This is a genomic window from Methylobacterium mesophilicum SR1.6/6 (genome assembly GCF_000364445.2).
GTDB lineage: Bacteria > Pseudomonadota > Alphaproteobacteria > Rhizobiales > Beijerinckiaceae > Methylobacterium > Methylobacterium mesophilicum_A.
This window is the reverse complement of sequence record NZ_CP043538.1, coordinates 4,204,742-4,316,845: the sequence shown is the minus strand read 5'-3', so window position 1 is coordinate 4,316,845 and position 112,104 is coordinate 4,204,742. Positions and strand designations below refer to the sequence as shown.

The following is a 112,104-nucleotide window of genomic DNA, read 5'->3' as shown; positions in this document are numbered from 1 at the left end:
GAGGGGGCGATCGACCGGGAGCTGGACCGGTGGCGGCAGGTCGGTGCGGTTCAGTTCAGCGCGACCGACGCGTAGAGCCCCTCACTGCTGCGACTGCTGGATCTGCTGCTGCATCGCCTTGTCCTCGGCGCGCCCGTAATTGATGAAGAACGCGCTGCCGTCGACGCCCTTGCCCTTCTGCAGGTTCGACAGCTGCACCGTGGTGATGTAGCCCTGCGGATCGGTGATCCGCCACTGCGACAGGGTCTTCACCTCGGGATCGAAGACGAGCTGGATCTTCGAGGTGCCGCCCAGCGTCGTCCGGTCCTCCAGGCTGATGCGCACGCCGCCGGGGTCGTTGGAGACGTCGGTGACGGTGAGGTCACGGGCGAGGTCGATCTTCTCGCGCAGCAGGAATTTCAGCGGCGTCTGGGCGATGAAGTAGAGATCCTGGGTGTTGAGCTTGCGGTCACGCACCGCCACCGAGGTGCCGTCGGCGACGACTTCCAGGGGCGAGGGCTGATCGTAGTCGAAGCGCAGGCGGCCGGGCTTGGCGAGCGTCAGCTTGCCGCCGATCCGCCGCCCGTCGGCGCCGATCTGCATGAAGCTGCCGGTCAGGGTGTTGATCCCGTTGAAATAGGCGTTGGCCTGGGCGAGCAGGGTGGCGGCATCCGCCGGCTCGGAGGGGGCGATCGCGACGGGCGCGCCCACCGCCGCCACCTTGGGCTCGGCGGCCTTGTGTTCGGCCTTGTCGGCTCCCTTGCCGCCCTTGAGGCTGCCGGTCTTCGGCGCGTCCTTCGCGGCCTCTCGGCTGGCGTCCTTGCCGGCCTCCTTGCTCGCCTCCTTGGCCTTCGGAGCCGGCTTCTTGGCCGGTGCAGGCGCGGGACGAGCGGCCTCCGGCTGCGGCGCGGGCTCCTCCTTGTGGCCGAAGAGGCTGTCGATGAAGGCGCCGACCTGCGCCTCGGCCGGGTTGCTGGCGGTCGCGAGCCACAGCCCGGCGGCGATCAAGGAGCCGGCTGTGCGGGTGCGGCGGCCGATCATCGGCAGAGTCTCCTGGGAGCCCGCAGGCGGGTTCCGGCGGCAAACGAAGGGCGGGACACGGGGCTTAGAACCCCGCCCTGTGGCGAAGATACGACGCCCGGGCCGCTCCGTGCGGAGCGGCCCGGAGCGGGGGCTCTTACTCGTCGTCGTACATCCCGTTCGCCATGCCGCTCGACATGTGCGGCGCACCGGCGACCAGGATCTCGCGCTTGCCGGCGTGATTGGCCGGGCCGACGATCCCCTCGATCTCCATCCGCTCCATGATCGAGGCGGCGCGGTTGTAGCCGATCTGCAGCCGGCGCTGGATGTAGCTGGTCGAGGCCTTCTGGTCGCGCAGCACCACCTCGATCGCCTGCTTGTAGAGGTCGTCGGACTCGCCGCCGGCCGCCGCCGCGAAGGCGCCGATGTCGAAGACGGGGGCCTCCTCCTCGGGCTCGTCGGACCGCTCGGCCTTGTCGGCCGCGGCGGCCTTGCCTCGTCCGGACCGTCCGCCCTCCTTGGGCTGCTCTTCAGGCGAGTCGTCGGCGGTGACGGCGTCGAGGTAGCTGGGCCGGCCCTGGCGCTTGAGGTGCGCCACGACGGTCTCGACCTCGCTGTCCGAGCAGAACGGCCCGTGCACCCGCGTCGTGCGCCCGCCCCCGGCCATGAACAGCATGTCGCCCTGGCCCAGAAGCTGCTCCGCGCCCATCTCGCCGAGAATGGTGCGCGAGTCGATCTTGCTGGTCACCTGGAAGCTGATCCGGGTCGGGAAGTTGGCCTTGATCGTGCCGGTGATCACGTCCACCGACGGGCGCTGGGTCGCCATGATCAGGTGGATGCCCGCCGCCCGCGCCATCTGCGCCAGACGCTGGATCGCCCCCTCGATGTCCTTGCCGGCCACCATCATCAGGTCGGCCATCTCGTCCACCACGATCACGATATACGGCAGCGGCGCGAGGTCCATCGCCTCGTCCTCGTACACCGCCTCGCCGGTATGGCGGTCGAAGCCGGTCTGGATCGTGCGCGTGATGGTCTCGCCCTTCTCGCGGGCCTCCTTCATGCGGGCGTTGTAGCCGTCGATATTCCGGACGGCGATCTTGGCCATCTTCTTGTAGCGCTCCTCCATCTCGCGCACGGCCCACTTGAGGGCGATGACCGCCTTCTTGGGATCGATGACGACGGGGGAGAGCAGGTGCGGGATGCCGTCGTAGACCGACAGCTCCAGCATCTTGGGGTCGACCATGATCAGGCGGCACTCCTCGGGCTTGAGCCGGTAGAGCAGGCTGAGGATCATGGTGTTGATCGCCACCGACTTGCCCGAGCCGGTGGTGCCGGCGACCAAGAGGTGCGGCATGCGCGCGAGGTCGGCGATGATCGGCTCGCCGCCGATGTTCTTGCCGAGGCACAGCGCAAGCTTGTGCTTGCTCTCGGCGAAGTCGGCCGACGCGAGCAATTCGCGCAGGTAGACCGTCTCGCGGGTGTCGTTCGGCAATTCGATGCCGATCACGTTCCGGCCGGGGACGACCGCGACGCGGGCCGAGACCGCCGACATGGAGCGGGCGATGTCGTCCGACAGCCCGATGACGCGGCTGGACTTGGTGCCCGGCGCGGGCTCGAGCTCGTAGAGGGTGACGACCGGCCCGGGCCGCACCGCCAGGATGTCGCCGCGCACGCCGAAATCCTGGACCGTCTGCTGCAGGTTGAGGGCGTTCTGCTCCAGCACGTCGGCGTCGACCTCCTCGCTGCCGCCGGGGGCCGGCAGGGCGAGCAGTTCGAGGGACGGCAGCTCGTAATCGGCGTTCTCGATCGGCGCGATCTCAAGGTGGCGGCCGGCCGGGATCAGATGCGCCCGGGGCGCGACCATCGGCACTGCGACCGCGGCAGGCGTCTCCGCGACGGCTTCCACCGCCTCGACACCCGCCTCCACATCCGCCGCAACACCGTCAGCCGAGATGGGCCCGGCCTCGATCTCGGCCGGGACCGGCTCGGGCTGCGGCGCAAGCTTGCCGCGGAGCAGGACCGGGCGCGGCGTCATCGGGATCACCACGCGCTCGGCCTCGGCGCGCTCGGCGACCGGAACCGGGAGGGCCTCGGGCTGGACCGGAGCTGCCGGTGGCACGACCCCCGGCTGACCGGCCGCGCGGATCGCCGCCCGGGCCGCCATAGCGCTGAGGGCCGGGGCGCGGCGCGGGGCTTCAGCCGCAGCCGCAGCCGGGGGCTCGGCCGCAGCGCTGCCGGGTCCGAAGACCAGCGACAGGCCGGACGCCGCCGGAGACGCGACGGGCGGCAGGAAGGCGCTCCGGATCGACGCGGCCGCGTCAGTCCGCAGACCGGCCTCCGTGCCGTTATCCTGCCCGTCGGCCGGGCGCGGCGGCTGGTCGAACCGCACCAGCCGGTCGAGCACGTAGACCGGCCGCGGCGGCAGCGAACGCAGGTGCGCGATGTCGCCGGTCATCGAGACGAAGCGCTCGTCGGAGGCGGCCTGCACGGCCGCCGGGATCGGAGCGGCCTCGGCGGGCTGCGCCTCCAGGGTGGACCAGGCCTCCACGGACGACCAGTCGCCACCGTCGAACCAGGGCTGGACCTCGGACCAGTCCGGGAGGTCGGACCAGTCGCGGGCCGGGACCTCGGCGGCGGCCTCGACAGACGCGGAGACGTCCGACACGGCCGCGACCGGGGTGATCGCCGCCGTGGACGCGGCCAGCTCGACGGCGGGCCGGACCGGCCGGCGGTCCGGCGTACGGAAGAAGCGGACGCCGGGCGGCGCGACGAAGGGCTGGCGCCACAGGGGCACAGGCTCCACGTCCGGCGCGGCGACTTCGGCCAGGGCCGGCGCGAAGGTGCGCTCTGCGTCCGCGGTGGCGATCCGCTCGCGCTCGACCCGCTCCCGCTCGGCCTCCTCGCGGGCAGCCCGCTCGGTCTCGAGGGCCAGGGCGGCGGCCTGCGCCTCGGCGCGGGCGCGCTCCAGGGCGACGCGCTCGGCCTCCAGGGCGCGCTGGCGGCGTTCCTGCAGCACCGAATCGGGGGTGCGGGTGTAACGAACCGAAGGTGCGGCCGGAGCCGGCGCGGCGACAGGCGTCTCGACCGGCCCTGCTTCGGGCGCATAGTCGGGGGCGATGGCGGCGGGGCGGCGCGGCTGGCGCACCAGCACGCCCGGCGAAGAGGCGCTGCGGTCGATCCGGCTCTCGAAGGCCGGCGCATCGAAGGCATCGAGGGCGTCGAGACTCGCCCGGTCGTCGAAGACCTGGGCCGGCCAGTGGGCCTCCGGCGCCACGGCGCGCGGGGCGCGCTCGAAGGCCTCGCGGCCGACCATCGCGCCGGGCGGCGTGAGCCAACTCGGCTCGGCCCGGCGTCCGGCGGTCCCGTAGGCCGGCCGTGCGGGCAGCCCGGCCGGGGAGCCGGACAGGCGGCGGGTGAGGCTCGCGCGGAGCGCCATCAGCCTGTGCGCCAGGGCTCCCAGAGAGAGCCCCGAACGGTCGCCGCCGCGGACCGGGCGGGCGGGATCACGATGGGAGTACGGAGGCCGTCCCGATGCGCGCATGGGTTCTCAGACGATACTCGAAACAGGGATCCGCCGACGCGCGGCGGCTGTTCCTGAGTTAGGCCAGACGTCGTTAATGGAGGCTTGCCGCGACCCGTGCTGTGGAAACCATGCGGGGTCGGAGCCGTGGCAGTGGCCGGAGCGAGGCCGACCCGGGGAGCGCCCGTTCCTCCCCTACGGTTCCCGATCGCTTCGCTCTGCGCTGTGCGGGCGTGATCGCCGATTCCTGGCCACATCCCATATGGTATCGGCAGCCACCCCTCATCCGGACAGGTGCCCGTGTCTCCAGCCACCTCCGAATCGCCGGCGCGCTTCCGCTCCCTCTACCGTCACGGCTTCGCCCGGGTCGCCGCCTGCACCGGCCGCAGCCACCCGGCCGAGCCGGGGCGCAACGCCGACGCGATCCTCGACCTCGCCCGGACCTGCCACGACACGGGGGCCGCGCTGGCGGTCTTCACCGAGCTCGGCCTGTCGGCTTACGCGATCGAGGACCTGCTGCTCCAGCAGACGCTCCTCGACGCCGTCGAGGAAGCTGCCGCCCGGGTGATCGCCGAATCGGCCAATCTCCGCCCGCTGCTACTCGTCGGCGCGCCGCTGCGCTGGCGCCACCGCGTCTACAATTGCGCGCTGGCCATCCAGGGCGGCCGCCTGCTCGGGGCGATCCCGAAGACCTTCCTGCCGAACTACCGGGAATTCTACGAGAAGCGCCACTTCGCCTCCGGCGCGGGGATCGTGGGCGAGACCATAAGGGTCGCGGGCCGCGAGGCGCCGTTCGGCACCGACCTGCTGTTCCCGGCCGAGGATCTGCCGGGCCTCGTGGTCGGCGTGGAGATCTGCGAGGATCTGTGGGTGCCCGAGCCCCCCGGCATGCGGGCGGCACTCGCGGGCGCCACCGTGCTGGCGAACCTCTCGGGCAGCCCGATCACCGTCGGCCGGGCCGAATCGCGGGCGCTCCTATCCCGAGCGTCCTCGATGCGGGGCGCCTGCGCGTATGTCTACGCCGCCGCCGGCCAGGGCGAATCGACCACCGACCTCTCCTGGGACGGCCAGACCAGCATCGACGAGCTCGGCGTGCGGCTGGCCGAGGGCGAGCGCTTCCCCGAGGGCCCAGTGGCGACGCTCGCCGATATCGACCTCGACCTGATCGCCCAGGAACGGCTCCAAGCCGGCAGCTTCGACGACGACGCGCGGCGCCACGCCCTCCCCTATCGCCGGATCCCGTTCCGGCTCAGCGCCCCGGAGGCCGATCTCGGACTGATCCGGCGGATCGAGCGCTTCCCGTTCGTGCCGGCCGACCCGTCGCGCCTCGCCCAGGATTGCTACGAGGCCTACAACATCCAGGTGGCCGGCCTCGCCCAGCGCCTCCAGGCGACGGGCACCCGAAAGGCCATCATCGGCGTCTCGGGCGGCCTCGATTCGACCCACGCGCTGATCGTGATCGCGAAGGCGTTCGACCGGCTGGGCTACCCGCGCTCGGACATCCTGGCCTACACGCTCCCGGGCTTCGCCACCTCGAACGCCACCAAGACCAACGCCCACGCGCTCATGAAGTCGCTCGGCTGCACGGCCGCCGAGATCGACATCCGCCCCGCCGCCAAGCAGATGCTCGCCGACATGGGCCACCCGTTCGCCAGGGGCGAGGCGGTCTACGACGTGACCTTCGAGAACGTGCAGGCGGGCCTGCGCACCGACTACCTGTTCCGGCTGGCCAACCACGCGGGCGGGATCGTGGTCGGAACCGGCGACCTGTCGGAGCTGGCGCTCGGCTGGTGCACCTACGGCGTCGGCGACCAGATGAGCCACTACGCGGTCAATGCCGGTGTGCCCAAGACCCTGATCCAGCACCTGATCCGCTGGGTGATCGGCAACGGCGAGGTCGGGCCGGACGAGGCGCGCACCCTGCAGGCTGTCCTCGACACCGAGATCTCCCCCGAGCTGGTGCCGGTGGATCAGGACGACAGCCCACAGAGCACGGAGGGCACGATCGGCCCCTACGCGCTGCAGGACTTCAACCTGTTCTACACGCTGCGCTACGGGTTCCGGCCCTCCAAGATCGCCTTCCTGGCACTCCACGCCTGGGGCGACCGGGAGCGCGGCAGCTGGGCACCGGACTTTCCCGAGACCAAGCGGGTCGCCTACGACCTGCCCGAGATCCGCCGCTGGCTCGGCGTGTTCCTGACCCGCTACTTCGGCTTCAGCCAGTTCAAGCGCTCCGCGCTCCCGAACGGACCGAAGGTCTCGGCCGGCGGCTCCCTCTCGCCGCGGGGCGACTGGCGCGCGCCCTCCGACGGGTCGGCGCGCATCTGGATCGAGGAGCTGAATCGAAACGTCCCCGAAACTTGACCGTCACAAACTCGACCGATTGTGCCATTATGAGCACGGTCAAGCCGATTCTTCGCAATGCGAGATCTCGTATTGGGAATATTCGGCTTCTGAGGGCGGCCAGGCGGAGGACTTCGGATGCGAAGCTACAACCTGTTCCAGCTCAAGGGCGAGGAAGGCCTCTGCTGCGCCGTACCGGAGGCCAGCACGGTCCCGCCCTTCATCGGCGCCGGGCGCTGGACCTTCGGCGGCAAGCTCTGCGACGGCAGCCGGCAGCCCCTCGATTTCGACGACCGCGCCGCCGACACGGCGGTGCGGTTCAACGGGTTCTACCTGTTCCAGACGGTGGACCGGCGGTTCATCGCCTGAGTCGGCGGCCTCTCCGCGGGTTGCCGTTTCGCGAGCGCGAGAGAGCCGTTCCGCCTCGCCCCCTCTTCCCTTTGCGAGGGCGGGAGGGACGGGATCCGGCGGATGCCGCACCGGCGTCCGGGTGGGAACGTGTCTCCGAGGTTATCTCTACCGCTATCCACCAGTGAGATAAGGCCGATGTCCGCTATCGCGACGAAGATTCCTTAAGAGCTGGCGTGCAGGAATTGCGGAGTTTTCAGGGTTCCGGAGCCGCCCGCATGTCGGAGCATCGCAGAGAGGCGCGCCAGAGGGTCTTCCTCAAGGGCCGCATCGTGTTCAACAACGGCGCATCGAGCTTCGACTGTCTGGTGCGCGACATGTCCGCCACCGGCGCGCGGCTGATGATGAGCGATGCCACCACCTTGCCGGATGCCTTCGACCTCTACATTCCGCAGAAGGACCGGACCTATCGCGCGACCCTGCGCTGGCGGCGGGAGGACGGCATCGGCGTCGTCTTCGAGCAGAAGCTCCGGACCGCCGCCGCGCCTCCCGATCCGGCGGCAACCGATGCGTCCGTGAGCGCGCTGCTGAAGCGCATCGGCGAGTTGGAGACCGAGAACGCTGCCCTGCGGCGGCTGCTCGCCACCATGGCGCAGAAGGACGAAGCCGCCAGCGCGGCCTGAGCGCCTCGAAAAACTGCCGGGTCGCGCTGCAACCGGTCGCGCTTCCAGTCCTCGCCTTGGAGCGCTTACCTGCGCCGGACAGGTCTGAGCGCCCGCGACGCTCGAGCGTCAGCCCTGCCCTTCGAGTGCCGCGCGGATCCGCGCGGCGAACTCGGCCAGAACGGTGTTGTCGGCCATGCCCCCCTCGTGGCGCTTCAGAGGCACGCCCTCGCGCCGCGGGATGATGTGGACGTGCAGGTGGAACACGGTCTGCCCGCCGGCCGGCTCGTTGAACTGAAACAGGGTCAGTCCGTCCGCCTGGAACGCCGCCTTCACGGCCCGCGCCACTTTCTGGACGCTCGCCGTCAAGGCCGCGAGTGAATCTGGCGCGGCATCGAGGAGCCCCCGGGCCGGCGCCTTGGGGATCACCAGGGTATGGCCTTCGCCCTGGGGCATCACGTCCATGAAGGCGAGCGTGTGCGCGTCCTCGTAGACCCGGTGACATGGGATCTCGCCCCGCAGGATCTTGGCGAAGATGTTGTCGGGGTCGTAGCGGGCGTCGGCCATGCGTCCTCCCAGGATGTCTGAGCCGGCGCAGGTTGCACGGGGCGACCGTCCGCGTCCACACGGGAACCGGGAGCCATCCGGAACGCTTGCACCGCCGCGGTTGGAACCCCGTCCGGTTCCCGGCCGCGCATCCACGCGCTCAGGCGCGTTCAAGGGGGGTCCGGATGGCGCACGAGAGCACGGGGGCGATCTACGCGGCGGCGGGCGCCAATCTCGCCATCGCGGCGGCGAAGTTTGTCGGCGGTGCGCTGACGGGCTCCACCGCGATGCTGGCCGAGGGCGTGCACTCGGTGGTCGACACCGCCAACCAAGTGCTGCTGCTCGTCGGCATGAAGCGGGCCGAGAAGCCGGCCGACGCACGACACCCATTCGGCTACGGGCGCGAGATCTACTTCTACGCCTTCGTGGTGGCGCTGATGATCTTCCTCGGCGGCGGCCTCTTCGCGATCTACGAGGGGATCGAGCGTGTCCGCCACCCCGAGCCGGACGTGGACGCCGAGCTCCTCGGTTACCGGGTGCCGGGAATCTGGGTGAACGTCGCGATCCTCGGCTTCGCCATCGCGGCCGAGGGCACGTCCTTCTTCGTGGCGATGCGCCAGTTCTGGGCCGAGAAGGGCAAGCACTCGGCCGTGCGGGCGATCCGGCGCAGCAAGGATCCGACCCTGTTCACCGTGCTCGCCGAGGATACCGCGGCGCTGATCGGCCTGCTGATCGCGCTGGCGGGCGTCGCGCTGTCCCACCTCCTGGAGATGCCGAGCCTCGACGGCTGGGCCTCGGTGGGAATCGGCCTGGTGCTGGTCGGGATGGCCGGCTTCCTGATGATCGAGACCCACGGGCTGCTGATCGGCGAGGCGGCCGATCCCGAGATCGTCGCGGCGATCTCGGAACTGGCCCGCGCCGAGCCGGGGGTTCTCCACGTCAACGAGGTGCTTACCCAGCACCTTGGCCCCTCCGATATCCTGGTCAACCTCAGCATCGACATGACCGATGATCTGAGTGCCGGCGAGGTCGAGAGCCTCGTGACCCGCCTCGACCGGGCACTGAAGCAGCGCAGCCCGGACGTGACCCGGGTGTTCATCGAGATCCAGCAGCAGGGTGAGCACAAGGTGCGGGCGGCGGCGTGAGGAGCGACGTTGGCCCGCAACCGGCCCTGTCGCGGACGCCAGAACGCTGCGGGAGATGATCCGAGATCGGGCACGCCGAGCGCCGCCACGGCAGCAGTGTCCGGTTGATCTGGACGCTTCGCGGTGTCGTACGCCGGCTCTCGGATCAGCTGCCGCTTCGCTTCATCTGCCCGGAACAGGGAGCGGCGGCAAAGACCCGCCCAAGCCCGGCAGCGCGCACGCACAAGCGATCGTTCTGCGCGCGAGAGGCGCGCTGGCGGTCCCCGTTTCAGCCAGCGCCCGGTCCGACACCACTCTCTGACCCGCTCCGGCCCACCTGCGCGAGGCTGAGTGCCCAGACGCGCTCCTGAACCGCCTCGTCGCGACTCTCGGCCGAGGACGTCTTCGGCCGGGCACGGGAGTAGTAGCGGCCGGTGACGCCGTCGAGTTCGGGGGCGGTCGCCACGTGGAGCGAGGTCTCCGCGCCCTTCTCCGGACTCGTGAGGAAGGGCCGCATCAGCGACCAAGCCGCGCCGAACAGGCCGCCGGTGTTCTTGGCGAAGCCGGTATTGATCACGCCCGGGTGCAGGGCGTTGACGGTGATGCCGCTGCCGCGCAGCCGCCGGGCCAGCGCGTAGGTGAACAGCACGTTGCCGAGTTTGGCCTGCGCGTAGGCCCGCATCGCGCCGTAGCGCCGCGTGCCCTCGATGTCGTCGAAGTCGATGTGCCCGCGGTAATGGGCCGCCGAGGCGACGTTGACGATGCGCGGCTTGGCCCCGGCCGCGGCCGAGGCCTTCAGGGTGTCGAGGAGTTCGAGGGTGAGCAGGACGTAGCCGAGGTGGTCCAGCGCCCAGGTGCGCTCGATCCCGTCCACCGTCACCGTGCGACGGTCGAAGATCGCGCCGGCATTGTTCACCAGCACGTCGAGCCGCGGATAGGCGTCCCGGAGCGCGCCGGCGAGGCGCCGGATCTCATCCTGCGCGGACAGGTCGGCGACGTGCGCATCCACGACGGCGCCGGGAACAGCGGCGCGCAGCGTCGCCGCGCAGGCCTGCGTCTTCCCGGGATCGCGCCCGACGATGGCGACCCGCGCGCCGCGGCGCGCGAGCCCCAGCGCGATCTCGTAGCCGATGCCGTTGGTCGCCCCGGTGACGAGGCAGACCTTGTCCCGCACGGCGTCGGCCTCAGAACACCGCCTGTCCGACCGCGAAGGCGATCACGACGATCACGATGGCGATGAGCAGGAACAGGCCGAACAGGATCCGCGCCAGCGAGCCGGCTCCCGAGGCGATGCCGGTGAAACCGAGGCCGCCCGCGATCAGCGAGATCACGAAACAGATGAGGGCCCACTTGAGAAGGGTCATGGCATCACTCCGGAGGGGCCCCGCGGCAGGGCCGACAATCGCTGCCTCAACCGCCGCCAAGCGAGACCGTTCCGCAGGGTTCGGGTGCGGGCCGCTTTTATTCTCAGGACCGGCCAGCCCCCCTCGTCAGCCGGTCTTGGCGACAGGCTGCGCCGGCACGTCGGCGCGCTCCAGCATGATCTCCGCCAGCGTGTGATAGAGCCCGCCCCGGCAGACGGCCTTCGAGGCGGCGTCGGCCAGCAGCGCCGCCACCATCAGGGGGATCACCATCGCGTGGTTCTGGGTCATCTCGGTGACGATGACGAAGCTCGTGATCGGCGCCTGGAGCACCCCGGTGAGGTAGGCCACCATGCCGATGAGCACGAGGGCGCCCACCGGCATGTCCGGCAGGAAGGTATGGATCGTGCCGCCGATCCCCGCTCCCACCGCGAGCGAGGGCGCGAACAGCCCTCCGGGAATGCCGCTGATCGAGCTGAGCACGGTGGCGGCGAACTTCAGCGGCGCGTAGGTCCAACTTGCCGCGGCGTCGCCGTGGAGGATCGTCCGGGCCTCTTCGTAGCCGGTGCCGTAGGCGGTACCCCCGGAGGCGAGGCCGCAGAGGGCGACGCAGAGGCCGCACACCGCCGCGAAGACCACCGGCCGGGCCTTGATCAGGCGGCCGGCCGGACCGGGCAGGCCTCGGGCGAACAGGATCACGAGGCGGCTGAACACGCCGCCCGCGAGGCCGCCCACGACGGCGATCAGCGGTACGATCCAGCTCGCCGCCAGCGGCAGGTCGGCCTGCGTCGTGCCGAAGTAGGTGTAGTTGCCGAGCAGCCAGAGCGAGGTCAGGCCCGCCGCCACGATCCCCGCCACGATGAGGCCGGACGAGCGCGCCTCGTAGGCCCGGCCCAGTTCCTCGATGCCGAACACGATGCCGGCCAGCGGCGTGTTGAAGGCCGCGGCGACGCCGGCCGCGCCGCCGGCGAGCAGCAGGTTCGGCAAGCGGTCCGGGGTCAGGCGTCCGAAGGCGGCCATGATCGCCGCACCGACCTGCACGGTCGGGCCCTCGCGGCCCGCCGAGGCGCCGCAGAGGAGCCCCAGGAACAGGACCAGCACCTTGCCGACGGCGACCCGGGCGGAGATCAGGGAGAAGCGGAAGCGCGTATCCCGGGCATGCCGTGCGGCGATCACCTGCGGGATGCCGGAGCCCTGCGAGTTCGGGAACACCGTGCGGGCCAGCAGCGCCGCGAGGGCGAAGCCCGCCGGAGTCAGCACCAGGGCGATCAGCGGCGAGGGCGCGGTGAGCCGCCGGAATCCGTCCTGGGCGAGATCGGCGCCCTTGGCCATGAGTACGGCCGCGAGGCCCACGCCGATGCCGCCGACTAGGAACAGGAGCCGGCTGCGCCAGAGCGGAAAGGCGCCGAGTGAGGCCGAGCGCAGGCGCAGGATCGAGCGGCGATAGCCGGAGCGCTTCGGACGCGGGGCGTCGATCGTCTCCGGCGCGTCATCCCGCATCTGAACCATGATAGAGCACTGTACCCCGGCCACCGAAGCAACCGCTATACCGCAACCATCGGCGGATGGCCCCTGGGACGCCGCGCGGCGGGGCCCTGACAAGGCCCCGCGCCGGAGATAACACGGCGGCGGGCGTCAGAGCCGCGGACGACGGGGCGGGCAATCGCTGTCCGCGTCGGCGTTGGAGTGCACGGCTCGTACGTCTATCCGGGGGGCCCCGTGCGTCGGACCGGCGACGCACACGAACCCTTCGCGGAGCAGTGAGCCCTATGTCGGATGAGGCGTGGTCAACAATCCTGGGACTCACCGCCGTCCTCGTCCTCGTCCTCGCCAACGGCTTCTTCGTAGCCGCGGAGTTCGCGCTGGTCTCGGTGCGTCGCAGCCGCGTGGCCGAATTGGTCGCCAACGGACGGATGAACGCGACGGCGCTCCGGCGGGCAACCGATCACCTCGACGCGTATCTCGCGGCCACCCAGCTCGGCATCACGCTGGCATCGCTGGCGCTGGGGTGGATCGGCGAGCCCGCCCTGGCGCACGTGATCGAACCGGCCGTGGCGTGGCTGCCGTCCCCCCTCGAGACGGCCGCCGCGCACAGCATCGCGGTCGTGATCGCCTTCGTGGTCATGACGGCCCTGCACATCGTCCTGGGTGAGTTAGCCCCCAAGAGCCTCGCCCTCCAGCGCAGCGAGCGCACCGCCCTGGCCGTCGTGCGGCCCCTCGGCCTGTTCCTGTTCGTGTTCCGGCCGGCCATCCTGCTTCTGAACGGGCTCGGCAACGGCGTCCTCCGCCTGCTCGGGCTGCAGCCGGGCCATGGCGAGGGGGCCCTGCACTCGACGGCGGAGCTGAAGCTGCTCGTCCAGGCCAGCCAGGAGGCCGGCCTGATCCGGGAGGCGCAACAGGAGGCGGTCGAGCGCATCTTCGCGATCGGCGAAGGTCGGGCACGGGACATCATGACCCCGCGCCACGATGTCGAATGGATCGACCTCACGGAAGACGCGGACGCCGTCCGCGCCGCCATCCGCCGGTGCGACCATGTCCGGATGATCGTGAGCCGGGGCATGATCGACGAAGTGGTCGGCGTCGTCGCCAAACAGGATCTGCTCAATCAGATCCTCGACGGCGAGCCCGTTGACGTGGCGGCCGCCATGCAGCCGCCCACCGTCGTGCCCGAAGGGCTCTCGATCCTCGACCTCCTGGAGATCTTCCGGCGTCAGTCCGTGCGCCTGGCGGTCGTCGTCGATGAGTACGGGACCCTGGAGGGCATCGTCACGCCGATGGACCTGCTCGAAGCCATCGCCGGGGAGATCCCGGAGGATGGCGAGGTGCCGTCCGTGATCGAGTTCCCGGACGGCTCCCTGTCGCTCGACGGCATGATGCCGGCGGCCGAAGGGCTCGACCGTCTGGGTGTCGCGCAGGGTAAGGAGAGCGACGAATTCTCGACCCTCGCGGGATTCGTCGTCTTCCAGCTAGGGCGGATTCCCGTGGCGGGCGACGGCTTCGAGGCCGGCGGCTGGCACTTCGAAGTGAGCGAAATGGCCGGCCACCGCGTTGCCCGTGTGCTGGCCAGCCGCGTCGGAGATCCCCGGTCGGCCCTGGACCAATACGGTCGCGACAGGACGCGCGCATGAGATTCGCCGAACCCCGCCTGTTCGCCCTCGGATTGTCGCTGCTCGCCATTGCCGCGGCCAGCGTCCTCGAATGCGTGATCGGCCTCGATATTTCCGAGACCGCGGTGTTCATCGCCTCGGCCGCAGCCTTTCTTGTCGTCTGGCTCGTCACTAGGGTCATCGACCGGTTCGCGAACCGCGACGTCAGGACCGACGTCTGAGCCGACTTGCGTTGGCAGGCCGTCGCCTCATCAGCGTAAGCCTCCGGTGTGGCACAGAATTCCGCCCCGATTCGATTGCGGCCTTCGTGGAATCCTCTCAGGGGCGGGCGCGATCCGTCCGCAATCCGAGACCGAAACCCGACGCTCCGCCGCCGTGAAGCCGGCGCCTCGACGCTGGCGAGCAACAGAGGCCGCACGCAAGCGGACCCGTTTTAATCCAACGCTTCCCACAAGTTAACTGGAGTATTTAAAATTTTGACTCGACACAAATGATCACCTTATACAGCCACGGAGCCGCCTTTGGCGATCTACGAACGGATGTAATTCTAATCTGTGTAAGGATTGCCCGTCATGATCGAATCAGAAACCGTCGAGAGACTGGAAATTTCCACCCTTCACCGGATTAATACGGAAACGGTGTATCACGTCCGACGGCTCGACACGCAAGGTAAGACCATCCACACCCATTCCATCGTCGCTCTGGATCATGGCGAAGCCCTTGAGCTGGCCTATACTGTGAGCGGACCCGGCCGTGCACAATTGTGGTGCGGCACCGAACTCCTGCACGAGATCGAACCGTTCACGTTCAAGCGGCACCCGGATCCCGATTGACCGGACGGGCTGGCGCTCGACAGGCTTCCACGCCGCGGCAGACCCTCGGAGGACCGGGTCTGACCTGTCGGATCGACTAGACGGAGGCGCGTTCCCGGCAGGGCTCAGGCGGCCGCGAGGCGTTCAGGCACGCACCCGTCCAAGAGCGCGCTTCGGGACCGCCTTCCCAATTCCAGCAGCATGAGATCCGCCAGCAGGGTGAGATCGTTCAAGGCTAGGCCAAGGACGACCTCGCGCAGTTCCATGGCTTTGATGACGGCATCTTCCAGGGCGCCGTCAGGCAGGCGGCGTTCGACGTCATCACTATCGTAAAGCATAGGGTAGCCCTCCATCACTACCTAGAATAGCATCACCTTGGGTTAGCGGATGGTTAAGACCTAACCTATGCGAAGAATTTCAATTCTGACCGGCGAGCGGAATGGTCGTCGGCGCGGCGCCGCGCCCCGGCGAGACCCCGGCGCTCGCCGCATGACCGAGCCGCCCCAAGGCCGTCGGCTTGACGGAAGAGCCGGCCGGCGCGTCACGAGAAGCCCCTGGCTTCGGGGGCGGGCCGAGCATCGCGCCACAGCCAGAGCGCGGACAGGATCAGCAGCAGCGTGGCGACCGCCCCGGTCCAGTCCAGCGCGTTCCAGCCGGCCCAGCGGCCGGACCCGATCGCGCGCACCGATAGCGGGCCGGCGATCTGACCGGCGGCGAAGGCGGCGGTCATCCGGGCGATCAGCGGCGTCGGATCGTCCGGCCGCACCTCGCGCGAAAGTTGCAAGCCCGCCATGGTGGCGACCATGAATGTCCCGCCCACGAGGACCGCCGACGCGGCGATGCCCGCGAGGCTCGGGGCGAACAGCGGCAACGCGGTGCCGAGCGCCATGACGCCCTGTGCCAGGGCCCAGATGCGCTGGCGTGACCCGTGCGGCAACCAGCGCCCCACGGCGGCGACCGACAGGGCGGCGGCCAAGCCGAACAGCGGCCATGTCAGGCCGAAGACCCGGGGATCGGGGGCCAGATCACGCGCCATGGCCGGCAGGAACGTGGCCGGAACGATGTAGCCGAACCCGAAGATGCCGTAGCAGAGCACCAGGGCGCGTTGCCGGTTCGAGCGGACCGGCGCGGCGGCGGCCGACACGCGTTCCGTGATCCCGGGCGCCGTCGTGGCCTGCCCGCGCGACAGGATCCAGACGAGCAGCGCGCCGACGCCCGCCGCCAGCCCCAGCTCAAGCCACAGCGTATCTGCCGCCTGAAGCCCCCCGAGCCAGGTCAACAGGCCGGCCAGCGCGATGCCGAGGCCGACGCCCGTATAGATCCACGTGCCGGCCGGGCCGGCTTGCCGCCGGGCCAGTTCAGTCAGGCACCAGCCGCTCGCGCAGACCAGAGCCCAGGCGCTGAACACGCCGGCGGCGGCGCGCAGCCCGGCGCCGACGACGCGGACGGAGCCGGCCTCGACCGTCGCCATCGCCAGGGTCGTCGCCGCCACGCCGAGCAGACTCACCATCAGGCCGCGGCGCGGGTTTCCGCCGAACCACGAGGCGGTCAGGGCGCCGACGAGGTAGCCGACGTAGTTGGCCGCCGCCCACTCCGCGCCGGCCGCCGGGTTCAAGGTGCCGTCCCGTACCATCAGCGGCAGGAGGGGCGTGAAGGCGAAGCGGCCGATCCCCATGGCGATGGCGAGGGCGACGAGGCCGCTCCCGACGATCGGCCGGATCGTGCGCCGGGGCGTGGCGGAGGCGGGCTGCAGAGTGCTCATCCCGTGCATTGAACATCCGCCGATCGTTGTTGGAAAATGAATTCTCGTGACGTATGGTTCTTGTCATGAGAACGATGGATCTCGACGACCTTCACATCTTCCGCTGCGTGGTGCGTGAAGGCGGCGTGACCCGCGCGGCGGCGCAACTGCACCGAGTGCCCTCCAACGTCACCACCCGGATCAAGCAGTTCGAGGAGCGGCTCGGGGTCGCGCTGTTCCGGCGCCAGGGGCGCAGCCTGACGCTGACGGAAGCCGGCCGCACGCTCCTCGGCCACGCCGAGAAGCTGCTGCAGATGGCCGACGCCGCCGAGCAGGACCTGCGCAGCGGGGTCGTCCGCGGCGCGTTGCGGCTCGGCTCCCTGGAGAGCGCGGCCGGCGCACGGCTGCCGCCCCTCCTCTCGGCCTTCCACGCGCAGTATCCGAACGTCACCCTCGAATTGCGGACCGGCACGACCCGCGCGCTGCTGCATCAGCTGGACCGGTTCGAGGTCGAGGCGGCCTTCGTCTCGGAGCCGTTCGAGCGCCGGAGCCTCTCGTCACGGCCCGCCTTCGACGAGGAACTGGTTCTGATCACCGGACGCGACACGGCGACAATCCGCCAAGCGGCCGAGTTGGGCGGCCGGACGCTGGTCGCGTTCCCGCACGGCTGCTCCTATCGCCAGCGCCTGATCGAGTGGCTGGCCGAGGGCAGCGTATCGCCGGAGCGGGTTCTCGAGATGAGTTCGTACCACGCCATCGTGGCCTGCGTGGCGGCCGGGACCGGGGCAGCCATCGTGCCGGTTGCAGTGCTCGACCACGCGGTGCTGAGCACGGCGGTGAAACGCCACCCTTTGCCGCCGCGCCTGCGCCTCAACCGTACCCATCTCGTCTGGTCCGGCGAAGCCAGCGGCCCGCTGCAGGCCTTCATAACACTGCTTCCCGCCCCGGCCGCCGACGATCGGGCGGCGTGAAGCGAGCGGGCGCCCGGGGCAGCCCTTGATCACGCGGCCGTGAGCAACAGCGCGGTTGCCGATCGCGGTGAACGGGTCCATAGGCCCGGCACGATGAAGACGATCTTCTCAACAGCTGAAGTTCAGTCGAAGGAGCGCTTCCGGAAATGGCGCGAGATCTGCGAAGATCGGCTCGTTCCGATGGCGCAGAACTGTCTGTCCGACGAGCCCTTCGATGCAACGATTGAGGGCGCGAGCGTCGGAAACCTCGCGTTCACGAAATTTTCCCTGCGCAATCTCAGAGCCGCAACGACACCACAAACGCTCCGACACGAGAACAACAAAACGGATTTCTTGTTCATGAGCATCGTGCTCCACGGCACGGTCAGAGCGAGTCAGTACGGTCAATCAACGACGGACAACGCGGGGGATTTCTCAGTCCGCGATACGAACACCCCCTGGACGATCGAGCACAACGGATACAGCGAAGTTCTGGCCATCCAGATCCCGCGGCAGCGGCTGGAGGGCATGTTGGGCTCGACCCGCCGGTTCGCCGGCCTGACCGTGGGCGGCAGCCTGCCGACCACGACGCTCACTTGGTCGTTCCTGCGGAACCTGCTGAGCGTCGGCGATCGGCTGGTGCCGGAGGCGGCGGAGCGCATGGCATCGACGGGAATCGACCTCGTCGCCGCGAGCCTCGCCGAGCGGATGGCGATGGAACCGCCGAAGGCTCTGCACGGGACGCTGATCGTCCAACGGGCCAGGGCTTATGTCGCGGCGCATTTCGGCGACCCCGCCCTCGGTCCGGCGGAAGTCGCGGCCGCGGTGGGCGTATCGCTGCGTCACCTCCAGGCGCTGTTTCGCGAGGACGGGCACAACATCGCCGCCTGGATCTGGCAGCTGCGGCTCGAGAAGGCCGCGCAGCGCCTGTCCGATCCGGCCTGCCTCCATCTCCAGCTCGGCGAAGTGGCGTACCGATGCGGCTTCGCCGATCAAGCGCACTTCTCCCGCCGCTTCCGCGACCGCTACGCCATGAGCCCCCGCGCCTACCGCCACACCGCCGCCCTCTCCCGGGCTGCCGGACTGCAGCCCTGACGCGACCAAGCGTCGGACAGGCCGGTGCCGGGCGGCGGGCCACAGACCGGGTTGGACCTATGGCGCGATCCTCACCCCTCCGCCGCGCAGAGCCTCTCCACCGCCTGCACGTACGACTTGGCGTCGAACTTTTTCAGCGAGTTCTCGCTCTGATAGCGCACCGTGCCGAAGACCGGGCGGTTCTGCCAGGGGCGGTCGTGCAGCCCGTACACCCAGGCGACGTTGGTGAAGGAATTCGGATCGCGCCCGTCGAGGAAGTAGCGGTTGTTGAGCCGGAGCGTGCGGGCGAAGCCCTCCTTGGGCGAGGGGGACCATTCGAGGATCTTCTTGCCCCAGTACATCCGCAGCTGGTTGTGCATGTAGCCGGTCTCGCGCATCTCGCGCATCGCCGCGTTCCAGTAGCGGTCGTGGGTCTCGCCGGCCGCCAGTTGCGCCTCCGAATAGGCGTGGGGACGCTTGTCCTTGGCGTGCTCGGCCAAGGTCTTGCGCGCCCAGTCCGGGACGGCCGTCTCGTAATCGTCGTAGCCCTCCGTGTAGAAGACGTGGTTCATGGCGAGTTCGCGCCGGACGATCAGCTCCTCCAGATAGGCGCTCCGGTCGTCGTCATCGCCGGCCTTGGCCGCCCGCACCGCGAGGGCAATCTCCACCGGCGAGATCTGCCCGAAATGCAGGTAGGGGCTCATGTGCGAGGCGGCGGCGGCCTCCGGCCTGTTCCGCCCGGCGCCGTAGCCGGAGAAGCCGTCCTTCAGGAACGCCTTCAGCCGCTTGCGGGCCTGCGTCTCGCCGCCGACGAAACGCTTCACCGGCCCTACCGCCCGGTCGAGCGTCATCCCGGCCAGGACCGCATCCGGATCGGAGACGTCGACCGCGCTCTTCAGCCCGAGACCGGAGGCGGCGCATTTCGGCTTGCGCGGCTTGAGCTCCGCGACGAACGGGTCCCAGAGCCGGTTCAGCTTCGGCCGCAGGGTCCGCGCGGCGAACTCGTGCTTCTTCGAGGCCATCTCCACCGGCACGACCACGTCGCCCTCGACCTGGACGATCCGGGTCTTCACCGCGCCGGCGATCTCCCGGTACCAGGCCTTCTGGATGGCGAGGTAGCCGCGGTCGAGCACGAGGAGCGCCGCGTCCTTGGCGAGGTCGATGGCGATCCGCGCGGGCGAGGCCTTGCGCATGACGAAGCCGACCCCACGCTTCTCCAGGCCGGCCTTCGCATCCGCGAGCCCCTGGAGCAGGAAGGCGTAATGCCGGGCATTGGCCTCGGGGAAGCCGTTGGCGCCGTCGAGCAGGCCGAAGCAGGCGACCACCGGCAGGTTCAGGCGGTTCGCTTCCTCGATGGCGAATTCGAGGGCCGGGTTGAACGTGGACCGGTTGGCCTGCTGGAGCAGATACAGGACATAGGCCCCGTCGCCGCAGGGCTCGACGTCGTTGAGAACCCGGATCCGCTCACCCTGGATCGCCATGCTCACCCTGATCCTTGCTTTGCGCGACGCGCCGGAAACTTGGCCGGAGAGCTAGAGCGGGCAGCGAATTCGTCTCTCCGCGCCGCCACCCCGCGACGACGCAGTCGAACCGCCGATACGCGGCCGGGATCAACCCAGCAAAGTCGCGTTTCATCAGGGACTTACGCGCAGATCGACAGATTCCCGTCACAGAAATTCAGATTTCAACCCCCGATCGCAGGCTGCGACATTTTCAACACATGCGCGTCTCGACTCGTGCGCGGACGCACAAAAGGACAGGCCTGCTGTCCTGATGCCCTTGTAATTTTTTCCCGAAAGCGCAGATTGTGCAGCGCGGGATGGCGATGGCGTCGTCCTCCCGCTGCCCTTCTTGGGCGTTTCCTCCCTAGACTTCGGGCCGCTCCTTCGGGAGTGGCCTTTTTTCTGTCCGGATGCCGCCGCTTGGCCTCTGTCACCGGAGCCTCGCCTCCCGGGCTGGATCCGCTCGGCCTTCGGCGCCATGCTGGCCGCGAGCGCTGGAACAGGCGCGGGAGGACACGCCATGAGGATCGCCACCGCGCTGTCGGCGCTCGCCTGCCTGCTCGCCCTCGCGGGCCCCGCGCCGGCGGCGGATCCGCCACGGTTCCGGGTCGATGCCGCCTGGCCGAAGCCATTGCCCAACGACTGGATCATGGGCCAGGCCGCGGGCGTCGCCGTGGACGCCCAGGACCATGTCTGGGTGATCCAGCGGCCCCGCACGCTTACCGACGACGAGAAGGCCGCGAGCCTCGATCCGCCCCGGACCAAGTGCTGCAAGCCGGCCCCGCCGGTCCTTGAGTTCGACCCGGACGGCACCCTGCTGCGGAGCTGGGGCGGCCCCGGCGAAGGCTACGACTGGCCGACCAACGAGCACGGCATCCAGATCGACGGCAAAGGTTTCGTCTGGATCGCCGGCAACGGCGATCAGGACGGGCAGCTCCTGAAGTTCACGCCGGACGGCAAGTTCGTCCTTCAGATCGGCAAGTCCGGCCCGCAGACGGACAGCCGCGACACCAGCCGCTTGGGCAAGCCGGCCAACGTCGATTTCGACATGGCCGCCAACGAAGTCTATGTCGCGGACGGCTACTACAATCACCGCATCGTCGTGTTCGACCGCGACACCGGGGCGTTCAAGCGGATGTGGGGCGCCTACGGGACGCCCCCCACCGACGACAAGCTCGGCCCCTACGATCCGGCGGCGGCGCCGGCCCGGCAATTCGCCAACCCGGTCCACTGCGTGCGCATCGCCAAGGACGGGCTGGTCTACGTCTGCGACCGCACCAACGACCGTATCCAGGTCTTCCACAAGGACGGGAGCTACGTGACCGAATTCTTCGTGGAGAAGAACACCCGGGCCAACGGCTCGGTCTGGGAGCTGGCCCTGTGGCCCGACGAGAACCAGACCTATCTGCTCAACGCGGACGGGGCGAACAACGAGATCCGTACCCTCTCGCGCGCCACCGGCGCGGTGGTCGGAGCGTTCGGCCGGAACGGGCGCATGGCGGGCCAGTTCCACTGGGTGCATAACCTCGCCGTCGACTCGAAGGGCAACGTGTTCACCACCGAGGTCGATACCGGCAAGCGGGCGCAGAAGTTCGTGCCGGTGGGCGACGTCGGGCTACCCAACCGATTGCCGTGACGGGCCGGGCGGAGCCGCTCAGGCGGGCTTCCGGATAGACCTGAAACCCGACGGGCCTCTGAACCCGCCGGGACCCCGCTCAGGATCGGCATCGTCCACGCGCTGGCCGTGCGCCGTTGCAAGTACGCCGGCATTCGTCGCACTGCCGTTCAGTCGTTCGATCGGATTGGGACGGGAGGCGCGCCGGAAGATCTTCCCGGCAGTCGAGATCTTGATCGCGATGACAGCGGAGCAGGCGCGGAAGGCCGCATTGGACCATCCAGGGAGCTTCCGGGGCGTGTGACCGGATCGCGGAATACGGAGATCGCAAGCCGTCCTTAACAAACTCACGTCAGGATTGCATCGACTGGATAGATACAGCCGATGATCCGAACGCGTCCTCCGAGCCCGAAGCCGACCGGCACGCCGACGGGATCCGCCGACAGTCTCACGTCCGTCCGCCAGCTTGTGGAGTTGAAGAAGCAGGTTCCCACGCTCTACGGCCTGCTGGTCGTCAATGCCTGCGCGCTCGCCGCGACCCATGCGGCCCTGGCGCCTTGGTTCCTGACCCTCGGAATACCCGGCGCGCTCATTGTCCTCTGCCTCGTGCGGGCGGCACGGTGGTGGAGCTTGCGCCCGGAGACGTTCAGCGAGGCGCAGGCCGGCCGTATGCTGGTGAGGACGACCATCCTGACCGGCCTGTTCTCGGCGGCCTTCGTCGGCTGGGCGACGACCCTCACCCTATACGGCGGCCCCTACGAGCAGGGTCACGTGGCGATCTTCGTGGCCATCACGGTGATCGCCTGCATCTTCTGCCTGACGCATCTGCCGATCGCGGCCCTGCTGGTGACCGGCATCGTCATGAGCGTCTTCCTGTTCTGCTGCGTCACCAGCCAGAACCGCGTGTTCCTGGCGATTGCCGTCAACACCGCCTTCGTGACCGCCGTGATGGTGCGCACCCTCAACAACAACTACCGCGCATTCGTTCAGTTGATCGCCTCGCAGGCCGAGGCGAGCCGCCTGTCGGAGGAGAACGCTCGCCTCGCCCACACGGACAGCCTCACCGGGCTACCCAACCGGCGCTACTTCTTCCAGAAGCTCGACGCGCTGATCCAGACCTCGGCGCAGGACGATGCCCGGTTCGCCCTGGCGATCTTCGACCTCGACCGCTTCAAGCCGATCAACGACACCTACGGGCACATCATCGGGGATCGCGTGCTGGCCGCGACCGGTCGACGCCTCGCCGCGTTCGCGAGCGACGACGTGATCGTCACACGGCTGGGCGGTGACGAATTCGGCGTGCTCGTCCGGTCTCCCGGGCCGCCCGAGGAGATCATCGCCTTCTGCGACGCCATCTGCGCGGCCATGCAGAAGCCGATCCGATTCGGCAACATCCAGGTCGTCACGGGGTGCTCCGGCGGTCTCGCGAAGTATCCGCGAGCCGGGCGCGAGGCCGATGCGCTGTTCGACCGGGCCGACTACGCGCTCTACCACTCGAAGGAACATCGTCGCGGCAAGACGACCCTGTTCTCACAGGAGCACGAGGACGCCATCCGGGCGGAGCGGGCCGTCGAGGCCGCCCTCCGCGCGGCCGACCTCGCCGCCGAGATGGAGATGCATTACCAGCCGATCCTCGATACGCGATCGGGCGAGATCGTTCTGGTGGAGGGTCTCGCGCGCTGGACCAGCCCGACGCTCGGCCGCGTCCCACCGGACCGGTTCGTGGCCGCTGCGGAGCGGTGCGGCATCATCCATAGGGTGACGCTCCTGCTCCTGGGCAAGGCGCTCGTCGACAGCGCGCGGCTGCCGCCCGGCATCGGCCTGTCCTTCAACCTCTCGGCCCACGATCTGGCCTCGCCCGAGACCGTGGTCGCGATCCTCGCCGCGGTGCGCAAGAGCGGCATCGATCCCAAGCGGCTGACGCTCGAACTCACCGAGACCGCGCTGATGCGGGACTTCGATCAGGCCAAGGCGGCGATCACCACCCTGCGCGCCCTTGGGATCCAGATCGCGCTCGACGATTTCGGCACGGGCTATTCGAGCCTGGGGTACGTCCACAGCCTGCCTCTGGACAAGATCAAGATCGACCGCAGCTTCATGGCCGACATCGAGACCGATATCGGCCGCAGCCTCGTCTCGACGATCTTGAACCTGTGCCAGAATCTCGGCCTCGACGGGATCGCCGAGGGCATCGAGACCGAGGAGCAGCTGGAGGCGGCGCGACGGCTGGGCTGCCGATACGTCCAGGGCTACCTTCTGAGCAGGCCGATGCCGATCGCCGACCTGCTCCCGAAGCTGCAGGTCGGGCGCGTTCCGGAGCGCCTGAGCGCCTGATACCTCGTCCGGCCGAACGGAACGGCGTGATGCCTGTGCGCCACCCTCAGCGCGTGGCGGTGGCTCCCGCCCGGCTCGCTGCCAGGGCCGCGGCCTTGCCGCCGGCGGTGTAGAGGTCGAGCCGCGCGTAGATCCCGAAGGCCGAGCCGTCGTCGAGGAAGCCGCCGCCGGGACCGAGGGTCTCGGTCAGGATGGCGTTCGCCTCGTCGAGCGTGAGCGCCGGAAACGCGGCGGTCAGCAGGTTGCCGGCCTCCGGCGCGAGCGCGCCGACATCCGGCCGGCCATCGACGGTCTTCGCGTGCACCACCGGCAGGCCGTACGTCTGGGTCGACGCGTAGAAGGCCGCGTTGGCGGCCGGGTCCTTGAACCGGCCCGTATCCTTGGCCGCACAGGACGCCACCGTGTCGCCGCAGCCGGCCGCGAGCGCCTCGCCCATCGCCGCGCGGGCGGCCCGCAGGAGGGCCCGGTAATCCGTCACGCCCACGCTCTTGTCGGCCTCGGCCGCGGCCTTGTCGAGCACCGCCGGGTTCGTGCGGATCTGGCCGACATAGGCCGGGTCGTTGGCCAGCAGATGCGCCAGGGCGTGCAGCGAGGTCGCCCGCCCGCCCAGCACGTCCATGGCGTAGTGCGCCCCGACGATGATCCGGTCGTTGCCGTACTCGGCGGCCCGGGCGACCATCTGCTGGTAGCGCTCGGGGACGAGGAGCGCGAGCAGCATCGACTCGGTGTAGCCGTAGGTGGTGTGCCCGCTCGGATAGGACGGGCTGTTCATGAGATCCTGCTTGGGCCCGCGCAGCCAGTCGAGGCTGTGCGAGGCGTCGCCGAAGAAGTCGGCACCGCGATAGGCCTGGAGGTGCGGCAGGGTCTGGAACGGCCGCGCGTCGCCGAAGGCGTCCGAGCCCGGGCTGCCCGCCAGCCGTCCGTAGGCTCGGCCGAACACATCGGTCACGGCCCCGTCGCCGAGGATGGCAGCGGCCTCAGGCGAGACCGGGTGCTTGCCGTTGGTGGTGGCGTTGGCGAAGAAGTACTTGCCGGAATTCGAATCCGACTTGGTGACGTTGTTGGTGTAGCCGATCAGGTCGGCGATCGCCGGCGCGACGCTGGTGAAGGTCTTGTAGTCGCTGTAGCTCGCCTTGGCCTGGTAGGCGGCGGCGAGCGCGGTCCCGAGGCCGTCCGCGAGCCCGCTGGCGTTGCCGTCGGTGATGAAGCAGTCCCGCAGCGCCAGCTGCTGCTGCTCGGGGAACGGCAGCAGGTTCGGCTGCTTCTGGGCGCCGGACTGGATGTCGCCGGTCACCCGCAGGTTGGCGTCGAGGGCCGCCCGCCCCTCGGGCGTACCCGGAAGGCGCGCCACCGGCGCCAGCCCGCGCAGGGCGGTGAGGTTGGCCGGCGATTGCGCGAGCGCCGGAAGGGGCAGCGCGGCCCCGAGCAGCGCCAGCCCGATTCTCAACATCCCGTCCATGCGGCCCTCCCCTCCCCGTCGCGCCAGGACCCAGGCCTGATGCGCGCGTGCAGCGAAGCGCTACCACTTCGGCGAAGCGCGCTCTATCCCCGCGCCCGGGCGCGGATCATGAAGTTGTCGTAGGTGTATTCCGCGACCTGGAACCAGAGGTATTCCTCGTTGCGGAAGGTGCGCATCGCCTCGTAGACGCGGCGGAAATCGGCGTTCTTGGCGGCGATCTCGCCGTAGACGTCGTTGGCGTTCTTGAGGGCGGCCTCCATCACCTCCTGGGGGAAGGGGCGAAGCTGCGCGCCGCCGGCGACCAGCCGGCGCAGGGCCTGGGGGTTGCGGGCGTCATACTTGGCCTGCACCTCCGCGCCGACCTGGGCGGCCGCGGCGCGCAGGATGGCCTGATAGGACTTCGGCAGGGCCTTCCACTTCTCGGCGTTGAACCAGAAATGCAGCATGGCACCGCCCTCCCAGAAGCCGGGATAATGGTAGACCGGCGCGACCTTCTGCAGCCCGAGCCGCTCGTCGTCGTAGGGGCCGATCCACTCGGCGGCGTCGATCTTCTTGGTCTCCAGCGCCTGATAGATCTCCGGGCCCGGCACGGTCTGCGGCTGGACGCCGAACTTGGCGAGCACCTGCCCGCCCATGCCGCCGATCCGGAACTTGAGGCCCTGCAGATCGGCGAGAGTCTTGATCTCGCGCCGGAACCAGCCGCCCATCTGCGCGCCCGTGTTGCCGCCCGGCAGGCAGACGAGGCCCGCCTTCGCGAAGACCTCGGCGAACAGCTCCGCGGCGCCCCCCGCCTGCCACCACGCCGCGGCGCCCCGCGCGTTGAGGCCGAACGGGATCGCGGTGGCGAGCGCGAAGGTCGGATCCTTGGCCATGCCGAGGGTGGCCGGGCCGTGGCCCATCTCGACCGTGCCGGCCGCCACCGCGGTGAGCAGATCCTCCGCCGGCACCGGCTCGCCGGGGCCCTGGACCTGGATCTGGAACCGCCCGTCGGTGGCCTCGGCCACCAGCCGGCTGAGGGCCTCGGGCGCGCCGAACAGGATGTCGAGGGTCTTGGCGTAGGCCGATGACAGGCGCCAGCGCAGCTCGGGGGCGTTCTCCGCACGCGCCGGGGCGGCGAGAGGCCCGGCGACGGCCGCGGCCGCGCCGAGGCCCGCGGTGAGCAGGGTCCGGCGTCGCGGCCCGGTCGTGGAGGGAGGCGTGATAGGGGTGTCGTCCAACGGCATCTCGTCCGAGCGTGTCCGGTCTGTCCGGCGCGGGATCGGGGCCGCAGGTAGCATGTCCGCGCCGGTTCTCGAAAGCCGCGGGCGGCGGAGCGGTTCCGTGCCGCCTCGAAACCGGCCCCGGCCCGTGCTAGGCGCCCGGCATGCACCCTGAACCCGCCGTCACCCTGCACACCGTCTGCGGCCTGGAGGAGCTGGCGGGCCACGGAGCGAGCGGCGTGAGTCACGTGCTGTCGCTGCTCGATCCCGGCACGCCGGAGCCGGAGGCGTTCGCCGCCTACGGCACCCACGCCCGCACCACGCTCCGCTTCCACGACTGTCTCGGACCAGGCGACGGCCTCGTGCCGCCCGAGCCGGAGCACGTGGCGGCGATCCTCGCCTTCGGCCGCGACCTCGACGGCGCTGGCCATCTCCTGGTCCATTGCCATTACGGCCTGTCGCGCTCGACGGCGGCGCTGCTGATGCTGTTCGCGCAGGCCGAGCCGGAGATGCCGGCCGACGGCCTCGTCGCGCGCCTCCACGCCCTGCGCGAACCGGCCTGGCCGAACGCCCGGATGATCGGCTTCGCGGACGCGATGCTCGGACGGCAGGGGCGGCTCAGCGAGGCGGTGCGGCAGCTCCACGCGCTGCAGCTGCGGGTCCGGCCGCACCTCGCCGATCTGCTGCGCGGGCTAGGGCGTGGGGCGGAGGTGGACGCCGCGGAGGCCTGACGGCGCCGCCGCCTGCGACACGGCACCAAGTCGATCCGTGATCCCGAGGGACCGGAACGCGGAGCCGACCCGACGTGCGTTTACGAAGTGCGGCACCGGCCGCACGGCCCCGGCGCGACCTCGCTGTCGCGGGTGCCCCGGGACGCAGTCCGTCGTGGTCCATGCGGCTCGGACAGCAGCGGGCGGTTCGCCCGGGCACGGACCCAGCGCGGGGCTGACCGCCCTCACTTCCCGGCGGGCGTGAAGCTCCCGTCCTTCCACACATACAGCACGTAGCCCTGTGCGGTGACGTCGCCCTTGGTGTCGAAGCCCACCGTGCCGAGCACGAGGTCGAACCGCTCGGTGTGGAGGGCCTGGGCGATCGGCCGGGGCTCGACCGAATGGGCGAAGTTGCCGGCGGCGACCAGCGCCTGCATGGCCGCGTAGCCGTAGATCGTCGAGCCGGTGGGATCGACGCCCTCGGCCTTGAAGGCCTTCACCACGGCCGCGGCGGCCGGCTGCCGGCTCGGGTCGAGGTAGAAGGTCATCAGCACGCCGTTGCTCGCCGGTCCGGCGATCTTGGCGAAGTCCGAGGTGGCGATGGCCGAGGTTCCGAACCATTGCGGCCGGAAACCCCGATCGGCGGCGATCCTGACGAGCCGGCCCATCTCGGTGGCGTCGCCGCCGTAATAGACCACCTCGATCCCCGCGCCCTTCAGGCGGTCGACCAGGGCGGTGTCGTCGGCATCGCTCGGGGAGAACGATAGCGACAGCGCCTCGTTCACGCCGATGCGGTTGAGGTTGTCCTTCGTGGCGGCGGCGAGCGCGCGGGCGGCCGGCGTCTGGTCCTGGAGCAGCGCGATCTTGCGGTCGCGGAACCGCTCGGCAAGGACCGCGGCCGACAGCCGGGCCTGATCGTCGTCGCGCCCGCAGACGCGGAAGACGGTCGGCAGTCCCCGGTCGGTGAGCCGCGCCGCCACCGACGCCGCCGTGATCATCACGACGCCGTTCTGGGCGTAGATGTCGGAGGCGGCAATCGAGGCGTTCGAGCAGACGTGGCCCACGACGAGGCGCACGTCGGATCGCACGAAGTGGTTGGCCACGGCCGTCGCGGTGTTGGAGTCGCAGGCATCGTCCTGGACGTCCAGCGTGACGGGCTGCCCGTCGAGCCCCCCCATGGCGTTGGCGTCCCGGGCGGCCGCCTCGACCCCGCGGAGCACCTGCTCGCCCACGGCGACGTAGGGCCCGGAGCGCGGCACCGCCACGCCGATCGTCACGTCGGCCGCTGCCGGGACAGCCCACAGGAGCGCGACGCACAGGCTCAGGGGGACCAGCGCGGGCCGGAACGGCCCGGCTGCGGGGACGACGCGTCCGATCTTCATCGGGCTCTTCTAGGCATCCTAACGCGCTGCGGCCACGGGGTGCGGCTCCGTAGCCGCAGGTCCGCACCGCACATAACGCCCATACGCGAGGATGCGGCGAAACGCGATTTTTTTCCGGCGCCGATCCGCGCGCCGTCCCGCCGTTATTTCGCGTAGGCGTAGGCGGTGGCCGCAGAGGCGACCGGGCCGGTGATGCCGCTGAAGGCGGCGAGCACCTTCGACACCTCGGTGAACGGCGCGTTCGACACGTAGACGAGGTCGCGGTTGCGCATCCGGAACGCCTGGCTGACGAACAGGCTGTTGGGGTCGCGCATGTCGATCCGGTAGACCACCGGCACCAGCGGCGTGCCCAGGAGCTTCGAGCCCGGGTTCAGCCGGCGCACCACGCTGGCCGGCTCGAACCGGAAGATGAACGTGCCCGCCGGGTCGGCGGCGAAGTCCGACAGCCCGCGCGCCTTGGCCAGCGCCTGCGCCAGGGTGATCCCGTCGGCCTGGAACGGCAGCTCGGTGCTGTTGCCCAGCGCGCCCACCGCGATGAAGGTCTGCGGGTCGCGCACCAGGGTCAGCACGTCGTTGGGCCGCAGGTAGATGTTCTCACGCGGGTTCGACACCACCGTGGTCAGCGGCACCGTGGCGGTGACCGGCCCGCGCGAGAGCCGCACGAAGGTCTCGTTGACCGGCGCGCGGTTGCCGCCCGCGGAGGCGATGACGTCGAGGATGCGGTCGCCGTGGCCCGACAGCGGCAGGCGGGCGCCGGCCGCGCCCTCGCCGGTGACGGTGACCGCCTGGCTGATCGGGCGGGTGACCGAGACCAGCACCTGCGGCTGGATGGCCTTGCCGGCGAGCTCGTTCTCGATGAGCGCCTGCACGTCCTGGGTGCGGCGGCCGGCGACCTTGATGCGGCCGGCATAGGGCACCGAGATGGCGCCGTCGCGCCCGACCGGCTGCTCGGGGATGAGCGCGGACTTCGAGCCGGCGGAGAAGCGGTCGGCGACCAGCGGTCCGGAGAACAGGCCGCCGGAGCCGGCTTCCCAGACGGAGACGGAGACCATGTCGCCGATGCCGATCACCGGCTCGGAGGACGGGCGGTGGTCGCCGAAGGAGGCGAGCAGGCTGTCCAGCGGCCGGCCGCGCAGGGCCTCGACGACGCTGGGGGTGACGTCGATGATCTCGTAGCGCGCCAGGAGCCCGCCATCCGCCGTCGCCACCTCGGCGCCGGCCTGGATCATGCTCGCCGTCGGTCCCGCCGCGGGCAGGTAATTGCATCCGCCGATCGATCCCGCCGCCAGAGCGGTCATCAAGGCAGTGCACGCCGACTTACGCAGCATTACTGAGACTTCTCCACGCCGACGCCGCGCCATCGCTGGCCCGACCCGGGACATCCACCTTGACCGCCAAACGCTGCGATCACTTTAACGGCCGCTTCGAAGCCGCGGCCCCGTCGCGGACAGCCACGCTATCGGCCGGTAATGCGTCACCAGCGTGGCACCGCCACGCTTATGCCGCCCAAGCTTAACCATATCATGTCCCGGCGGCGATGTCCGCAGGGTGGGCGGCCAGGGCGCCGCGCAGCGTCCGGCCGAGCGCGTCCGCTGCGATGTCGACCCGGCGCGGGGCCGTCGGAGGCCGGCCGAAGCGGAACAGCGCGTAGTCGGTGGTCCGGTCCCCGAAGCCCGGCTTGCAGGCCGGCAGCGAGGGCGCGTGGTCGCCGAACACGCAGAGGGTGATGGCCTCGCCGCGCTCCCGGGCCAGGGCGTCGAGCCCGGCCACGAGGTTCTCGACCATCCGGCCCGTATTGGCGACGTGATGGAGATACTGCGCCTGCGGGTCATCGAGGCCGGGCAGCCGTCCCGGCTTCCACGGGCCGTGGTTCTCCATCGTGACGCAGAACAGGAACAGCGGCCTGCGCCGGGCCCCAACCTCCGTCAGAAGGCGCTCGCCGAGGGCGACGTCGCCGACATAGGGGCCGACCCGCGGCACGCCCCCGAAAGCCTCACCCATGACGAGGTCGCTGAAGCCGAAGGCCTCCATCACCTGTGCCCGACGGAAGAAGTCCCGGTGGAACGGGTGGAGGAACAAGGTCTCGTAGCCGCGCCCGCGGGCGAGCCGGGCCAGGCTCGTCGGCTCGTCGCCGCTGCGCGACGTGTAGGGGTCGTACCGGCCGAAGCCGAGGGTGTCGGGGGGGCGGCCGGTGAGGACCGCGTGCTCGCTGCGCATCGTGTAGGCGCCGTGGGCCGGGACCCGCAAGCGTCCGTACTGCGCGGATCTGGTCCGGAACACCTCCATCGCCGGCAGCGGCGCTCCGCCCAGGCGCTCCGGATCGATGAACGATTCGAGCTGGATCACCACCACCACGTCGTCGCCCCTGCCCGGTGGCAGGGCTGGCGGCTCGGGCACCGGCTCGCTCCGCGCCAGCGCCCGGGCGGTGTAGCCCAGCAGACTCGCCGGCAGGCCGGCCCGGGCCACGTCGGCCTCCAGGTCGGGGGCCGGGAACCAGCGGGCGACCAGCCGGGCGAGCGGGGGACGCGGTGCTGCCCAGACGACCAGCCCGAGCCCGAGGGGCAGGCCTAGCAGGGCCGCGACCCGCGCGAGCGGGGCCGCCGGGAGGACGCTCGGCTCGGTGCGGTACCAGAGGATCGTCGCGCCGAGCGTCAGGAGCGTTGGGACCGAGATCCGCGGGTCCCAGAGCGGCGGGATGTAGTAGAGCTGCGGATGCCGCGGAACCTGCGGCAGCAGGGCGAAGTCGCTGAACAGCAGGGGCTCGCCGATCACCGAGCGCTTGGCGCGGCTGACGACGATCAGCGCCGCGACCGTGATCACGCAGGTCAGGCCGGCGAGCCAGGGCCGCCAGGAGAATTCGAACCAGAACAGCAGGATCAGCAGGTAGCCGAGGAGCCGCAGGGCGAGATCCCGCGGCGCGAGGCTCGCCCGGGTGATCGAGTCGCCCGCGAACACCTCAAGGGCAAGGCAGACGCTGAGCGCGAGGACGGTGGCGGTGAGGAACGTCGTCACGACTCGAGCACTCGACGTTGGGGGCGGCCCTGCTCGCCGCCGGGATACAGCCCGGCGGGAAACAGCGCGCGGGAGCAAGGGCTTGTCGGCCGTTCCTGATCCGGAATGGTCGGGCGCGGCCCGCTTGCTTTCTGCTGACGGCCGACTCTAGCAGCCCGCCCCATCCCTTTGGTGTCACATCAGGGTCGCGCACGCCGCGATTTTGCGGCGCGGCATCGGCTCTACCGGGGGCCGCCGGCGTCGCGGCCGACCCCGCGGCGGCTGCGCAGGGCCCGCACGAGGGGGGTCAGGAGCCCGTAGCGCGCGCGCATCACGAGGTGGGCGACCGGATTGATCGAGAGCGCGCTGCGCGGGGCCGCCTCCCGGGCCGCAGTGAGGCGGTCGAGGAGCTGCTCCGGGCTGCACGGCTTCATCGCCACCGGATCGAGGTAGCGCGCGTAGAGGATCATGGCGCCCGCCACCAGCTCGTCGAGGCTCAGCCGGCGGCCGCGATCGGCCCCCGGCGCGAGGTCCTCCGACAGGCCCCAGCCCGCGTAGAACGGACGGCCGTGCGTCGCCACGGTGAGCCCGCGGATCAGCGCCTCGAAGCCTGCGAGCGACGTCATGGTCTCGACGTGGTGCACCCGGTCCAGCAGGTCGACGATGCTGAGGCCGGCCACGATCCGGTCGGCGAGTCGCAGCGCCTCGTCCTCCGGAATGACGCCCGGACGGAATCCCGCCTCCACGTCGGGATGCGGCTTGTAGAGCAGGAAGGCGTCCGGGTTGCGCCGTCGCGCGGCCTCCAGCAGGGCCCGGTTCGAGCGGACCAGGGGGGAGCCGTAGCGCACCGAGGCGTCGTCCTCCACCTGTCCCGGCACCAGCACGATCCTGCGTCCCGCGGGCCAGTCCAGCGCCGTGGCGTCGAGGCCGACATTGTACTTGCTGAGACGGCGCGCCACGACCTCCTCGCGCAGGCGCCGCGCCCGGGCGACGAGGTCCGGGGTGAAATCCGCCTCGGCCAGCAGCCGCTGCAGGCGACTCTCCCGCCGCGGGTCGTAGTAGATGCCGAGATCGTCCACCACGATGGAGGCGCCGGGCTGGAGGCTCGCGCCGAGGCCCACGGAGCGCAGGAACCCGTCCTCCACCCGGGCGAGTGGCAGCCCGGCCGTCGCGCAGGCCTCTTCCAGCTGCCCCGGCGCCCGGGTCGCCCAGGCGAGGACGCGGCCGCGATGGCGCTGCCCCGCGGCGACCGCCGCCTCCGTGGTCATGGTGTGGACCGGCCGCCCGGCCGGGCCGGCCCCGAGCACGTCGAGGGCGGGCCGCTTCCAGCGCGACATCCCGACATAGACCACGCGCCGGTCGTTCTCGGCGAAGCGCGCGGCGAGCCACGCCACATGCTCGGCGCAGGCGGCGCGATCGACCGGCGCCCGCGTCCAGGGATCGAGGTAGTGGATGCCGCCCTCCCCGCCGACGGGCGCGCCGTCGAGGCTGATCCGCAGGGATGCGAAACCGGTGTCCGGATTGTCGTAGGGACTGAGGAGCGGCCCCGGCGCGACCGTGAGGCGGCGGCATCCGGCGAGGGTCAGCAGGCGCCCTGGCAGACGACTTCGTGCCCAGATCACCGCGATCGCCCCGGGCCGCGCCGACCCGAAGGCAAGGCCCGTCGCGGCCTCGATCTCCGCCCGCAGGCGGCGGATCGTGCGGCCGGTCGCGAACAGCGACGGGGTCGAGTCAGCGGACATGGTCTGCGGGTCCAGCTCCGGTCGGGCGGTGTTTGTGCGGCGGATGGCGCCGGGTCGGGCCCGCCTGTAGCGCATTTTTGCGCGCGTGGGATGGCTGGGCAACGCGGGGACAAGTCCACGCCTGCCGCCCTCGCCACGGACTGGAAAGGATTTGGACATATCGTCGCCGCGATTGCCGGCTCAATCCGTGGCGAAGCCGCACAGCGCGTGACCGTTGCACACGGGACACGCCGGCGCGGAAAAGCCTTGGCGACGCCTCGGCTCGATTGCGGGGCCGCCGGGCAGCATGGCACCTCATGGTGTCGTGGGCCCGGTTCGGCCGGCCACAGGTTAAGGACAGAAGCGCCGCGGAATGCAACAGCCCGCCCTCGACGTCCTCCGCGACCGCCCGGCGACCTTCCTGTTCCTGCAGGGCATCGCCACGCCATTCTTCTCCGATCTCGGGAAGGCGCTGCGCGCGCGGGGCCATCAGGTCCGGCGCATCAACCTGTGTCCCGGCGACTGGCTGTTCTGGAACGGCGAGGCGGACAATTACCGCGGCCGCCGCGAGGCCTGGGGCGCGTATCTCGAATCCTACCTCACCCGCGAGGGCGTCACCGACATCGTGCTGTTCGGCGATTGCCGGCCGTTCCACAAGGCCGCGCGCATGATCGCAGAGTACCGCGGCCTGCGGGTGCACGTGTTCGAGGAGGGCTATATCCGCCCGAACTGGATCACCTGCGAACTGGGCGGCGTGAACGGCTTCTCGGCCCTGCCGCGCACGGCCGACGCGGTGCGCGCCCTGGCCCGCCGCCTGCCGCAGCCCGGCCGGGCGATGCCCTCCACGGGCGACATGGCCCGCCGCAGCGTCTGGGATGTCGGCTACAACCTCGCCAACGTCCTGTTCCCCTACCTCTTCCCGCATTTCCGCAGCCACCGGCCGACCCACATCGCGGCCGAGTATGCCGGCTGGATCAAGAAGTTCGCCCGGCGCGCCCATACCCGCCGCGAGGCGGCGCGCTGCGACGAGATCTACCGGGCGGTCGGGTGCGACTACTTCCTGCTGCCGCTCCAGCTCGACAGCGACTACCAGATCCGGGTCCACTCGCCGTTCCTCGGTGTCGAGGGCTTCATGGACCGGGTGATCAAGTCCTTCGCGGACGCCTCCTCGGCGCCGACCCGCCTGCTGGTGAAGCTGCACCCGCTCGACAGCGGCCTGATCAACTGGCGCAAGTTCGCGCGCGCCTCGGCCCGGCGCCACGGCGTCAGCGACCGGCTCGACTTCATCGACGGCGGCGACCTGCCGGCCCTGATCAAGGGCGCCCGCGGCGTTGTCATCGTCAACTCGACGGTGGGGATGCTGTCGCTGGAGATGGGCCGCCCGACCCACGCGGTCGGCACCGCGATCTACAACATGGCGGGCCTGACCCATCAGGGCGACCTCGACGGCTTCTGGAAGAACCCGACGCCGCCCGACATGGACCTGATGGCGGATTTCCGCCGGGTCGTGCTGCACCGGACCCAGGTGAACGGCGGCTTCTTCTCCAAGGAGGCCATCGACCGCGCCGTGGCGGGCTCGGTGCCGCGCATGGAATCGGCCCTGCCCGATTCGATGCTGGCGGCGGCGCGGGCGATCCGCGAGGTGGCAGACAGGGACGGCGAACTGGCCCCCGTCTACTGACGCCACGCCCGCCGGGCCGTTCGGAAGCGTTTGAAACGGCTTTCGCCGTCGGCGACCGCTCCCGACCTTGATCTTTCCACGCCCGGCGGCGTAGCACCCGCCGCATGCCCCGCATTCTGATCACCGGCGCGTCGAGTGGCATCGGCGCCGCGTTGGCGCGCCACTACGCGCAGACCGGCACGAGCCTCATCCTCGTCGGCCGCAACCCCGACCGTCTGGAGACTGTCGCCCGCGACTGCCGCGCCAAGGGCGCCGCCGTCGAGACCGCCCGCCTCGACACGCGGGACCGGGACGCCACGGTGGCGCTGGTCCGGGCGTCGGATGCGGCCGCGCCCCTCGACCTCGTGATCGCCAACGCGGCGGTCAACGGCGGTAACCAGGACGGGCAGGTCGAGGCCGAGGACGTGGCCTTCGAGACCGCCGACATCAACTACACCGGCTCGCTCAACGTGATGCTGCCGGTCCTGACGCTGATGCTCCAGCGCGGGCACGGCCAGATCGTCCTGCTGTCGTCGCTCGCCGCCTATGCGCCCCTCCAGGATGCACCGGCCTATAGCGGCGCCAAGGCGGCGCTCGTCGCCCACGGCCTCGCCCTGCGCCAGAAGGTCGGGCCCCGGGGCGTGAAGGTCAACGTCGTGACGCCAGGCTACGTGAAGACGCCGATGGGCGGCGAGCTCAAGGGCTGGCGCCCTCTGGAGATCAGCGCCGAGGAAGCGGCCGTGCGCATCGCCAAGGGCATCGCGGCCAACCGCGACGTGATCGCGTTCCCCTACATCCTCACGGCGCTGGCCCGCACCGTGCTGCTGCTGCCGGAAAGCGTCCGCAAGGCCGGCCTCTACGCGTTCCGGTTCCAGAGGCGGAAGCGGCGCTGATGCCCCGCGCCCGGATCGCGCTGTTCGTCCTGGAGGCCCTGCCGAACGCCCGCGTGGTGCGCCGGTTCGTGGCCGACCACCGGGCCGACATCGCCCTGGTCGGGCTCTCGAACGCCGAGCGGCCGTCGAGCGGGGGCCTGACCGGGCAGGTCCGGCGGCACCTCGCGCGCTCCGGACCCGGGATCCTCCCCTATCTCGCGGTGAATTTCGGCCTGCCGGACCTGCTGCGCCCGCTCGCGCCGCTCACGCAGGCGGCGTCCGGCAGCACGGACGCGCCGGAGGCGACGCCCCTCAAGACCCTGTGCCGCCGCCTCGCCATCCCGACCCTGACGGTGGACGACGTCAACGGCCCCGAGGTCGCGCAGCGCCTGCGGGAGGCGGCGCCGGACCTGATCCTGACCTACCATTTCGACCAGATCCTCAAGGCCGAGACCATCGGTCTCGCTCGGCTCGGCGGCATCAACGGGCATCCCGGCCTGCTGCCGCGCCACCGCGGCCCGGTGCCGACGATCCACGCCCTGGCGGAGGGGCCGGGCAGCTTCGGCATGACCCTGCACCGGCTGGCTGCCACCATCGACACGGGCGCGATCCTCGCCCAGGAGGCGGTGCCGCTGCCGGCCGCCACCACCGCGACCCGGGCCTCCGTGGCCCTGCACGCCCACGGGCGCGGGATGCTCGACCACCTGCTCGACGCGGTCGCGGCGGCCGGTGCCCTGCCGGAGGGCCGGTCGGAGGCGGTGCTGCCCTACTGCCCCTTCCCCGACCGGGCCATGCTGGCGGCCCTGCGGCGCAGGGGCCTGCGGCTGACCGACGGTCGGGATCTCCGAGAGGCGGTGAGCCTTTCCGGCAAGGCGGCTTAACCGGCGGTTAAGGCTGTTTGGTAAGCTTGCGGTCAGGCTCCTCGATCGCCGACCGAATCCCCATGCCGGATACCAGCGCCCTCCATTCGGCCTCCGACGTGCTGGCCGCCGGCCGGCAGGTGCAGAGCGGGCGGATCCGCACGATCTCCGAGAACCTCGCCAACGCCGAGTCGGTCGCCACGACACCCGGCGGTTCACCCTATGCCCGCAAGATCGCGGTGTTCGCGCCCGTGGTGCCCGACGATCCCCGCGACCCGGTCGGCCGGATCGTGCGCGACACGAGCGACTTCCGCAGACGCTACGAACCCGCGAACGTCGCGGCCGACCTCAGGGGCTACGTCAGGCTGCCGAACGTGAACGCCACGACGGAATCGGCGGACCTGCAGCGGGTGGTCCGGAACTACGAGCTGAGCCTGAACGCCTCGAACGCGCTCAGCACCCTCACGCAGGCGACGATCAACCTGATCAGCTGAGCCGGGCGTGGCGCCGGCCGTAGCCGGCGTAGATGGCGAGACCGATCGCCAACCAGACGCCCAGGCGGATCCAGGTATCGGCCGGCAACGAGGCCATCAGCATCCCGCAGGAGAAAATCCCGAGACCGGCCGTGAGCGGCGCCGCCGGCACCCGGAACGGCCGCGTGCGGTCCGGATCCGTCCGCCGGAGAATCAGCACCGTGGCGCAGACGAGGCTGAAGGCGAGCAGCGTGCCGATGCTGACGATCTCGCCGAGGATGTCGATAGGCACGAGCCCGGCCACCACCGCGGTGAACACGCCGATCACCAGTTGGCTCGCCACCGGAGCGCGCGTCACCGGATGGACCCGGCAGAAGACGCGCGGAAGGAGCCCGTCACGCGCCATGGCGAAGAAGATGCGCCCCTGGCCGTAGAGGGCGGTCAGCGCCGAGGTCGTCAGGCCGATGAGGGCGCCGGCCTTGATCACCGTCGCGAAGCCCGGCAGCCCGATCGCGTCGACCGCCTTGGCGACAGGATCGGCGACGTCGAGGTCGCGGTAGGGGATGAGGCCGGTGAGCACCGCCGCCATCGCCACGTACAGCACCGTGGTGATCAGCAGCGAGCCGATGAGCCCCACCGGCGCGTCGCGCTGCGGCGCCCGGCACTCGCCCGCGGCCGTCGCGACGGTCTCGAAGCCTACGAAGGCGAAGAACACCACCGCGGCCCCGCGGACCACGCCGCTCCATCCGTAGGCACCGAAGGATCCGGCATTGTCCGGCACGAAAGGATGCCAGAGTTCCGGCCGGAGATGCGCCGCGCCGACACCCAGGAAGGCCACGATGATGGCCACCTTGCAGGCGACGAGCAGCCCGTTGATGAGCGCGGCTTCCTGGGTGGCGCGCGTCAGCAGGAGAGTCAGGGCCAGGACGATGCCCACCGCCGGCAGGTTCACGAGGCCGCCGTCGCCAGGCGCGCCGGCCAGCGCCGCCGGCAGCCGCAGGCCGAACTCCGCAACCAGTGACTGCGCGTAGCCGGACCAGCCGACCGCCACCGTCGCGGCCGCCATGGCGAATTCGAGGACGAGGTCCCAGCCGATGATCCAGGCTGGGAACCGGCCCAGGCTCGCGCGGGTGTAGGTGTAGGTGGAGCCCGCCTCCGGGATCATCGCCGCCAGCTCGGCGTAGCACAGGCCGACGAGGCCGCAGGCGATCCCGCCGATCACGAAGGAGAGGCTGAGGGCGGGGCCGGCATATTGGGCCGCCGCCGTCCCGGTGAGCACGAAGATGCCGGCGCCGATCGTGGCGCCGAGCCCGATGGCCACGAGGCCGGGGGCCGTGAGGCTGCGGGCGAGGTCCCGGCCGGGCCGCGCGGCCTCACCGGTCCCAGTGGTCACCGCCGACTCCGCCATCGTTCCCATCCCTCGCGCCTCAGGATCCCAGCACTGCGTCAGGGCACGTTCCATGCCCGGACGCGCGGACGGATCATCGCCGCAACCCGCTCTCGGATCCGCCACCCGGACCCGCGTCGCGGACGATCTCCGCCGATCGCGCGGAGGCCGATCCGTCGGAGGCGCCGCCATCGATCATCCGCGTGTCAGTCCTGAAGGCCCTGGCGACGAGGCCGGCGAATCGGATGAAGGCCCGGCCCTGCGGGGTGATGACGTAGCCGTCCTCCGCGGGCGCGATGTTGCCGGACGCGTGCTGCTCGGCGAGCCGCCGCTCGATCTGCCGGAACGTGCCGAGATAGACGGTCTCGAACACCGCCCGCGCCCGCGCGGCGTTGTAGCTGTCGTCGGGATGCGCCGCCATCTGGCCGAGCAGGAAGGTGCTGATGGAGCGATCGACCGTCACGGGCAGGATCACGAACGCGCTCAGGTTGAGCGACAGCGACAGGACGCAGGCCCCGAGGGCATCGCGGCGGCGCAGGCCCCAGGCGCGGCCGAGGCCTGCCAGCGCCGTGAGCGCCGCGAGGGTGATCAGGAAGGCGACCACCATGAGGATCAGGCCGCGGTAGAACAGGATCGTCACGCCGGACCAGAGTTCCGTCTGGAACAGCAGCACGAAGCAGCCGAGACCGAGGGCGAGCGCCCCCGCGTGCAGCAGCGTCTGCGCGCCGAGCCAGCGCAGGGCGGAACCCGCGCGCGAGGGGGCAGGCTCAGTCATGGATATCCTCCACGCGCAGGATCCGGACGAGCGGACCCGCATAACTCGGACGCGCCCGCCGGAGCCATGAATCCGGGTCGGCCCAAACCTCGTCCCGCGCCGTCACGACGAGCGCGCCGACACCGGAGGCGGCAGCCAAGCGGCGCACCTCGGCGGCGGTCAGGCCGGCGCCGAAGATCGGCCCGAGCGCCGCGACGCGCGCGGCGACCAGCTCCGGATCCGCGCCGAACAGCTGCGCCTTCCGGTCGGCCACCGCCACCGGCTGGTGCCCGTAGAGGCCGAACGCGAAGACCCGCGGCGGGCGCGGCGAGGCCTGCAGCACCATGTCCGCGGGCAGGTGCGTGCCGGCCCAGGCATAGGCCGCGCGCAGGTCCCGGTCGATGTCGGGGCGGCCGTTGAGGAAGGCGAAATCCGCCCGTCCGGCGGCGGGATAGGCCCGCATCTCGACGAAGCCGTAGAGCGTCGTCGCATATCCGAGGAGCAGCAACGCCGCGAACGCTCTCGGCATCGTCAGCCGCGGTCCGGCAGCGCTGCGGGCCAGGGCGGCCGCGGTCCAGACCACCGCCGAGACCTGAGCGAGGAGCACCACGCGCCAGCCGAGGTCGTTGTAGAGGATGGCCGAGCGCAGAAACCCGCCGAGCAGCAGGGATGCGGCGGCGCATATGGTCAGGAGCCGTCCCGCCTCGCGCGCATGCGCCGCGCCGCGTGGGGTGATCTGCCAGAACAGGAGCGTTCCGGCCGCGAGCGCGCCCAGCGCGAAGGCGTAATTGGCCGGCAGGAGGATCAGGCGGAGGATGCTCTGGACAGGCTCGTCGGCGATTCCCTCGATGGGACCGAAGGGCCTGATACCGAACAGGATCGGGGCGGCCGATCCGGCCCGGCTGCCCATGAGGCTGAGCAGGTAAGGCGTGGCCAGGACGGCGCTGAGCAGGCCGGCGGCACACAGCCGGGCCGCCGCGCGCCAGCGGCGCTCGAAGCCGAGCAGCGCCAGCCAGATCGCGGCCGCAGCCGCGGTGCCGAGGCAGACCCAGACCGACAGACCCGCGCAGGCCGCGAAGGCGGTCCCCGCCACGGCGACCGCGGCAGCCTCCGCGCGCCGTCCGGGCTGCGCCCGGTCGGCGACCTCGGCCAGGACCAGGAGGCCCAGCCAACCGGCCAGCGCGGCGGCGACGTGATGCGGGACCCAGACCAGGGAGGTCGGCCAGTTGACGACCTGCTCGTTCAGCCATTCCGGGATCGGGAGCCAGGAACCGGACTGGGCCCTGTCGGCGACGACCAGCAGGATGTCGAGGCCGCCGGCCGGCAGGACGATCCAGAGGGACCGGCGCACGAGCCGGGGCGCCGCGTCGCGGACGAGGCCCGTCGCCGCGAGCAGCCGGTCCAGCAGGCCGAAAAGGGCGAGGCCCGTCCAGAACGTCATCCCCGCGAAGGCGGTCCGTCCGTCGACGAACCGCCCGCCGGCCCAGTCGACCAGGGCGGTGAGCGTGTAGAAGAAGTAGTAATAGCCGGCCCGCTCCGGGCGGGCGACGAACGGGTCCACCGGCGGCAGCCCGCCGTCGGCGATCGCACGGGTCAGGGCGGCGTGCTTGACGAGGTCGATGACGGTGATCGGCTGGTAGAGGGCCGAGCCCGTGTCGATTTCGATCAGCGCGTAGGCGACGATCACGAGCCAGAGGCCGCCGAGCGCGACGGCCGGGCGGTCGATCGGGCCGCGCAGGTCGCCGAGTGCCGGGCGCAGGGCCGCGAGCCCGAGCGCGCCATTCGCCAGGAGGGCCAGCGGGACGCCGCCGGCCTGGACGATCAGGCTGTCGAGGGCCGGCAGCAGGCCGATGCCGAGGAGGGCCGCGCTCAAGGCCCGCGGCCCGGGCTCCAGCGCCCGGAAGCCGAGGATTCCGGTCAGGTTGCCCAGGGCGTAGCCCGGCAGGAGGACGAGGGGAACGCCGAGCAGCGTCGCGAGGACGACACCGCACGCATCCGAGAGGGTGCCGTTCATCGCCGGGCCGGGTTTCGCGCGCGGTGTCGGCCTATCACGGGGGCGTTAACCGATTTCCCGGGGCCGCCGCGGACGAGACGTTGGGGCAGTGCCGCCATGCGGCTCGTTCTTGTGCTGGGTCCCGGATCGCCTTCCACCGCGTTCCAGGCGTCCGGGAAAAGGCGCCGGTTCATCCTGCACCGGCCTCTTCCCGGACAGGTGGAGCGGAAGCGGAACCTGATCCGGGACCCCGCACAGGACGTGCCGCGAAGCCGCTCAACCGCCCCCACCCCGGGGCTGGCATATCCCCCGGTTTCGTGTATGGATCGCGCGGCCTCGACCCGGGTTTCCGGGCGGGGCTTGAGCCGCTTGGCGCTGTGACCGTGCTGGACGACATCCCGGCACCGGCCGAACGCCGAGCCCGCGCGCGCCCGTTTCGGGGCGCCGCATCCGACCAGCACAACCCGAAAGGCACGCGATGTCGATCACGGCAGAGCGCAAGACCGCGCTCATCAAGGAACACCGCAAGGACGCCAAGGACACCGGCTCCCCGGAAGTCCAAGTGGCGATCCTCACCGAGCGGATCACCAACCTGACCGGTCACTTCAAGACTCACGCCAAGGACAACCATTCCCGGCGCGGCCTCCTGAAGCTGGTCTCGCAGCGCCGCTCGCTGCTCGACTACGTCAAGCGCAAGGACGAGGCCCGCTACCGCGCCCTCATCGAGCGTCTCGGCATCCGCCGGTAAGGCGGGTTCGCGCGGTTCCGGGCCCGGCCCGGGGCCGCGTTTCACCATCACGGGCTGCCGGAATGGGTCCGGCCTCCCGACAAGCGGGCCGCTTCGAGGCGTCGGCATCGGGGCAGGATCGCGAGACACTTTCCGCAGCGAAGTGTCTCGCCGTCTTGCCCCCGGCGGCGCCGGGCTTGGGCCCGCCGCAGGCAAGGAAGAGATCAAGAATGTTCGACGTTCAACGCGAAGAGCTGATGTGGGGCGACCGCAAGCTCGTCCTTGAGACCGGCAAGGTCGCCCGTCAGGCCGACGGCGCCGTGGTCGCCACCTACGGTGAGACCTCGGTGCTCGCCACCGTGGTCGCCACGAAGGAGCCGAAGCCCGGCATCGACTTCATGCCGCTCACCGTGAACTACCAGGAGCGCGCCTACGCGGCCGGCCGCATCCCGGGCGGCTACTTCAAGCGCGAGGGCCGTCCCTCCGAGAAGGAGACCCTGGTCTCCCGCCTCATCGACCGCCCGATCCGCCCGCTCTTCGTCGAGGGCTGGCGCAACGACACCCAGGTCGTCGTCACCGTGCTGACCCACGACCTCGAGAACGATCCCGACATCGTCGCGATGGTCGCGGCCTCCGCGGCGCTGACCCTGTCGGGCGTGCCATTCATGGGCCCGATCGGCGGTGCCCGCGTCGGCTACATCAACGGCGGCTACCGGCTGAACCCGCTGGTCACCGAGACCAAGGAAGAGTCCAGCCTCGACCTCGTCGTCGCCGGCACGCAGGACGCGGTGCTGATGGTCGAGTCGGAGGCCAAGGAGCTCTCCGAGGACGTGATGCTCGGCGCCGTGATGTTCGGCCACAAGCACTTCCAGCCGGTGATCGAGGCGATCATCCGCCTGGCCGAGAAGGCCGCCAAGGAGCCGCGCGACTTCAAGGCCCCCGAGAACGCCGACGTCGAGAAGGCCGTCCTGGAGGTCTGCGAGGCGGAGCTCCGCGCCGCCTACACCAAGACCGTCAAGCAGGAGCGCTACGCCGCCGTCGACGCCGTGAAGGCGAAGGTGATGGCCGCCCTCTGCCCCGAGGGCGCGGAAAAATTCCCGGCCGAGAAGGTCAAGGCCGCCTTCAAGGAGGCCCAGTCGAAGGTGGTCCGCTGGAACATCCTCGACAGCGGCGCCCGCATCGACGGCCGCGACGTGAAGACGGTCCGCTCGATCCTCTCCGAGGTCGGCGTGCTGCCCCGCGCCCACGGCTCGGCCCTGTTCACCCGCGGCGAGACCCAGGCGCTGGTCGTGGCGACGCTCGGCACCGGCGAGGACGAGCAGTTCATCGACGCGCTGGAAGGCACCTACAAGGAGCGCTTCCTCCTCCACTACAACTTCCCTCCCTATAGCGTCGGCGAGACCGGCCGGATGGGCTCGCCGGGCCGCCGCGAGATCGGCCACGGCAAGCTCGCGTGGCGGGCGATCCGCCCGGTCCTGCCGCCGGCCCACGAGTTCCCCTACACGATCCGCGTCGTGTCGGAGATCACGGAGTCCAACGGCTCGTCCTCGATGGCCTCGGTCTGCGGCGGCTCCCTGTCGCTGATGGATGCCGGCGTGCCGCTGCGCCGTCCGGTGGCTGGCATCGCCATGGGCCTCATCCTCGAGGGTGAGCGCTTCGCGGTTCTGTCCGACATCCTGGGCGACGAGGATCACCTCGGCGACATGGACTTCAAGGTGGCCGGCACGGACGAGGGCGTGACCTCGCTCCAGATGGACATCAAGATCGCCGGCATCACCGAGGAGATCATGAAGATCGCCCTCGCCCAGGCGAAGGACGGCCGCGCCCACATCCTCGCCGAGATGGCGAAGGCCCTGACGGCCGCCCGCCCCGAACTCGGTGAGTACGCGCCGCGCATCGAGACGATGCAGATCCCGACGGACAAGATCCGCGACGTGATCGGCACCGGCGGCAAGGTGATCCGCGAGATCGTCGAGAAGACCGGCGCCAAGATCAACATCGAGGATACGGGCGTCGTGAAGATCGCCTCCTCGGACGGGAAGGCCATCAAGGCGGCCTACAACTGGATCCGCTCGATCGTGGCGGAGCCGGAGCCCGGCGTGATCTACGACGGCACGATCGTGAAGTGCATGGAGTTCGGCGCCTTCGTGAACTTCTTCGGCGCCAAGGACGGCCTCGTCCACATCTCGGAACTGGCCGCGAACCGGGTCGCCAAGGTGACGGACGTCGTCAAGGAAGGCGACAAGGTCAAGGTCAAGTTCCTCGGCCAGGACGACCGCGGCAAGATCCGCCTGTCCATGAAGGTCGTCGACCAGCAGACCGGCGAGGACATCACCGACAAGATCAAGGCGCAGCGCGACGCCGAGCGGGCGGAGCGCGGTGACGAGCCGCGTGAGCCCCGCGGCGAGGGCGGCCGCCACCGCGGCGAGCGCCGCCGCGAGGCGGGCGAGTAAGCAGGGAAACGCCCGCGCCGGCTGGGGCCGGCGCGGCTTTCCAGACGGGCGCGGTCCTCCGGGGCCGCGCCCTTTTTGTTTCGTCTCTGGATGGGCTCAGCGCTGGCCGCCGACCGGGAACGGGGCGCCCGATGCCGCGTTCCCCCGCGACTTCCCAACCGGAGACCCTCATGGCCAACGACATGATGCACGATATCTTCAGCGGGCAGCCGAACCTGTCGACGACGGAGCGCGCCTTCTCGGTGGCGCTGGGCCTCGGCATCGCCGCCGCGGCCGCGCAGCCCCGTCCCAACAAGCTCCTAAGCCTGCTGGCGCTCGTGGTCGGCGTCGGCCTCGCGGTGCGCGGCGCCACCGGCCATTGCGCCGTGAAGGCCGCCTCCGAGCATTTCTGAGCCTCAGGGCCGATCGTGGCCCAGAAAAAAAGGGGCGCCCCGCGGGGCGCCCCTCGTCGTTTCCGGACCTGCCGGAGGAAATCAGTAGGTGGTGGTGCGGCGGCCGGCGATCATGCCGTAGATGAACAGCACGACCACCGCGCCCACGATGGCGCCGATGAAGCCCGCGCCCTGGTTCGGCCCGTACCAGCCGATGGCCTGGCCCAGGAAGGTCGCCACGAAGGCGCCGACGATGCCGAGGATCGTGGTCAGGATGAAGCCGGCGGGCTCGTTCGGGCCCGGCATGATGAACTTGGCGATGACGCCGGCGAGGAACCCGATGATGATGGTCCAGAGGATACCCATGACAAACCCCAAGGCGTGACTGTCGATGGCGGCAGAACGCTTTACGACCCGCGACGGTTGCCCGCACCCTGGCACGCGACGACGATTTTCCTCGGGGTCCCCGGGTGGTTGCGCGCGCGCCCCTTTACCGCCAAGCCGGTGCGGCGGCAGATACGCCGGTTCTTGAGACGGTGGAGACGGGTATGGACATCAAGCGGATCGAGCCGGGCAAGCGGATGTCGCAGGCCGTCACCTTCGGCGACATGGTCTACCTCGCCGGGCAGGTCGCCTCCGACACGGTCGGCACCGGCGTGACGATCCAGACCCAGCAGATCCTCTCCGAGATCGACCGGCTTCTCGCCGCCTCCGGCAGCGACAAGGAGCGGATCCTCTCGGCCACCGTGTACCTCGCCGACATCGCGACCTTCGCGGAGATGAACGCCGCCTGGGATGCCTGGGTCTCGCCGGAGAACCCGCCGGCGCGCGCCACCGTCGAGGCCAAGCTCGCCGCGCCCGAATACCTGGTCGAGATCGTGGTCGTGGCGGCGAGGAGCCGGTGAACGGCCCGCGCCGCACCGTCCTGACAGCCGCGGCGATTGCCCTCGCGGGGGCTTGCCTGGCGGCCCTCCCCCTCGTGCGGCCGGCCCCGGCCGCCGAGGAGCGGATCCTCAACATCTACAACTGGTCGGACTACATCGATCCGAAGGTGCTCGAAGCCTTCACCCGCGAGACCGGGATCAAGGTCGTCTACGACACCTACGACAACAACGAGATCCTGGAGACCAAGCTGCTCGCGGGCCGGTCCGGCTACGATCTCGTCGTCCCGTCGGGTCCCTACCTGCAGCGGCTGATCCGGGCCGGCGCCTTCCTGCCCCTCGACAAGTCCAAGCTGAAGAACCTCGGAAACCTCTGGTCGGAGGTCACCAGCCGGCTGGCCGCCTACGATCCGGGGAACACCTACGCGGTCGATTACATGTGGGGCACCACCGGCATCGGCTACAACGTCGCCGCCGTCCGCGAGCGGCTGGGCGCCGGCGCGGCCCTGAACTCCTGGACCCTCGTCCTCAATCCCGCCTCGGCGAACAGGCTGAAGGAGTGCGGGATCATGATGCTCGACAGCCCCGAGGATCTGATCCCCAGCATGCTTCCCGCCTTCGGCGCCAAGGCGGATTCGAAGCGCTGGGACGACCTGACCCTGGTGACCGACGCCCTCTACAAGGTGCGCGGCAGCGTGCGGAAGTTCCACTCGTCGGAATACATCCAGGCTTTGGCCAACGGCGATATCTGCGTGGCGGTCGGCTATTCCGGCGACGTGATGCAGGCCAAGCGCCGGGCCGAGGAGGCCAAGAACGGCATCGACATCGCCTACGTGGTGCCGAAGGAAGGCGCGCTGATGTGGTTCGACACCTTCGCGATCCCGAAGGATGCCGCCCACCCGGCCGAGGCGCTCGCCTTCATCGACTACATGATGCGGCCCGAGGTGGCGGCGGCCAACACCAACTTCGTGGCCTATGCCAGCGGCAACCTCGCGGCCAAGAAGTTCGTGAAGCCCGAGATCCTGAGCAATCCCGGCATCTACCCGGACGAGGCGACGATGCAGCGCCTGTCCATCAACACGGCCTGGGACGACCGCACCCAGCGCTTCGTGACCCGCCTCTGGACGCGGGTGCGGACCGGGCGCTGAACGGGGATCCGGCGCCGCGCGCCGGATCCCGCAGCCGCAAGGACTAGTGCTTCAGGTCGTCCGGCACCTTGCCGCCGTTCTCGGCGAGCTTCTGCATCACCTGCTTGTGCAGCCAGATGTTCATGCTGGCCGAATCGTCCTTGTCGCCGGTGTAGTGCAGCTCGTCGGCGAGCTGCTTGCGCGAGGCGAGGCCGGAATCGAGGCCGAGCAGCTTCATCAGGTCCACGATCGAGTGGCGCCAGTCGAGCGTCTGCGGGTTCTTCTCGGCAAGGCTGGTGAGAACCGCCGCGACATCCACCGGCTCGCCGCCGCCGGAGCTGCCGGGCGCCGAGGGCGTCGAGGGGGTGCTCGACGTGGCCGGACCGCCCGAGCCGGCCGTGGGCGCGGGTGCGGCGTCCGCGGTTCCGCCGCCGAACGGATGGAGGATCTTGCCGACGATGCTGCCGAGGAGGCTCATGGCTCCGCTCCAATTCTCGTGACCCAGCTTACGTACTGGGCGGCCTGACAACAGGTTATGCGGCTTGGCGTTCCGTTTGCCCGCGGCGGGGATGTCCGGAATGCGCGCGCGTCGACCATCGACTGCTCTCGCGACGCGCAGGTCTATTCGAGGCCGGGAACGCGTTGCTGATCACGCCGGGCCGGGTTCCAGCGGATGATGCGGAAGTCTCGCGAGACTTGCCCCGCTCCCGCTCACGAAGACAGGCGCGTCTCGGCGCGTCCTGCTAGGCTCGAGGCGTCCTCCCGGGGCCTGATTCGATCCTGCGGCCGCGCGGGACGCGACGGTCGTGTCGGGCTGGACGGGTGACTCGGGGGCCTGCCACCGGCAGTTCGGGCGCCGTCACGCTCCCACGGAACCGTCGAGGATCGAGCCTTGAGATCTGGTGTCAGTCTCTCCGAACGGACCTTCACCCTCATCCTGTGGCTGGTGGCCTTCGCGTTCGCGGGCTTCCTGATCGGGCTCGGATCACTGGTCGTCGGCGATCTGCCGGAGGTCGAGCACCGCTACGCCCTCGAGCAGTTCCTCGACCCCGAGAAGGCGCAGGCCACCGATGCGGCCTTGAAGCAGGTCCGCCGCGCGCGCGGCGACAACCAGCAGCAGTCGGACCAGGCGCAACTTGCCCTTGAGGCGGCCCGCTCAGCCTCCGCGGCCGCCCGCGAGACCTTCGCCAACTGGCTCAAGACACGGGATACGACCCAGCGCGTCGATCAGGATCCCGATCTCATCGCCCGCACGCAGCGGCTCGACGCCCTGAAGGCCGCCGAGCGGACCGTCGAGGAGCAGCTGGAAGGCTTGGCCCAGACGGATCTCGGTTTCGCGCAGAAGGAGGCGGCGCTGACGACCGAGGCGAGCGAGCAGCGGGCCGAAGCCCAGCAGAAGCTCCTGGCCGCCGAGGGAACACAGGAGCTGCGGGTCTTCGGCTACCGGCTGGCCTTGACCCTTCCGCTGCTGGTCCTGGCCGGCTGGCTGCTGCTGAAGCGGCGGAACACGCGCAACTGGCCGTTCGTCTGGGGCTTCGCGCTGGCGGCGGCGTTCGCCTTCTTCGTCGAGCTAGTGCCGTATCTGCCGAGCTACGGCGGTTACGTCCATTACGGCGTCGGCGTGGTGGCCACGCTCGTGGCCGGGCGCGCGGCGATCAACGCCCTCCACGGGTACCGGGAACGTCAGCGACTGGCCGAAGCCCGGCCCGACGAGGAGCGGCGCACCGAGATCGCGACGGATCAAGCCCTCCTCCGCCTTGCCAAGAAGGTCTGCCCGGGCTGCGAGCGCCCCGTCGACATGGCGAGCCCGGACGCGAATTTCTGCCCGCATTGCGGGATCGGCCTGTTCGAGCGATGCCCCGCCTGCGATCACCGCAAGAGCACGTTCGAGCGCTTCTGCTCCGCCTGCGGCAGCCGGGCTCTCGGGCCGGCCCCGACAAGGGCCTGACAGGCACCGGCCCCGCTGATCCACGCAGGGGACACGGCACGAGACCGGAACGGTCGGATATGGGGCCTCCAGCCTGATCCTCTCATCCTTCGAGGCCCGCTGCGCCGCGCCCTCAGGAGGCGGGAGGTCTCTGCGATCACCCAATCAGCGTGCCGTCATGGACCGTGCCGGCCGCCACAGCTAGGCGCGGGCGCCATGAAGCGCCACGCCGAGCAGGCACAATCCAAGCACGATGCAGATCCCGCACCAGCGTTCCAGCTCGGCCGCACGCGCCGGGAAGCGCAGTGAGAGGCCCGCGAAACCGATGCCGCAGATTAAACATCCCACACTCATCACGGCGATCAGTCGGCTGCCCTGTTGGTCGACTCAAGATCCGCACGCATAATCAGCTTTCAATGAACAGGGAAGCGGTAAAATACAATTTCTGTGGGAAAAGCCGCGTCGTATGACCGAAAACTGCGGAGAATCATCGCAGGTGATAAACGTTAATATCAGTTGATGACGTGGTTTCGGCGATACAGATCAGGATCATCGTACGATCCGTACGAAGTCCGGGATCGAAAACAGATTACAAGACCAATTCCATGAGTAATATGCCTCGCCGAGTGCGCGTGCCGATCTTGCCAAGGTAGAAACCGAACTCGATGCCTCGCGACCCGCGGGCCTAACCTTAGGCCAAGAGGGCGACGATGAGGGCGGTCCGTTCCTCCGCCGTCGGCCCCAGGGCTTCGCTGCGGCCGGCGCGGCCGTACCAGTAGCGCGCGTTGCCGGCATCGCCCTCGATCCGGTGAAGATGGGCGTGGACCCAGGCGGCTTCGGGACCGGTCGCGTCCTGGACGAGGGCGTGCGCCCGCTCCCAGCCTTCCGAGCCCGGCTCCCCCGGTTCGCGGGCGAGCCACCAGAGCGCCGCGAGCGGCGCCGGCCACCCCGCGGGGGCGCGTCGCCCGTCAGGGTCGCGGCGAATTCCGCCGGCAAGCTCTCGGTCATCGGACGCTCCTCACGGTTTCGCTTCAGCGACCGGCAGCGCGTTCCGGTTGCCAGCGGCCGCGGCGCTGGCGGACGAGGGCGTGCGCCCGCTCCCAGCCTTCCGAGCCCGGCTCCCCCGGTTCGCGGGCGAGCCACCAGAGCGCCGCGAGCGGCGCCGGCCACCCCGCGGGGGGCGCGTCGCCCGTCAGGGTCGCGGCGAATTCCGCCGGCAAGCTCTCGGTCATCGGACGCTCCTCACGGTTTCGCTTCAGCGACCGGCAGCGCGTTCCGGTTGCCAGCGGCCGCGGCGCTGGCGGGCCGACCAGGCGTAGCGGGCGTCGCCGTCGAGGCGGTCGAGATGGTCCGACAGGCGGTTTCGTTCAAGCCAGGCGAGCGCCGCCTCGAGCTCGGGAAGCGTCATCGTCGCGCGGCCCTTGCCCAGGACGCGCTTCAGGACGGCGTTGTAGCGATGCGCTAGGTTGCCGCCGCGCGGCACGCGCAGGGAGGCTTCGTCCTCGACCGCCTGTGCCGCCACCGTCGCGGCGAGCCTCTGCCGCAGGGTCCGCTCGGTGATCGAAGGGGGTTCCGGCGCCGGTGCGGCCGGTGCCGGTTCGGCGAGGCGCGGACGCAGCAGGGCATAGCGAAGGCCGATCGCGTTGCTCTCCAGGGGCGTGATCCCGGCGGGTTCGTCGTCGCGCCAGCGGGTCCGCTCGGGCACGACGGCGCTCGCCGGCCGCTCGCGCGGCGGACGCACGCTGCTGCCCTGCTCGGTCTCGAGTTCGAGACGAAAGCGGGCGAAGAGCGGGTCATCGGGGTGGAAGATCAGCGCCTGCTGCGCGTCGTAGGACCCCGCGTGGGGATCGACCCGGGTGGCCCGCGCCAGCATCTGCTCCAGCCAGGGGCGCGAGCGGATATGGGTGAGCGCGGCGACCACCGCGACCTCCGGGGCGTCGAGCCCCTCGTACGCCATGGCCACGGTGACGAGGATGGCCGGTTCGGGCGTGAGGCGGAACGCGGCGAGGGCCGCGTGGGCGTCGCCCTGGCCGGAGGTGGCGAGGCGCACGTCCCGCTCCCCCTGTCCCGGCGGCATCCAGCTCCGCAGGGTCGCGAGATACGCGCGGGCGCTCGCTTGGTCCGGCGCCACGACGAGGAGCTTGCCGAGACCCCGCACCGTCTCGCCGGCCGGAAGGCCCCGCTCGGCACGGCGCCGGGCGCGCAGGCGCTTCGTGGCGTGGAAGGCTTCGCTCAGGAGATCGCGGGCGAAGCCCGTGCGCAGGGCCGTGAACAGGGCCGGCCGGGTCGTGACCCGCACCGAGCCGGCGCCGAGTCTGTGCGGCCCGACCCGGGGGCTGTCGCCGGCGATCCGCCCGCCTTCCAGCCAGCTCGCCTCGCCATCGATGGCTCCGAACGTGACCGGCAGCACCGCCCGCTCGGCGAGCGCCTGCGCCCGGGAGTAGCCGATCACCGCGAGGCCCGGGGCGTCGAGATCGAGTTCCGGTCCGCGCCCCAGCGCGGCCGGCTGGTAGGGCAGTCCGAGGATGCGCCGCCCGTCCGCCCGTTCCAGCGTGCCGGAGAGGTAAAGGCGGAACGCGGCCGCCTCCATCAGGGGCAGCATTGCCCGGGACCAAGCCCCCGCTTCGCTCTCCTCCGGCGACGCCTCCTCGGATCCCGGCCGCCCGGGTACCGGGAGGTGGTGGACCTCGTCGACGACCAAGAGCGTGCGGTGCGCCCGCGCCTCCGCGAGGTGAAGCGCCGGGGCGGCGGCGACTGCCTGATAGGTGGTGACGTAACCGGCCAAGCCTCGGGCAGGATCGCGTTCGTTGTCGGCCGCGCGCACGCTGAGGGCATGCCCGAAGGTGGCGCGCCAGAGCGGATCGGCGAAGGCCTCCTCGGCCTGCAGCCTCAGGGAGTCCCGCGGCACCACCCAGACCACCCGCGCGACCAGCCCGGCCGCGATGAGCCGGTGCGCGGCGATCACCGGCAGAAGCGACTTGCCGCCGCCGGGCGTCACCGCGGCCAGGATCTTCCGTATATGGACCGCCTCCCCGCGGGCCATGGCATCGACCAGCGCCATCAGCGTGCGCTGGTGCGACCGCAGGGACGGGGCGGGGCGGGTCAATGGCCGGCGACGCAGGGGAACATGTGCGCACCGTGACCGATCGGGATTCTTTTGGGAATCCCCGGAGTCGCGGAACGTTCGCGTTTTCGTCCCGAGGCGCGCGTCAGTCTGGCCCGGTCTGGCCGAGGCGTCGCGTCTCCGGCCTGCCGTCGCTCTCCGGCCGTGGCTGGCCGGCGGTGAGCGTCTTGGCTGCCTGCACGAAGCCCAGAGCCGCCGGCAGGAACCGTCGATCCGTAACGCCCGCGAGTCCCGCGGCGAGCCCACGGTGCATCCGTGCGGGGTGTCGCGGTTCTTCCGCTCCAGCGGGAACAGCGCGCGAGCCGGGACACGGCGCGGGCGGCGCCGCGCGTCTCCGCTTCACGCGGCATCATGGATCCGGTCACGACAAGCGTTGACACCCGGCCCACCCCTCACCATAAGGGCGCCGCGGGTGACAAACCCGCCTTGGGGGAATGTCCCGAGCGGCAAAGGGGGCGGACTGTAAATCCGCTGCGTAAGCTTCGTAGGTTCGAGTCCTACTTCCCCCACCAAGTCCTTCCCGGTCCCGTCAACTCTGTTTGGCCAGCGCGGCCTCGATGCGCGCGGCTGCGGCGGCGGAGAAACCCTTCCCTTCGAGACCCTGTCCGGCGGCCGCCTGGCCGGTGAGGCTGCGGCGCTTGCCGCCCGACAGATGCGCCCGACGGAGCGCGTGTGCGTCCCGGTGGCTGGCATGGGTGATCGCGATGGCCAGCGCGTCGGCGGCATCGGCGACGCGGAACTCGGCCTTCGGCAGCAGGAAGCGCACCATCGCCTGGATCTGGACCTTCTCGGCGTGGCCGGAGCCCGCGACGGTCTTCTTGATCAGGTTCGCCGCGTACTCGAACACCGGCAGCCCGGCGAGCGCCGGGACCACCAGCGCCATGGCCCGGGCATGGCCGAGCTTGAGCGTCGCCTGGGCGTCCTTGTTGACGAAGGTCTCCTCCACGGCGACCTCGTCGGGCCGCACGGCTTCGACGATGCGGCTGATGCCCTCGAACAGCTCGCGCAGCCTCAGGGCCAGCGGAAGGTCGCCGTCCGACGTGACGACACCGCAATCGCCGTAGGTGAGCTTCACCCCCTGCGCGGTGATGAGGCCCCAACCGGTGCGGCGGAGCCCGGGATCGATGCCGAGGATGCGGACGGCGCTGGACATGGTGCTCCACGGCTCGACGAACGGCCCGAAGCTGCCGTACGTATCGTGAACGCTTGGTTTCACCAAGGCGCGCGAATTCCGAGGATGACCATGAGCGCGGACGCCCCGATCAGCCGCTTCCCGGTACCGAAGCTCTCGGACATGCCGGAGGATCTCCGGGCCCGGATCGCCCTGGTGCAGGAGAAGGCGGGCTTCGTGCCGAACATCTTCCTGGCGCTGGCCCACCGCCCGGACGAGTTTCGAGCCTTCATGGCCTATCACGATGCGCTGATGGACCGGCCCGGCGGCCTGACCAAGGCCGACCGCGAGATGATCGTGGTGGCCACCAGCGCGGCCAACCAGTGCCTCTACTGCGTGGTCGCCCATGGGGCGATCCTGCGGGTCCGGGCCAAGAATCCGCTGATCGCCGATCAGGTCGCGGTCAATTACGCCAAGGCCGACATCACCCCGCGCCAGCGCGCCATGCTGGCCTTCGCGGTGAAGGTCGCGACGGCCTCCCAGGCGGTCGGCGCGGCGGACCACGCTGCGCTCGCCGAGCACGGCTTCAGCCCGGACGACATCTGGGACATCGCGGCGATCACCGCCCTCTTCGCCCTCTCCAACCGGCTTGCCAGCGTGGCGGATCTGCGGCCGAACGCCGAGTTCTACGCGATGGGCCGCTGAGCCCGCGTCAGCCGCGTCGGCCCAGCAGGATCAGCGCCGTCCCGGCGAGGCAGACGGCGCTGCCCGCGAGGTCCCAGCGATCGGGCCGCTGTCCCTCGGCGAGCCACAGCCACATCACCGAAGCGGCGACGTAGACCCCGCCATAGGCCGCGAAGGCGCGTCCCGCCGCCGGACTGTCCACCAGCGTCAGCAGGCCGGCGAACGCCGCCAGGGAGGCCAGGCCGGGCAGGACCCACCAGACGGAGCGGCCGAGCCGCAGCCAAGACCAGAACGCGAAGCATCCGGCGATCTCCGCGAAGGCGGCGCCGGCATAGGCCAGGATGGTCATCGGCCCAGCTTGGCACGGGGGACTGCGCGGCGCGAATCGAACGACGTCCGCGCGAGCCGTCGTGTGCATTAAGGGCGCGGCAAGACTCATTCGATCGATTGAACGCATGACTGCGTCCCCCACGACCGACGACCTGATGCTGATTCCGGGCGACGCGCGCCTGCGCGAACTCGTCCGGGCCTGGACGGAGGGGCTCGCGCGTGAGCGGCGGATGTCGCCCAACACCGTAGAAGCCTACGGGCGCGACCTGCGCCAGTTCCTCCGCCATCTGGCGTCGCGTCAGGGCACGCCCACGATTCCGATGCTCGTCGCCCTGAAGGTTCGCGACATCCGCGCCTTCATGGCCGCGCGCCGGGCCGACGAGGTGTCCGGCCGCTCGCTGATGCGCATGCTCGCCGGATTGCGCTCCTTCGCGCGCTACCTGGAACGGGAGGGCCACGGCACCGTCTCGGCGCTGGGCGGCGTACGCTCGCCCAAGGTCCCGCGGCGCCTGCCCCGCCCCCTGCCCGTGCAGGCCGCCGTTGCACTCACCGATACGGGCATTCGGGCCGGCGAGGAGCGCGAGCCCTGGGTGCTCGCCCGGGACGCCGCGGTGCTGGCGCTCCTCTACGGGGCGGGCCTGCGCATCTCGGAGGCCCTCGGCCTTGCCCGTCGCGACGCGCCCCTGCCCGGCAGCGATCAGGTCATGGTGCTCGGAAAGGGTGGCAAGCAGCGCATGGTGCCGATCCTGCCGGTGGTGGCGCGGGCGGTCGCCGATTACGTCGCCGCCTGTCCGCTGCCGCTGCCGCCGGACGGCCCGCTCTTCGTCGGAGCCCGGGGCGGGCCCCTCTCGCCGCGGATCATCCAGTACACCGTCGCCCGGGCTCGCGGCGCCCTCGGCCTGCCCGACAGCGCCACGCCACACGCCCTGCGCCACTCGTTCGCGACGCATCTGCTCGCCCGCCAGGGAGAATTGCGAGCCATCCAGGAACTCCTGGGGCACGCCTCGTTGTCGACCACGCAGCTTTACACCCACGTCGACGCCGCCCGGCTGATGAGTGCCTACGCGTCCGCCCACCCGCGGTTTAGCCGCTAATTCATCCGGTTTGAGCAGCAGTTATTGATTCCGAGTGTAGGGGATTTAGGGCTGATAACCTCAAGTCTGAGTGAACAGCCGATTTTTTTAAGATCTTCGTCACGATCTAAGTCCAGTGTCAGCGTCAGGGAACGGATCGGCTCGGACGGACGCCATGGGGCTCGAAGACAGGAGGAGGTCGGCGCGTGTCGTGATCGCGGATTGCGATGCGGGTCGTCGCGACTCTCTGCGAACGGTGGTGCAGCGCTTCGATCCGCAGGCCGTGATCGACGAGGCAACCTCCGGCCAAGCCCTGTGCGACATCCTGCTCCAGCACCGCCCCACCCTCGCCTTCGTCGGACTGCAGCTCGAAGATCTCAGCGGACCCGAGGCCGTGGCGGTCGCCCGCCGGGCCGGGGCCGAGCCGCCCTGCCTGGTCTTGGTGGCGACCCGCGTCATGCCGCACTGGCAGGAGATCGCCACCAGTCTCGGGGCCTACGAGGTCCTGAAGACGCCCCTCGACCCGAGCCATATCGAGCAGCTCCTGCACGCCGATGTCCGGCGCCGGGCGCCGACACGGGCGCTCCTCGCCTGCTCGACCCCGGCCGGCCGCTCGGCGATCAGCCGCGTGGTGGCCCGGAGCGGCTTCGCGATCGAACTCGACGAGACCGATGATGGGCGCCACGCCCTGAAGCAGCTGAAGCTCGCGTCCTACGACTTCGCCTTCATCGACGTGAAGCTCAACGGAATCGATGGGCTTGAACTTGCCTGCCAGATCCAGCCCCTCGGGCTCGCCACGCGGATCACCCTGCTGACCACGGCCGAGCTGGAGTCGGTCGCCCAGGCGGGCCGCTACTTCGGCGTCGACGCGGTGCTGCGAATGCCGTTCTACGCCCGCGACATCGACCTCGCCCTGCACAACGCGTTGGGTCTCCGCCGGCCGTATCTGCTGAATGCGCTGACCGCGCCGCCCGCGCCGAGCGCCTTGCTGCGGATCGCCGACCTGCCGAACGCCCGGCGCAAGATCGCCTGATCCCGCGCCACCCACGGCTTCAGCCTGCCGTGACCGCGATGCGGGCCTCGCGAGGGACGCTCCAGGGGTCCCGGAGCGATCTGGAGGCCCCATCGAGGCCTCCAGATCGCTCCGGCACCAGCACGAGAGGGCGTGTCTGAGATCCACGCCCGGTACACCGGACTGAGTGGACGCCCGGCGTCCGCCCTTCGGTCAGACGTGGATGGCGCGCTTGTTCACGGCCAGCGCGGCTTCCTTGACGGCTTCCGTGAGCGTCGGGTGCGCGTGACAGGTCCGGGCGATGTCCTCCGACGAGGCGCCGAACTCCATCGCGACCGCCACCTCGGCGATCAGGTTGCCGGCATCCGCGCCCACGATGTGCACGCCGAGCACCCGGTCGGTCTGGGCGTCCGCCAGCACCTTCACGAAGCCGTCCGTGGTGCCGTTCGCCTTGGCCCGGCCGTTGGCCGTGAAGGGGAACTTGCCGGCGTTGTAGGCGATGCCGTCCTTCGTCAGCTCCTCCTCGGTCTTGCCCACCGAGGCGACCTCCGGGAACGTGTAGACCACGTTGGGGATCACGCCGTAATTCACGTGGCCGGACTGGCCGGCCAGCATCTCGGCCACCGCCACACCCTCGTCCTCGGCCTTGTGGGCGAGCATCGGGCCGGCGATCACGTCGCCGATGGCGTAGATGCCGGTGACGTTGGTGGCGTAGTGCGAATCCGTCTGGATGCGCCCCTTGTCGTCCCGCTGAACGCCGACCGTGTCGAGGCCGAGCCCTTCCGTGAAGGGCACCCGGCCGATGCAGACGAGGACCACGTCCGCCTGCAGCGATTCCGCCGCACCGCCCCCGGCCGGCTCGACGGTGACGCTCGCACCCTTCTTGCCGACCTCGACGCCCGTCACCTTGGTGGACAGCTTGAAGGCGATGCCCTGCTTGGTCAGGATCCGCTGGAACTGCTTGCCGACCTCGCCATCCATGCCGGGCAGCACGCGATCCAGGTACTCGACCACCGTGACCTCGGAGCCGAGCCGACGCCAGACCGAGCCCAGTTCGAGACCGATCACCCCGGCGCCGATGACGAGGAGCTTCTTCGGCACCCGATCGAGGTCGAGGGCGCCGGTCGAGGAGACCACGATCTTCTCATCGATGGTGACGCCGGGCAGGCGTGCCACGTCGGAGCCGGTGGCGATGACGATGCTCTTGGTCTCCAGCATCTGGTTGCCGCCATCCTCGGCGATGACCTCGACGCGGCCCGCCCCGGCGATCCGGCCGGTGCCGTGGAAGGTGTCGACCTTGTTCTTCTTCAGCAGGAACTCGACGCCCTTGGTGTTGCCGGCGACGCCCTCGGCCTTGAACGCCATCATCTTCTTCAGGTCGAGCTTCGGCGTGCCGACATCGATGCCGAGATCAGCGAAGTGCTTGTTGGCCTCCTCGAATGCCTCGGAGGCGTGGAGCAGCGCCTTCGACGGGATGCAGCCGACGTTGAGGCATGTGCCCCCGTGCGTCGCGCGCTTCTCGACGACCGCGGTCCGCAGGCCGAGCTGCGCCGCGCGGATCGCGCAGACGTAGCCGCCGGGGCCGGTGCCGATGACGACGAGATCGTAGGACATGCAGGTTCGCTTCCGCTCGGTCGTGCCGCGTCGCTGACGGGCATAGAATGTCAGGTCGGGTCGAGGCTCAGCGGCCGCCGCCGACGTCGAGGATGGCGCCCGTGGTGTAGGAAGCCTCCTCCGAGAGGAGCCACACGATCGGCGCGGCGACCTCCTCGGCGGTGCCCGCCCGGCCGATCGGGACGCCAGGTCCAAGGCGCTCCACGCGGTCAGGCTCACCGCCGCTGGCGTGAATCTCAGTGGCGATGATGCCGGGCGCCACCGCGTTGACGCGGATGCCTTCGGCGGCCACCTCGCGGGCGAGGCCGATCGTCAGTGAATCGATCGCGCCCTTCGAGGCGGCGTAGTCCACGAACTGGCCGGGACCGCCCAGCCGCGCCGCCACCGAGGACAGGTTCACGATCGCGCCCCCGGTCCCGCCGCGCTTCGTGGACATCCGCCGCACCGCCTCGCGGGCGCAGAGGAAGCTGCCGACCACGTTGGTGGTCATCATCCGCTGCAGGCGGGTGAGGCTCATGTCGGCGACGTCGGACTTCACGTCGACCACGCCGGCATTGTTGACCAGCGCCGTGAGCCGACCGAGCCCGTCGGCGGCCTGGAACAGGGCAATCACGTCGGCCTCGCTGCCGACATCGCCCTTCACGGCCAGCGCCTTGCCGCCCCTGGCGGTGATCGTGTCGACTATGCCTTGCGCCGCGGCGGCGTCCGACACGTAGCTCAGGCAGACCGCATAGCCGCGCTCGGCCAGGAGCAGCGCCACGGCCCGGCCGATGCCGCGGCTGCCGCCGGTGACGATGGCGACCCTGTTCTCAGCGCCCGACATGACAGCCTCAGAGGTCCAGCACGAGGCGAGCCGGATCCTCCAGCGCCTCCTTGACCCGCACGAGGAAGGTCACGGCCTCCTTACCGTCGACGATGCGATGGTCGTACGACAGGGCGAGGTACATCATCGGCCGCGCCTCGATCTTGCCGGCGCGGACCACCGGGCGCTCCTCGATGCGGTGCATGCCGAGGATGCCCGATTGCGGCGCGTTGAGGATCGGCGTCGACATCAGCGAGCCGTAGATGCCGCCGTTGGTGATCGTGAAGGTGCCGCCCTGCATCTCCTCGATGGAGAGCTTGCCGTCGCGTGCCTTCTTGCCGAAGCCGGCGATCTTCTTCTCGATGCCGGCGATCGACAGGTCGTCGGCGTCGCGCACCACCGGGACGACGAGGCCCTTATCGGTGCCGACCGCGATGCCGATATGGTAGTAGTTCTTGTAGACGAGGTCCTGCCCGTCGATCTCGGCGTTCACCGCCGGCACGTCCTTGAGGGCGCCGATCACCGCCTTAGTGAAGAAGCCCATGAAGCCGAGCTTCGTGCCGTGCTTCTTCTCGAAGATGTCCTTGTACTGGCTGCGCATCGCCATCACGGCCGACATGTCGACGTCGTTGAACGTCGTCAGCATCGCAGCCGTGTCCTGCGCGTCTTTGAGGCGGCGCGCGATGGTCTGGCGGAGCTTCGTCATGCGCACGCGCTCCTCGCGCGCGGCATCGTCCGGCGCCGAGGGGGCACGCGGCAGGGTCGGACGGGCCTCCTTGGCGGGTGCCGCAGACGGGGCCGGGCCCTTGGCGATGGCGCCGAGCATGTCGCCCTTGGTGACGCGGCCGTCCTTGCCCGATCCGTTCACGCCCGACGGATCGACGCCGGATTCGCGGGCTAGCTTGGCCACCGCCGGGCCGTTGTCGCCCGCCGGGCGCTGCTGCGCTGCTGGGGCGGCCGCGTCGCCGTGGTTTCCGTAGCCGGCCGAGGATTCCTGGGCCGGCGCCTCGGCCTTGTCGGAGGAAGCGGCCTTCGGGGCCTCGCTGCGGGTCTCGGTCTTGGACTCGGCCGCCTTCGGAGCTGCCTTCTTGGCCGGCGCTGCGCCCGCCCCGGCCTCGACGATCGAGCCGAGGAGCGCGCCGGGCTCCACGGTCTCGCCGTCCTTGACGAGAATCTCGCCGAGCTCACCCGCCGCCGGAGCGTTGACCTCCAGGGTCACCTTGTCGGTCTCGAGTTCGACGATCGGCTCGTCGGCCGCGACCGTGTCGCCCGGCTTCTTGAACCAGCGGCCGATGGTGGCCTCGCTCACGGATTCGCCGAGCGTCGGGACGAGGATGTCGGTTGCCATAGGTCTTGCACTTCCGGATCGGTTCGGCCGTGCCGGACGGCCAGGAGTGAGAGGCGGCGGCCGGAGCAGGCCGCCGCCAAGTCCCAAGAAATCAGACCGCCAGGGCCTCGTTGAGGAAGGCCTGGAGCTGCGCCTGGTGCTTCGACATCTGGCCGACCGCCGTGGAGGCGGAGGCCGGACGGCCGACGTAGCGGGCGCGCTTCACCGCGGAGCCGGCCTGGCCGAGCACCCATTCGAGGTAGGGCTCGACGAAGGACCAGGAGCCCATGTTCTTGGGTTCCTCCTGGCACCAGATCACGTCGGCGTTGCGGAAGCGCGCCATCTCGTTGGCCAGCGCCTTCAGCGGGAACGGGTAGAGCTGCTCGACGCGCATCAGGTAGATGTCGTTGAGGCCGCGCTTCTCCCGCTCCTCCAGCAGGTCGTAGTAGACCTTGCCGGAGCACAGCACGACGCGGCGGATCTTGTCGTCGCGCACCAGCTTGTTCTGCGCGCCCTCCTCCTCGGCGTCGTCCCAGAGCACGCGATGGAAGGTCGAGCCCTCGGCGAGCGCGTCGAGGTTCGAGACGGCGCGCTTGTGGCGCAGCAGCGACTTCGGCGTCATCAGCACCAGCGGCTTGCGGAAGTCCCGCTTCAGCTGGCGGCGCAGGATGTGGAAGTAGTTCGCCGGCGTCGTGACGTTGGCGACCTGCATGTTGTCCTCGGCGCAGGCCTGGAGGTAGCGCTCCAGGCGGGCGGAGGAGTGTTCGGGCCCCTGCCCCTCGTAGCCGTGCGGCAGCAGCAGCACGAGGCCGGACATGCGCAGCCACTTGCGCTCGCCGGACGCGATGAACTGGTCGATCACCACCTGGGCGCCGTTGGCGAAGTCGCCGAACTGCGCCTCCCACAGGACCAGGGCGTTCGGCTCGGCCAGCGAGTAGCCGTACTCGAAGCCGAGCACCGCCTCCTCGGAGAGCATCGAGTTGATGATCTCGATGGACGCCTGCCCCTCGCGGATGGAGTTGAGCGGCGTGTAGCGCTGCTCGTTCTCCTGATCGATCACCAGGGCGTGGCGCTGCGAGAAGGTGCCGCGCTCGACGTCCTGGCCCGAGAGCCGGACCCGGTTGCCGTCGAGGAGGGTCGCCCCGAAGGCCAGCGCCTCGGCGGTCGCCCAGTCGATGCCCGCCCCGGTTTCCACCGCCTTGGCGCGGTTGTCCATGAAGCGCTGGATCGTCCGGTGCAGGTGGAAGCCCGGGGGCACCTGCGTGATCCTGCGGCCGATCTCCTGGAGGGTCTCCGCCGAGACGGCGGTACGGCCGCGGCGCGGATCGTCCACGTCCTCGTGCACGGCCTTCACGCCGGACCAGCGCCCGTCGAGCCAGTCGGCCTTGTTCGCCTTGTAATTGTTGGCGACGTCGAGCTCGCTGTCGAGCATCCCGCGGAACTCGGCCTTTCGGGCGTCGAGCGCCTCCTGGGTCACGGAGCCGTTCTCGACGAGCTTGCGGCCGTAAGTCTCCAGCACCGACGGGTGCTTGCGGATCCGCTGGTACATCTTCGGCTGGGTGAAGGCCGGCTCGTCGCCCTCGTTGTGGCCGAAGCGGCGGTAGCACAGCATGTCGATCACGACCGGCTTGCCGAACTTCTGCCGGTACTCGACCGCGACCTTCGCGGCGAAGGTGACGGCCTCGGGATCGTCGCCGTTGCAGTGGAAGATCGGCGCCTCGACCATCTTGGCGACGTCGGACGGGTAGGGCGAGGAGCGCGAGAAGCGCGGATCGGTGGTGAAGCCGATCTGGTTGTTGATGATGAAGTGGATGGAGCCGCCGGTGCGGTGACCCTTCAGGCCCGACAGGCCGAAGCACTCCGCCACCACGCCCTGGCCCGCGAAGGCGGCGTCGCCGTGGATCAGGAGCGGCAGCACCGTGCGGCGCTCGATGTTGGGCTTGGCCCACTGGTCCTGCTTGGCGCGGACCTTCCCGAGCACCACCGGATCGACGATCTCGAGGTGCGACGGGTTGGCGGTGAGCGACAGGTGGACGTTGTTGCCGTCGAAGGCGCGATCCGAGGACGCGCCCAGATGGTACTTCACGTCGCCCGAGCCCTCGACCTCGGCCGGGGAGGCCGAGCCGCCCTTGAACTCGTGGAACACCGCCCGGAAGGGCTTGGCCATCACGTTGGTGAGCACGTTGAGCCGGCCGCGATGGGCCATGCCGAGCACGATCTCGCGGACGCCGAGCGCGCCGCCGCGCTTGATGATCTGCTCCAGCGCCGGGATCATCGACTCGCCGCCGTCGAGACCGAAGCGCTTGGTGCCGGTGTACTTGAGGTCCAGGAATTTCTCGAAGCCCTCGGCCTCGATCAGCTTGTTGAGGATCGCCCGGCGGCCCTCGGGGGTGAAGGAAATCTCCTTGTCCTTGCCCTCGATGCGCTCTTGGATCCACGCCTTCTCGGCGGGGTCGGAGATGTGCATGAACTCGACGCCGAGCGTCTGGCAGTAGGTCCGCTCTAGGATGTCGACGATCTCGCGGATCGTGCCGAACTGGAGGCCGAGCACGTTGTCGAGGAAGATCGGGCGGTCCCAGTCGCTTTCCTGGAAGCCGTAATGCTGCGGGTGCAACTCCTCGTGGTCGCCACGCGGGGCGAGGCCCAGCGGGTCGAGCTTGGCGTGCAGGTGGCCGCGCATGCGGTAGGAGCGGATCAGCATGATCGCCCGCACCGAATCCTTCGTCGCCTGTTCCACCGAGACGCCGGTGGTGGCCGTGACGCTGTCCTGCGGCTTTCCGGGCTTGGCCTCCTTGGCCTCGCGCGCGACGATCTTGTCGCCGATCGCCTTCTCCAGCGCGCCCCAGTTGCCATCGAGCGCCGAGACCAATTCGCCGTTCAGCGGCACCGGCCAGTTCGGCCGCTCCCAGGAGGCGCCGGCGGCGTTCTTCTCGACCAGGGTCTCGTCCTCGCCGAGACCCTTGAAGAAGGTCTGCCATTCCGGATCCACGGAGGACGGGTTGCGGGCGTAGGCCGCCTGCAAGTCCTCGATGTAGGCGGCGTTGGCGCCGTAGAGGAACGAGGTTTCGAGGAGCGCTTCGTTCACGTCCTGGCGTGCCATGGTGCGTCCATCCTGTCGCGCGGGCAGGAGCCCTGCCCTTCGGGATCTCCGTCAGCGCGGCGGAGCGCCCTCAAACCGAAACGGGGCGGGTGACCGCCCCGCTGAAATCGTCTGCACGCCCGATATGGGGGTTGCGGCCCTGCGATGGCCGCAACGCAGGCGCGCGGGGCCTCAGCCCTTCAAAACCTCGACGAGCGTGGAGCCCAGCCGGGCCGGCGACGGCGACACGCGGATGCCCGCGGCCTCCATGGCGGCGATCTTGTCCTCGGCGCCGCCCTTGCCGCCCGAGATGATCGCGCCGGCATGGCCCATGCGGCGGCCCGGAGGCGCCGTGCGGCCGGCGATGAACCCGACCATCGGCTTCTTGCGCCCGCGCTTGGCCTCGTCCTTCAGGAACTGCGCCGCCTCTTCCTCGGCCGATCCGCCGATCTCGCCGATCATCACGATCGACTCGGTCTTCGGGTCGGCGAGGAACAGCTCCAGCACGTCGATGAATTCGGTACCCTTCACCGGATCGCCGCCGATGCCGACCGCGGTCGTCTGGCCGAGGCCGGCATTGGAGGTCTGGAACACCGCCTCGTAGGTCAGCGTGCCCGAGCGGGACACGATGCCGACGGAGCCGGGCCGGAAGATGTTGGCCGGCATGATGCCGATCTTCGACTCGCCGGCCGTGACGATGCCCGGGCAATTCGGCCCGACGAGGCGCGACTTCGAGCCGGTGAGCGCCCGCTTCACCCGAACCATGTCGAGCACCGGGATGCCCTCCGTGATGCAGACGATCAGCGGCACCTCGGCACTGATCGCCTCGCAGATCGCATCCGCCGCGCCCGGCGGCGGCACGTAGACCACCGAGGCCTCGGCGCCCGTGGCCTCGCGGGCCTCGGCCACCGTGTCGAACACCGGCAGGCCGAGATGGCTTGAGCCGCCCTTACCGGGCGACGTGCCGCCGACCATCTTGGTGCCGTACGCGATGGCCTGCTCGGAGTGGAAGGTCCCGTTCTTGCCGGTGAAGCCCTGGCAGATGACCTTGGTATTGGCGTCGATCATCACCGACATGATCAGGCTCCCTTCACGGCGGCGACGATCTTCTGGGCGGCGTCGTCGAGGTCGTCTGCCGGGATGACGTTGAGGCCCGAGTTGCGGATGATGGCCTTGCCCTGCTCGACGTTGGTGCCCTCGAGGCGCACCACCAGCGGCACCTGCAGGCCCACCGCCTTCACGGCGGCGATCACGCCGTTGGCGATCACGTCGCACTTCATGATCCCGCCGAAGATGTTGACGAGGATCCCCTTCACGTTCGGGTCGGCGGTGATGATCTTGAACGCCGCCGTGACCTTCTCCTCGGAGGCGCCGCCGCCGACATCGAGGAAGTTCGCCGGCTCCTCGCCGTAGAGCTTGATGATGTCGAGCGTCGCCATGGCGAGGCCGGCGCCGTTGACCATGCAGCCGATCGTGCCGTCGAGCGCGATGTAGGCGAGGTCGTACTTGGACGCCTCGATCTCCTTGGCGTCCTCCTCGGTCTCGTCGCGGAGCGCCATGATGTCCGCGTGCCGGTAGAGGGCGTTCGAATCGAAGGCCATCTTGGCGTCGAGGCACTTGAGGTGCCCGTCGGCGGTCAGCACCAGCGGGTTGATCTCCAGCAGGCTCATGTCCTTGGCCACGAAGGCCGCATAGAGCTTCTCGGTCAGCGCGGCCGCTTCCTTGGCCTGGGCGCCCGACAGGCCCAGCGCCTTGGCGACGGCGCGGCCGTGATGGGGCATCACGCCCGTGGCCGGGTCGACCGCGATCGTGTGGATCTTCTCGGGCGTGTCGTGGGCGACCGCCTCGATGTCCATGCCGCCCTCGGTGGAGACCACGAAGGCGACGCGGCCGGTGGCGCGGTCGACCAGCATCGAGAGGTAGAACTCTTCGGCGATCTGGGCGCCTTCCTCGATGTAGAGGCGGTTGACTTGCTTGCCGGCCGGGCCGGTCTGGATCGTCACCAGCGTCTGGCCGAGCATCTCACCGGCATATTGCTTCACCTCGTCGATCGACTTGGTGACGCGCACGCCGCCCTTGGCACCCTCGGGTGCGCCCTTGAAGGTGCCCTTCCCGCGGCCGCCCGCGTGGATCTGGCTCTTCACGACCCAGACCGGGCCGCCGAGCTCCTTGGCGGCGGCCTCGGCCTCCGACGGGTTGAAGATGGCCACGCCGCGGGAGACGGGCAGACCGAACTCCTTCAGCACGGCCTTGGCCTGATATTCATGGATATTCATCGGAGCCTCGTAGGGAGGAGCGAATAGGTGGCAGCGGGCGGCGCGTAGAGAAATCGAGCGATTGGGATTCGAATCTCCGAACGCTACGCGCTGCCCGGTCTCCGCTTACCGGTCAGGCGAGGTTGCTGTCGACGCCCTTGCAGGCCTCGATCAGGCCCGTCACCGAGGCGACCGACTTCTCGAACATCGCCTTCTCGGCGGCGTCGAAGGTCACTTCCAGCACGCGCTCCACGCCGTTGGCGCCGATCACGATCGGCACGCCGATGAACATGCCCTTCACCCCGTACTGGCCGTCGAGGTAGGCGGCGCAGGGCAGGACCCGCTTCTTGTCGCGCAGGTAGCTCTCCGCCATGGCGATGGCGGAGGCCGCGGGCGCGTAGAAGGCCGAGCCGGTCTTAAGCAGGTTGACGATCTCGCCACCGCCCTTGCGGGTGCGGTCGACCATAGCGTCGAGCTTCTCCTGGGTGGTCCAGCCGAGCTTGACGAGGTCGGTCAGCGGCACGCCCGCGACCGTGGAGTAGCGGGTCAGCGGGACCATGTCGTCGCCGTGGCCGCCGAGCACGAAGGCCGTGACGTCCTCCACCGAGACCTTGAACTCCTCCGCGAGGAAGTGGCGGAAGCGGGCCGAGTCGAGAACGCCGGCCATGCCGACGATCTTGTTGGTGGGCAGGCCGGAGAACTTCTGAAGCGCCCACACCATCGCGTCGAGCGGGTTGGTGATGCAGATCACGAAGGCGTCCGGCGCGTAGGTCTTGATGCCCTCGCCCACCGCCTGCATGACCTTGAGGTTGATCCCGATCAGGTCGTCGCGGCTCATGCCGGGCTTGCGCGGCACGCCGGCGGTGACGATCACCACGTCGGCGCCCTTGATGGCGGCGTAGTCGCTGGCACCCGCATAGGTCGCGTCGAAGCCCTCGACCGGGGCGGCCTCGGCGATGTCCAGTGCCTTGCCCTGCGGCACGCCGTCGACGATGTCGAACAGCACCACGTCCCCGAGATCCTTGAGGCCTGCCAGAAGAGCCAGGGTGCCACCGATCTGGCCGGCACCGATGAGGGCGATCTTGTTGCGCGCCATGTCGGATTCGTCTCCGCTGCGTGTCGAGGTCGATGCTGCGTCGGGCGATGCCGGGGCTGCTCGTCAGCCTGTTGCGGACCCGGATTCGCCGCTCTGAAATCTGCGCGGCTGTGTGGCCGAAAAGCACCGCCGCTTCAACCCGATGCCGGGCGTCGAGGCCCCTCGTCCTTTAGACCGGAGCGGCCGGACAACCGCCGGCCCGCATATGGAAACGTCAACGTGACGAAGGTTTTAGGTGCACTGCACCCAGCCGGTGGCGTGCCGCAAAGCTTGGATGACAGATATGAAAAGCTGTCATTTTGTGGTCTCCCGCGCCGACCTGTCGATCGACTGGCCGGAAACGCAGAAGGCCCGGACGCAAGGTCCGGGCCTTCGCAGAAACAGCGGCTTGGCGACGAGTCAGAGCACGCCGGAGCGCAAAACCCTTTGGATCGCGTGGATCACGGCGCCGAACCGGGCTTCGATCAGGTCGCGCGGCACCTCAGCATCGTGCTGAATCGCCAGCGGATGCGTGAACCGGTAGCTCGCGTCGAAGATGTAGGCGATCGCCCGCTCGCGGTCCCGCGCCGAGAAGATCCCCGAGGTGATCCCCTCCTCGACCACGCGCTCGACGAGGCTGCGCAGGCGCACCCGGTGCCGGCGGGCGATCGGACGGGCCGCCACGGTGGCGTCGAGATGCACCGCGAACAGGTTCGGTTCGTCGAACAGCGCGTCGCGCTGGACCGTCGCCAGGGCCGTCAGCAGCCGCTCGATCTTGTCGTCGGCCGGATCCGGGGCGTCGGCGATCCCGGCGAGCCGGGCCTCGACTTCGCGGAGCCATCGGCCCGCCACCGCGTCGAGGAGCGCGTCTTTCGACGGGAAGTAACGGTAGACATTGGCGTGCGTCATGCCGGCTTCGGCAGCAACGGCCACGACCGTCACACGCTTGGGCCCGAGGCGTGAGAGATGCTCGGTGGCAATGCCGAGCAACCTGACATCCGCCGCCACAGGGGTGCGGGGCCGCTGCGTGCCGGCATCGCCGGCGTCGCGGATCGGGCCGGTCTCGGCGTCGTCGGTTCCAGGAAGCTTGGCCTTGGCGGCGAGCGACTCTTCCTTGGACCCGGCAGACTCTGGCTTGAGAAACGGAAGAGGAAGGCGGGAAGTGGACAGGTGGTAGGGCGAGACGGACCCCCATCATACCGGCTGAAGCGTCCCGGCGCTTCGCGTTGACGTTGCGGCTTCCCCCCGGGAGCCCGGTTACCTGAGCGGATTAGGACCGCTTAAACATCCCTATGTGTCAGTTTGCCTTGAGAAGGCAACAAATTTTTCTCGTTATCACCTGCGTCAGAAGCGGTTCTTCCACGACCTTAGAGCGACGAAGACGGTTTCGGGGTCACTTTCTGGCGGCATACCGACGGATTTGGCCAGGGCGGGTAGCGCGCTGCGCAGGAACGGGTTGGTCGCCCGCTCCGCCCCCATGGTCGACGGAATGAGGAAACGACCTTCCGCCTTCGCCCGTTCGGCCTCCGCGAAACGCGCCTTGAGATCCGGGTTCTCCGGATCCGCCGCGAGGGCGAAGCGCGCGTTGGAGAGTACGTAGTCGTGGCCGCTGAACACCTGGGCCGCGTCGGGCAGCTCGTCGAAGCGCCGCAGCGACCGGTAGAGGGTTTCCGGCGGGCTCTCCATCACGCGGCCGCAGCCCAGCGTGAACAGCGTGTCGCCGGCACAGACGATCCCGGCCTGCGCGAACCAGTAGGTGACGTGGTCGGCGCAGTGGCCCGGCGTCTCCCAGACCTGCGCTTCCAGATCGCCCACCCGCACCGTGTCGCCCTCGCGCACCGTGACGTCAACCTGCGGGACCGCGTCGCCGGCCCTGGCGGGTGCGACGACCCGCGCGCTGGTGGCCTGTTTGACCGCCGGGATGCCTTCGACGTGGTCGCCGTGCCGGTGGGTGACGAGGATGTCGGTGAGCCGCCAACCGGTCTCGTCCAGCGCTGTCAGGACCGGCCCGGCCTCCGGCACGTCGATCGCCGCGCAGGCACCGGTGGCGGGATCGCGGATCAGGACGCCGATATTGTCGCTGCGACAGAGGAAGGTGTGGATCTCGGTCTCGGCCGCCATCGGATGAAGATCCTCCGTCCCGCGCGAAAGCTGCCGCGGTGAACGGGCGGCGGTGTGACCGGGTTCCTTCGCCGCTTGCCCCGGGCCGTCCGGCTCACCATTGAGTACGGTGAACGTTCCGGCCCCGGTGTCCTGTCCTTTCATGCGTCTCGACGTCAATGGCTTGCGGGCCTTCTACGCCAGCCCCCTGGGCCGCACGACGCATCGCGTGGTCGGCCGCGCGTTGCACGAGTTCCTGGGCTCGGTGTCGGGCCTGCGCGTGCTCGGGATCGGCTACGCCACCCCGTATCTGGGCCCGATCCACTGCATCGCCGAGCGGACGCTGGCCTTCATGCCGGCGACCCAGGGGGTGGTGAACTGGCCGAGCTCCGGCCGCTCCTGCGCGGCGCTGGCCGATCCGACGATGATGCCCCTGCCCGAGGCCGCAATCGACCGGGTCATCCTGGTCCACGCCCTCGAATCCGTGGAGAGCCCGACCGAACTGCTTCAGGAGGTGTGGCGGACGCTGACGCCGGGCGGCCGGATGATCCTGGTGGTGCCGAATCGGCGGGGCGTCTGGGCGCGCCGCGAGGCCACGCCCTTCGGCCACGGCCAGCCCTACAGCCGCTCGCAGCTCGGGCGGCTGATGCGCGACACCCTGTTCTCCCCCGTGAGCTGGTCGGAGACGCTCTACATGCCGCCCGTGCGCTCGCGCCTGATGCTGCGCACCGGCCCGGCCTGGGAATGGGTGGGCACCAGCCTGTCCCTGCCCTTCGCGGGTCTGCACGTGGTCGACGCGACGAAGCAGCTCTACCGGCCGGTCGCGGTCCAGCAGGTGCGGCGGGCGCGCCGCCTCGCGCCCGCGCGCGTTCTGGTACCGGCGCCCTCCCCGGGCTGAGTGTGACGTCCGCGCCATGTCTCGGAAGGCTTCGGTCGTCTAGACGGTCCATAACCGGGACCGATTCCGATGAGCATCGATTTCACCGCCCAGCAGTTCCTGCTCGCCCTCTCGGGCCTGATCTCGATCGTGAACCCGATCGGCGGCGCCTTCATCTTCGCGCAGGTGACAAGCGCCTATAGCCACGCCGACCGCGTGCTGCTGTCCCGCCGGATCGGCGTCTACGCCGCGCTGGTGATGCTCGGCGCCCTGTGGGCCGGCACGCCGATCCTCAACTTCTTCGGCGTGAGCCTCGGGGCGCTGCGTATCGCCGGTGGCCTCGTGGTGATGTCCTCGGCCTGGACCCAGCTCAACCGGCCGGAGGCGCGGGAGGCGCGCAAGCAGGCTGAGGCCTCGGGGTCGACGAGCCGGGCTGCGGCTCCGACCGAGCCGCAGGGCGACCCGGCGCCGGGCCCCCTCGCCGAGATCGCTTTTTTCCCCCTGACCCTGCCATTCACCACCGGGCCGGGCACGATCGCGGTCGCCATCACCCTCGGCGCGAACCGGCCCGCGGCCTACGCGGAGCGGCTCGGCTTCTACCTCGGCGTCACCCTGGCCGCCCTGGTGGTGGCCGCCGCCGTCGCCCTCCTCTACGCATCGGCCGACCGGGTGGTGGCGCTCATCGGGCCGGCCAGGGCCCGCGTCACAGGCCGCCTGTTCGCCTTCCTGCTGCTCTGCGTCGGCACGCAGATCCTGATCAATGGGCTCATCGACGTGTTCGCGCCGCTGGGTGCGGCGCGATGAGGTCGGGTCCGGCGCGGGCGGCGCCGATCAGATGATGGGCATCTCGCCGAGGCCGCCGAACAGGGCGGCGTGGCCCACGTAGTAGAGGAACAGGAAGGCCGCCAGCGCCGCCCCGTACCAGGCCGGCGCCATCAGCGCCTGCCGGGCCCGCACGGTTGCCGTTGCATCGTCGGCCGCGATGGCCAGGAGGACCACGATGATGCCGGAATGGCCGATGGCGTCGACCTTGCCGAACTCGAAGATCGCCGAGACGAAGATCGCCGCCAGGATGATCGCGGCGCTGCGCCGGACGAGGGGCGTCCAGATCAACGCGAAGGCCAGGGTGAACTCGATGACGCCGGCGGCCTGCATGAACAGCGCGGGCGTCGCGCCCATGGTCATCTGCGGCTTGGCGGCCAGCAGCGGATCGGTCCACTGCGGGTAGGCCCACTTCTCGATGGAGGCCCACATCAGGGTCACGGCGGCGGCGTAGCGCACGAGGTCGAGCGGGCGCAGGCCGAACGGATCCAGCCCGAGGCCCTGGATGATCAGGTAGGCGGCGATGCCGAGGAAGATCGGGTAGTCGGCGAGATGGAACAGGCCGTACTGCGCGGTGGCAAAGCTGAACAGGAAGACGATGCCGAGGCCGGTGAGCGGCATGGTCCGGCGCCAGATCAGGCAGCCTGCCATCGCCAGTTGCAGCCACGGGATCCAGGCCAGGTCGGTCTTGAGTTCCGGCGTGAGGATGATGCCGCCCAGGCTCCAGAGGGACACCAGGAAGAAGCCCAGCGTGCAGCGGACCAGAAGCTCGGTGTCGGTCCGGATCCGGGCGGTCACGCGATCGAGCGCCCTGAGCAGCGCGCCGCCCAGCGGGGTCCCCTCGGCCAGGCAGCCCGCCATCAGGCAGACCAGGGCGAGACCGGTCAGCCACTCGAAGTCCGGGCACAGCACCTGCTCGAGGCCCTGCGGCTGCCCGGCCACATCGTAGGCGCAGAACCACTTCACGTGGGCCTCGGCCACGCCCGGAACGGCGAGGATCGAGAGGCCCGATAACCCGAGGGCGCAGCCGCCCGACAACAGCTTCTTCTTGGCTTTTGGCATCGGGACCTCGTCGCGGTGGGGCGACTTCGTGGTTACCGAGCTATTTAGGTATCTTCGTTCGTGATTAGCCAAGGATTTATTAACGAATATGATTGAAAGGTTAACGCTGTGAATTCTGCGTAGGAAACGCCGGTCCGGACCGTGGCTGCAGGGCGCGGCCGGACTGGCTCCGGGGCGGCCCGCCTTCGAGCGACGTGCCGGCACGTCTGGGACGCGTCGGGCGGACGGCCCATGCCAATCCTCGCACCCGCACGGTGTCCGCTCCCGGCGCATGATCGGCCAACCTCGGCGATCGAAACTTGCTGCGCCGGTCCGGCAATAACTGATCGTGCTCAGCTGATAATCCGCATTATATAAAGCTATTAATTCCCGAATACGGTGTCTTTCAGCGCCTGATTAAGCCATATGCGCAGCCGAATTTGAAGTATTGACAGCGCAAACGGTTCATTCAGACTTCGATTTTAAAGAAGGATAGAGATTTCAACGCGCCTTGGCGGCCTTGCATCCTGCGATCGTCTGCGCAGAGTCTTGTTGCGCTCAGCTGAAGAGGGCCGGCGTCGTCTTCGCAGCAGCGCACGTGACCGAAGTCCGGCAACGAAGGCAGGCGGTATGGAGGACCGACATTCCGAGATCTGAGACACGGGCCATCGCGTGGGCACGGAGCCTCGTCCGGGCTCGGATGTGCGCTCGCGCTCGGCTGAAATCCGTCTCGGCGCGGCGGCGCGGCGCGCGTCCGTTTCGATCGTCACGCCCTTCACCGCGCATGCGAGCCGGACCCGGGAAGGCCCGCGGCTGATCGGATCGTCTGCCGGGGAGATGTCAGCCCCTTCGGCGCCGCGAAACGGTCAATCCGTCCGCCGCCTGGCGCGCCGCGCGGGTCCTGACGCCCTCCAGTCCCGGTCCAGCCCGGCGCGGCCCCGGGTGAACCGCCCTCTCATCCAACACCACGGAGACAAACGATGACCGATACGACACAGACCAAGGTTCCGGCCTGGTACAGCCCGGACGAGATCCAGGACATCCAGCGGGACCTCCTGGGTTCGGCCGCGAAGGTCCTCGTTCTCTGCCTGGGCGGCAAAGGCGGAGTCGGCAAGACCACCATCGCCCTGCAGATCGCTGACCTCGGTGCCGAGGCCGGCCCCGTCCTGGCGATCGACACCGATCCGGCCAACCGGCACTTCCACACCGCCCTGATGCAGGAGATCACGCCCGGCAGCGGCAACTTCGTTCCGCGCCGGGCCGGCATCTCCTGCGACCGGCAGCGCCTGCGCGCGGAGGACAGCACCGGCCGGGTCGATCCGACCCTCTGCCAGGACATGATCGAGCGGGTGATCGAGGCCGACGAGCGCTTCATCGTGGTCGACTTCCCGGCCGGCGACACGGAGACGACGCGCCGCTGCACCGAGATCATCGTGGAGAGCTGCCGGGAGGCGAATGTCCGCCTCGCCGTGGTCGTGGCGGCCGGCGCTGTCGATCCCACCGCCCTGGAAGTCCTGAAGGAGCTTCGGCCGATGCTGATCGAGTGCGATCGGGCGATCCTGGCGAAGAATACCGCGCAGGCCACCAATTTCGACTACCTCGATTCGGCGGACCTCGTGAGATCGCTGCGCAGGCAGCCGAACTTCCGGGTGATCGAGGTCGAGCGGATCGGCGAGCGCCTGATCGAGGCGCTGCGGGTCCAGCACACGACCTGGCAGGCGCTGGCGAGCGCCGCGCCCATGCGCCTTCGAGTCGAGGGCCGGCGCCTGCGTCGCAACTTCCACGCGGCCTGGCGGGATGCGCTCCGGCCGTGACCAACCTCGAGCGGTTCTACCGGTCGGTCCACGGCCGCGATCTCCAGCCCTGGGAGCGCCAACTCGCGGTGCGGATCGCGGCCGCCCTGAACACCACGACGGACGACGACTTCGTCGTCCACCTGCTCCTCGTCTACATGTCCACCAACGCCATCACCAACATGTACAACGAGCTGGTGGCGGCGCGGAACAGTCTCGCCGCGGACAACCGGGAGTTGGTCCAGACGCTCACGAGCGATCTGCGCCGGAACAGGCTGCTGACCTACGTGCTGCTCGGCATGGCAGGTCTCGGCCTCCTCGGCAGCGCCTGGACTCTCGGCACGGTCCTGAGCCTCCCGCACGAGTCCGCGGCCTACGAGCATCGGGTTCCGGCTGGCCCGCCGCGTGGCTTCGGCGTGCGCTGAGCCGACGCGGGCCAGACCGGGTCCGCGCCCGGACGCCGGGCCGGCACGGCGCCGCCGTCAGGGCGCCGGCGGCAGCGCCGCGAACGATGCGGTCATGAGATCGCCACCCGCGCCGGTCGAGAGGGTCGCCAGGAAGGCGAGGAGGTCCGCCCGTTCGGTGGCCGAGAGATGCAGGGGCTTGATCGAGCGAGAGCGGCTCGGGCGCTCGACGCCGCCGCGGTCGTAGAGGTCGAGCACGGCCTCAAGGGTCGGCACTGACCCGTCGTGCATGTACGGGGCGCGCTGCCCGACCTCCCGGAGGGTCGGCGTCTTGAAGGCGTAGGTCAGGGCCACGGAACTGGGCTTGAGCCGGCCGCGGCCGATATCGGTGCCAACTCCAACGCCGATGTCGTGGAACGAGTTGTCGGTGAACGACCAGCCGGAATGGCAGCCGGCGCAGCCGGCGCGACCGTTGAACAGGTCGAAGCCCCGCTTGGCTCCCGGGCTGATCGCGTCCTCCCGGCCGGCGATCCACCGGTCGAAGGCCGTGGGGCCCGCCACGATCAGCCGCTCGAAAGTGGCGAGCGCCGCGTCCAGCCGCTCGCCGGTGACGGCGGGGTCGTCGAAGGCGGCCGCGAAGGCGGCCGTGTAGGTCGGGTCGGCAGAGAGCCGCGCCAGGGCCTGCGGGATCGGCAGGTTCATGTTGCCCGGCGCCATGATCGGCATTGCGGCGACCGCCTCGAGCGAGCGGAACTTGCCGTCCCACCCCAGTGGCCCGTCCTGCCAAGCGATGTTGAGGAGCGTCGGCGTGCGGAGGTCCATGTCCCCCTGCTGCCGCGTCGCCGCCCGGGCCCGCCCGTCACCCCAGGCGAGGCCCGGAACGTGGCAGGTGGCGCAGGAGCGGGTCCGGTCACCCGAGAGGATCGGATCGAAGAACAGGCGACGGCCGAGTTCGGCCTTGGCGGGCGTGTACGGATTCCCGGGAGGGAATGGGATCGCGGCCGGTGGGCGATAGGCGTCGCGCCAGCCGGGACGGCGCGGATCGGCATCGCCGCCGCCACCGCCGACCCCCACGCCGACGAACCCGAGTAGCACCGCCATCGCGGCGCCGACCTTCCACGCCATCACGACCTCACGGGTCACGGATAGACCCCTATTCGTTGATGACCCGTGAATGTCCGCATGAATACGCCGGCTTCGACGCGTTGTTTTTGAATGCAAAATTGTACAGCGGCCAAGCTTCGGCGCAGAAAACCGTGGTGCTCGGCTATTCGAGCCGGACGGAAACGCTGGCACTCGCACCGGTTGCATCAAGGACGGAAATCCGCGCGAAGCCGGCACCTTCCGGGCTCCATTCGGTGCGCCGCCGCGTCGTCTGTGCGACCGGTTGACCGTCGACCAGCCACGTCAGCGGCGGCACCCCGCCCAGCGCCTTCAGGGCAAGGCTCGCGCCGCCGGCCGCCGCGGTGCCGCCCGGCGTGACGAGGCCGAGGTCGATCCGGGCACCGTCGGGCGGATACGCGATCCGGAGCGCCGGGCCGGATGCGTCCGTGGTCTCGCGCCCCAGGCGGCGGAGCGGCGGCGGCAGGCCCCCCGGTCCCGCTGCCAGGACGTCGCGCGGTTGCGGAACGGGTTCCGGCTCGATCCCGAGGCGCGCGAAGGCGTCGAACAGGATCGGCGCCGCCACCGTCCGGCCGACGAGGCCCGGAACGGCGGCACCGTCAGGCCGCCCCACCCAGGCCACGACCGTCACGTGCCGGTCGAACCCCGCCGCCCAGGCGTCGCGGTAGCCGTAGGAGGTGCCGGTCTTGTAGGCGATGCGGTTCGAGAGGGCGTTCTCGGGGGGCGGAGTGCCGCGCAGGATGTCGGCGACGTACCACGCCGCCACCGGCTCGGCGATCCGGTGCACGGACGGAACCGCGTCGGTTCCGACGCGGCGCAGGAGCTCCGGGACCGTGCCGCCGCGGGCGAGCCCGGCATAGAGGCGGGCGAGGTCGGTGAGGGTGATGCCGAGGCCGCCCAGCGCCACCGGCAGACCGGGCGCCGCCTCCCGCGGGAGCTGGATCCCGGTGCCGGCGGCGCGGAGCCGGGCGATGAAGCGCGCGGGTCCGACCGCCTCCATCAGTTCGACCGCGGGCACGTTGAGCGAGAGCTGCAGGGCCCGCCGGGCGGTGACCGTGCCCTGGAAGGTCAGGTCGAAGTTCTCCGGGGCGTAGCTCGCGGCGAAGCGTGCCGGGCGGTCCTCCAGCAGGGTCTCGGGATGCGCCAGACCATCCTCGAAGGCGAGGGCGTAGACGAAGGGCTTGAGCGCGGAGCCGGGGGAGCGCACGGCGCGCGTCATGTCGATGGCTCCGCGCCGGGTCGAATCCAAGTAGCCGGCGCTGCCCACCTGGGCGAGGACCCGCCCGTCACGGTTGTCGAGCACGAGGATCGCGGCCGAGAGGTCCGGGCCGGCCGCCGCCGCGCGCTCGGCCGCCAGGACTTCCAGCCGCTCCTGAAGGCGCGCGTCGATCGCGAGGCGGATCTCCGGGGCGGCCGGCTCGGCGGCGACCGCTTCCTCGGCGGCATGCGCCGCGAGCATCGGGAACGGGTGCCGCGCCGTGGGCACGGGTTCGGCCCGGGCCGCCGCGACCTCGGCCGCGGACAGAAGACCCTGCGCGCCGGCGATCTCCAGCACGCGGTCGCGTGCCGCGCGGGCGCGATCCGGAAATCGATCCGGCCGGCGGGCCTCCGGCGATTGCGGCAGGGCGACGAGAAGCGCCGCCTGCGCCGCCGTCAGCCGCACCGGCTCGCGCCCGAAATAGGCGAGGCTCGCGGCCCGGACGCCCTCCAGCGGGCCACCGTAGGGAGCGAGCGCGAGGTACAGGTCGAGCAGCCCGGCCTTCCCGAGCCTGCGCTCCAGCGTGACCGCTCGCGCCATCTGGCGCAGCTTGGCCGCAAGGGTGCGCCCGTGCCGCGGCTCGACCAGGCGCGCCACCTGCATCGACAGGGTCGATCCGCCCGAGACGATCCGGCCGCGGATCAGCCACTGGCCGGCGGCGCGCAGCAGCGCCAGCGGATCGATGCCGGGATGGTGCGCGAAGCGACGATCCTCGTAGGCCAGCAGCATGGCCCGGTAGCGCAGATCGACCGTCCCGGCGGTCACCGGCAGGCGCCAGCGCCCGTCCGCGGTCGCGAAGGGACGCAGAAGCGCGCCGGACCGGTCGAGAACCACGGTCGAGCGCGCCGACGCCGCCGCGAGGTCGAGGCCCGGCAGCGCCGCTTCATACCGCCAGGCCAAGTCCCAAGCCAAGCCGGTGACGGCCGCCAGGAGCACAAAGCCCAATCCGACGACCCCGAGCCGCGCACGCGCGGGGCGGCGCGTGCGATGCGTCGCCCCTTCGGATTCGAGCCCGTCCTGCCGCACGCAGCCTCCAGATCGGGACATCCCGGTCCCGGGCTCAGGATTTCCCGTTCCTGCGCGGCCGACAAGCCCGAACCGGGCGCCTCAGCAGACCGGCAATGGCAGAGCTGCGCCTTGTCTGCTTAGATCATTGAGGTATCGAAGCTTTTTCGCGTAGAGCCGGTGCCCGCTTCCGCGCAACCTGCTCAGGCGATGCCGACGTCGCGCAGGTCGTTGAAGTCCTGTCTCTCGGGCCGGTTCATGCGCATCGGGAACGGAACCACATTCGATGGCAGCGGGACCGAGGCGGTCTCCGACGTCGCCGGAGCCCTGCGGTTCTTGTCAGGCTTCGACCAGCGCTCGATCCGCTTGAAATAGGTCCGCCTCGCCAGCCACTTCGGAATTCGCCTGCCCTTCGTCATGACCAACCCCTCTCGTCGCGAACCCCCGATGACATCCAGTCCGCGGACCCGGTCGCGCCGCCGGATCGAATCAGGACTGCATTCGTAATTCGAGCGGATCCCTGAAGGGCGCGCATCCCCCGTTTGGGTGATGCGAGGTCGTCCGAGAGCACCGGAGACCACCGGCATCCACCGCGGATGCCGAGGGCCCGATTCACGGGGTCGCGGTCTACGCTGCGGCGGATTCTTTCGCCCGCTCGAGGGCCAGTTTGGTGACGGCCACTTGATCGATCTTGCCGGTTCCAAGCATCGGAATCGCCTCCAGCACCACCACCTCGGCGGGGATCGCGACGTCCGAGGCGCCGCGGCCCTTGGCGAAGCTCTGGTAGGCCGCCCGTGTGGCGTCCTTCGCTTGCGTGAACAGGATCAGCCGCTCGCCCTTGCGCGGGTCGGGCACCGCCGCCACCGCGCTCGGGCGATCGGGCCAGAGCTCGGCGGCCAGCGTCTCGATGCCGGCGAGCGACACCATCTCGCCGGCGATCTTGGCGAAGCGCTTCGCCCGGCCCTTGATCGTGACGAAGCCCATCGTGTCGATCGCCACGATGTCGCCGGTGTCGTGCCAGCCCTCGGGCGGCGGCTCGAGGACGCCCGGCTTCTCGGCGCGCAGGTAGCCCAGCATGATGTTCGGGCCGCGCAGGGACAGGCGGCCGCCCTCCTCGATCCCCGGCACGGGGTCCAGCCGTGTCTCGATGCCCGGCAGGATCCGGCCCACCGTGCCGAAGCGGTTGAACATCGGGGTGTTGAGAGCGACCACCGGCCCGCATTCGGTCACGCCGTACCCCTCCAGGATGCGCAGGCCGAACTTCTCCGCCCAGGTCTTGCGCGTCGTCTCCTTCACGGCCTCCGCGCCGGCCACCACGTAGCGGAGCGAGCGGAGGTCGTAGGAATGGGCGGCCCGGGCATAGCCCGTCAGGAATGTGTCGGTCCCGAACAGCACCGTGCTGTTCGAGCCGTAGATCAGCTCCGGCACGATCCGGTAGTGCAGCGGTGACGGGTAGAGGTAGACCGGCACGCCCGAGACCAGGGGCAGAACCAGCCCGGCCGTGAGGCCGAAGGCGTGGAAGACCGGCAGGACATTGAACACCTTGTCCATAGGCCCGAAGTCGATCCGGGCCGCCACCTGGGCGACGTTGGCGAGCATGCAGCGGTTGGCGAGCACGACGCCCTTCGGCGTGCCCTCGCTGCCCGACGTGAACAGCACCGCCCCCGGATCCTCGCCCGAACGCGCCACCAGGGGGCGGCGCGGGGCCAGCAGGCCGCGAATCTTGTCGGCCGTCGTGATGCTCCCCCGCACGTCCTCCAGGTAGATCAGTTCGACCGAGCCACGGATCGCCTCGACGAGCGGTCCGAGCCGTCCCTTCTCGATGAACGCGCGGGAGGTCAGGATCCTGCTTACCTCGGCCGCCCGGCAGGCCGAGAGGACGTTGGCGGGACCGGCGGAGAAATTGATCATCGCCGGCACCCGTCCCGCGGAGGCGAGGGCGAACAGCGTGACCGCGGCGCCGTTGGCGTTCGGCAGCATGACGCCGATCCGGCCGCCCACGGGGGCGAGCGGCATCAGTTTGCGGCCGAGGATGTTGGCACCCATCACGAGCCGGCTGTAGCTGAGGCGCCCCCCGACCGGGTCCTCCAGGGCGTTCCGGCTCCAGCCGTGAAGATCCCCCGCCTCGATCAGCGCCGCCATCAGTCCGCGGTCGATGTCGGCGGTGCGGAACACGAGGTCCGACATGATACCGTAGAGGGCCGCACCCGCCGCCTGCCGTCGCGTCTTGCCCTTGAGTGCGGGATCCACGGTCAGGCGCACCGGCGGCATCACCGTCACGGTCACTTTGGGCCACCATTTGCGGCTGACCTGCCGCCGGGACAGGCGCGAGAACGCGGTGCGTTCCAGCCCGTCGATCTTCACCGGCACGACCATCGCGCCCGACTTGTCGGCGATCAGCCCGGCGCCGTCGTAGACCTTCATCAGGCTCCCGGTCACGGTGAGCCGTCCCTCTGGGAAGATGATCAGGGTTTCGCCGTTCTTGACCGCGTTGATCAGCGTCCGGGTGGCGAGCGGCCGCGTCGGGTCCAGCGGCATCGCCTTGGTGACGCTCAGGAACGGCCGCACCCACCAGCGCTGGGCGATGCCGCTGTCGATGGCGAAGACCGGCTCCTGGTCGAGGAGGGACAAGGCGAGCGGCGCGTCGAGGAACGAGACGTGGTTGAGAGCCACGATGGCGTTCGGTCCGGCCGCGGCGAGGTTGTCGAAGCCGCGCACCTCCAGCCGGTAGAAGGCCCGGAACAGGATCGACAGGGCGTCCCGGAACGGGCTGGTCGGCAGGGTCGCGAAGACGACCGCGCCGACGATCAGGTTCAGCACAGCCACCACGGCGAGCAGGCTCGCGATCGTCAGGCCCGCCCCCTGAAGCGCCGCCAGCGCCAGGGTTCCGGCCACCATGAAGGCCGCCGTCATGACGTTGACGGCGCCGATGATGCGCGCGCGCATCGCCTTCTCGGCCCAGGCCTGCACCGCCGCGAAGGACGGCACGATGTAGAGGCCGCCGGAAATCGCCAGCCCCAGGAAGTCGATCCCGGTGCGCAGGCCGTGGCCGGTCTGCAGGAATTCGAGCGGGCCGATCAGCTCCGCCGGCGGTGCCGGCAGGTGGCCGACCGTCCAGGCGAGGTCGAGGCCGAACAGGCCCATCAGCACCGCACCCACCGGCGTCGGCAGGAGCACGATCCGGCCGCTGGCGAGCCACGAGGCGAGGCCGGACCCCACCGCGATGCCGATCGAGAACAGCGCCAGGAGCAGCGTGATGACCGTCTCGGTGCCGTTGAAGGCGCCGCGCACCAGCACCGGCAGGAGCGACAGCACCACCACGCCGACCAGCCAGAACCAGCTCACGGTGAGCGAGCCGCGCCAGAGACGGGTGTCGGCCCAGAGGTCGCGCAGCAGCGCGTAGGTCGAGCGGGCGACGTTCGGGTCGACCCGCAGGTCCGGCGCGCCCTCCCCGGTCGCCGGGATCATCCGGGCCGAGAGCCAGCACAGGATGGCGAAGCCCATCACCAGGGCGCCGAACAGAAGTCCCGAGCCGCCCAGCGACGAGGCCGCGCCCGCCGCGATCGTGCCCAGCAGGATCGCCAGGAAGGTCGCGGCCTCGACCAGGGCATTGCCGGCGGGCAGCTCCTCACGACGGAGATGGTCCGGCAGGATCCCGTACTTGATCGGGCCGAAGAGGGCCGCGATCGTGCCGAACAGGCCGAGCGCCACGAACAGCACCGGGATCGAGTGCAGCAGGAAGCCGAGCACGGCGGTGCCGGCCGCGAAGATCTCGGCGAACTTGAGCCGCCGGGCCATCAGGGCCTTGTCGTAGCGGTCGGCCCACTGGCCGCCGAGACCCGACAGGATGAAGAACGGCCCGATGAACACGGCGCTCGCGAGCGTCACCAGGACGCCCGCATGGGCGTCGGCCTGACCGCCGATCCCGAACAGGATCAGGAAGGCCAGCGCGTTCTTCAGGAAATTATCGTTGAACGCCGAGAAGAACTGGCACCAGAACAGCGGCGCGAACCGCCGCGCAGTCATCAGGGTACGGAACATGGCAATCTCTCGGTTCCGAACCTGACTGGCCCACCCGATGTGTCCAGGTCAAATCGGACCGACGGCAACACACAGCGATCGTGGCCGCCGCGATGCTGCTCCGTGCGAACCGGCACGGCTTTGGATGGCGCGGTTCAGACCTTCCGGACGGGGCGGCCGAGCTGCCCACCCATCGCACCCGCACGCCGGGCGACGAAAGCCCGGACGGAGGCGCCGAGGTCGTAGGACCAGTAGACATGCGCCGCCAGGGTCGAGGCGACGAAGAGCGCCGCGCAGGCCGGCAGGAAGAGCAGGAAGGTCAGCACCATCCCGACGGCCGTCCGCTCGGCCAGCGAGGCCTGCGGCCAGGGATCGATCGGGAGGGAGAAGTGTCGTCCGTAGCGCATGGCCTCGACCCTCGATGGTTCAGCACGTCGCGGTACAGACAATTAACAGCGCCCGGTGTCGGACGTTGCGTCGGACGATCCGAAATCGCCGCCGCCGTGACGTTACGGCAGGGTCCGGCGGCGCAACCGAGTCCCCCGCGCCGTGTTGGCGGTTCGATCCTTCGACGGTGGTGAGGTGGGCATGGCACGGGTTGCGGTCGTTACCGGGGGGAGCGCCGGGATTGGGCTCGCCACCGCGCATGCCTTCGCGGCGCGGGGGTGGTCCGTGGCGGTGATCGCCCGCGAGCCGGCCCGGTTGTCCGCAGCGGAACGGGCACTGGCCGCCTACGGTCAGCCGGTGCTGGCGATCAGCGCCGACGTCGCCGACCCACAGGCGGTGGACGCCGCCGCCGCGACGGTAGAGCGCGAACTCGGCCCGATCCGCGCCTGGGTGAACAACGCCATGTCGACCGTGGTGAACCCGGCCGACCGGATCACCGCGGAGGAGTACCGGCGTGTCACCGAGACCACCTATCTGAGTCAGGTCTACGGCACCCTCGCGGCCCTGCGCTTCATGAAGCGGCGCGACCGCGGCGCGATCATCCAGGTCTCGTCCGGCCTCGCGATCCGAGCGGCGCCACTGCAGGCGCCGTACTGCGCCGCCAAGTTCGCGGTCTCCGGCTTCACCGACGCCCTGCGCTGCGAGCTGCTCCACGACCGGGTCAATGTCAGCCTCAGCGTGATCTATCTGCCGGCGGTGAACACGCCCCAGTTCAACTGGGCGCGCAACCGGACGGGGCATCGCCAGTACGCGCCCGATCCGGTCTTCGACCCGCGGCTCTGCGCCGAGGCGATCCTGTATGCGGTCGAGCACCCGCGCCGCGAGGTCTGGGTCGGGCGGTCATCGATGATGATGGCCGCCGCCCAGGCGCTGGCGCCGGCGCTCGCCGACCGGAAGGCCGCCTCCATGTGGTCGGCGCAGCTGTCCGACGAGACCATCCCCGCGATGGAGGGCAATCTCTACGAAGCCGTGCCGGGCCCGGTCGGGATCGACGGGCGATTCTCCGGTCGGACCAAGGCGAGCCGGTCGGAATTCGTCACGAGCCGGACCCGCGACCTCCTGGTCGGTGGTCTGGCCGGGCTCGCCCTGGTCGGGCTTGCCGGTGCGGTCCACGCCGCGCGCGCCGCGCCGCGCCGACTGGAGGGCCGGCGCTGACGGCTGCGCTATGTAGCGTTGCCTGCTGGTCGAGTGCCCGAGGAAGGTTCGCGAACGATGCCCGGTTATCTGCCCTTCGCGGGCGCCCTGAAGCTGCCCGCCTATACCTGCGACAATTGCGGGTTCTGGCAGCGCCATTTCGAGGCTCCGTCGTCCTGCCCGCTCTGTCTCGACGCCCGCCACGTGGTCCCGCAGGATGGCTGGCGCTTCCGCACCGCGCGGGAGGCGCAGGACGCATTCCCGTGCCACTGGCAGGAGCTGGAGCCGGGCGTGTGGCGCTTCTGGAACGAGCCGGTCTCCGGCATCGGGCCCTCCGCCTACCTGATCCAGACCGAGCACGGGAATATGGGGTTCGAGGGCTGCCCGGTCTTCAGCGACGCCGCCCTCGACCAGATCGAGCGGCTCGGCGGCATGGCGGTGCTCTCGGCCTCGCACCCCCACTCCTACGGGGCGCTGCCGCAGCTTCAGGACCGGTTCGATCCGGAACTCTGCCTGCCGGCGGCCGACTTCACCTGGAGCGCGGCGCTTCAGGTGAGCTGGCCCTACGACGACTTCCTCGAGCCGCTGCCGGGCCTGGAACTGCACCGCACGGCCGGCCATTTCGACGGCCATGCGGTCCTTTTCGACCGGTCGCGAAAGATCTGCTTCTGCGGCGATGCGCTGAAGTTCGAACTCGATCCCGCGGATTTCCGCCGGGCCACCACGATCTCGGCCCACAAGGCCTTCGTGCGCGGGGTACCGCTCACCCCGGGCGAGCTGCGCCGCTACCGCGACGTGTTCGAGCGCCTCGACTTCCTCCAGACCTGGACCCCGTTCGAGCCCGCGCGAAACTGTGGGCGGCCGGAGGTTCTGGCGCTTCTCGACCAGCTGATGAGCGGCCGGTCCCACGCGGCTCCGGTCCCCCTCGACGGCCTGCGGACCGAGGCACGGTAGGCGCGTTGCCCCGGACGGTTCCGATCCCGAGCCTCGCCGGCTGCGGCTCGGTGCCGTCTCAGGCCGCCTCGGCGGTCGCGGCCGATCTCATGAGGCCGGCCACGACGCCGTAGGTTTCGGCCCACGCCTCCCGAATCTCCGGCGTGAAGTCCGCGCCAAGACCCTGTTCCAGGGTCCAGAGCAGGGCCGCCCCGACCGCCTCGTAATGGGCCTCGTGCGTGCCGTAGCCCCGGTGCCGGAGCCCGAGATCGGTCACCGCCGAGACCAGCGCCTCGGGTTTGTCCAGATTGGCGACCGCCAGCGCCAGCATGGCCATCAGCTTCCGCTTCTGGACGGTCATGTCCGCGGGGAAGAGCGGCCTGACCTGCGGCGCGATCGCGAACAGGCGTTCGTAGAACAGGTCGGCCGCCGTGTCGGCGATCGGCCGCACCTTCGCGAAGCTGGCCTGGACCCGCTCGACCTGCGTCGCCGAGATCGCATAGGACGCACGGACACTGGCCAGGAAGCGTCGGACCTCGGCCGCGAGATGGTCGGACTGGCGCGACAGCTCGGAGGCTCCGCCGAGCACCTGGCTGGCTGCCCGCCCGGTCTTCTCGGCCGCGACCGCCACGCCCGCGATGGTGCCGGTCACCGCGCCCGTGCCCTGAGCGGCGTGGCCGACGTTGCGCACGATCTCCTGGGTGGCCGCGCCCTGCTGTTCCACCGCCGCCGCGACGCTCGCCGTCACGCCGTCGATCTCCCGGATCCGCGCGGTGATCCCGGCGATCGCCGTCACGGCTTGGTCCGTCGAGGTCTGCACCCGGGTGATCTGGTTGGCGATCTCCTCGGTGGCCTTGGCGGTCTGGCCGGCAAGATCCTTCACCTCGCCCGCCACCACGGCGAAGCCGCGGCCGGCCTCGCCGGCCCGGGCGGCCTCGATGGTGGCGTTCAGAGCCAGCAGGTTGGTCTGGCTCGCGATCGCGGTGATCATCCCGACCACGTCGCCGATCCGGCCGACGGCGCCCGCGAGGTCCTGGACCAGCGCGCCGGTCTGATCGGCCTCCGAGGCCGCCAGGCGGGCGAGTTCCGCCGAGCCCTGCACCTGCCGGCCGATCTCCTGAACGGACGAGCCCAGTGCCTCGGCCGCCGCCGCCACGGTTCCCACGTTCCCGGCCGCCTCCTCGGCGGCGGTCGCCACGGCGGAGGACTGGATGGCGGTCTCGTCGGCGGTGGCGGTCATGGTCCGGGCGGTGGATTGAAGCTGCGTCGCCGAGGCCGAGACCTGCCCGATGATGCCGCCGACCGCCTGCTCGAAGCCCTCGGCCATCTGGCGCATCCCGGTCCGGCGCTGTGTCTCGGCCGCCTGTCGCGCCTCCTCCGCCTCGGCCTCCAGGTGCCGGGTGCGGATCAGGTTGTCCCTGAAGACACCCACGGCGGCGGCCATCGCGCCGATCTCGTCACTGCGGCCGAGTCCGGGGATCTGCGTCTCCGCGGCGCCGCCCGCGATCGACCGCATCGCCTCCGAAAGGTGCACGACCCCGCGCACGACGCGGAAATGGATGATCCACGCCGCGGCTCCGGAGAGCGCCAGCGCGACCACCGCGATCGTCAAGAAGATCCGGAAGGCCTGCGTGGCCTCCTGCGCGTGCAGCTGGGCCTGCGCGCCGACGGCCTTCATGATCGCCGTGGCGGTCTCGTCGATCAGGATCAGGCCTTTGATCTGATCCTGCTGCCACGACTTGATCTCGTCCCCGGTCAGGCTCCCGCCACCATCGACGATCATGCCGATCAGACCTGTGCGCAGACGGTTGAAGGGACCGGTGAAGTAGCCGTCGTTCGCGGCGCGATAGGCCGCGGTGACACTCTCGGGAGCGGCCGCCGCGGACAGGATCTGACCGGCCACCGTCCAGGCGGTCTCCGCGCGGATCCTGGTCGCACGGAGTTCCCTGCGCTCCGCCTCGCTCGGGGGACGGTGGTTGAAGACGGCGTTGTAGAGCGCGACCCCTTCGTTCCCGCTGTTGGTGCGCGCCATCCAGACGGCCGCGTTGGCATCCAGCATCGATCCCTGGCCCGGGTCGAGGATCCGGATCTGCCTTTCCAGCAGTGCGGCCGCCGCCTCCAGCCGGCTGGTGACGTCCAGCCCGAGTTCGGTGAGGCGCCTGGCCAGGGTCCCGTCGCGTTCGGCGACTGGCAGGTCCATGGCGCGGTCGATCTCAGGACGCGCACGCTTCCAGGCCTCGAACGATCCGGCCAGCGCCCGCGCCGCATCCCGGAAGGCGGGCTCGGATCCCGCGGACATACCCTTCACGGTCGCGGCGAGACTGTCGTCGAGTTCCGGACGGCGATCATTGAACATCTCCTTCCGGTAGCCGCGGATCACCTCCGGGGCGTCGGTGAGGGCCAAACGGCTGTAGCCCCACTCGAACCGGAACCGAATCCGGCTCGAGAAAAGGTCCTGACCGACCACCGCATCGGCGGCGACTGTTCGCGCCGCGCTCCGTGCCTGATCGACGAGGAACAACTCGTAGATCGGCGTGCAGAGAGCCGAAACGCTCAGTAATAATGTTATCGAGATCAACACACTGCGGATCGATATACGTAGCATGTCGGTCGTCTCGAGCTATGATCGAGATCGGACCGATAGGAAAAGCAAATTTTAAAGTCAAGGCCGCCTTGTCGATGTTATGCAACGACTGAAAGACAGACATTATAATGACAGTAACGAAATGGACGGGAGAATACTTTGAGTATTTCTTTATGAGCCGTATTGCTTCGATCTCGGTCTGCACATCCGGACGCAGTCGGCGAATGCTGCGATCGCGGGCGCGGGGCGGACGATCAGGGCCGGTAGAGCGGGTCGTTCTCCAGCCGGATCGGCTCGCCGTGCGGCGTCGCCTCGGCGGCCCGGAGAAACGCTGCCGCGCGCGCCGCGACGGTGTCGTGCGCCGCCACGCCCCGCTCGGCCAGGATCGTCTCCAGCGTCGTGAGCCACGCGCCATAATCGGCCGGCCGCTCGGTGCCGCCGGCTGGCCGGATCTCGCGGCCCAGGCGCTGCGCCCATTCCGACCACGTGAACAGGCCGGCCTCCTGAAGGGAGACCACCATAGCGAAGACCTGTGCCTCCCAGGGCGCGGCGAAGGCGCTCGGGCTCGGCTCGCTCACGCGGGGTCCAGATAGGGTTCGAAGGCGGCCACCGTGACGACACCGTCCGGATCGCCGCTCGAACCCCACAATTCCTGCGCCGTGAACGCGACCGTGTAGAGCCAGGTCGGGTTCTCGCCCGCCCCGTAGGCGCTGGTATCGGGGTAGACGAAGACGCCGTCGACGCGCGCGATCCGGCCGCGCCGGCCCCGGACGTAGCGCGGGAGCCGCGTATGGCCGGTCGGGTGGACGTTGCGGGCCAGGACCGTGTCGCCGAGCGCGAACCGGGCTGGCGCATCGGCGACGCGGCTGCTCGGAAATCCGGCCCGGAAACGCTCCTCCAAGCCCGTGCGGGCCAGCACCCGGGCGACAGGCCTGGCCGGCGCCGAGGCCGCGCCCGCCGCCATCTCGGCGGGTGTGGCCAGTCCGGCGGCGGCGACCTGCTTCTCCAGGGCCTTCAGCCAGATCTCGTAATAGCTCGAGGCGAGGTACTCGGCCGGCGGCAGGGATTCCCGGGTGGCGCGGCTGCCGTCGAGGTTCCAGGCGCCGGTGAAGCCCATGGCGAGCGCCATCGCGAAGACGCGGCGCTCCCAATCGGCGTGGAAGACCGGCTCGTCGGGCTCCGGCACCACGGGCCCGAACCCGTGCGCGCCGCCGAGATCCTGGGCGCCATTCATATTGGCATCTCCGCGGGCAGCGCTGGAATGCCCCTGGGCAGGCCCGTGCCGATCATGGAATCGCGCGTGACCAGGGCGGCGAGCGCCGTCTCGTCCAGGCCTTCGGTGTCGGCGGGACGCATCGGCAGGACCATGTAGCGGGTCTCAGCGGTGGAATCCCAGACGGTGATCCGGGTGGTCTCCGGAAGAGTCACCCCGAACTCGGCCAGGACGCCCCGGGGGTCGATCACCGCCCGGGCGCGGTAGGGCGGCGCCTTGTACCAGACCGGCGGCAGGCCGAGCACCGGCCAGGGATAGCAGGAGCAGAGCGTGCACACGACGAGGTTGTGGATCTCGGGGGTGTTCTCCACCACCACCATGTGCTCCCCGCCCCGACCACCGATGTCGAGCTCGGCGATCGCCGGCGTGGCGTCCGCCAGGAGCCGCGCGCGGTATTCGCGATCGACCCAGGCACGGGCCACGACGCGGGCGCCCGCGTGGGGGCCCACCTTCGTCTCGTAGAGCTCGACCAGGGTGTCGAGGGCTGCCGGATCGATGTAGCCCTTCTCGGTCAGCAGGGATTCGAGTGCCCGCACCCGCGCCTCCACGGGCGAGAGGTCGCTGCCATGGTGATGGTCGTGCGCCCCGTGCGCATGGTCGTGGCTCATTCAGCTCTCCCGACGATGCGCAACCTGCATCGTCCTCCCGCGTCCCGCGTCCCGCATCCCGCCGCTACGAACGGAGCCGTTATATCAATCGATACCACCGCGTGGCGATACGCAAGTTGCCCGAGATTTTCGGGAGCGTTTGGCATCGGTTCAGAATTATGCCGATACCCACGTTAGACCGGTTCCAGTATACCAGCGAAGGGGGCAGGATACGGTCATGAATGAAGAAGCCGCGAACCTGACTGCCGAGGCGGGGCCCGACCGGCACGCGGGCGGCTACGCCTCGGCCATCGGTCAGCACCTCGCGCTGCCGATCCGCGAGTATTTCAAGGTTGTGGAGCGGGAGCCTCTGCCCGCCCAGCTCGGCGCCCTCTTGGCACGCTTCGAGGCGGCTGTCGCGGCGCACGGCCAGGTCGTCGCCTTCGATTTCCGCAGCGACATCATCAAGGCGCTGCCGGCGCTGCGCACCTTCGCGCTGTCGCTCGCCGGAGATGTGAACCGGGCCGACGACCTCGTGCAGGAGACCTTCGTCAAGGCCTGGGCCAATCAGGAGCGGTTCCGGCCCGGCACCAACTTCACCGCGTGGCTGTTCACGATCCTCCGCAACCAGTTCTATTCAGACCTGCGCAAGACGCGGCGCGAGATCGAGGACGTGGACGGGACGCATGCGAGCCAGCTGACCAGCCCGTCGGATCAGGAGGATGCCAGCACCCTCAAGGTCGTGTGGAAGCGGCTCGGCGACCTTCCGGCCGCGCAGCGGCAGGCGCTGCTCCTCGTCGGCGCGGAGGGCCACACCTACGAGGAGGCGGCGACCAAGCTCGGCTGCCAGGTCGGCACCGTGAAGAGCCGGGTGAGTCGCGCCCGGTCCTCGCTGCTGGACACGCTCGGAGGCGGCGTCGCCGGGCGGGTCCCGGCGTCCTGAGCTCGCCGCGCGTCGCGGACGATGCCGTCCCGACGCGACCGGCCTCCCGGGGCCGGCCGGCGGGCAGGCCGACGTCGATCGGTCAGCGCTCGGCCGTCTCCGGCATCGCCAGGACCGCCAGGAAGCTGAGGATCGCGGCGGCCGCCAGATAGAACCCGACGAAGCCGATCCCGCCATAGGCCGCGAGTTCCTGCGCGATGTAGGGCGCGCCGGACGCGCCCAGGATCCCCGCGAGATTGTAGGTCACCGAAGCGCCCGTGTAGCGCACGCGGGTCGGAAACAGCTCGGGCAGGACGGCGCCCATCGGCCCGAACACCCAGCCCATGGTCAGGAGGCTGAGGCAGAGGAAGCCCAGCACCGGCGGCCAGGTCCCGCTGCCAGCGGCGTGGCCCAGCATCGGCCCCATGAGGAAGCCCAGCAGCAAGGTCGCGGCCATGCCCGACAGCAGGACCGGCCGGCGCCCGAAGCGGTCCGCCGCCGCGCCCGACGCCACGGTGCCGAGGGCCATGAAGCAGACCGCGATGCACTCGAACAGCAGGAAGGTCGGCCGGCCATAGCCGAGGGTGCCGGTACCGTAGCCCAGCGCGAACACGGTCGAGAGGTAGAACACCGCGTAGACCGCCACCATCGCGAAGGTGCCGAGCAGGACCGCGCGCCCGTGCTGCGTCAGCATGGTGGCGAAGGGCACGCGCTCCGGATGCGCCTGGCTGAGCGCGGCCCGGAAGGCCGGCGTCTCGGTGAGCTTCAGCCGCACGTAGAGCCCGACGCCGACGAGCGCCGCCGAGGCCAGGAACGGCAGGCGCCATCCCCAGGCCTGGAAGCTCTCGGGCGACAGGCCGAAGCTGAGCGCCAGGAAGCCGAGATTGGCCAGGATGAAGCCGACCGGCGCGCCGAGCTGCGGGAAGATGCCGTACCACGCCCGCCGACCGGGCGGCGCGTTCTCGACGGCCAGCAGGGCCGCCCCGCCCCATTCGCCGCCGAACCCGATCCCCTGCCCGCAGCGCAGGACGCTCAGGGCCGCCGGCGCCCACCAGCCCGCCGAGGCGTAGGTCGGCAGGCAGCCGATCAGGACCGTGGAGATGCCCATGATCAGCAGCGAGGCCACCAGGGTCGCCTTGCGGCCGACGCGGTCGCCGAAATGCCCGAACAGGGCCGCGCCCACGGGGCGTGCGATGAAGGCGATCGCGAAGGTCGCGAAGGCGCTGAGCTGCTGCACGCCGGGCGCCCCGGCCGGGAAGAAGACCGGGCCGATCACCAGGGCGGTTGCGGTGGCGTAGATGTAGAAGTCGAAGAACTCGATCGCCGTGCCGACAAAGCTCGCAGCGAGGATGCGGCCGGCGCTCGGGGTGGCACTCGGGGTTGCGCGCGCGGGGGGCGCGCTGTCGATGGTCTGAAGCATGATCGTGAGGACGGCAGGGATTCGGGTCGGTTGCGGCGCTTTCGCACGGCCCGGCCCGCGCAGGTATGCCGGTTTCGGCATGGGCCTCTGACCTGGGCGCCCGACCCGCGGCCTGCTTTCGGATCCGAGCTCGCTGTGCGGCGCACACGCGCCGGCCTTGCGTTCCCCGGTCCCCTTCGCCAAGCTGAACGGCCATATTCCGCGACGGATGCCGGCCGCGGCGCCGTCCCCACCACTTGAGTACTGCGATGAGAGTCACTGTCGAGCGCGCGGCCCTGCTCAGGTCGCTCGGCCACGTGCACCGGGTCGTCGAGCGCCGCAACACGATCCCGATCCTGTCCAACGTGCTCCTGCGCTCGGAGGGCTCCGGGCTCCAGCTCCGGGCGACCGACCTCGACATCGAGGTGACCGAGAGCGTCCCGGCCGACGTGTCGGATCCCGGCGCCACCACGGTGCCGGCGCACGTGATCTACGACATCGTCCGCAAGCTGCCCGAGGGCGCGCAGGTCTCGCTGGAGACCGGCGGCGAATCCGGCCAGATGACGATCCGCTCCGGCCGCTCGCGCTTCGCGCTGGGCGCCCTTCCCGAAGGCGACTTCCCCGATCTCGCCGCCGGCGAGATGCCCCACGGCTTCGAGATCGCGAGCGCCGACCTCAAGCGCCTGATCGACAAGACCCAGTTCGCCATCTCCACCGAGGAGACGCGCTACTACCTCAACGGCATCTACCTGCACACGCTGGAGACCGAGGGCGGACCGGTGATGCGGGCGGTGGCCACCGACGGACACCGCCTCGCCCGCGTCGAGATCCCGGCCCCGCAGGGCAGCGTCGGCATGCCGGGGGTGATCGTGCCCCGCAAGGCGGTCGCCGAGATCCAGAAGCTTCTGGACGACGGCGGCGAGAGTGTCGCGGTCGACCTCTCGCCCGCCAAGATCCGCCTGCGCTTCGCGGGCGGCCTGACGCTGATCTCCAAGCTGATCGACGGCACCTTCCCGGACTACCAGCGGGTGATCCCGGCCAACAACGACAAGCGGCTGACGGTCGAGCGCGACGCCTTCGCCAAGGCGGTGGACCGGGTCTCGACCATCTCGTCGGAGCGCGGGCGCGCGGTGAAGCTCGGCCTCGCCGAGGGACGCCTCGCGCTCTCGGTGAACAACCCGGATTCGGGCAGCGCCACCGAGGAACTCGATGTCGACTACGAGGCGGCCAACCTCGATATCGGCTTCAACGCCCGCTACCTGCTCGACATCACCGCGCAGCTCGAGGGCGACACCGCCCTGTTCAAGCTCGCCGATCCGGGCTCGCCGACGCTGATCCAGGACCGCGAGGGCGCGCCGGCGCTGTACGTGCTGATGCCGATGCGGGTGTGAAGCTGCGGCGCTACTCCCGTTCCTGCCCTCATCCTGAGGTGCCGGAGCACAGCGGAGGCCTCGAAGGAGGCCTCCAGATGGCGATGTGGATCCTGGAGCCCTCCTTCGAGGCCTGCTGAAGCGGGCACCTCAGGATGAGGTGATTGGATGGGATGTCAGACAGCAATGGACTGTTGAGCGCGGTGCGTCTCAACCCCTCGGTTCCGCGATGAGCAATATCCTCGATCCGCGGATCGAGCCCGACGGGGCGGATCTGCGCGTCACCCGCCTGATCGCCCGCGATTTCCGCAACCACGCCGACCTCGAACTGACCCCCGCGGCCCGGTTCGTCGCGCTGGTCGGCGAGAACGGCGCGGGCAAGACCAACCTGCTGGAGGCGATCTCCCTGTTCGTGCCGGGCCGCGGCCTGCGCCGGGCGGAGTTCGCCACCATGGCGCGCACCGGCGGTCCGGGCGGTTTCGCGGTCTCGCTCACCCTCGATCGCGATGGCGCCGAGCACCGGCTCGGAACCGGGCTGGAGCCGCCGGGCTTCGACGGTCGCACGAGCCGGCTCTGCCGCATCGACGGCGCCCCCGCCTCCTCGCCCGTGGCGTTCAGCGAGTTCCTCCGGGTGGTCTGGCTGACTCCGGACCTCGACGGGCTGTTCCGCGGCGCGGCGGGCGACCGGCGCCGGTTCCTCGACCGACTCGTGCTGGCGGTCGATGCCGGCCACGGGGCGCGGGTGTCCGCGATGGAGCGGGCGCTGCGCTCGCGCAACCGCCTGCTGGAGGAACGGCCCGACGACGACCGGTGGCTCGACGCGGTGGAGCGGGAGGTCGCCGAGCTGGGTGTCGCCGTGGCGCTCGCCCGCCGGGAGACCGCCGAGCGCCTCGACCGGCTCATCGCCGAGACCCGGGACGACGCGCAGCCCTTCCCCTGGGCCTCGATCCGCCTGGAGGGCGACCTCGACGACCTCGTGGCGGTCTGGCCGGCCATCGAGGCCGAGGACCGCTTCCGCCTCGCCCTGCGCAATGGCCGCCACCGGGACCGGGCCGCCGGGCGCACGCTGATCGGGCCGCAGAGCAGCGACCTCGTGGTCCGCCACGGCCCCAAGGACGTGCCCGCCGGCACGGCGTCCACGGGCGAGCAGAAGGCCCTGCTGATCGGTCTCGTCCTCGCCCACGCCCGGCTGGTGCGGGCCATGAGCGGCATCGCGCCCCTGATCCTGCTCGACGAGGTGGCGGCCCATCTCGACCCGCGGCGGCGCGCCGGCCTGTTCGAGGCGCTGGAGGCCCTGCCGGGGCAGGTCTGGATGACCGGCGCCGACCCGGACGCCTTCGTGCAGGCCGGCGACCGGACGGAGGTGCTGCGGATCGGAGCCTGAGCGGGGCTCAGGCCGCCCGGACCTTGCCGAGGAAGCGGGAGACCTCGGCGCCGAGATGCTCGGACTGGCGCGACAGCGCGCCCGCCGCTCCGAGCACCTGGGCTGCCGCCGCGCCGGTCTCCTCGGAAGCCTTGGCCACGCCGCCGATGTTGCTCGTCACCTGCTCCGTGCCAGTGGCCGCCTGCGAGACGTTGCGGACGATCTCCTGCGTCGCCGCGCCCTGCTCCTCCACCGCGGCGGCGATCGTCGTCGCGACCCCGTTGATCTCGCGGATCCGGGCGGCGATCACGTCGATGGCGGAGACCGCCTGACCGGTCACGCCCTGGATCTGCCCGATCTGCTGGCTGATCTCCTCGGTGGCCCTGGCGGTCTGCTGCGCGAGTTCCTTCACCTCGGCGGCGACCACGGCGAAGCCCCGTCCCGCCTCTCCGGCGCGGGCCGCCTCGATCGTGGCGTTCAGCGCCAGCAGGTTGGTCTGCCCGGCGATGTTCGAGATCAGCCCGACCATGTCGCCGATCCGCGTCGCCGCCTGGCTAAGGGCCTGCACGAGGTGCTGGGTCTCGTCCGCCTCGCCGACCGCCGTCTGCGCCAGGTCGGCCGAGCCCAGGACCTGCCGGCCGATCTCCTGCACCGAGGTGCCCAGCTCCTCGGCCGCCGCCGCCACGGTCTGGACGTTCGCTGAGGCCTCCTCGGCCGCCGCCGCCACGGTGGTCGACTGGCTCGCCGTCTGGGATGCCGAGGCGGTCATGGTCTGGGCGGTCGCCTGCAGTTCGGTCGCCGAGGACGAGACCATCCCGACGATACCGCCGACCGCCCGCTCGAACCCGTCGGCCAGCTCCAGCATGGTGCGCTTGCGCTCCGCTGCCGCGGCTTCGTCCGCCTGCCGCTTGACCTCGGCCTCCTCGGCGGCCTTGCGGGCGACCATGGCCTTGATGCCCTCGACCGCCTTGCCGACCGCCCCGATCTCGTCCCGGCGCGCCGCCTCCTTGATCCCGGCGTCGATCTCGCCCTGTGCCCTGCGCTGAAGGACCGAAACGAGGCGATCCAGCGGACGCGTGATGCCGACCGTCGCGATGAAGACCGCCGCGAGCAGGCCGGCCAGCATGCCGATCGCGCTGATGGCGATCAGGGTGCGGCGGGTGGCGTTGGTCTGGTCGGTGGGGGTGTCCGAATTCTTCTCCATATAGGCCTTGATCTCGTCGGCGAGCCTGTTGCCGTCGGCCAGCAGGCCGGAGAATACCGGGTCGATCGCCGAGTGGACCAGCGCGATCGCGTCCGCGTTCTGGTTGGCGGTGCCAAGCCGGCGCACCTCGATCACGTCGCGGAGGTAGCGCTCGATGCGTGCGGCCTGCGTGTCGATCGTCTCCGAGAAGGTCGGTGCGTGCGCGCGAAGGGCCGGGATCAGCGCCTGCAGCTTGGGCACCGTCATCTCGAAGGTGTCGTTGGCCGCGCTGATCTGATCCGGCGCGGTCTCCGCGATGATCCGGTAGACGCCGTAGTTGAGCTCGACGATCAGGCGATTGAGCCGCCGTACCTCGGCCACGGCTGCCGCCTCGTTGACGATGAAGCGGCTGTACCCGTCATCGATCGTCGTCATCCGTGACTGCGCGTACCAGATACAGCCCCCGACGATGGCGCTGATCAAGGCGATGACGGCCACCAGCTTGGGCAGAATTTTGATGTTGGACAGGCGTAGCACGGACTTCAGGCCCCGAAATTGGATCGACGACTGGCGGCGGGAGGCACTCTGGCCTGACCATCGTCATCGTGCATAAAAAAGATCTTAAGCGATTGATCATGTCAAGACATGACGATTCATAAAGCAGGACTAAATCATGAAACCTGCTTATATTTGATCAGATATTAATATTCAACTTGCTTAATTGATCTGAGTATATTTTCTGGAACGACTAAAATCGGCTATCTATTATTCAGTCTCGCATGTGAGTGATCGATGCTCTCCAGATATATTGCGCGGGCTTCGTGTTCGCAGTTGCGGCAGCGGGGTCTGCTTGGTGTTGCGATGCCCGCGCCCGTCCGGTCTTCCCTGCGGGCGGGCCGGCGCCACATAGGAGGCCCGGCACGCCGCCGAAGTGCTCACGGAACCGCAAGCGCATGTCCAAGCCCGTCCACGCCATGATCCGCGTCCTCGAGGAGGATCGCGCGCGCGACTACTACGCCCGTGCCTTCGGGCTTGAGGTCTCCGGCCGGTTCGACTTCCCGGACTTCACCCTCGTCTACATGCGCGATCCCGCTTCGCCGTTCGAGCTGGAGCTCACGGTGAACAAGGGTCGCGACAAGCCCTACGATCTCGGCGACGGCTACGGGCACATCGCCTTCGTGGTCGACGACGTGGAGACCGAGCACGCGCGCCACCGGCAGCAGGGCTTCACCGCCACGGACGTGAAGACGCTCAAGCACGGCGACGAGGTGCTGGCCCGGTTCTTCTTCGCCACGGATCCGGATGGCTACAAGATCGAGGTCATCCAGCGCGGCGGTCGCTTCGCCTGACCGTCCCGATCTCCCTTCCCGAAACACGCATCCGAGTTCCATGCAGGACAAGACCCGCATCGTCTGCATCCGCCACGGGCAATCCCCTTCAACGCCGCCCACAAACACGGGGGTGGCGATCCCGGCCTCCCGGACGCGCGGCTGACCGAGCTGGGTCAGGCGCAGGCCGCGGCCACGCGGGACCGGCTGCGGTCGATCCCGTTCGACCTGGTGGTGGTGTCGCCCCTGACACGGGCCATCGAGACCGCCGCGATCCTGTTCGGCGAGCATCCGCGCCGGCCGCGGGTGCTGGTGGAGGTGCTTCACCGGGAATGCCAGGAGAGCAGCTGCGACGTTGGCCGGGCGGCCTCGGAGATCGCCGCGGAATTCCCGCATCTCGATGTCGGGCACCTGCCCGAGGTCTGGTGGCACGCGGAGCCCGGCTGCGAGGTCGGCGGCTACCCGGTGGAGCCGCGCCCCCTGTTCGACGCCCGGGTCGCGGCGTTCCGGGACTGGCTGCGGACTCGGCCCGAGACGACCATCGCGGTGGTCGGGCACGGGACGTTCTTCTACCATCTCACCGGCACGTTCCTGGAGAATTGCGGCTTCATCGACTTCGATCTCGACGCCGCGCCCGCCGCCGCCTGATCAGGCCCGCGCCCGCGCCCGCGCCGCGTCGAGGCGTTGCCGGGCGCCGGCCAGTTCGATCTCCGGGGCCTGCCGGCCGATGGCGAGGGCGGCCTCGAGAATTGCACAGGCCTGCGCCCACGTGCCGGGCACGAAGGGCGCGGCCCCCTCGGCCACCTCCGCGGCGCAGCGCGCGTCATCCCCGGCCCGCCGCGCGGCGGTCGCCGTCCGGGAGGCTGCGGCGGTGATCGCTCCCTCGCGCCAGCGCCGCGCCTGGGCGGCCGCCTGCGAGCGCGCTCCGCCCGACCAAGCTGCCGCCTGCGCCGCCGCCATCGCGGTGGGCAGATCCGGCGCCCCGGCGCAGGCCTCGGCCTCCTCGTCCATGCCGGCGAGGGTGCAGAGGGGCGCCAGAATCCGGCGGACGCTCTCGAGTGCCAGGCGCCGGGTGCGCGCGGCCTCGACCTCCGGCGTGTCGGCGCTGCCCGAGAGCCGCAGCACGAAGGCCATGAGCTGCGGCCGCGCCACGTCCGGCATGGCGTCGTTGAGCCCGAGGGCGTAGGCGGCGATCGGGCGCGAGAAGCAGGGCGGGCAATCGGCGCTGGAGCGGATCGTGCGGTAGGGCAGGCCTGCGGCGACGATCGCCGCCTCGTTGATGCAGGTGCCGCCGTCGGGGCCGGGAAACGGGTGGGATCCCGCGAGGAGGCGCCAGTTCAGGATGGTCTGGAAGTCGGCGTGCATCGGCGCTCTCCCGTATCGGAGTGCAGCGTGGCACGCCGCGGCCCCGATGGCGAGCCCTTCAGCCGGCGAGGCCCGGGGCGAGGCCGGAGAGCATCGCGACCCCGAGCACCAGCACGAAGGCGGCGGCCACCAGCTCCAAACCGCCGAGGGCCAGGGTTCCGGCCTGTCCGCGCCCGCCCGCGAGCCGCAGCGCCGCGCGCTTGGCGAAGACCGCGAGGGAGGCGAGCGCCGAGGTGGTGAGCGCCGTTCCGAGCGCCATGGCGAGCACTGCCAGAACTCCTGCCCAGGGCACGCCCTGCGACACCGCGAAGATCAGGACCAGCACGGCCCCGGCACAGGGCCGGGAGCCCGCCGCCAGGACCACGCCCGCGCGTGCCCGCCACGAATCCAGGGTCTCGAGCGCCTGCGGCCCGGGCAGGTGGCTGCAGCCGGGGCCGCAGGCGGCGCCGAGCTGGGCGAGGCGCCCGGCCTTGCGCCAGGTCAGCACCAGCCCGACCAGGGCCACGAGGGCGAAGCTCACGGTCTCGATCAGCATCCCGGCCCGGGTCAGGCTCGCCGCGGTGGCGTTGAGGATCAGGCTGCCGATGCCGACGATCGCGCCGGCCACGCAGGCCTGGAGCAGGGCGGCGCAGGCGCTGAGGGCGCAGCCGCGCCGGAGCGCCCGCTCGCCCGCAACGATGTAGCCGGCGATCACCGCCTTGCCGTGTCCGGGACCGGCGGCGTGGAAGACGCCGTACGCGAAGGCCATCCCGATCAGCGGGGTCCAGCTGCCGCCGCCCCGGAGCGCGCTCACCGCGGCATTGAGGCTGCGGGAAAAGCTCGCCTGCAGCGCCAGGATGATCCCGCCCAGCCCGGTGGCCGCCGGGGCGGCCTCGCGGAAGCCGATGCCGAAAGGCGAGCGCGGCGGCGGCGCGGTGAGGCCGGGCGCGACGAGCCACGCGATCGCAACCGCCAGCAGGGCGGCGAGGCCCACGGCGAGCGCCATGAGGCCGAGCCTCAGGCCGAGGCGCCCCGTCCCGGCGGGCGCGGCGATCCCGATGCCTACGGACACGCGACGAGCACCCGGCTGGCGAACTGGACGCCGTAGGTGGAGGCCGTGGTGAGCGCCTCGAAGAACGCCTCGGTCATCCCGGGCGTGCCGGCCTCGGCGGTCTTGGGCTGCTCGGTCTTCGGGCGGGTGACGGTGGCGGCGCAGCCCTGCGGGGCGCCCGCCAGCGTCGCCGCCTCGGCCCCTTCGGCGAACGAGAAGGCGACGAAGTAGGTCGGGTCGTAGACTTCCAGGGCGGCGACGCCCCGGCCCTGCTGGACGGGCGTCTTCAGCGGCAGCAGGAAGGTCATGACCAGCGCCCGATCCTCCATATGCGCCGCCGGCTCCTTGGGATCCGCGAAGGCCTGCTCCTTGCCGCCGACCTTCAGCTTCGTGAAGTAGCCGAATTCGGCGAGGTTGGCGGTGTTCTCCTTGGCGAGCCCGGCGAGTTCCTCCGGGCTGAGGGTGCCGTCCTTGTTGGCGTCGAGGCCCTGTGTGATGAAGGCCGTGTATTCGGGGTCGAAGCTCCAGGTGTCGCGGACGCCGACGAGCCGGCCGTCCTCGTAGACGAGCTGCGCCTTCGCGGTCACCCAGACGTGCGGGTGGGCGGAGGCCGCCGAGGCCGCGCAGACGAGGCCGGCGGCGAGAAGGGCGAGCCCTTTGAGGCGGTGCGCGGCAATCAGCATGGGCGGAGGCACGCTCGCTGAGACAGGCGGTCGGGGACGCCTCTCCTCGCGTGCCGGTTGGGCGAAAGCGAGGCGCCCGCCCCGACCAGTTCCGCTCACTCCCCCGCGTCGAGCCCCATGGACTGGAAGCTCACCCGCAGGTCGTTCGACATCGGGATGTCGAGACGTTCGCCGTTCGGCAAGCGCTTGAGGAACCAGCGCTCGTAGGTCCAGCGCAGCGCCCGCGACTCGGCGAGCCGCGTGAAGGTCTGGCTCACGATCCCGGCGAGTTCCGGATCGTCCTTGCGGAACATGATGCCGTAGGGCTCGTAGGAGAGCTTGTCGGGCAGCACCGTGTAGTTCGCCCCGTCCTGCGCGTCGGTGGCGATCAGCCCGTAGAGGAGCACGTCGTCGGTGGCGAAGGCGTCGGCCTTGCCGGCCTTGACCAGGGCGTAGGAGGCGGCATGGTCGGGCGCCGTCACGATCTTCGCGTCGATCTTGAGCCGGCCGAGCAGGTCGCGCACCGCCTTCTCGTTGGTGGTGCCGGCGGTGACCACGACCGTCTTGCCGCCGAGGTCGCGGTAGGACCCGATGCCCCCGCCCCGCTTCACCAGCAGTTGCGTCGCGCTGATGTAGTCCACCGGCGAGAACGCCACCTGCTTGCGGCGTTCGGCATTGGCGGTGGTCGAGCCGCATTCGAGGTCGATCTTGCCGGACGTCACCGCCGGGATGCGGGTCTCGGCGGTGACCGGCTCGTAGCGCACTTTCACGGTCCGGCCGATCGCCGCCTGGATGTCGTCGGCGATCTCCCCGCACAGGTCGATGGCGTAGCCGACCGCCCGGGGGCTGCCGTCCGGACGCTTGCCCTCCACGAACGAGAACGGCACCGAGCTCTCCCGGTACCCGAGCACGATCTCGCCGCGCTCGGCGACGCCCTTGAGCGTGCCGGTGAGCACCTCGACGGCGCAAGCCGGGGTCGCCCCCCAGAGGGCCAGCACCAGAACCGCGACGGACCGCATCGCCATCACCCGCTCTCCGAGACGCGTCCCGCCGCTACTCCGCCGGCGAGGGCACGGTGCCGACATGGTCGAGGCGCTGGTCGGTGGTCGTCAGCTGCCCCTCCCACTTGGCGACCGCCACGGTGGCGACGCTGTTGCCCAGCACGTTCGTCGCCGAGCGGCCCATGTCGAGGAACTGGTCGATGCCGATGATCAGCAGCAGGCCCGCCTCCGGGATGTTGAAATGCGTCAGCGTCGCCGAGATCACCACCAGGGAGGCACGCGGCACGCCCGCCATGCCCTTCGAGGTCACCATCAGCAGCAGCAGCATCGTGAGCTGCTGCCCCCAGCTCAGCGGGATGTTGTAGGCCTGCGCGATGAACATTACCGCGAAGGTGCAGTACATCATCGAGCCGTCGAGGTTGAACGAGTAGCCCATCGGCAGCACGAACGAGGTGATGCGGTTCGGCACCCCGAACTTCTCCAGGTTCGTCAGCATCTTCGGGTAGGCGGCCTCGCTCGACGCGGTCGAGAAGGCCAGCACGAAGGGCTCCTTGATCAGATTGAACAGCCGGACGATGCCGCCGCCGAGCAACAGGAAGCCGACGCCCATCAGCAGCGCCCAGAGCACGGCGAGGCCGATGTAGAACTCGACCAGGAACTTGCCGTAGGTGACGAGCACGCCGATGCCCTGCGTGGTGATCGTCGCCGCGATGGCGGCGAACACCGCCACGGGGGCGAACATCATCACGTAGCCGGTCACCTTCAGCATCACGTCGGCGAGGCCCTCGATGCCCTGGGCGAGCAGGCGGCCCTTCTCGCCGAGCGCCGCGAGGCCGACGCCGAAGAAGATCGAGAAGACCACGATCTGCAGGATCTCGTTGTTGGCCATCGCCTCGACGGCGCTCTTCGGCACGAGGTGGGTGACGAACTCCTTGAGCGAGAGCGAGGCCGCCTTGAGGCCCGTGCCGGCGCCCGCATCGGGCAGCGGCAGGTTCAGGTTCACGCCCGGCTGCATGATGTTGACCAGGATCAGGCCCAGCATCAGCGAGCAGAACGAGGCGCCGACGAACCACAGCAGCGCCTTGCCGCCGACGCGGCCGACCGAGGCGGTATCGCCGAGATGCGCGATGCCGACGACGAGGGTCGAGAACACCAGCGGGGCGATGATCATCTTGATCAGCCGCAGGAACACGTCGGACACCAGCGCGATGTAGCCCGCGATCTCCTTGGCGGTCTGCGGATCGGGCCACGTGATGCTGCAGGCGTAGCCCACCGCGATCCCGAGAAGCATGCCGACGAAGATCATCGTCGTGAGCCGCGAACCAGACATCGGTACTGCTCCCTGCCGGTGCCCGGGATGAGCGAGCATTAAAGTTCGTTAACGTGAAGCACGAACTACGCCAGACGCAACCCCGTCGGAGGGTGTTACTGGCGCCGTCGACTGTTTTCGCGCGACGCTTCGGCCGCGATGAAACCGGTGGCCGGGTGGCTACGCTTGCGGTACGAGACTTGCGGCGACGATCCGCCTGCGCCGGACGCGGGCGGCAGAAGAAACGAGCGCGCGCAGGAGTCCATGGACGTTTTCGTACAGCAGTTGATCAACGGGCTGACGCTCGGGTCGATCTACGGCCTGATCGCCATCGGATACACGATGGTGTTCGGCATCATCGGCATGGTGAACTTCGCGCACGGCGACGTCTTCATGGTGTCCTGCTTCATCGCGCTGATCACCTTCCTGCTGCTCACCGTCTGGCTCGGAATCAGCTCCATCGCCCTCGCCTTCCTGGTGGTGCTGGTGGTCGCCATGGCGCTCACCGCCCTGTGGGGCTGGGCGATCGAGCGGGTGGCCTACCGGCCCCTGCGCGGCTCGTTCCGGCTGGCGCCGCTGATCTCGGCGATCGGCGTCTCGATCTTCCTGTCGAACTTCGTGCAGGTGGTGCAGGGCGCGCGCAACAAGCCGACCCCGCCGATGCTGTCGGGCGGCATCACCCTGTTCGAGCGGGACGGCTACGCGGTGTTCCTGGCCTGGAAGCAGGTGCTGATCATGGGGGTCACCGCCGTGCTGCTCACCGGGTTCTGGTACCTCGTGCAGCGCACGCCCTTCGGCCGCGCCCAGCGCGCCTGCGAGCAGGACCGCAAGATGGCGGCGCTCCTCGGGATCGACGTCGACCGCACGATCTCCCTGACCTTCGTGCTCGGCGCCGCGCTGGCGGCCGTCGCGGGTGTCCTCTACCTCATGTATTACGGCGTCGTGTCCTTCTCGGACGGGTTCGTGCCCGGCGTGAAGGCCTTCACCGCGGCGGTCCTCGGGGGCATCGGCTCCCTGCCGGGCGCGGTGCTCGGCGGCCTGATCATCGGGTTGATCGAGACCTTCTGGTCCGCCTACTTCTCCATCGAGTACAAGGATGTCGCCGCCTTCTCGATCCTGGCGATCGTGCTGATCTTCATGCCGTCCGGCATCCTGGGTCGGCCCGAGGTCGAGAAAGTCTGATGGCCGGCTCCCAGACCGCGCTCCCCGGCTCGGCGATGGCCGGCATCCTGCGCGACGCCGCCCTCTACGCCCTGGTCACCTTCGGCCTGTGCGTGCCGATCATCGCCTACCGCACGGATCCCGGACCGGGCAGCGAGCTGGTGCTCGTGCCCCGCTGGGGGCTGGTGGCGGCGCTCTGCGCGGCGATCTTCGTGGCCCGCATCGTCCAGCGGCTCGTGCTCCTGCGCCGGGACGCGCGGCGGGCGCTGACCCCCTCCCCGGCCCAAGCGACCGAGGCGGTCCACGGCGAGCCCGACGCGGGCCAGAAGACCTCGAAGGTCGGCCTCATCCTGTTCATCGCCGTCGCCCTGACCCTGCCGATCCTCGCGGCCCTGGCCACCGGCGGCCTGTCCTCGGCGCGCTACTGGATCGACCTCGGCATCCTGATCCTCACCTACGTGATGCTGGGCTGGGGTCTGAACATCGTGGTGGGTCTCGCCGGCCTGCTCGACCTCGGCTACGTCGCCTTCTACGCGGTCGGGGCCTATTCCTATGCGCTGCTCTCGACCACCTTCGGCCTGTCCTTCTGGATCTGCCTGCCGCTCGCCGGCCTGTTCGCCGGCCTGTGGGGCATGATCCTCGGCTTCCCCGTCCTGCGCCTGCGCGGTGACTACCTCGCCATCGTGACCCTGGCCTTCGGCGAGATCATCCGCCTCGTCCTGATCAACTGGACCGACGTGACCGGGGGCGGGGCCGGCATCTCCTCCATCCCGCGGGCGACCTTCTTCGGGATCCCCTTCACGGCGGGCGAGGACGGGTTCGCGGCGACCTTCGGCATCCCGTTTGACTCGATGCATCGGCTCGTCTTCCTGTACTACCTGATCCTCGCCCTCGCGCTGATCACCAACTTCGTGACCCTGCGCCTGCGCCGCCTGCCGATCGGGCGGGCCTGGGAGGCCCTGCGCGAGGACGAGATCGCCTGCCGCTCGCTGGGTATCGACACGACGGCGACCAAGCTCACCGCGTTCGCGCTCGGCGCGGCCTTCGGGGGCGTGGCCGGCTCCTTCTTTGCCGTGCGCCAGGGCTTCATCAGCCCGGAGAGCTTCAACTTCCTAGAGAGCGCCATCATCCTGGCGATCGTCGTGCTGGGCGGCATGGGCAGCCAGGTCGGCGTCGCGATCGCCGCCGTGGCGATGGTCGGCGGCCCGGAGATGCTGCGCAACCTCGGCTTCCTGAAGGCCGTGTTCGGCGAAGGATTCGATCCCAGCGAGTACCGCCTGCTCCTGTTCGGGCTCGCCATGGTGGCCATGATGGTCTGGCGACCGCGCGGGCTGATCTCGGTGCGGCTGCCCTCGGTGTCGCTCGGCGAGCGCCGCGCCGTGTCGGGCGCGCACGTGAGCGAGGGGCACGGCTGATGGCGGCGCATCCGGACGTCCCGGCGGCGAGCGCCACCCCGCCGGTGCTCGCCGTGGAGCATCTGACCATGCGGTTCGGCGGCCTCACCGCCGTCTCCGACCTGTCCTTCGAGGCGCGCCGCGGCGACATCACCGCCCTGATCGGGCCGAACGGGGCCGGCAAGACCACCGTGTTCAACTGCATCACGGGCTTCTACAAACCCACCGAGGGGATGCTGACGCTGGCCCACGCCGACGGCACAGCGCACCTGCTGGAGCGGCTGCCCAACCACAAGGTCAACCGCACCGCCCGGGTGGCCCGCACCTTCCAGAACATCCGCCTGTTCCAGGGCATGACCGTGCTGGAGAACCTGCTGGTCGCCCAGCACGCGCCGCTGATGCGCGCCTCGGGCTACACGATCCTGGGATTGCTCGGCCTCAAGACCTACCGGGACGCGCAAGGCGCCGCGATCGAGCGCGCCAAGGCGTGGCTCGACCGGATCGACCTGATGAAGCGCGCGGACGACCCGGCCGGCGCCCTGCCCTACGGCGCGCAGAGGCGGCTGGAGATCGCCCGGGCGATGTGCACCGATCCGGTCCTTCTGTGCCTCGACGAGCCGGCGGCGGGCCTCAATCCGCGCGAGTCCGCCGAACTCAACGGGCTTCTGCGCCACATCCGCGACGCGCACGACACCTCCGTGCTCCTGATCGAGCACGACATGTCGGTGGTGATGGAGATCTCCGACCACGTGGTCGTGCTCGACTACGGCGTGAAGATCGCCGACGGCTCCCCCGCCGAGGTGCGGGCCGACCCGAAGGTGATCGCCGCCTATCTCGGCGTCGAGGACGAGGAGGTGGAGGCCGTGGAGGCCGAGGTCGGGATCACCGTGCCGCACGCGGACGACGCCCACACGGGGGCGTCCGCATGAGCGTCGCCGGCATCAACGTCCTGGTCGAGGAGACCCGGGCGATCCAGGCGGGCAGGAAGCCCCCACTCCTCGCAGTGCGTGACGTCTCGACCTATTACGGCAGCGTCGCGGCCCTGCGGGGGGTCGATCTCGATGTGGCCGAGGGCGAGATCGTCACGCTGATCGGCGCCAACGGCGCCGGCAAATCGACCCTGATGATGACGATCTTCGGAAGCCCGCAGGCGCGCTCCGGTACCATCACCTATGACGGGCGCGACATCACCCGGCTGCCGACCCACGCCATCGCCCGGCTGGGCATCGCCCAGTCGCCGGAGGGCCGCCGGGTCTTCCCGCGCATGAGCGTCTACGAGAACCTCCAGATGGGCGCCGCGCTCCATGACGGGCGCTTCTTCGCCGAGGACCTGGAGAAGGTCTGCGCCCTGTTCCCGCGGGTGAAGGAGCGCCTCAACCAGCGCGCCGGCACCATGTCGGGGGGCGAGCAGCAGATGCTGGCCATCGCCCGCGCCCTGATGAGCCGCCCGCGCCTGCTGCTGCTCGACGAGCCCTCCCTCGGCCTCGCGCCGCTGGTGGTCAAGGGCATCTTCGACGCCATCCGGGAGCTGAACCGCACCGACGGCATGACGATCTTCCTCGTCGAGCAGAACGCCTACCACGCCCTGAAACTCGCCCATCGCGGCTATGTGCTGGTCAACGGCCGGGTCACGATGAGCGGGACCGGCCGCGCGCTGCTCGACGATCCGAACGTCAAGGCCGCCTATCTGGAAGGGGGCCATGCCGGCCCGGTCGGGGCATGAGCGTGTTGCAGGGGATTCTGTACGAGGAGGAATCGGCCTGGCTGTTCCTGCTCGTCACCGTGGTGATGGGCGGCTGGGCCGGATGGATGGCGGCCCGCGGCATCGCCCGGGGCTGGCGGCCGTTCTGGCAATGCGCGCTGGCGCTGCTCCTCGTGGCCGCTGCGGTGCGCTTCATCCACTACGCGCTGTTCTCGGGCACGCTGCTGTCGCTGCATTACTACGCGGTCGACGCGATCGTGGTCATGGTCATCGGCGCAGCGGGTTTCCGCTACACGCGGACGCGCCAGATGACGAGCCAGTACCGCTGGCTCTACGAGAAGACCTCACCGCTTACGTGGCGCGCGCGGGCGCCAGTTCCGGGCGAGGTCCGATGAGTGCGGCCGGATCCGCACGTGCGGTCCTGACATCATGGGGAAGTACGCGATGAGATCGATTCTGCTGGCCGGGCTCGCCCTCGGCGCGATGGTGGCGGCCGCGCAGGCCGCCGACGTCAAGCTCGGCGTCGCCGCGCCGATCACCGGCAACAGCGCCGCCATCGGCGCGCAGCTCAAGAACGGCGCGAGCCAGGCGGTCGAGGACCTCAACAAGGCCGGCACCCTGAAGGGTACGACGCTGACGGTGACGGTGGGCGACGACGCCTCCGACCCGAAGCAGGGCGTGTCGGTGGCCAACAAGTTCGCCAGCGAAGGCGTCAAGATGGTTGTCGGCGACTACAATTCCGGCGTGTCGATCCCGGCCTCCGACGTCTACCTCGACGCCGGCATCATCCAGGTCACCCCCGCCTCCACGAACGTGAAGTTCACCGAGCGGGGTATGTGGAACACCTTCCGCACCTGCGGCCGCGACGACCAGCAGGGCGCGGTGGCCGGCAATTACCTGGCCGAGCACTTCAAGGGCAAGAAGGTCGCCTTCGTCCACGACAAGACCCCCTACGGCAAGGGCTTGGCCGACGAGACGCTGAAGGCCTTCAAGGCCAAGGGCGGCAAGGAGGTCATGTTCGAGGGCATCAACCCGGGCGAGAAGGACTATTCCGCCCTCGTCTCCAAGCTGAAGTCGGCCAACGTCGACGTGGTGTATTTCGGCGGCTACTACACGGAGGCCGGCCTGATCCTGCGTCAGATGCGCGACCAGGGCCTGAAGGCGCCGATGATGGGCGGCGACGGCATGGTCGACCGCGAGCTCGTGGCGATCGCCGGCCCCGCCGCGGAGGGCACGCTGACCACCTTCCCGCCGGACGCTCGCAAGAACCCCAACGCCAAGGCCGCGCTCGCCGCCTTCAAGGCCAAGAATATCGATCCCGAGGGCTACACCCTCTACTCCTACGCCGCCGTGCAGGTCCTCGCGAAGGCGATGGCCGAGACCGGCTCCAGCGACGGCAAGAAGCTCGCCGACTGGCTGCACCAGGGCAAGGCGGTGGACACGGTGGTCGGCCCGATCGCCTACGACAAGAAGGGCGACATCACCCGGCCCGACTACGTGATGTACGAGTGGAAGAAGGGCGCCGACGGCAAGATCGACTACAGCGGTAATGAGCTGACGAAGTAAGACGGATCCGCCGTTCTCACGGCGTCTCATGCTGACGCCGCCCCGCGTGACCGCGCCGGGCGGCGTTGTCGTATTCTATGCCGTGGATTCGTCAGCCCCAGGGGCGTATCCGTCCTCTCCACCGCGTGCGTACGCCTAAGAAGTGTGCAAGATGCCGGTGGCGCGAGCGAAAGGCCGGCTCAGCGCCATGGAGGAGGCCATGGGGGCTGCAGGGATCGCATCTGCGTGCGACTGCACGAGCTTGGCCGCGCCCTGTCCGTCCTCGGCCGCCGCCCGACGCGGCGCTCGCTCCCTCCTCCCGGCACCATCATTGCAACGGCGTCGCCCGAGCGGGCGGGCCCGCGTGCCCCGCCGCCAGCCGACACCGTTCGGCCCGATCCAGGAGTTCCGTACCGATGCAGTCTGATATCGCTCGCCGCGGCGTCGCCGCGGCGCTTGGCCTGACCCTCGCCCTCGCCCCCCTGAGCCTGCGGGCGCAGGAGCTGACCGGCACCCTCAAGAAGGTGAAGGATTCCAACGCCATCGTCATCGGGTACCGCGACGCCTCCGTGCCGTTCTCGTATCTCGGCGCCGACCAGAAGCCGGTCGGCTACGCGATGGACATCTGCTACAAGATCGCCGACGCCGTGAAGGCCAAGCTCAACCTCCCGAACCTCGAGGTGAAGCTCAACCCGGTCACCTCCGCCACCCGCATCCCGCTGATGGCGAACGGCACGATCGACCTCGAGTGCGGCTCGACCACCAACAACGCCGAGCGCGAGAAGCAGGTGTGGTTCACCAACTCGCACTTCCTGACCGCGACCCGCTACGTCTCGAAGAAGTCGGCCAACCTGCACACGATCGAGGACCTGAAGGGCAAGACCGTCGTGTCGACCTCGGGCACCACGAACATCAAGCAGATCAACGAGGCCAACACGGAGCGCAAGCTCGGCCTGACGATCCTGCCGGCCAAGGACCACGCCGAGGCGTTCCTGATGGTCGAGACCGGCCGCGCCGCCGCCTTCGTGATGGACGACGTGCTGCTCGCCTCGCTCGCCGCCTCTTCGAAGGACCCGTCCGCCTACGAGATCTCCACCGAGGCCCTGTCGAAGCCCGAGCCCTACGGCATCATGCTCCGCAAGGACGACACGGAGTTCAAGAAGGTCGCGGACGACGCCACCGCCAAGCTCTACACGAGCCCGGAGGGCAAGGCGCTCTACGACAAGTGGTTCACGCAGGCCATCCCGCCGCGCAACATCAACCTCAACCTGCCGATGAGCGCGGAGATGAAGAAGCAGTTCACGACGCCGATCTCCAGCCCCGACCCGGCGGCCTACTGAGATCGGTTCGACACGACGCGGCGCATCGCGGGCAGAAGTCCGCGGTGCGTCACGCCAGATACGAAGTCGACGGCTCTCCCAGACCCACCCTCATCCTGAGGTGCCGAAGCGCAGCGGAGGCCTCGAAGGAGCCCTCCCGGGACCGCGGCGCCATCTGGAACCCCCCTTCGAGGCTGCTTCGCAGCACCTCAGGATGAGGGTGAGAGTGGGGATCGCCGGGCTCACACGTCTTATGTCAGAAGCGGCGCGATGAACTACAATTGGAACTGGCGGATCTTCTTCGACGCCTCGCCGGAGGGCAACGGCACCTATCTCGACATGCTGCTCTCGGGGCTCATGTGGACGATCGCCACCGCGCTCTGCTCGTGGATCATCGCGTTCTTCCTCGGCTCCCTGATCGGTGTGCTGCGGACGCTGCCCTCGAAGACTGCGAACGCGATCGGCACGACCTACGTCGAGATCTTCCGCAACATCCCGCTGCTGGTGCAGATGTTCCTCTGGTACTTCGTGCTGCCGGAGGTGGTCCCGACCCGGATCGGCGACGCGATCAAGCAGCTGCCCGACGCGCCGTTCTACACGGCGGTGGTGTGCCTCGGCTTCTTCACCGCCTCCCGCGTGGCCGAGCAGGTCCGCGCCGGCATCCAGTCGCTGCCGCGGGGCCAGCGCATGGCCGGCACCGCCATGGGGTTCACCACCTACCAGACCTACCGCTACGTGCTGCTGCCGAACGCCTACCGGATCATCCTGCCGCCGATGACCTCGGAATTCCTCAACAATCTCAAGAACACGTCGGTGGCCCTGACCATCGGCCTCCTGGAGCTGACCGCCCGGGCGCGCTCGATGCAGGAATTCTCCTTCCAGGTGTTCGAGGCCTTCACGGCGGCGACCATCCTGTACGTGATCATCAACCTCGTGGTCGTCACGGCGGCGACCTTCCTGGAGAAGGCGGTGGCGATCCCCGGCCAGCGCTGAGGGACGCCTACGCCCGCTCCTCCGCCCCGCCCGACGGCCACCGGTAACAGGCCCCGATGCTCTCGAATTTCGACTTCTCCGTCATCGTCTCGTCCCTGCCCTACCTGTTCGGGCAGGGCATGGTCTTCACCGTGACGCTGACCGCCCTGGCGGCGGTGGGCGGCGTGATCATCGGCACGCTGCTGGCGATGGCGCGGCTCTCGGGTCTGCCCGGCCTGAGCCATTTCGCCAAGGGCTATGTCGAGCTCTGCCGCTCGCTGCCGCTGGTGCTGGTGATCTTCTGGTTCTACTTCCTGGTGCCGTATATCGGCGCCTACGTGACCGGATCCTCGACGCCGATCCAGGTCGGCGCCTTCCCGTCGGCGCTGATCACCTTCATGGCCTTCGAGGCCGCCTACTTCTCGGAGATCATGCGGGCCGGCATCCAGTCGATCCCGAAGGGACAGACCGCCGCCGCCCAGGCGCTCGGGATGAACTACTGGCAGACCATGGGCAACGTCGTCCTGCCCCAGGCCTTCCGCAACATGCTGCCGCTGCTGCTGACCCAGACCATCGTGCTGTTCCAGGACACCTCGCTGGTCTACGTGCTGTCGCTCACAGACTTCATGGGCGCCGCCTCGAAGGTGGCCCAGCGCGACGGCCGCCTCGTCGAGATGTATATCTTCGCGGCCGTGGTCTATTTTGCGATCTGCTTCTCGGCCTCGTTCCTGGTGCGCCGCCTGCAGCGCCGCGTGGCCATCATCCGCTGACCGACACTGGAGACCGCGTCATGACCTCGTCCCCGATGCCGGCCCCCACCGCCGCCGAACCCGCCGCCGACGCGGCCCACGCGCCGAAGGATGCCGGCCTGCAGCCCGGCAGCCTGACCTCCGGCGCGCCCGCGGCGGCGCCCGGCGAGACGATGATCGCCATCGACAACATCAGCAAATGGTACGGCGACTTCCAGGTCCTGACGAACTGCACCACCCAAGTCGCCAAGGGTGAGGTCGTGGTCGTCTGCGGCCCCTCGGGCTCGGGCAAGTCGACCCTGATCAAGTGCGTCAACGCCCTGGAGCCGTTCCAGAAGGGCCAGATCACGGTGGCGGGCACCAAGGTCGCCGACAAGGCGACCAACCTGCCGAAACTCCGCTCGCGGGTCGGCATGGTGTTCCAGCACTTCGAGCTGTTCCCGCACCTGTCGATCACCGACAACCTCACCATCGCCCAGCGCAAGGTGCTCGGCCGCGGCGCCGAGGACGCGAAGAAGCGCGGCCTCGACCTGCTCGCCCGCGTCGGCCTGGGCGCCCACGCGAACAAGTTCCCCGGCCAGCTCTCCGGCGGCCAGCAGCAGCGCGTGGCGATCGCCCGGGCGCTTGCCATGAACCCGGTGGTGATGCTGTTCGACGAGCCGACCTCGGCGCTCGATCCCGAGATGGTCGGCGAGGTGCTCGACGTGATGGTGGAGCTCGCCAAGGAGGGCATGACCATGATGGTCGTGACCCACGAGATGGGCTTCGCCCGCAAGGTCGCCGACCGGGTGATCTTCATGGATCGCGGCGAGATCGTCGAGGATGCCAAGAAGGAGGACTTCTTCGGCAGTCCCCGGTCCGAGCGGGCGCAGACCTTCCTGTCGAAGATCCTGCAGCACTGACGGCGGATCGTCAGCCCAGCGCCTCCTGAGCCGCCCGGTATTCCCGGCCGTGCTGGCAATAGCCTTCGACGATGCGGATCATCATGGCGCGCTTCTCGGCATCGAGGGGCGCGAGGATCCGGGCTGGTCGGCCGCCCCAGAGATAGCCCGCCTCCAGGATCTGGCCGGGATCGGTGGTGGCGCCGGCCGCCAGCATGACGTCGTCGGCGATCAGGGTGCCGGCCGCGATCGTCGCGCCGATGCCGATCAGCGCCCGCGCGCCGATCCGGCAGTCGGCGATGCGGACGTTGTGGGCGATGGTGGTGTCCCGGCCGATCACGACCCCGTCGGCCCGCGTGCGGATGACGGTATTGTCCTGGATGTTGGTGTCGGCGCCGACCACGATCGGGCCGACTTCGGCGTTCAGGTCGCAGCAGAACAGCACGCTCGACCCGGCGCCGAGACTCACCCGCCCGCGCAGGCGCGCGGTCCGCGCCACGAACACGCTGGCCTCGACATCCGCCAGCTCCCCAGGCGGTAGGGACGGCCCGTCGCCCATCCGCTCGCGCAGCCGTTCGGCGCGCTCTGCGACCTCCTCGGGCGCGACCGGACGGCTCGGTCGGGCCGGGCTGCCCACATAGGCGTAGCCGCCGGGCAGATTGGCCCGGGGGAAGACGGTCGCCCCGGCCTCGATCACCGCGCCGTCACCGATCTGCGCCCCGTCGAGGATCACAACGTCGTCCTCGATCACCACGTCGGAGCCGACCGTGCAGGCATGCACGACGCTGTTGCGACCGACGGTGACGCGGTCGCCCGCCTGCGTGCCGTGCGTCCGGGTGGCGATGTGGACGGTCGAGCGGTGGCCGAGCCAGAAGCGGTCACCGAGCGTCACCGTCTGTCCGTCCGCGCGGATCACCGCCTCGTCGCCGAGCCAGGCCTGCGCGCCGATGCGCGCGGCGCCGATCACCGTGCTGCCGCGGCCGCACCAGACGGGACGGCTCGCGAAATCCGGCTGGACGCCGTCATAGGCCAGGATCAGGTCGGGGGTCACGCGGCTATCCTTCTCCGGCGCCGTCCGGGATCAGCGGGGTCGAGACGGACGATCGCGCACCGCGCCCCGGACCGGGAGTGCGCGACGGACCGTGTCATATAGAGGCGGGAGCAAGTGTGACAGGCAGGGGACTGGCCGGCCCGTCCGCGGACTCCTATGGATCGCGGCATGAGCGCCCCCCTTCCGAGCATCGGCATCCAGGCCGAGCCCTTCGACACCGCCGCCGAGATCGCGCGGATCGGTGCCGAACTCGGTGGCAGGGCCGGAGCCGTCGTCACCTTCACGGGCCTGTGTCGCGACGAGGACGGGCGGCTGGCGGCCCTCGAACTCGAGCACTACCCCGGCATGGCCGAGGCCGAGATTCAGAGGGTCGCCGAGGAGGCGATCGGGCGCTGGCCTCTTCAGGCCCTGCGGGTGATCCACCGGCACGGCCTGGTGCGCCCGGGCGACGGCATCGTCCTGGTCGTCACCGCCTCCAGCCACCGGGTCGCGGCCTTCGAGGCCGCGGACTTCCTGATGGACTACCT

At 70.0% G+C, this 112,104-nt stretch carries 99 protein-coding genes, 1 tRNA gene and 1 pseudogene (2 of these 101 only partly in view); 49 read left to right on the top strand and 52 right to left on the bottom strand.

Going from position 1 to position 112,104, the window contains the following annotated elements:
* Positions 1–75, top strand: the final stretch of a protein-coding gene (locus tag MMSR116_RS20660; protein ID WP_010685341.1) for a lysophospholipid acyltransferase family protein. 666 nt of this gene lie to the left of the window's left edge; the window shows 75 of its 741 coding nt (coding positions 667–741); its start codon lies beyond the left edge, outside the window; the stop codon is at positions 73–75.
* Positions 76–81: 6 nt separating this feature from the next.
* Here the strand turns inward: MMSR116_RS20660 and MMSR116_RS20655 are convergent, their stop codons facing one another.
* The gene (locus tag MMSR116_RS20655) at positions 82–1,020 is read right to left on the bottom strand and encodes a LolA family protein (protein ID WP_010685340.1); all 939 of its coding nucleotides are present in this window, start codon (positions 1,018–1,020) and stop codon (positions 82–84) included.
* A 136-nt stretch (positions 1,021–1,156) separates the two neighbouring features.
* Positions 1,157–4,435: a DNA translocase FtsK gene (locus MMSR116_RS20650; protein WP_010685339.1), complete on the bottom strand. Its 3,279-nt coding sequence runs from the start codon at positions 4,433–4,435 to the stop codon at positions 1,157–1,159.
* Between the two features lie 384 nt (positions 4,436–4,819).
* On the opposite strand from MMSR116_RS20650, the gene MMSR116_RS20645 reads away from it, so the two are divergent.
* From MMSR116_RS20645 to MMSR116_RS20635, 3 genes are all read left to right on the top strand, one after another.
* Positions 4,820–6,883 carry an NAD(+) synthase gene (locus MMSR116_RS20645; RefSeq protein ID WP_010685338.1) on the top strand — a complete coding sequence of 688 codons (2,064 nt, stop codon included), beginning with the start codon at positions 4,820–4,822 and terminating at the stop codon, positions 6,881–6,883.
* A gap of 117 nt (positions 6,884–7,000) precedes the next feature.
* On the top strand, positions 7,001–7,231 hold the full coding sequence (locus MMSR116_RS20640) for a hypothetical protein (RefSeq protein WP_010685337.1): 231 nt from the start codon (positions 7,001–7,003) through the stop codon (positions 7,229–7,231).
* Positions 7,232–7,488: 257 nt separating this feature from the next.
* A complete protein-coding gene (locus tag MMSR116_RS20635; protein ID WP_010685336.1) occupies positions 7,489–7,893 on the top strand; it encodes a PilZ domain-containing protein in 405 nt (134 codons plus the stop codon).
* Between the two features lie 108 nt (positions 7,894–8,001).
* Here MMSR116_RS20635 and MMSR116_RS20630 read toward each other — a convergent pair whose 3' ends face one another.
* Entirely contained in the window at positions 8,002–8,439 is a 438-nt protein-coding gene (locus MMSR116_RS20630; protein WP_010685335.1) for an HIT family protein, read from the bottom strand.
* Between the two features lie 164 nt (positions 8,440–8,603).
* Between MMSR116_RS20630 and MMSR116_RS20625 the strand changes: the two genes are divergently transcribed.
* Positions 8,604–9,563 carry a cation diffusion facilitator family transporter gene (locus MMSR116_RS20625; RefSeq protein ID WP_010685334.1) on the top strand — a complete coding sequence of 320 codons (960 nt, stop codon included), beginning with the start codon at positions 8,604–8,606 and terminating at the stop codon, positions 9,561–9,563.
* A gap of 268 nt (positions 9,564–9,831) precedes the next feature.
* On the opposite strand, the gene MMSR116_RS20620 is transcribed toward MMSR116_RS20625, so the two are convergent.
* From MMSR116_RS20620 to MMSR116_RS20610, 3 genes are all read right to left on the bottom strand, one after another.
* Positions 9,832–10,716, bottom strand: coding sequence for an SDR family oxidoreductase (locus MMSR116_RS20620; RefSeq protein WP_010685333.1), 885 nt, complete (start codon positions 10,714–10,716; stop codon positions 9,832–9,834).
* A 10-nt stretch (positions 10,717–10,726) separates the two neighbouring features.
* Positions 10,727–10,906, bottom strand: a complete 180-nt coding sequence (locus tag MMSR116_RS20615) for a DUF1328 domain-containing protein (RefSeq protein ID WP_010685332.1) — start codon at positions 10,904–10,906, stop codon at positions 10,727–10,729.
* Between the two features lie 126 nt (positions 10,907–11,032).
* A complete protein-coding gene (locus MMSR116_RS20610) occupies positions 11,033–12,403 on the bottom strand; it encodes a chloride channel protein (protein ID WP_191991967.1) in 1,371 nt (456 codons plus the stop codon).
* Between the two features lie 269 nt (positions 12,404–12,672).
* On the opposite strand from MMSR116_RS20610, the gene MMSR116_RS20605 reads away from it, so the two are divergent.
* From MMSR116_RS20605 to MMSR116_RS20595, 3 genes are all read left to right on the top strand, one after another.
* Positions 12,673–14,031, top strand: coding sequence for a hemolysin family protein (locus MMSR116_RS20605; RefSeq protein ID WP_010685330.1), 1,359 nt, complete (start codon positions 12,673–12,675; stop codon positions 14,029–14,031).
* Complete coding sequence (locus MMSR116_RS20600; RefSeq protein ID WP_010685329.1) at positions 14,028–14,231, top strand: hypothetical protein; 204 nt, start codon at positions 14,028–14,030, stop codon at positions 14,229–14,231. Before MMSR116_RS20605 ends, MMSR116_RS20600 begins: the two co-directional genes overlap by 4 nt.
* Positions 14,232–14,582: 351 nt before the next feature.
* Positions 14,583–14,843, top strand: a complete 261-nt coding sequence (locus MMSR116_RS20595) for a hypothetical protein (RefSeq protein ID WP_010685328.1) — start codon at positions 14,583–14,585, stop codon at positions 14,841–14,843.
* Positions 14,844–14,947: 104 nt separating this feature from the next.
* Here the strand turns inward: MMSR116_RS20595 and MMSR116_RS20590 are convergent, their stop codons facing one another.
* Together MMSR116_RS20590 and MMSR116_RS20585 are read right to left on the bottom strand one after the other, a co-directional pair.
* Positions 14,948–15,178 (bottom strand): hypothetical protein, encoded by a 231-nt coding sequence (locus tag MMSR116_RS20590; protein WP_158169073.1) that lies wholly within the window; start codon positions 15,176–15,178, stop codon positions 14,948–14,950.
* 185 nt (positions 15,179–15,363) lie between these two features.
* Positions 15,364–16,584 carry a YbfB/YjiJ family MFS transporter gene (locus tag MMSR116_RS20585; RefSeq protein ID WP_039893894.1) on the bottom strand — a complete coding sequence of 407 codons (1,221 nt, stop codon included), beginning with the start codon at positions 16,582–16,584 and terminating at the stop codon, positions 15,364–15,366.
* 65 nt (positions 16,585–16,649) lie between these two features.
* On the opposite strand from MMSR116_RS20585, the gene MMSR116_RS20580 reads away from it, so the two are divergent.
* Together MMSR116_RS20580 and MMSR116_RS20575 are read left to right on the top strand one after the other, a co-directional pair.
* Positions 16,650–17,534 (top strand): LysR family transcriptional regulator, encoded by an 885-nt coding sequence (locus MMSR116_RS20580; protein ID WP_039893892.1) that lies wholly within the window; start codon positions 16,650–16,652, stop codon positions 17,532–17,534.
* Between the two features lie 93 nt (positions 17,535–17,627).
* Positions 17,628–18,608, top strand: coding sequence for a helix-turn-helix domain-containing protein (locus MMSR116_RS20575; protein ID WP_039893889.1), 981 nt, complete (start codon positions 17,628–17,630; stop codon positions 18,606–18,608).
* A gap of 71 nt (positions 18,609–18,679) precedes the next feature.
* On the opposite strand, the gene MMSR116_RS20570 is transcribed toward MMSR116_RS20575, so the two are convergent.
* On the bottom strand, positions 18,680–20,068 hold the full coding sequence (locus MMSR116_RS20570) for a deoxyribodipyrimidine photo-lyase (protein ID WP_010685322.1): 1,389 nt from the start codon (positions 20,066–20,068) through the stop codon (positions 18,680–18,682).
* Between the two features lie 541 nt (positions 20,069–20,609).
* On the opposite strand from MMSR116_RS20570, the gene MMSR116_RS20565 reads away from it, so the two are divergent.
* Together MMSR116_RS20565 and MMSR116_RS20560 are read left to right on the top strand one after the other, a co-directional pair.
* Positions 20,610–21,725: an NHL repeat-containing protein gene (locus MMSR116_RS20565; RefSeq protein WP_010685321.1), complete on the top strand. Its 1,116-nt coding sequence runs from the start codon at positions 20,610–20,612 to the stop codon at positions 21,723–21,725.
* Positions 21,726–22,088: 363 nt separating this feature from the next.
* Positions 22,089–24,038: a putative bifunctional diguanylate cyclase/phosphodiesterase gene (locus MMSR116_RS20560; RefSeq protein WP_010685320.1), complete on the top strand. Its 1,950-nt coding sequence runs from the start codon at positions 22,089–22,091 to the stop codon at positions 24,036–24,038.
* Positions 24,039–24,084: 46 nt separating this feature from the next.
* Here MMSR116_RS20560 and MMSR116_RS20555 read toward each other — a convergent pair whose 3' ends face one another.
* Complete coding sequence (locus MMSR116_RS20555; RefSeq protein WP_010685319.1) at positions 24,085–25,497, bottom strand: phosphatase PAP2 family protein; 1,413 nt, start codon at positions 25,495–25,497, stop codon at positions 24,085–24,087.
* Between the two features lie 83 nt (positions 25,498–25,580).
* Positions 25,581–26,720: a TRAP transporter substrate-binding protein gene (locus MMSR116_RS20550; RefSeq protein ID WP_010685318.1), complete on the bottom strand. Its 1,140-nt coding sequence runs from the start codon at positions 26,718–26,720 to the stop codon at positions 25,581–25,583.
* Between the two features lie 140 nt (positions 26,721–26,860).
* Here MMSR116_RS20550 and MMSR116_RS20545 point away from each other — a divergent pair, with 140 nt between their 5' ends.
* Positions 26,861–27,427, top strand: coding sequence for a tyrosine phosphatase family protein (locus MMSR116_RS20545; protein ID WP_010685317.1), 567 nt, complete (start codon positions 26,861–26,863; stop codon positions 27,425–27,427).
* Between the two features lie 224 nt (positions 27,428–27,651).
* Here the strand turns inward: MMSR116_RS20545 and MMSR116_RS20540 are convergent, their stop codons facing one another.
* From MMSR116_RS20540 to MMSR116_RS20525, 4 genes are all read right to left on the bottom strand, one after another.
* Complete coding sequence (locus MMSR116_RS20540; protein WP_010685316.1) at positions 27,652–28,788, bottom strand: branched-chain amino acid ABC transporter substrate-binding protein; 1,137 nt, start codon at positions 28,786–28,788, stop codon at positions 27,652–27,654.
* A 143-nt stretch (positions 28,789–28,931) separates the two neighbouring features.
* The gene (locus MMSR116_RS20535) at positions 28,932–30,116 is read right to left on the bottom strand and encodes a polysaccharide biosynthesis/export family protein (protein ID WP_051072246.1); all 1,185 of its coding nucleotides are present in this window, start codon (positions 30,114–30,116) and stop codon (positions 28,932–28,934) included.
* Positions 30,117–30,309: 193 nt separating this feature from the next.
* The gene (locus MMSR116_RS20530; protein WP_010685314.1) at positions 30,310–31,800 is read right to left on the bottom strand and encodes an LTA synthase family protein; all 1,491 of its coding nucleotides are present in this window, start codon (positions 31,798–31,800) and stop codon (positions 30,310–30,312) included.
* Between the two features lie 221 nt (positions 31,801–32,021).
* The gene (locus MMSR116_RS20525; RefSeq protein ID WP_010685313.1) at positions 32,022–33,521 is read right to left on the bottom strand and encodes a capsule polysaccharide biosynthesis protein; all 1,500 of its coding nucleotides are present in this window, start codon (positions 33,519–33,521) and stop codon (positions 32,022–32,024) included.
* Between the two features lie 352 nt (positions 33,522–33,873).
* Between MMSR116_RS20525 and MMSR116_RS20520 the strand changes: the two genes are divergently transcribed.
* From MMSR116_RS20520 to MMSR116_RS20505, 4 genes are all read left to right on the top strand, one after another.
* Positions 33,874–35,181 (top strand): capsule biosynthesis protein, encoded by a 1,308-nt coding sequence (locus MMSR116_RS20520; protein WP_010685312.1) that lies wholly within the window; start codon positions 33,874–33,876, stop codon positions 35,179–35,181.
* Between the two features lie 104 nt (positions 35,182–35,285).
* Positions 35,286–36,053 (top strand): SDR family NAD(P)-dependent oxidoreductase, encoded by a 768-nt coding sequence (locus MMSR116_RS20515; protein ID WP_010685311.1) that lies wholly within the window; start codon positions 35,286–35,288, stop codon positions 36,051–36,053.
* Complete coding sequence (locus MMSR116_RS20510) at positions 36,053–36,913, top strand: formyltransferase family protein (RefSeq protein WP_010685310.1); 861 nt, start codon at positions 36,053–36,055, stop codon at positions 36,911–36,913. Before MMSR116_RS20515 ends, MMSR116_RS20510 begins: the two co-directional genes overlap by 1 nt.
* A 62-nt stretch (positions 36,914–36,975) precedes the next feature.
* On the top strand, positions 36,976–37,386 hold the full coding sequence (locus MMSR116_RS20505) for a flagellar basal body rod protein FlgC (protein WP_010685309.1): 411 nt from the start codon (positions 36,976–36,978) through the stop codon (positions 37,384–37,386).
* On the opposite strand, the gene MMSR116_RS20500 is transcribed toward MMSR116_RS20505, so the two are convergent.
* The 3 genes from MMSR116_RS20500 to MMSR116_RS20490 all read right to left on the bottom strand — a co-directional run bounded on the left by MMSR116_RS20500 (position 37,379) and on the right by MMSR116_RS20490 (position 41,520).
* Positions 37,379–38,773, bottom strand: coding sequence for an amino acid permease (locus MMSR116_RS20500; protein WP_010685308.1), 1,395 nt, complete (start codon positions 38,771–38,773; stop codon positions 37,379–37,381). The genes MMSR116_RS20505 and MMSR116_RS20500 overlap by 8 nt on opposite strands.
* 73 nt (positions 38,774–38,846) lie before the next feature.
* Entirely contained in the window at positions 38,847–39,527 is a 681-nt protein-coding gene (locus MMSR116_RS20495; protein ID WP_010685307.1) for a hypothetical protein, read from the bottom strand.
* A complete protein-coding gene (locus MMSR116_RS20490) occupies positions 39,520–41,520 on the bottom strand; it encodes a hypothetical protein (protein WP_010685306.1) in 2,001 nt (666 codons plus the stop codon). The genes MMSR116_RS20495 and MMSR116_RS20490 overlap by 8 nt, the downstream gene beginning before the upstream one ends.
* Positions 41,521–41,977: 457 nt before the next feature.
* On the opposite strand from MMSR116_RS20490, the gene rpsO reads away from it, so the two are divergent.
* The 3 genes from rpsO (at position 41,978) to MMSR116_RS20475 (ending at position 45,071) form a co-directional block, all read left to right on the top strand.
* Positions 41,978–42,247 (top strand): 30S ribosomal protein S15, encoded by a 270-nt coding sequence (rpsO, locus tag MMSR116_RS20485; RefSeq protein ID WP_010685305.1) that lies wholly within the window; start codon positions 41,978–41,980, stop codon positions 42,245–42,247.
* A gap of 209 nt (positions 42,248–42,456) precedes the next feature.
* Positions 42,457–44,679, top strand: coding sequence for a polyribonucleotide nucleotidyltransferase (gene pnp, locus MMSR116_RS20480; protein WP_010685304.1), 2,223 nt, complete (start codon positions 42,457–42,459; stop codon positions 44,677–44,679).
* A gap of 170 nt (positions 44,680–44,849) precedes the next feature.
* The gene (locus MMSR116_RS20475; protein WP_010685303.1) at positions 44,850–45,071 is read left to right on the top strand and encodes a YgaP-like transmembrane domain; all 222 of its coding nucleotides are present in this window, start codon (positions 44,850–44,852) and stop codon (positions 45,069–45,071) included.
* A gap of 81 nt (positions 45,072–45,152) precedes the next feature.
* Here the strand turns inward: MMSR116_RS20475 and MMSR116_RS20470 are convergent, their stop codons facing one another.
* Positions 45,153–45,416, bottom strand: a complete 264-nt coding sequence (locus MMSR116_RS20470) for a GlsB/YeaQ/YmgE family stress response membrane protein (RefSeq protein ID WP_010685302.1) — start codon at positions 45,414–45,416, stop codon at positions 45,153–45,155.
* A gap of 182 nt (positions 45,417–45,598) precedes the next feature.
* Between MMSR116_RS20470 and MMSR116_RS20465 the strand changes: the two genes are divergently transcribed.
* Both MMSR116_RS20465 and MMSR116_RS20460 read left to right on the top strand, forming a co-directional pair.
* Positions 45,599–45,955: a RidA family protein gene (locus MMSR116_RS20465; protein WP_010685301.1), complete on the top strand. Its 357-nt coding sequence runs from the start codon at positions 45,599–45,601 to the stop codon at positions 45,953–45,955.
* Positions 45,952–47,079 carry a polyamine ABC transporter substrate-binding protein gene (locus MMSR116_RS20460; RefSeq protein WP_191991830.1) on the top strand — a complete coding sequence of 376 codons (1,128 nt, stop codon included), beginning with the start codon at positions 45,952–45,954 and terminating at the stop codon, positions 47,077–47,079. Before MMSR116_RS20465 ends, MMSR116_RS20460 begins: the two co-directional genes overlap by 4 nt.
* Positions 47,080–47,122: 43 nt before the next feature.
* Here MMSR116_RS20460 and MMSR116_RS20455 read toward each other — a convergent pair whose 3' ends face one another.
* Positions 47,123–47,536 (bottom strand): DUF3597 domain-containing protein, encoded by a 414-nt coding sequence (locus MMSR116_RS20455; RefSeq protein WP_010685299.1) that lies wholly within the window; start codon positions 47,534–47,536, stop codon positions 47,123–47,125.
* Positions 47,537–47,950: 414 nt separating this feature from the next.
* Between MMSR116_RS20455 and MMSR116_RS20450 the strand changes: the two genes are divergently transcribed.
* Positions 47,951–49,006: a double zinc ribbon domain-containing protein gene (locus tag MMSR116_RS20450; RefSeq protein WP_010685298.1), complete on the top strand. Its 1,056-nt coding sequence runs from the start codon at positions 47,951–47,953 to the stop codon at positions 49,004–49,006.
* Positions 49,007–50,016: 1,010 nt separating this feature from the next.
* Here MMSR116_RS20450 and MMSR116_RS20445 read toward each other — a convergent pair.
* The 3 genes from MMSR116_RS20445 to MMSR116_RS20435 all read right to left on the bottom strand — a co-directional run bounded on the left by MMSR116_RS20445 (position 50,017) and on the right by MMSR116_RS20435 (position 52,362).
* Positions 50,017–50,217 (bottom strand): hypothetical protein, encoded by a 201-nt coding sequence (locus MMSR116_RS20445; RefSeq protein ID WP_158169072.1) that lies wholly within the window; start codon positions 50,215–50,217, stop codon positions 50,017–50,019.
* Positions 50,218–50,240: 23 nt separating this feature from the next.
* On the bottom strand, positions 50,241–52,091 hold the full coding sequence (locus tag MMSR116_RS20440; RefSeq protein WP_083920269.1) for a DEAD/DEAH box helicase: 1,851 nt from the start codon (positions 52,089–52,091) through the stop codon (positions 50,241–50,243).
* A gap of 103 nt (positions 52,092–52,194) precedes the next feature.
* Positions 52,195–52,362 carry a hypothetical protein gene (locus MMSR116_RS20435; protein ID WP_158169071.1) on the bottom strand — a complete coding sequence of 56 codons (168 nt, stop codon included), beginning with the start codon at positions 52,360–52,362 and terminating at the stop codon, positions 52,195–52,197.
* Positions 52,363–52,537: 175 nt separating this feature from the next.
* Between MMSR116_RS20435 and MMSR116_RS20430 the strand changes: the two genes are divergently transcribed.
* A tRNA-Tyr gene (locus MMSR116_RS20430) sits at positions 52,538–52,621 on the top strand.
* A gap of 17 nt (positions 52,622–52,638) precedes the next feature.
* On the opposite strand, the gene ruvC is transcribed toward MMSR116_RS20430, so the two are convergent.
* On the bottom strand, positions 52,639–53,262 hold the full coding sequence (gene ruvC, locus MMSR116_RS20425; protein WP_039893887.1) for a crossover junction endodeoxyribonuclease RuvC: 624 nt from the start codon (positions 53,260–53,262) through the stop codon (positions 52,639–52,641).
* A 90-nt stretch (positions 53,263–53,352) separates the two neighbouring features.
* On the opposite strand from ruvC, the gene MMSR116_RS20420 reads away from it, so the two are divergent.
* Entirely contained in the window at positions 53,353–53,925 is a 573-nt protein-coding gene (locus MMSR116_RS20420; protein WP_432419875.1) for a peroxidase-related enzyme, read from the top strand.
* A gap of 7 nt (positions 53,926–53,932) precedes the next feature.
* Here MMSR116_RS20420 and MMSR116_RS20415 read toward each other — a convergent pair whose 3' ends face one another.
* Positions 53,933–54,253 (bottom strand): YnfA family protein, encoded by a 321-nt coding sequence (locus MMSR116_RS20415; protein WP_010685293.1) that lies wholly within the window; start codon positions 54,251–54,253, stop codon positions 53,933–53,935.
* A 106-nt stretch (positions 54,254–54,359) separates the two neighbouring features.
* Between MMSR116_RS20415 and MMSR116_RS20410 the strand changes: the two genes are divergently transcribed.
* Positions 54,360–55,328, top strand: a complete 969-nt coding sequence (locus MMSR116_RS20410; RefSeq protein ID WP_010685292.1) for a tyrosine recombinase XerC — start codon at positions 54,360–54,362, stop codon at positions 55,326–55,328.
* A gap of 154 nt (positions 55,329–55,482) precedes the next feature.
* Positions 55,483–56,340 (top strand): response regulator, encoded by an 858-nt coding sequence (locus tag MMSR116_RS20405; protein ID WP_039893883.1) that lies wholly within the window; start codon positions 55,483–55,485, stop codon positions 56,338–56,340.
* Positions 56,341–56,532: 192 nt separating this feature from the next.
* Here the strand turns inward: MMSR116_RS20405 and lpdA are convergent, their stop codons facing one another.
* The 9 genes from lpdA to gloB form a co-directional block, all read right to left on the bottom strand.
* Positions 56,533–57,933 (bottom strand): dihydrolipoyl dehydrogenase, encoded by a 1,401-nt coding sequence (gene lpdA, locus MMSR116_RS20400; RefSeq protein ID WP_010685290.1) that lies wholly within the window; start codon positions 57,931–57,933, stop codon positions 56,533–56,535.
* 67 nt (positions 57,934–58,000) lie between these two features.
* Positions 58,001–58,756, bottom strand: a complete 756-nt coding sequence (locus MMSR116_RS20395; protein ID WP_010685289.1) for an SDR family oxidoreductase — start codon at positions 58,754–58,756, stop codon at positions 58,001–58,003.
* A 7-nt stretch (positions 58,757–58,763) separates the two neighbouring features.
* Complete coding sequence (gene odhB, locus MMSR116_RS20390; protein WP_010685288.1) at positions 58,764–60,083, bottom strand: 2-oxoglutarate dehydrogenase complex dihydrolipoyllysine-residue succinyltransferase; 1,320 nt, start codon at positions 60,081–60,083, stop codon at positions 58,764–58,766.
* 91 nt (positions 60,084–60,174) lie between these two features.
* On the bottom strand, positions 60,175–63,162 hold the full coding sequence (locus MMSR116_RS20385; protein WP_010685287.1) for a 2-oxoglutarate dehydrogenase E1 component: 2,988 nt from the start codon (positions 63,160–63,162) through the stop codon (positions 60,175–60,177).
* Between the two features lie 171 nt (positions 63,163–63,333).
* Positions 63,334–64,218 (bottom strand): succinate--CoA ligase subunit alpha, encoded by an 885-nt coding sequence (sucD, locus tag MMSR116_RS20380; protein WP_010685286.1) that lies wholly within the window; start codon positions 64,216–64,218, stop codon positions 63,334–63,336.
* A 2-nt stretch (positions 64,219–64,220) separates the two neighbouring features.
* Positions 64,221–65,417, bottom strand: coding sequence for an ADP-forming succinate--CoA ligase subunit beta (gene sucC / locus MMSR116_RS20375; protein WP_010685285.1), 1,197 nt, complete (start codon positions 65,415–65,417; stop codon positions 64,221–64,223).
* Between the two features lie 112 nt (positions 65,418–65,529).
* Positions 65,530–66,492, bottom strand: coding sequence for a malate dehydrogenase (gene mdh, locus MMSR116_RS20370; protein WP_010685284.1), 963 nt, complete (start codon positions 66,490–66,492; stop codon positions 65,530–65,532).
* A gap of 399 nt (positions 66,493–66,891) precedes the next feature.
* Complete coding sequence (locus MMSR116_RS20365; protein WP_244625695.1) at positions 66,892–67,404, bottom strand: TetR/AcrR family transcriptional regulator; 513 nt, start codon at positions 67,402–67,404, stop codon at positions 66,892–66,894.
* A gap of 411 nt (positions 67,405–67,815) precedes the next feature.
* Positions 67,816–68,592, bottom strand: a complete 777-nt coding sequence (gene gloB, locus MMSR116_RS20360; protein ID WP_010685282.1) for a hydroxyacylglutathione hydrolase — start codon at positions 68,590–68,592, stop codon at positions 67,816–67,818.
* A 142-nt stretch (positions 68,593–68,734) separates the two neighbouring features.
* On the opposite strand from gloB, the gene MMSR116_RS20355 reads away from it, so the two are divergent.
* Complete coding sequence (locus MMSR116_RS20355; RefSeq protein WP_010685281.1) at positions 68,735–69,469, top strand: class I SAM-dependent methyltransferase; 735 nt, start codon at positions 68,735–68,737, stop codon at positions 69,467–69,469.
* Positions 69,470–69,538: 69 nt separating this feature from the next.
* Positions 69,539–70,252 (top strand): MarC family protein, encoded by a 714-nt coding sequence (locus MMSR116_RS20350; RefSeq protein WP_010685280.1) that lies wholly within the window; start codon positions 69,539–69,541, stop codon positions 70,250–70,252.
* A gap of 27 nt (positions 70,253–70,279) precedes the next feature.
* Here the strand turns inward: MMSR116_RS20350 and MMSR116_RS20345 are convergent, their stop codons facing one another.
* Complete coding sequence (locus MMSR116_RS20345; RefSeq protein WP_010687534.1) at positions 70,280–71,332, bottom strand: hypothetical protein; 1,053 nt, start codon at positions 71,330–71,332, stop codon at positions 70,280–70,282.
* A gap of 959 nt (positions 71,333–72,291) precedes the next feature.
* Here MMSR116_RS20345 and MMSR116_RS20340 point away from each other — a divergent pair.
* A complete protein-coding gene (locus MMSR116_RS20340) occupies positions 72,292–73,125 on the top strand; it encodes an ArsA-related P-loop ATPase (RefSeq protein ID WP_010687533.1) in 834 nt (277 codons plus the stop codon).
* Positions 73,122–73,529, top strand: coding sequence for a hypothetical protein (locus tag MMSR116_RS20335; RefSeq protein ID WP_010687532.1), 408 nt, complete (start codon positions 73,122–73,124; stop codon positions 73,527–73,529). The genes MMSR116_RS20340 and MMSR116_RS20335 overlap by 4 nt, the downstream gene beginning before the upstream one ends.
* A gap of 57 nt (positions 73,530–73,586) precedes the next feature.
* Here the strand turns inward: MMSR116_RS20335 and MMSR116_RS20330 are convergent, their stop codons facing one another.
* The 5 genes from MMSR116_RS20330 to MMSR116_RS20310 all read right to left on the bottom strand — a co-directional run bounded on the left by MMSR116_RS20330 (position 73,587) and on the right by MMSR116_RS20310 (position 81,320).
* Entirely contained in the window at positions 73,587–74,633 is a 1,047-nt protein-coding gene (locus tag MMSR116_RS20330) for a cytochrome-c peroxidase (protein ID WP_039894942.1), read from the bottom strand.
* Positions 74,634–74,775: 142 nt separating this feature from the next.
* Complete coding sequence (pbpC, locus tag MMSR116_RS20325; RefSeq protein WP_010687530.1) at positions 74,776–76,935, bottom strand: penicillin-binding protein 1C; 2,160 nt, start codon at positions 76,933–76,935, stop codon at positions 74,776–74,778.
* 161 nt (positions 76,936–77,096) lie between these two features.
* The gene (locus tag MMSR116_RS20320) at positions 77,097–77,312 is read right to left on the bottom strand and encodes a hypothetical protein (RefSeq protein ID WP_010687529.1); all 216 of its coding nucleotides are present in this window, start codon (positions 77,310–77,312) and stop codon (positions 77,097–77,099) included.
* 208 nt (positions 77,313–77,520) lie between these two features.
* Positions 77,521–80,934 (bottom strand): acyl-[ACP]--phospholipid O-acyltransferase, encoded by a 3,414-nt coding sequence (locus MMSR116_RS20315; RefSeq protein ID WP_010687528.1) that lies wholly within the window; start codon positions 80,932–80,934, stop codon positions 77,521–77,523.
* Positions 80,935–81,068: 134 nt separating this feature from the next.
* Complete coding sequence (locus MMSR116_RS20310) at positions 81,069–81,320, bottom strand: hypothetical protein (protein WP_010687527.1); 252 nt, start codon at positions 81,318–81,320, stop codon at positions 81,069–81,071.
* Between the two features lie 181 nt (positions 81,321–81,501).
* On the opposite strand from MMSR116_RS20310, the gene MMSR116_RS20305 reads away from it, so the two are divergent.
* Together MMSR116_RS20305 and MMSR116_RS20300 are read left to right on the top strand one after the other, a co-directional pair.
* On the top strand, positions 81,502–82,515 hold the full coding sequence (locus tag MMSR116_RS20305; RefSeq protein ID WP_039894941.1) for an SDR family oxidoreductase: 1,014 nt from the start codon (positions 81,502–81,504) through the stop codon (positions 82,513–82,515).
* A gap of 57 nt (positions 82,516–82,572) precedes the next feature.
* A complete protein-coding gene (locus MMSR116_RS20300) occupies positions 82,573–83,448 on the top strand; it encodes an MBL fold metallo-hydrolase (RefSeq protein ID WP_010687525.1) in 876 nt (291 codons plus the stop codon).
* Between the two features lie 58 nt (positions 83,449–83,506).
* Here the strand turns inward: MMSR116_RS20300 and MMSR116_RS20295 are convergent, their stop codons facing one another.
* From MMSR116_RS20295 to nthA, 4 genes are all read right to left on the bottom strand, one after another.
* Complete coding sequence (locus tag MMSR116_RS20295) at positions 83,507–86,032, bottom strand: methyl-accepting chemotaxis protein (RefSeq protein WP_010687524.1); 2,526 nt, start codon at positions 86,030–86,032, stop codon at positions 83,507–83,509.
* Positions 86,033–86,265: 233 nt separating this feature from the next.
* Positions 86,266–86,589, bottom strand: a complete 324-nt coding sequence (locus tag MMSR116_RS20290) for a nitrile hydratase accessory protein (RefSeq protein WP_039894940.1) — start codon at positions 86,587–86,589, stop codon at positions 86,266–86,268.
* Entirely contained in the window at positions 86,586–87,245 is a 660-nt protein-coding gene (gene nthB / locus MMSR116_RS20285) for a nitrile hydratase subunit beta (RefSeq protein ID WP_010687522.1), read from the bottom strand. The genes MMSR116_RS20290 and nthB overlap by 4 nt, the downstream gene beginning before the upstream one ends.
* Entirely contained in the window at positions 87,242–87,892 is a 651-nt protein-coding gene (gene nthA, locus MMSR116_RS20280) for a nitrile hydratase subunit alpha (protein WP_010687521.1), read from the bottom strand. The genes nthB and nthA overlap by 4 nt, the downstream gene beginning before the upstream one ends.
* Positions 87,893–88,109: 217 nt before the next feature.
* Here nthA and MMSR116_RS20275 point away from each other — a divergent pair, with 217 nt between their 5' ends.
* Entirely contained in the window at positions 88,110–88,814 is a 705-nt protein-coding gene (locus MMSR116_RS20275) for a sigma-70 family RNA polymerase sigma factor (protein ID WP_010687520.1), read from the top strand.
* Positions 88,815–88,896: 82 nt separating this feature from the next.
* Here MMSR116_RS20275 and MMSR116_RS20270 read toward each other — a convergent pair whose 3' ends face one another.
* Positions 88,897–90,213 carry an MFS transporter gene (locus MMSR116_RS20270; RefSeq protein ID WP_051072328.1) on the bottom strand — a complete coding sequence of 439 codons (1,317 nt, stop codon included), beginning with the start codon at positions 90,211–90,213 and terminating at the stop codon, positions 88,897–88,899.
* A gap of 248 nt (positions 90,214–90,461) precedes the next feature.
* Between MMSR116_RS20270 and dnaN the strand changes: the two genes are divergently transcribed.
* Positions 90,462–91,583: a DNA polymerase III subunit beta gene (gene dnaN, locus MMSR116_RS20265; RefSeq protein ID WP_010687518.1), complete on the top strand. Its 1,122-nt coding sequence runs from the start codon at positions 90,462–90,464 to the stop codon at positions 91,581–91,583.
* A gap of 208 nt (positions 91,584–91,791) precedes the next feature.
* On the top strand, positions 91,792–92,946 hold the full coding sequence (recF, locus tag MMSR116_RS20260) for a DNA replication/repair protein RecF (protein ID WP_010687517.1): 1,155 nt from the start codon (positions 91,792–91,794) through the stop codon (positions 92,944–92,946).
* Positions 92,947–92,953: 7 nt separating this feature from the next.
* On the opposite strand, the gene MMSR116_RS20255 is transcribed toward recF, so the two are convergent.
* A complete protein-coding gene (locus tag MMSR116_RS20255; protein ID WP_010687516.1) occupies positions 92,954–94,645 on the bottom strand; it encodes a methyl-accepting chemotaxis protein in 1,692 nt (563 codons plus the stop codon).
* A 416-nt stretch (positions 94,646–95,061) separates the two neighbouring features.
* On the opposite strand from MMSR116_RS20255, the gene MMSR116_RS20250 reads away from it, so the two are divergent.
* On the top strand, positions 95,062–95,457 hold the full coding sequence (locus MMSR116_RS20250; protein ID WP_010687515.1) for a VOC family protein: 396 nt from the start codon (positions 95,062–95,064) through the stop codon (positions 95,455–95,457).
* Between the two features lie 40 nt (positions 95,458–95,497).
* Positions 95,498–96,084 (top strand): annotated as a pseudogene (locus MMSR116_RS20245) (histidine phosphatase family protein).
* Here the strand turns inward: MMSR116_RS20245 and MMSR116_RS20240 are convergent.
* From MMSR116_RS20240 to MMSR116_RS20220, 5 genes are all read right to left on the bottom strand, one after another.
* Positions 96,085–96,801, bottom strand: a complete 717-nt coding sequence (locus MMSR116_RS20240) for a hypothetical protein (protein ID WP_010687513.1) — start codon at positions 96,799–96,801, stop codon at positions 96,085–96,087.
* Positions 96,802–96,859: 58 nt separating this feature from the next.
* Positions 96,860–97,852 (bottom strand): nickel/cobalt transporter, encoded by a 993-nt coding sequence (locus tag MMSR116_RS20235; protein WP_010687512.1) that lies wholly within the window; start codon positions 97,850–97,852, stop codon positions 96,860–96,862.
* Positions 97,843–98,514 carry a DUF1007 family protein gene (locus tag MMSR116_RS20230; RefSeq protein ID WP_010687511.1) on the bottom strand — a complete coding sequence of 224 codons (672 nt, stop codon included), beginning with the start codon at positions 98,512–98,514 and terminating at the stop codon, positions 97,843–97,845. The genes MMSR116_RS20235 and MMSR116_RS20230 overlap by 10 nt, the downstream gene beginning before the upstream one ends.
* Before the next feature lie 95 nt (positions 98,515–98,609).
* A complete protein-coding gene (locus MMSR116_RS20225; protein WP_010687510.1) occupies positions 98,610–99,518 on the bottom strand; it encodes an amino acid ABC transporter substrate-binding protein in 909 nt (302 codons plus the stop codon).
* 28 nt (positions 99,519–99,546) lie between these two features.
* On the bottom strand, positions 99,547–100,824 hold the full coding sequence (locus MMSR116_RS20220) for a dicarboxylate/amino acid:cation symporter (protein ID WP_010687509.1): 1,278 nt from the start codon (positions 100,822–100,824) through the stop codon (positions 99,547–99,549).
* A gap of 243 nt (positions 100,825–101,067) precedes the next feature.
* Here MMSR116_RS20220 and MMSR116_RS20215 point away from each other — a divergent pair, with 243 nt between their 5' ends.
* The 10 genes from MMSR116_RS20215 to MMSR116_RS20170 all read left to right on the top strand — a co-directional run bounded on the left by MMSR116_RS20215 (position 101,068) and on the right by MMSR116_RS20170 (position 110,547).
* Positions 101,068–101,985 carry a branched-chain amino acid ABC transporter permease gene (locus tag MMSR116_RS20215; RefSeq protein ID WP_010687508.1) on the top strand — a complete coding sequence of 306 codons (918 nt, stop codon included), beginning with the start codon at positions 101,068–101,070 and terminating at the stop codon, positions 101,983–101,985.
* Positions 101,985–103,379, top strand: coding sequence for a high-affinity branched-chain amino acid ABC transporter permease LivM (livM, locus tag MMSR116_RS20210; protein ID WP_010687507.1), 1,395 nt, complete (start codon positions 101,985–101,987; stop codon positions 103,377–103,379). Before MMSR116_RS20215 ends, livM begins: the two co-directional genes overlap by 1 nt.
* Positions 103,379–104,287, top strand: a complete 909-nt coding sequence (locus tag MMSR116_RS20205; RefSeq protein WP_010687506.1) for an ABC transporter ATP-binding protein — start codon at positions 103,379–103,381, stop codon at positions 104,285–104,287. The genes livM and MMSR116_RS20205 overlap by 1 nt, the downstream gene beginning before the upstream one ends.
* Positions 104,284–105,081: an ABC transporter ATP-binding protein gene (locus MMSR116_RS20200; RefSeq protein WP_010687505.1), complete on the top strand. Its 798-nt coding sequence runs from the start codon at positions 104,284–104,286 to the stop codon at positions 105,079–105,081. Before MMSR116_RS20205 ends, MMSR116_RS20200 begins: the two co-directional genes overlap by 4 nt.
* A 5-nt stretch (positions 105,082–105,086) precedes the next feature.
* Complete coding sequence (locus MMSR116_RS20195) at positions 105,087–105,455, top strand: DUF6867 family protein (protein ID WP_039894953.1); 369 nt, start codon at positions 105,087–105,089, stop codon at positions 105,453–105,455.
* Positions 105,456–105,504: 49 nt separating this feature from the next.
* Positions 105,505–106,626, top strand: a complete 1,122-nt coding sequence (locus MMSR116_RS20190) for a branched-chain amino acid ABC transporter substrate-binding protein (protein ID WP_010687503.1) — start codon at positions 105,505–105,507, stop codon at positions 106,624–106,626.
* Between the two features lie 395 nt (positions 106,627–107,021).
* Positions 107,022–107,945: an amino acid ABC transporter substrate-binding protein gene (locus tag MMSR116_RS20185; RefSeq protein ID WP_010687502.1), complete on the top strand. Its 924-nt coding sequence runs from the start codon at positions 107,022–107,024 to the stop codon at positions 107,943–107,945.
* A 249-nt stretch (positions 107,946–108,194) separates the two neighbouring features.
* Positions 108,195–108,917, top strand: a complete 723-nt coding sequence (locus tag MMSR116_RS20180; protein ID WP_010687501.1) for an amino acid ABC transporter permease — start codon at positions 108,195–108,197, stop codon at positions 108,915–108,917.
* 56 nt (positions 108,918–108,973) lie between these two features.
* On the top strand, positions 108,974–109,666 hold the full coding sequence (locus tag MMSR116_RS20175) for an amino acid ABC transporter permease (RefSeq protein ID WP_010687500.1): 693 nt from the start codon (positions 108,974–108,976) through the stop codon (positions 109,664–109,666).
* Positions 109,667–109,818: 152 nt separating this feature from the next.
* On the top strand, positions 109,819–110,547 hold the full coding sequence (locus MMSR116_RS20170) for an amino acid ABC transporter ATP-binding protein (protein WP_039894952.1): 729 nt from the start codon (positions 109,819–109,821) through the stop codon (positions 110,545–110,547).
* 10 nt (positions 110,548–110,557) lie between these two features.
* On the opposite strand, the gene MMSR116_RS20165 is transcribed toward MMSR116_RS20170, so the two are convergent.
* A complete protein-coding gene (locus tag MMSR116_RS20165; protein ID WP_010687498.1) occupies positions 110,558–111,577 on the bottom strand; it encodes a gamma carbonic anhydrase family protein in 1,020 nt (339 codons plus the stop codon).
* 168 nt (positions 111,578–111,745) lie between these two features.
* On the opposite strand from MMSR116_RS20165, the gene MMSR116_RS20160 reads away from it, so the two are divergent.
* Positions 111,746–112,104, top strand: the 5' portion of a protein-coding gene (locus tag MMSR116_RS20160; RefSeq protein WP_039894935.1) for a molybdenum cofactor biosynthesis protein MoaE. It continues 109 nt past the right edge of the window; only the first 359 of its 468 coding nucleotides appear in the window; it begins with the start codon at positions 111,746–111,748; its stop codon lies beyond the right edge, outside the window.

Coding starts and splice junctions, on each gene's coding strand:
- MMSR116_RS20655 (WP_010685340.1), bottom strand. CDS start 1,020: ATGATCGGCCGCCGCACCCGCACAGCCGGCTCCTTGATCGCCGCCGGG.
- MMSR116_RS20650 (WP_010685339.1), bottom strand. CDS start 4,435: ATGGCGCTCCGCGCGAGCCTCACCCGCCGCCTGTCCGGCTCCCCGGCC.
- MMSR116_RS20640 (WP_010685337.1), top strand. CDS start 7,001: ATGCGAAGCTACAACCTGTTCCAGCTCAAGGGCGAGGAAGGCCTCTGC.
- MMSR116_RS20635 (WP_010685336.1), top strand. CDS start 7,489: ATGTCGGAGCATCGCAGAGAGGCGCGCCAGAGGGTCTTCCTCAAGGGC.
- MMSR116_RS20630 (WP_010685335.1), bottom strand. CDS start 8,439: ATGGCCGACGCCCGCTACGACCCCGACAACATCTTCGCCAAGATCCTG.
- MMSR116_RS20625 (WP_010685334.1), top strand. CDS start 8,604: ATGGCGCACGAGAGCACGGGGGCGATCTACGCGGCGGCGGGCGCCAAT.
- MMSR116_RS20615 (WP_010685332.1), bottom strand. CDS start 10,906: ATGACCCTTCTCAAGTGGGCCCTCATCTGTTTCGTGATCTCGCTGATC.
- MMSR116_RS20610 (WP_191991967.1), bottom strand. CDS start 12,403: ATGCGGGATGACGCGCCGGAGACGATCGACGCCCCGCGTCCGAAGCGC.
- MMSR116_RS20605 (WP_010685330.1), top strand. CDS start 12,673: ATGTCGGATGAGGCGTGGTCAACAATCCTGGGACTCACCGCCGTCCTC.
- MMSR116_RS20600 (WP_010685329.1), top strand. CDS start 14,028: ATGAGATTCGCCGAACCCCGCCTGTTCGCCCTCGGATTGTCGCTGCTC.
- MMSR116_RS20595 (WP_010685328.1), top strand. CDS start 14,583: ATGATCGAATCAGAAACCGTCGAGAGACTGGAAATTTCCACCCTTCAC.
- MMSR116_RS20585 (WP_039893894.1), bottom strand. CDS start 16,584: ATGAGCACTCTGCAGCCCGCCTCCGCCACGCCCCGGCGCACGATCCGG.
- MMSR116_RS20580 (WP_039893892.1), top strand. CDS start 16,650: ATGAGAACGATGGATCTCGACGACCTTCACATCTTCCGCTGCGTGGTG.
- MMSR116_RS20575 (WP_039893889.1), top strand. CDS start 17,628: ATGAAGACGATCTTCTCAACAGCTGAAGTTCAGTCGAAGGAGCGCTTC.
- MMSR116_RS20570 (WP_010685322.1), bottom strand. CDS start 20,068: ATGGCGATCCAGGGTGAGCGGATCCGGGTTCTCAACGACGTCGAGCCC.
- MMSR116_RS20565 (WP_010685321.1), top strand. CDS start 20,610: ATGAGGATCGCCACCGCGCTGTCGGCGCTCGCCTGCCTGCTCGCCCTC.
- MMSR116_RS20560 (WP_010685320.1), top strand. CDS start 22,089: ATGATCCGAACGCGTCCTCCGAGCCCGAAGCCGACCGGCACGCCGACG.
- MMSR116_RS20555 (WP_010685319.1), bottom strand. CDS start 25,497: ATGGACGGGATGTTGAGAATCGGGCTGGCGCTGCTCGGGGCCGCGCTG.
- MMSR116_RS20550 (WP_010685318.1), bottom strand. CDS start 26,720: ATGCCGTTGGACGACACCCCTATCACGCCTCCCTCCACGACCGGGCCG.
- MMSR116_RS20545 (WP_010685317.1), top strand. CDS start 26,861: ATGCACCCTGAACCCGCCGTCACCCTGCACACCGTCTGCGGCCTGGAG.
- MMSR116_RS20540 (WP_010685316.1), bottom strand. CDS start 28,788: ATGAAGATCGGACGCGTCGTCCCCGCAGCCGGGCCGTTCCGGCCCGCG.
- MMSR116_RS20535 (WP_051072246.1), bottom strand. CDS start 30,116: ATGCTGCGTAAGTCGGCGTGCACTGCCTTGATGACCGCTCTGGCGGCG.
- MMSR116_RS20525 (WP_010685313.1), bottom strand. CDS start 33,521: ATGTCCGCTGACTCGACCCCGTCGCTGTTCGCGACCGGCCGCACGATC.
- MMSR116_RS20520 (WP_010685312.1), top strand. CDS start 33,874: ATGCAACAGCCCGCCCTCGACGTCCTCCGCGACCGCCCGGCGACCTTC.
- MMSR116_RS20515 (WP_010685311.1), top strand. CDS start 35,286: ATGCCCCGCATTCTGATCACCGGCGCGTCGAGTGGCATCGGCGCCGCG.
- MMSR116_RS20510 (WP_010685310.1), top strand. CDS start 36,053: ATGCCCCGCGCCCGGATCGCGCTGTTCGTCCTGGAGGCCCTGCCGAAC.
- MMSR116_RS20505 (WP_010685309.1), top strand. CDS start 36,976: ATGCCGGATACCAGCGCCCTCCATTCGGCCTCCGACGTGCTGGCCGCC.
- MMSR116_RS20500 (WP_010685308.1), bottom strand. CDS start 38,773: ATGGCGGAGTCGGCGGTGACCACTGGGACCGGTGAGGCCGCGCGGCCC.
- MMSR116_RS20495 (WP_010685307.1), bottom strand. CDS start 39,527: ATGACTGAGCCTGCCCCCTCGCGCGCGGGTTCCGCCCTGCGCTGGCTC.
- MMSR116_RS20490 (WP_010685306.1), bottom strand. CDS start 41,520: ATGAACGGCACCCTCTCGGATGCGTGCGGTGTCGTCCTCGCGACGCTG.
- rpsO (WP_010685305.1), top strand. CDS start 41,978: ATGTCGATCACGGCAGAGCGCAAGACCGCGCTCATCAAGGAACACCGC.
- pnp (WP_010685304.1), top strand. CDS start 42,457: ATGTTCGACGTTCAACGCGAAGAGCTGATGTGGGGCGACCGCAAGCTC.
- MMSR116_RS20475 (WP_010685303.1), top strand. CDS start 44,850: ATGGCCAACGACATGATGCACGATATCTTCAGCGGGCAGCCGAACCTG.
- MMSR116_RS20470 (WP_010685302.1), bottom strand. CDS start 45,416: ATGGGTATCCTCTGGACCATCATCATCGGGTTCCTCGCCGGCGTCATC.
- MMSR116_RS20465 (WP_010685301.1), top strand. CDS start 45,599: ATGGACATCAAGCGGATCGAGCCGGGCAAGCGGATGTCGCAGGCCGTC.
- MMSR116_RS20455 (WP_010685299.1), bottom strand. CDS start 47,536: ATGAGCCTCCTCGGCAGCATCGTCGGCAAGATCCTCCATCCGTTCGGC.
- MMSR116_RS20445 (WP_158169072.1), bottom strand. CDS start 50,217: ATGACCGAGAGCTTGCCGGCGGAATTCGCCGCGACCCTGACGGGCGAC.
- MMSR116_RS20435 (WP_158169071.1), bottom strand. CDS start 52,362: ATGCACCGTGGGCTCGCCGCGGGACTCGCGGGCGTTACGGATCGACGG.
- ruvC (WP_039893887.1), bottom strand. CDS start 53,262: ATGTCCAGCGCCGTCCGCATCCTCGGCATCGATCCCGGGCTCCGCCGC.
- MMSR116_RS20420 (WP_432419875.1), top strand. CDS start 53,353: ATGAGCGCGGACGCCCCGATCAGCCGCTTCCCGGTACCGAAGCTCTCG.
- MMSR116_RS20415 (WP_010685293.1), bottom strand. CDS start 54,253: ATGACCATCCTGGCCTATGCCGGCGCCGCCTTCGCGGAGATCGCCGGA.
- MMSR116_RS20410 (WP_010685292.1), top strand. CDS start 54,360: ATGACTGCGTCCCCCACGACCGACGACCTGATGCTGATTCCGGGCGAC.
- MMSR116_RS20405 (WP_039893883.1), top strand. CDS start 55,483: ATGGGGCTCGAAGACAGGAGGAGGTCGGCGCGTGTCGTGATCGCGGAT.
- lpdA (WP_010685290.1), bottom strand. CDS start 57,933: ATGTCCTACGATCTCGTCGTCATCGGCACCGGCCCCGGCGGCTACGTC.
- MMSR116_RS20395 (WP_010685289.1), bottom strand. CDS start 58,756: ATGTCGGGCGCTGAGAACAGGGTCGCCATCGTCACCGGCGGCAGCCGC.
- odhB (WP_010685288.1), bottom strand. CDS start 60,083: ATGGCAACCGACATCCTCGTCCCGACGCTCGGCGAATCCGTGAGCGAG.
- MMSR116_RS20385 (WP_010685287.1), bottom strand. CDS start 63,162: ATGGCACGCCAGGACGTGAACGAAGCGCTCCTCGAAACCTCGTTCCTC.
- sucD (WP_010685286.1), bottom strand. CDS start 64,218: ATGTCGGTGATGATCGACGCCAATACCAAGGTCATCTGCCAGGGCTTC.
- sucC (WP_010685285.1), bottom strand. CDS start 65,417: ATGAATATCCATGAATATCAGGCCAAGGCCGTGCTGAAGGAGTTCGGT.
- mdh (WP_010685284.1), bottom strand. CDS start 66,492: ATGGCGCGCAACAAGATCGCCCTCATCGGTGCCGGCCAGATCGGTGGC.
- gloB (WP_010685282.1), bottom strand. CDS start 68,592: ATGGCGGCCGAGACCGAGATCCACACCTTCCTCTGTCGCAGCGACAAT.
- MMSR116_RS20355 (WP_010685281.1), top strand. CDS start 68,735: ATGCGTCTCGACGTCAATGGCTTGCGGGCCTTCTACGCCAGCCCCCTG.
- MMSR116_RS20350 (WP_010685280.1), top strand. CDS start 69,539: ATGAGCATCGATTTCACCGCCCAGCAGTTCCTGCTCGCCCTCTCGGGC.
- MMSR116_RS20345 (WP_010687534.1), bottom strand. CDS start 71,332: ATGCCAAAAGCCAAGAAGAAGCTGTTGTCGGGCGGCTGCGCCCTCGGG.
- MMSR116_RS20340 (WP_010687533.1), top strand. CDS start 72,292: ATGACCGATACGACACAGACCAAGGTTCCGGCCTGGTACAGCCCGGAC.
- MMSR116_RS20330 (WP_039894942.1), bottom strand. CDS start 74,633: ATGGCGTGGAAGGTCGGCGCCGCGATGGCGGTGCTACTCGGGTTCGTC.
- pbpC (WP_010687530.1), bottom strand. CDS start 76,935: ATGTCCCGATCTGGAGGCTGCGTGCGGCAGGACGGGCTCGAATCCGAA.
- MMSR116_RS20320 (WP_010687529.1), bottom strand. CDS start 77,312: ATGACGAAGGGCAGGCGAATTCCGAAGTGGCTGGCGAGGCGGACCTAT.
- MMSR116_RS20315 (WP_010687528.1), bottom strand. CDS start 80,934: ATGTTCCGTACCCTGATGACTGCGCGGCGGTTCGCGCCGCTGTTCTGG.
- MMSR116_RS20310 (WP_010687527.1), bottom strand. CDS start 81,320: ATGCGCTACGGACGACACTTCTCCCTCCCGATCGATCCCTGGCCGCAG.
- MMSR116_RS20305 (WP_039894941.1), top strand. CDS start 81,502: ATGGCACGGGTTGCGGTCGTTACCGGGGGGAGCGCCGGGATTGGGCTC.
- MMSR116_RS20300 (WP_010687525.1), top strand. CDS start 82,573: ATGCCCGGTTATCTGCCCTTCGCGGGCGCCCTGAAGCTGCCCGCCTAT.
- MMSR116_RS20295 (WP_010687524.1), bottom strand. CDS start 86,032: ATGCTACGTATATCGATCCGCAGTGTGTTGATCTCGATAACATTATTA.
- nthB (WP_010687522.1), bottom strand. CDS start 87,245: ATGAATGGCGCCCAGGATCTCGGCGGCGCGCACGGGTTCGGGCCCGTG.
- nthA (WP_010687521.1), bottom strand. CDS start 87,892: ATGAGCCACGACCATGCGCACGGGGCGCACGACCATCACCATGGCAGC.
- MMSR116_RS20275 (WP_010687520.1), top strand. CDS start 88,110: ATGAATGAAGAAGCCGCGAACCTGACTGCCGAGGCGGGGCCCGACCGG.
- MMSR116_RS20270 (WP_051072328.1), bottom strand. CDS start 90,213: ATGCTTCAGACCATCGACAGCGCGCCCCCCGCGCGCGCAACCCCGAGT.
- dnaN (WP_010687518.1), top strand. CDS start 90,462: ATGAGAGTCACTGTCGAGCGCGCGGCCCTGCTCAGGTCGCTCGGCCAC.
- recF (WP_010687517.1), top strand. CDS start 91,792: ATGAGCAATATCCTCGATCCGCGGATCGAGCCCGACGGGGCGGATCTG.
- MMSR116_RS20250 (WP_010687515.1), top strand. CDS start 95,062: ATGTCCAAGCCCGTCCACGCCATGATCCGCGTCCTCGAGGAGGATCGC.
- MMSR116_RS20240 (WP_010687513.1), bottom strand. CDS start 96,801: ATGCACGCCGACTTCCAGACCATCCTGAACTGGCGCCTCCTCGCGGGA.
- MMSR116_RS20230 (WP_010687511.1), bottom strand. CDS start 98,514: ATGCTGATTGCCGCGCACCGCCTCAAAGGGCTCGCCCTTCTCGCCGCC.
- MMSR116_RS20225 (WP_010687510.1), bottom strand. CDS start 99,518: ATGGCGATGCGGTCCGTCGCGGTTCTGGTGCTGGCCCTCTGGGGGGCG.
- MMSR116_RS20220 (WP_010687509.1), bottom strand. CDS start 100,824: ATGTCTGGTTCGCGGCTCACGACGATGATCTTCGTCGGCATGCTTCTC.
- MMSR116_RS20215 (WP_010687508.1), top strand. CDS start 101,068: ATGGACGTTTTCGTACAGCAGTTGATCAACGGGCTGACGCTCGGGTCG.
- livM (WP_010687507.1), top strand. CDS start 101,985: ATGGCCGGCTCCCAGACCGCGCTCCCCGGCTCGGCGATGGCCGGCATC.
- MMSR116_RS20205 (WP_010687506.1), top strand. CDS start 103,379: ATGGCGGCGCATCCGGACGTCCCGGCGGCGAGCGCCACCCCGCCGGTG.
- MMSR116_RS20200 (WP_010687505.1), top strand. CDS start 104,284: ATGAGCGTCGCCGGCATCAACGTCCTGGTCGAGGAGACCCGGGCGATC.
- MMSR116_RS20190 (WP_010687503.1), top strand. CDS start 105,505: ATGAGATCGATTCTGCTGGCCGGGCTCGCCCTCGGCGCGATGGTGGCG.
- MMSR116_RS20185 (WP_010687502.1), top strand. CDS start 107,022: ATGCAGTCTGATATCGCTCGCCGCGGCGTCGCCGCGGCGCTTGGCCTG.
- MMSR116_RS20180 (WP_010687501.1), top strand. CDS start 108,195: ATGAACTACAATTGGAACTGGCGGATCTTCTTCGACGCCTCGCCGGAG.
- MMSR116_RS20175 (WP_010687500.1), top strand. CDS start 108,974: ATGCTCTCGAATTTCGACTTCTCCGTCATCGTCTCGTCCCTGCCCTAC.
- MMSR116_RS20170 (WP_039894952.1), top strand. CDS start 109,819: ATGATCGCCATCGACAACATCAGCAAATGGTACGGCGACTTCCAGGTC.